Here is a 114960-nt window from a genome sequence, read left to right on the forward strand (position 1 = left end):
AAAGCGCAATGGCACACCCAGGCTTTATGCGCTGGTGCTATACGATGTATCAACCAAGCCGGCTATAAAGGTATGGTCTTTCATCATGCCGGTCGGAGCCAGTATTCCTGTTACAGCAGATCATTGCATTCTTTACGGCGTGGCACCGGCCGGGGCTGAGGCAATTCAGGCACCACAACTTATTTTCGGTCACATGTACGATGTATTTTTAAACGGCAGACCAGAAGACCGCACCGACCCTACGCGTGGTTATGTCGGGAAATTTTGCATGGTCCGGAAGCTATCTGGCACGACTGCGGTCGTACCCATCGGCAGCAACAGCAAAGCCTGGATCAATGAGCTTTGTCCGCAATCATAAACTGCACTCAAACAACTACTCTTTCTTCGCCGGCGCCCGGTACCACTGATCCGGTGACACTACCTGCGCCTTGTCCGGGTCGGCCATATAGTGCGGCGACAGCATCGGCACCTCGAATTCATTGAAGACGTCGATAATATTCTGGTGCAGCCGGCTCTGCACTTCGGCGCGCTGGCGCGGCACGTCGGCATTGGCGTGCGCCACCAGCCGGTATTGCACGTAATAGTCGTGCAGCGCCAGCTGCACCACATAGGGTTTGGGGCTGCTCGACAGTTCGCTGGTGCGGGCGGCGGCCAGCTCCAGCATCGCATGCACCTGGCGCCACGGAGTGGCGTAGCCGATGGTGACGCCGGCGTCGAGCATGAAGCCACCGCCGGGCTGGGCGCGCGAAAAGTTCCTGGTGGTCTGCGACATGATCCAGGCGTTGGGCAAGGCCACCTCCTCGCCCAGGCCGGTGCGCAGCCGCGTTTCAAACATGCCCACCTCGACCACCGTGCCTTCGCTGTCGCCGACGCGCACGTATTCGCCCTTGCGCAGCGCGCGCGTGTACATCAGGATCAGGCCGCTGGCCCCCTGGCCGACGATGCTCGAAGCGCCGATCGACACCATCAGGCCGACCAGCACCGACAGGCCCTGGAAGGCGGCCGTATGCGAACCGGGCAGATAGGGATAGGCCATCGCCAGTGCAAACAGCCAGATCACCACGCTGGCGATACGGCGTGTCGGCAGCGCCGTATCGCGGTCGAGCCAGCCGATCTGTAACTGGCCGCTTTCCACGCGCTTGAACAGCGAAGCGGCAGTCGCCGCCACCAGGCGCGCGATGGCAAAGATCACGCACACCAGCACCAGGCCCGGCAGGGCGCCGACGATGGACTGCAGTACATCGCCGGCCACCTCCAGCAGATAGCCGCTCAGGCGCTCGCCCCAGGCGCGCGTGTACGGCAGGCTGCCCAGAACAAAAGCCAGCCACAAATAGATGGCCATCAGGCGCAGCCCCCACAGCACGGCGCTCAGCAGCTGGTAGGCAAAGGCGATGTAATGCTCGGCGTCGAGCACGCGCACGTTTTTCAGGCGCACGTCGCGCAGGCGCGAAGCGAGCAGCACGCCGCTGCGCCGGCGCGCCCAGCGGTGCAAGCGCGTCAGGCCCAGCCACACCAGCCAGAACGCCAGCGTGGCGCCGGTGCAAATGCCGGCGGCCATCGCCAGATAGCGCCAGCTGCCCTGTTCGCGATGCTCGGCCACGGCCTTGGTCAGTTCGCCAGCGGCGGCGGCGGCCACCGTTTCGGTTGTGTCGCCGGCCAGCAGGTTGACGTCGCCCGGCACCACTACAAACAACTGCACGCCGTCGAGCAGCACCTGGGTGCCCTCCGGGATCAGGTGGATGCTGGCGCCGAGCGCGCCGCCCCTGGCCAGCACGCCGGCCAGGCGCCGCTGCGCGCCAGCCACCCGCTCATCGGGCGGGTAACCGGCCAGTGTGGCGCGAAAGACCATCACCTTGCGGTTGGCAAAACTGAAGGTGGCGCTCTTGAGCGGCGGTGCTTCGGCTGCCCTGACGCCCGGCGTCAGCGCGCTGGCCTCGCCGGCAAGCACAAAGCCAGGCATCAGGGAAAACATCAGCAGGAGCAGCAAACGGAAAAAGACAGGCATGGCGGCAACAGAATCAGCGGAACAAGGCGTCCATCATGCCACGGCTCGGCGATGGCGCCGCTGAAACTGCTTGCGGCGCTATTCACCCGCCTCGCGATCAAGCAAAGCCTGCTTGCGCTCGACGCCCCAGCGATAGCCGGACAGCGCGCCGTCGTTGCGCACCACGCGGTGGCAGGGGATGGCGACCGCCAGCGCATTGGCCGCGCAGGCGCCGGCAACGGCGCGTGCGCCCTGCGGTGCGCCAATCTTGCGCGCCAGTTCGGCATAGCTGACGGTACTGCCGGCGGGCACTTCGCGCAGCGCCTGCCACACGCGCTGCTGGAAAGCCGTACCGCGCACGTCGAGCGGCAAATCGAGGCCCAGCTGCGGTGCTTCGACCAGCGCGATCACGCGCGCCACCGTCGCTTCATAGCTGCTGTCGGCGCCTACCAGTTCGGCGCGCGGAAAGCGGTCCTCCAGGTCGCGCAGCAGCACGGCCGGATTGTCATCGAGCAGGATCGCGCAGATGCCCTGATCGGTGCTGGCCACCAGCACCACGCCCAGCGAACAGTCGGCCAGCGCAAAGCGGATCACCGCACCCTGGCCGCCACGGCGCCAGGCGCCCGGCGTCATGCCCAATAGGCCAGCGCTGGCTTCATACAGGCGGCTGCTCGAACCGAAGCCGGCCGCATGCAGCGTTTCGGTCACGCTGGCGTCGCCGGCAAGCCCGGCCTTGAGACGCCCGGCGCGGCGCGCTGCTGCATAGGCGCGCGGGGTAATGCCGGTATGGGCCTTGAACACCCGATGAAAATGAAAACGGCTCAGACCGGCGCTGGCGGCCAGCGCATCGAGCTGCAGCGCTTCTTCGCTGGCGTCGATCAGGCGGCAGGCCTGTGCCACCAGCGCCGCCTGGCGCTCGGCCAGCGGCGGCAGGTGCGGCTGGCAACGCAGGCAGGGGCGAAAGCCGGCCGCTTCAGCCTGCGCGCAACTGTCGTGGAAGGCCACGTTGCGGCGCAGCGCCGGGCGCGCCGCACAGGACGGGCGGCAATACACGCCGGTGCTGCGCACCGAGTAATAAAACACGCCGTCGGCATCCGGCGCGCGCCGCTGCACGGCGTCCCAGCGTTCATCGTCGGTGCGGTAAGGCTGCGCCATGGTGCGCTCCATTCAAAGTAGTCATGCATCCATCATAGTCAGGCTGGCCGCGCCTTGCACTCCGCTGCTTGCTTTTGAATTGCCTGGCCGCCCAGTGCGCAATGCTAGAATCGCCGCTTGCGCCACCAGCCGGCTGGCGCACCCAGAATCGCGCTTCGGAGACACCGCATTGGACCACCAGCCCACCCAGGACACACCGGAAAATACGCCCATGTTCCAGCGCATCAAGGACTTCCTGCTGGCCGGCATCGCCAGCGGCCGCTGGAAGGAAGGCGACGTGATTCCGTCCGAGCAGGCGCTGGTCAAGCAGTTCGGCGTGTCGCGCATGACGGTCAACCGCGCCGTGCGCGAACTGACCAGCGAACAGGTGCTGACGCGGCGCCAGGGCTCGGGCACCTATGTGGCGCAGCAGAAGTACCAGGCGACCTTGCTTGAAATTAAAAGCATTGCCGACGAAGTGCGCGCGCGCGGCCATATCCACCGCAGCGCCTTGCAGTTGCTCGAACGCACCAAGGCTTCGGACCTGATGGCCAGGCAATTTGGCCTGCAGTCCGATCCGCTGCTGTTCCACTCGCTGATCGTACACTATGAAAACGGCGTGCCGATCCAGGTCGAGGATCGCTGGGTCAATCCGGCCTGTGCGCCCGACTACATGAGCCAGGATTTCTCCAGCACCACGCCCAACGAATACCTGATGGCGGCCGCCCCGCTGCAGGGCGCCACCTACAGCATCGAGGCGCTGTCGGCGCCGCGCGACATTGCCGACATGCTGGCCATCGATACCCGCCAGGCGTGCCTGGTGCTGCGCCGCCAGACCCGTTCCGGCGGCCTGGTCGCCTCCATCGTCACCATGTGGCACCCGGGCCACCGCTACCAGTTTGCCGGCAGCTTTACGTAGCACGAAAGAACCAGCATCTTTCTCTCAGATAGTCACCAAAATGCAAGAAAACCACCGGCGATTGCACGAAAAAATCACTGTGTTACGCCACCGGCGAAGTTAGGTAGGCGGCATAAATTTTCAGTGCTATAGTTGCCGCCAACAAGCTCTGCAACCGTGCCAACCGGCTCTTTCTGCAGCACCAGCCTGCCGTCACTCGCCCCAGAAAGGATGCATTTGTCGCACCGCAGCTTCCTGCATGTCAGCGCACCACGCTTTTGGCGACCGGTGCTGCGTCCGCTTGCACGCAGGCTGCTGCAGGCAGGCCTGGCGCTGCCGGCGGCGGCGCAGGCAGCCACGCCTGACATGACTCTATTATCGCCATGGTCAAGCCCCTGGCCGTACCTGGCGGCCAGCGCCAGCGTGATCGCGCTACTGGCCTGCTGGCAGGCCTGGCGCCTGAAGCGGCAGTTGCGCCAGCAGCATCAGCCTGCTGCCAATGCCGGCACGCCAGCTGCGCAGCAGCCGTCGCAGGCGCTGCAGGGCGCGGCCTTGGCCGGCTGGACCTGGCAGCGCCAGGGTGATCGCCTGTTGCTGTCGAGCCAGTATCGGGAACTGCTGGGTGACAAGCATGCCCGGCTCGACTATGGCCTGGCCGACTGGCAAGCCGAAGTCCACCGCGACGACCGCGCACGCCTGGCCAGCACCTTGCGCCTGCACTTCGACGGCCAGGTGCCCGGCCCCGTCAACTGCGAATTGCGCCTGCGCCACGGCGATGGCCAGTGGCGCTGGCTGCTGCTGCGCGGCGCCGTGCTGCGCCGCGCCTCGGACGGTGCGGCGGCCCAGGCCAGCGGCATTCTCGGCGATATCGGCGAGCGCAAAAGCGATGAGGAAGCGCGCATGCGCAGCATGCTCGAAGCGGCGCCCGAGGTCATGCTGGTGGCCGATGTCGAGGGCAAGGTGCGCTACGCCAACCAGATCGGCGCACGCTGCTTCGGCTATCCGCTGAGCGAACTGGCCGGCATGTCGCTGGAGCAACTGGTTCCCGAAAGCAGCGACAGCCATGCCGCCAACGAGCCGCAGGCGCGCCACAGCCTGCCCGGACGGGTCATGATGGCGCGCCGCCGCGACGGCACCCATTTCCCCGCCAAGGTTAGCCTGTCGCCGCTGCGCATGGCCGGGCAGATGTATTCCATCGTTTCGCTGCGCGACATGACCCAGCGCCAGCGCGCCGAAGAAGCGCTGCAGGCCAGCTCCGAGCGCTACCGGCTGATCGTGCAGACCGCCGCCGAAGGCATCTGGATGCTTGATCCGGCCGGCCTGACCACCTTTGTCAATCCCAAGATGGCGCACATGCTGGCCTACTCAGTGCAGGAAATGCTGGGCCGCCCGATGCTCGACTTCATGGACCGCGACAGCCAGCATCTGATGCGCCAGCGCCTGGCCGGCGAAGGCTCGCAGGCCAGCAAACCCGAGCAGGTCGATTTCCGCCTTTTCCGCAAGGACCAGTCCAGCCTGTGGGGTTTGCTGTCGAGTACCAATATTATTGGCGAATCGGGCGAATCGGGCGGCACGCTGGCGATGATTACCGATATTACCGAACGGCGCCTGGCCTCGATCGCCCTGTCCAACTCCAACCAGCGCATGGCGTCCGTGTTTGGCGCCGTCACCAACGGCCTGGTGGTGCAAGACCACCACGGTCACACCCTGGAAAGCAATGCGGCCGCCGAACGCATGCTGGCGGCCAGCCGCGCCGGGGGCAGCCTGTGGCAGGCCATCCGCGAAGACGGCAGCCCGTTCGAGCAGCACAGCCATCCGGTGCACATCACCCTGTCGAGCGGCGAAGCGATGCGCGACGTGGTGATGGGCGTGCTGCAGCTCGACGGCAATCTGTGCTGGCTGTCGGTCAATACCGAAGCCATCCGCGATGAATATGGCAAGGTCGGCATGGTGGTGGCCAGCCTGACCGACATCACCTACCACAAGCGCAGCGAAGCGACGCTGCGCGAGCTCAATGAACACCTGGAAGAACGCGTGGCGCAGCGCACCAAGCAGCTCGGCCAGGCCAAGCAGATTGCCGAGGAAGCCAGCCAGGCCAAGGGCCAGTTCCTGGCCAATATGAGCCATGAAATCCGCACGCCGATGAATGGCGTGATCGGCATGGCCTACCTGGCTCTGAAGACGGATCTGGAGCCGCGCCAGCGCGATTACCTGGAGAAAATACGTTTTGCTGGCGAGCATTTGCTGGGCATTATTGACGACATCCTGGACATCTCCAAGATCGAGGCCGGCAAGCTCAAGATCGAACGCGTCAATTTCAGCTTCGATCATGTGATGCAAACGCTGACAACCGTGGTGGCGCCGCGCGCGGCGGGCAAAAGCCTGGAACTGGAGTTCGAGATCGACCCGCAACTGCCGGCCATGCTGGTCGGCGATCCATTGCGGCTGGGCCAGGTACTGATCAACTACGTCAATAACGCCATCAAATTCAGCGAAAAGGGCAGCATTGCGATCAAAGTCTTCAAGGTGGCGCAAGAGGTGCCGGTAGAGCAACACTGTCTGGTGCGCTTTGAAGTGTGCGACCACGGCATCGGCTTGTCGCAAGATGAAATGGGCAAGCTGTTCCAGTCGTTCCAGCAGGCTGACACCTCCACCACGCGCGAGTACGGCGGCACCGGCCTGGGCCTGGCCATCAGCAAGCAGCTGGCGCAGCTGATGGGTGGCGAGGTGGGCGTGGTCAGCAGCCCCGGCCAGGGCAGCACCTTCTGGTTTACCGCGCAGTTGGGGATCGCCGACGAGTCGGCGCCAACCTTGCTCGACAGCATGATCCAGCCGGCCGGGACGGCGCGCGCCCACGCTGACGCTGACGCCAGCCTGGCCATGCAAGCGCTCAGGCACGCCAGCATCCTGCTGGTGGAAGACAATCCGTTCAACCAGCAGGTGGCGCTGGAACTGCTGGAAGAAGCCGGCGCCTCGGTATGCCTGGCCAATAACGGCGTCGAAGCGCTCGACCTGCTGCGCCAGACGCCGTTCGACTGCGTGCTGATGGATGTGCAGATGCCGCTGATGGACGGCCTGCAGGCCACGCGCGCGATCCGCGCCGATCCGCAGCTGGCCCATCTGCGCGTGCTGGCCATGACGGCCACGGCCACCAGCGAGGACCGCGTGCGCTGCCTCGACGCCGGCATGGACGACTTCATTTCCAAGCCGATTCAGCCGGCCATGATGTACCAGACCATCGCCGGCTGGTTGCCCGAGCGCACGGCAGCGGCGCCGGTGCGCAGCCGCGCCGCGCCCGCTTTCAAGACCACGCTGGCCGGCGACCCGCAGGTGATCGACCTGTCGATCCTGGCCAAGCTGCTGGGCTACAACCCGCAAAAAGTACGCAAGTTTGCCTTTAAATTCCTGCAGACCACACAGGATGGCTTTACCGAGATCGATGCGGCGCTGGCGCGCGGCGACGTGCAGCAGGTGCGCGAACTGGGTCACCGCATCAAGTCGTCGGCGCGCACCGTGGGCGCACTGGGCCTGGCCGAACTGTGCCACAGCCTGGAAACGCTGGCGCCAGGCGACGCTTCCAGCGAAAGGAAGCAGGCAATGCGGCTGGTGTCGCAGCTATGGCCGCTGCTGGAAAAAATTACGGAAGAGATTATGAACAACACCAGTTTTGCCAATGATGATTAATAAGCGGCAAGACCGTCATGGCTATACAGGCATTGGCAACGATGCAGATAATTCGATGAAACAGAAGGACCGGAACCATGAATGATGTATTTCCCCCGGCGCACGTCAGCGCCAACGAAGCGGGCCTGTCACCCATGCGCGTGCTGCTGCTCGACGACGATGTGTTCATGCTCGATGTGCTGAGCGACATGTTCGACCAGCTGGGCCAGTTCGACTTGCGCTGCGAAGCAAGCAGTGCGCAGGCCTTGACCACCTTGCGCCAGCACCAGCCCGACCTGTTGATCTGCGACCTGTCGATGCCGGACATGGACGGCATCGAATTTCTGCGCCTGGCGGCCGACAGCGGTTTTCGCGGCGGCGTGGTACTGCTGTCGGGCCTGCATTCGGCCGTGCGCACCGCCGCCGAGCGGCTGGCGCAGGCCAACGGCCTGCATATCCTGGGCACCTTCCGCAAGCCGATGGAAAGCGCGGAACTGCAACTGATGATCAATTTGCAGCGCCAGTACACCACGCGCCTGAGCGCCGCACAGGGCTGAAACCAGCCCTTCGATAGGGCGGGCGGACAGGCGCCGCAAGTTTTTCCGCAATAATCGCCACGCTTTGAAAAAATGGGTTATTATTTCAGCCATCCCCGCCTGCATATCCCTGGTCGCACCTTCCAAGAATATTGAATTCGTGCCCATCGACCCCACCTGTCAGTTGTACTTCAGGAAGCATGGATGGCGAACCGGCATATGGTTATTTCCAGGCATTATTGATCCCACCCTCAATTGAGGAAAATATGAGCGAAAATATCAAACACATTAACGATGCATCTTTCGAGGCAGACGTCCTGAATTCCGAGTTGCCAGTGCTGGTCGACTTCTGGGCGGAGTGGTGCGGTCCATGCAAGGCCATCGCGCCGATCCTGGAAGAAGTGGCCAAGGAATACGCCGGCCGCATCCAGATCACCAAGCTCGACGTTGATTCGAACCAGGCCGTTCCAGGCAAATTCGGCATCCGCGGCATTCCGACCCTGATCCTGTTCAAGAACGGCCAGGCAGCGGCGCAAAAAGTCGGCGCCCTGAGCAAAGGTCAATTGACCGCTTTTATCGACAGCAATATTTAATGTATGATGGGCAGCGCTGCGCCCGCAGCGCCGCCCGATTGGATCGTCCGGGACGCGGCTATCGTTCCATGCGCACCCTTCCCGGATAATTAATCAACGCCACGCAGTTCCCTCCCCTACCTTTACAATCCCGTCTCGGGATACTCAACACATATGCATTTATCAGAACTAAAGGCCCTACACGTATCCGCCCTGCTTGAGATGGCGATCGGTCTTGACATTGACAACGCAGCCCGCTTGCGCAAACAGGAGCTGATGTTCGCGATCCTGAAAAAACGCGCCAAGTCCGGCGAACAGATTTTTGGCGACGGCGCCCTGGAAGTGCTGCCTGACGGCTTCGGCTTCCTGCGCTCGCCTGACGCCAGCTACATGGCGTCCACCGACGACATTTACATCTCCCCTTCGCAAATCCGCCGCTTCAACCTGCATACGGGCGATTCGATCGAAGGCGAGGTACGGACCCCGAAAGATGGCGAACGCTATTTCGCATTGGTCAAAGTAGACAAGGTCAACGGCGAATCGCCGGAAGCCTCGAAGCACCGCATCCTGTTTGAAAACCTGACGCCGCTGCACCCGAATGAGCCGCTGCGCCTGGAACGTGAAATGAATGGCCAGGAAAACATCACCGGCCGCATTATCGACCTGATCGCGCCGATCGGCAAAGGCCAGCGCGGCCTGCTGGTGGCGTCGCCAAAATCCGGTAAATCGGTGATCCTGCAACATATCGCCCATGCGATCACCGCCAACCATCCCGATATCACCCTGATCGTGCTGCTGATCGACGAGCGCCCGGAAGAAGTGACCGAGATGCAGCGTTCGGTACGCGGCGAAGTGGTTGCGTCGACCTTCGACGAGCCGGCTACGCGCCACGTGCAAGTGGCCGAGATGGTGCTGGAAAAAGCCAAGCGCCTGGTTGAAATGAAAAAAGACGTAGTGATCCTGCTCGACTCGATCACCCGCCTGGCGCGCGCCTACAACACCGTGATCCCCGCTTCGGGCAAGGTGCTGACCGGTGGTGTCGACGCCAACGCGCTGCAGCGTCCTAAGCGCTTCTTCGGCGCCGCCCGCAATATCGAAGAAGGCGGCTCGCTGACCATTATCGCCACCGCCCTGATCGAAACCGGTTCGCGCATGGATGACGTGATCTTTGAGGAATTCAAGGGTACCGGCAACATGGAAGTGCATCTGGAACGCCGCCTGGCCGAAAAACGCGTCTACCCGGCCATCAACCTGAACAAATCGGGTACCCGCCGCGAAGAACTGCTGATCAAGCCGAACGAACTGCAAAAAATCTGGATCCTGCGCAAGTTGCTGTACTCGATGGACGAGATCGAGGCGATGGAGTTCATTCTTGACAAGATGAAGGCCACAAAAAACAACGCCGAATTCTTCGACATGATGCGCCGCGGTGGTTAAGTCTGCCGTTGGTGGAGCGTAGGTCGGATTAGGCGGAGCCGTAATCCGACAACATTGTTGGCCAGGCCGGTGGTATTGTCGGATTACGCGCTGCGCGCCTGCGCGGCCCGGCTAATCCGACCTACTGACCGGCTTTTTTATTGCCGCAGGCGTGAAAGCGCTATATAATCTGCGGTTGCATTATTTTAACCATGGCAAGTGATCGGCAATCGGGTCAAGAAGCAAGACGACCGACGAAGTGCTGTTTGGCTACCAAACCAGAGAGAAGACCATGAAAGTCGATACCCATCCAGATTACCGCGAAGTTGTTTTCCACGACCTGTCGTGCGATTTCAAATTCATCACCCGTTCGACCATCCAGACCCGCGAAACGATCAATCACGAAGGTAAAGACTACCCTCTGATCAAGATCGAGGTGTCGGCTGAATCGCACCCGTTCTACACCGGCAAGCACAAAATCGTCGACACCGCTGGCCGCGTTGAGAAATTCCGCCAGAAATTCGGTTCCGTCGGTTCGAAAACCGCCGTCGCAGCAGGCTGATTTTTGCCGCTCTGCGGCAACCGCTTTGCTATGCAAAAAAAGGCAGCTACGGCTGCCTTTTTTGTTTTATCCGCTTTACCTTATACTGCCACTTTGCCGGCGCCAGCCGTCCGCTCCCTTAACTGATACCTGATACCGATCATCGATGAAGCCAGTCCGCCTTCCCGCCGCTGCCACCCTCGCGCTGCCACGCTGGGCCTTGTTTGCGCTTGGCCTGCTGTATATTCTGCCCGGCCTGATCGGCCGCGAGCCGTGGAAGAACGATGACGCCTCCAGTTTCGGCATCATGTGGACCATGGCTCACGGCGGCCTGGCCGACTGGCTGTGGCCGAACGTGGCCGGCATGTCGATGCCCGACGAAGGGCCGCTGGCGTTCTGGCTGGGCGCCATCGCTATCCGCCTGTTCGGCTGGATCGGCGGCGAGGTGTTCGGCGCGCGCATGTCGACCATCGGCATTTTCGTGATCAGCGCCCTGTCGGTCTGGTACACCACCTTCAACCTGGGCCGCCGCAGCGACGCCCAGCCGCTGCGCCTGGCGTTTGGCGGCCAGCCAGAGCCCGACGATTTCGGCCGCACCCTGGCCGACGCCGCCGTGCTGATCTACCTGGGCTGCCTGGGCCTGCTGCAGCACAGTCATGACATCACGGCCGAAGCGCTGTATGTCTCGCTGATGGCCTATCTGCTGTACCGCGCCGTGCGCTATGTGGAGCGCGCCTCGCTGCGCAACGCCACCCTGCTGGGCCTGGCCATCGGCGGCCTGACGCTGACGCGCGGCTGGATCACGCCGGCCGCGCTGATCATCGCGCTGCTGTTGTGCTCGCAGTTCCTGCGCCTGCCGCTGCTGCGCACGGCGGGCCACCTGGCGCTGGCGGCTGGCGTCGGGGTGCTGCTGACGCTGGTCTGGCTGGTGCCGGGCGAGCTGCTGCAACCGTATGGCCATTCGCCGCTGCAAGCCTGGATGAGCTGGAACTGCCGCCAACTGGCCGTGCCGGACCTGCAAAGCGTGCAATACTTTTTTCGGGTCGGCATCTGGTTCTTCTGGCCGGCCTGGCCGTTTGCCATCTGGGCCGTGTATGCCTGGCGGCGCCAGCACCATGTGCTCCATATCGTGGTGCCGGTGACCTTCGTGGCCATGCTGGCCGTGCTGGCGCTGTGCCACCCCGATCCCGACCAGGCGCAATTGTTGCCGCTGCTGCCGCCGCTGGCCGTGATGGCTGCCTTCGGCCTGTTGACCATGAAACGCGGCGCCATCAACGCCATCGACTGGTTTTCGGTGCTGGTGCTGACCATCTGCGCCGCCATCCTGTGGCTGTTCTGGTTTGCCACGCTGAGCGGCTGGCCGCCCAAGCTGGCGCACAACGCCCTGAAGCTGCTGCCCGGCTTTAAGCCCGAGCTGGGCCTGGTGGCGTTCTTTGTTGCCGCCATTGCCACTGCAGGCTGGATTACGCTGGTGCACTGGCGCATCTCGCGCCAGCCGGCCGTGCTGTGGCGCGCGGTGGTGCTGTCGTCCGGCGGCCTGATCCTGCTGTGGGTGCTGATCATGACCTTGTTCCTGCCCGAACTCAATTACAGCAAGAGCTACGCCAGCGTCGCGCAGCAGATTTCCATCAATTTACCCGCTGGCAATGGCTGCATCAACACCAATGTCGGCGCGGCCCAGCGCGCCTCATTTGCCTACTATGGCCATTTGCCGTTCGCCGGCGTGGAAAAGCAGGGCTGCGACTTGCTGCTGCTGCAAGATAACGTCAAGGTACGCGACAGCCGCGAGAGCCTGCCAGAACATACCGGTACGGACTGGGTCAAACTGTGGGAAGGACGGCGCATTACCGACGACGCCGAACGCTTCAGGCTGTACCAGCGCGTCAACTAGGCCGCCAGCAAAAAACCGGGTGCGTCCCGGTTTTTTTACGCCTGCGCAGCATGTCGGCATGACATTGGCAGTCCGGCAAGCTGTTGTTGCGGCTGCCTTTTTTTCGGGCAGCATCGTCACAAAGACCGTTGCCAGCGCTATAGTTTCTGTTCCCGAGTGTGTTGCCCTGCCGCATATTGTCATGCCGCCGCCGCACGCCCATGTCTGAACAATATCGCTGCCGCCCCGCTCCTGCGCGCTTGCTGACTTACAAAGCCCGTCATGCCCTTCCTGTATCAACTACGCATTGCGCTTCGCAATATCTATGTGCGCGTGGCGCTGGCCTGCGCCCTGGCTGCCAGCATCGGCGCCGCCCTGTATCTGGCCAACGACGTGGCGCAGGATGCGCGCCCCTTGCTGCGCTCGCAAAATATCGGTGAAATCACGGCCCTGCCGGGCCAGCGTGCGCGGCTGGAATTTCTGCTGCTGGCCAAACCGTTGTCGGACACGCCGCGCTATGTGTTCAAATTCAAGGATGCACCGTCGATCCATGTGGTCAAGGTGCCGGCTACTTCGCACCTGAGCCTGGAGCGCGAGGTACTGCTGCGCAACAGCCTGCCGTATGCGATTGCCAGCGATGCTTTTCTGGCCTCGCACAAGGCCGTGCTGCAGGATGGCGACGACGGTGCGCTGGCCCAGGCCGGCAGCTTCGCGCAGCGCCATGCGCTCGATATTATCCTGGTGATATTGCTGCTGTGCATGCTGAAGTTCGGCCTGCCCGGCATGGGCGTGAAAGCCAATGTGCTGTTGCCGGGCCAGCTCAAGGGCAGCCTCGACGACCTGATCGGCATGGACGACATCAAGCAGGAAGTGCTGCATCTGGAAGACATGATACGCAACCGGGCGCTGTACCGTTCGCACAATATCGACAAGCCCTTCAATGTGATGCTGACCGGCCCGGCCGGCACCGGCAAGACCAAGCTGGCCGGCTACCTGGCCAAGCGGCTCGACATTGCATTGATCCAGGCGTCGGGTTCGGCGCTCGAATCGGGCTATGTGGGCGGCGGCGCCAAGGCGCTCAACGCGCTGTACCGCAAGGCCTGCGCGCGCGGCAACTGCATTATTTTCCTTGATGAAGCGCAAACGCTGTTCATGCCGCGCGGGCGCGGCGAACGCAAGTGGGAAGACGATACCGCCAACACCCTGCTGGGCCTGCTCGATGGCGTGAAAAGCAAGGAAGGCGCCGGCGTGATCTGGATCGTCGCCTCCAACTTCGACGATGCCTCGACGCCGATGGACGAAGCGATGCTGCGCCGCTTCCCCGTCAAAATCAATTTCCGCCTGCCCAACAAGGCCGAGCGCGGTGCGCTGCTCCGGCATTTCCTGTCGCAAAAGGCCGACGGCTGCGTCAACTGGGACAAGCTGGACCTGGCGCAGGTGGCCGAAGTGACCGCCAACCTCAGCCCGGCATTGCTGGAAACCGTGGTCGAACGCTCGAGCATGCTGGCGATCCAGGAAAAGGTGCTGATCGATACCGATCTGCTGTTCCGCGCCTTCGAGCGCGCCACCATTGGCCTGGCCGACCGCGCCGCCACGGCCGAAAAGCAACTGCAGCGCGAGCGCATCGCGCTGCACGAGCTCGGTCACTTTTTCATGCAGATCGACCCATGGCTGCGCGCCGGCCTGCCGCTGGACGAGGTCAAGCAGAAGTCGCACTTGCTGAAAATTAGCACCGAGGCCGTCTCCAAGCTCGGTGCTTTGGGCTACGTGCTGTCGTCGGGCGATGACCTGTCGCTGCGCACGCTGGAAGAACTGGAACGCGACGTGATCGGCCTGTACGGCGGCGTGGCGGCCGAAGAACTGTTTTATGGCGCGCGCGGCATTTCCATCGGCAGCCAGAACGATATTGAAAAAGCCACGCAGCTGCTCGACACCATGGTCAACCAGCTGTCGATGTACTCGCGCTCCAAGCTCGACTACCGCAAGCTGCAGCACGCCCACGGCGACGAGCGCACGCTGGCGCTGGTGGAAGCCAAGGCTGACGAGCTCTACAGCTACACCCTGAACGCCATCGGCGACTACCGCCACGCCATCGAAGCGATCAAGGTGGTGCTGCTGGAGCGCTATGTGCTGTCGAAAGATGCGGTGTTCGAGTTGCTGGAGACGTATCTGGTGCCGGCGCATGGTCGACTCGATTAAACGGGCCGCCAAGGCCGTAGGTCGGATTAGGCCCGTCGGGCCGTAATCCGACGACATTGTTGGCGTCAGCGGTGTTGTCGGATTACGCGGGGCTTTGCCCCGCTAATCCGACCTACGTGCCGTGGTCAGCCGGGGTCAGCCAGCGTCGGCCAGCTCCGTTGCCACCTGCTGACGCAGCAGATACTTCTGGATCTTGCCCGTCACCGTCATCGGAAATGCCTCGACAAAGCGCACGTAGCGCGGCACTTTGTAGTGGGCGATCTGGCCACTGCAAAAGGCGCGGATATCGTCGCTGGTGGTCGCTTCGTGGCCCGGGCGCAGGATAATGCAGGCGCACAGTTCCTCGCCGTACCTAGCGTCGGGCACGCCGACGCACTGCACGTCGAGCACGCCGGGGTGGCGGTACAGAAATTCCTCGACCTCGCGCGGGTAGATATTTTCGCCGCCGCGTATCACCATGTCTTTCGAGCGGCCGACGATGCTGCAAAAGCCGTCGGCGTCGATCACCGCCAGGTCGCCCGTATGCATCCAGCGCGCCGCGTCGATGGCTTCAGCAGTTTTTTCAGGGTCGCCCCAGTAGCCCTGCATCACCGAATAGCCGCGCGTGAGCAACTCGCCTTTTTCACCGCGCGGTACGATGCGCCCTTCGGCATCGATGATTTTCACTTCCAGGTGCGGATGCACGCGGCCGATGGAGGCCACGCGCATGGCGCGCGGATCGTCGATCGAGGTCTGGAAGCTGACTGGCGACGTCTCCGTCATGCCGTAGGCGATCGTGATTTCCGCCATATGCATCAGGTCGATCACGCGGTTCATCACCTCCATCGGGCACGGTGAGCCGGCCATAATGCCGGTGCGCAAATGTGACAGGTCGTATTGGGCAAAGTCGGGATGGTCGAGCATGGCGATAAACATGGTCGGCACGCCGTGCAAACCGGTACAACGCTCGGCCTGCACAGTCTCGAGCACGGCTTTTGGATCGAAGCCTTCACCGGGAAACACCATCGCCGCGCCATGCGTGACGCAGGCCAGGTTGCCCAACACCATGCCGAAGCAGTGATACAGCGGCACCGGGATGCACAGGCGGTCGCGTTCGCTCAAACGCATGGCCTCGCCGATAAAGAAACCGTTGTTGAGGATATTGTGGTGCGTCAGCGTGGCGCCCTTGGGCGCGCCGGTGGTGCCGGACGTAAATTGGATATTGACGGCGTCGTCGAACTGCAGCGTGGCGCTCACTTCCTGCAGGTACGCCAGGTCGGCCTCGGTTATGCCCTCCATCAACGCGTCGAAGTTGTGCATGCCGGGCGTCGCCGCGCTGCCCAGGCGAATAATGTGGCGCAGCTGCGGCAGGCGGCTTGACTGCAGTTGGCCAGCGCGGCTGGCGGCGATCTCGGGCACCACATCTTGCACGATGGCCAGATAGTCGCTCGACTTGAAGCTGGGCGACAGGATCAGCGCGCTGCAACTGACCTTGTCGAGCACATATTCCAGCTCGGAACGGCGGTAGGCCGGATTGATATTGACCATGATCAGGCCGGCCTTGGCGGTGGCAAACTGGGTCAGCACCCATTCGGCGCAGTTTTGCGACCAGATGCCGACCCGGTCGCCCGGCTGCAGGCCCAGTTTCAGCAGGCCGGCGGCAAGCCGGTGCACGCGCTGCTGGAACTGGCTGTAGGTCCAGCGCACGTTCTGGTGCGCCACGATCAGGGCGTCGTGCTGGCCGTAACGCACAGCAATCAGATCGAGGTAGGCGCCGATGGTCTCGCCGATCAACGGCGTCGGATGGGCGCCGTGTACATAACTCATTGTTGTCATACTGTCTCCAGAGGGGTGGCGCGACGCGCTCTATGACAAAAATTATAGCCGCATCTGCGCCGCGTCCCTGGTTTCGTTTCTTTTTAAATAATGTTGTGCACACTTTAGCATTGGTTGTCCAAGACAATATCGCAAGCTCATGTACAATCTTTTTGCACCGGCTGGCCAGCCGACCGCGCTACCTTACCTCTGCTTCTTTTTATGACTCAAGAATCTGCGTGCGTTTCCATTCTGTTGATCGATGACGAAGCCATCGCGCTCGATCTGATCGCCCATGGTCTCGAACGCGAAGCCGATATCGTCCTGCGCTACGATGCGCGCTCTGAAATGGCAGTGGCGCTGGCGCGCGAGGTCGCTGCCACCACGGTGCTGGTCGATTTGCGCATGCCGGGCGCCGACGGCTTTGACGTGATCCGCATGCTGCGCGCCGATCCGGCCACCGAACATATCCCGGTGGTGCTACTGTCGTCGGAAGACGATCCGTCGATCAAGGTCAAGGCCTTTGCCATGGGCGCCAACGACTACCTGGTCAAGTGGCCCGATCCGCGCGAGCTGCTGGCGCGCGTGCGCTATCACAGCGCCGCCTATGTAGCGCGGCAGCAACGCGATGCGGCGTTCGTGTCATTGCGCCTGAGCCAGGAGGAACTGGCGGCCAGCCAGTCGGCACTGCACCAGGCGCAGAAGATGGAAGCCATCGGCCAGCTGACAGGCGGCGTGGCGCACGACTTCAATAATGTGCTGCAGATCATCAGCGGCAATTTGCAACTGATCAAGCTGCTGGGCGGCGTCAGCGAGAAAGCCCACAGCCGCATCGATATTGCCCTGGCAGGCGTGGAGCGCGGCGCCAAGCTGTCGGCCCACCTGCTGGCGTTTGCGCGGCGCCAGCCGCTGCAGGCGCAACTGATCAACCCCGGCCAGGTACTGTTCGACATGGGCGACATGATACGTCGCCTGCTCGATCCGCGCGCCACCATCGCCACCGATATCGCGCCCGACCTGTGGAGCACCATGGTCGACGCCAACCAGCTCAACAATGTGCTGCTGAACCTGGCCATCAATGCGCGCGACGCCATGACCGGCGGCGGCAAGCTGACCATCCGCGCGCAGAACGTGGCTGCCGGCTCGCCGTTGCTGGCCGAGGTCGGCAAGAGCCAGGGCGCGGACGATTATGTGCTGCTGGAAATTGCCGACACCGGCACCGGCATGGAGCCGGCCGTGCTGCAGCGCGCTTTCGAGCCGTTCTTTACCACCAAGCCGACCGGCCAGGGCACGGGCCTGGGCCTGAGCATGGCCTACGGTTTCGTCAAGCAGTCCGGCGGCGAGATCTTGCTCAAAAGCGAAGTCGGCGTGGGCACCAGCGTGAAAATCTTCCTGCTGCGCAGCCAGGCTGCGGCCCCGGAAATGGAAGCGGTCATCAGCGAGCCGCTCAGCGGCGGCCAGGAAACCATCCTGGTGGTGGAAGATGAAGAGGAGGTGCGGCGCACCACGGTCGAACTGCTGACCGCGCTGGGCTACCGCGTGCTGCAGGCGGCGCATGCGGGCAGTGCGATGAGCCTGATTCAGTCCGGCATCCCGATCGACCTGGTATTTACGGATGTGATCATGCCGGGCGAAATGAGCAGCCTGCAGTTGAGCGTGGCGGTGCGCGAGTACCTGCCCGACACCCAGGTGCTGTTTACCTCGGGCTATGCGGAAGGCGTGCTGGCGCACGAGGGCAAGCTCGATCCGGGTGTCAACCTGCTGCAGAAACCGTATACGCCAGACGTGCTGAGCACCCGCATCCGCCAGGTGCTGCGCCAGCGCAAGATCGCGCTCTAGAGCGCAGGCGGACGCACATAGCGGTAGGAACCGGGCGGCGGCTCGTTGAGCACGGCCCAGAAAATGCCCAGGTCGGCAATCGCGCGCACGAACTCTTCAAAGTCGACCGGCTTGACCACATAGGCGTTGACGCCCAGTTCATAGCTACGCAGCAGATCCTGCTCTTCCTTCGAGGAAGTGAGCATGACAACCGGAATGCTGCGCAGTTGCGGCGTATTGCGTATTTCCTTGAGCACTTCAAGGCCGTCGACCTTGGGCAGTTTCAAGTCCAGCAGAACGACCGCCGGATTGCCCGCTTCGCGCTGTGTGTACTGGCCGCGGCACAGCAGGTAGTCGAGCGCCTCGGCGCCGTCGCGGGCGATAATGACCTCATTGGCCAGTTGGCTTTTCTCCAGCGCGATCAGGGTCAGTTCCAGATCATGCGGATTGTCTTCGACCAGTAAAATGGGTTTGAGCATGGTTGCCTCTTATTCAATAGCAATATTTTTAGGCAGGCTGAAGGAAAACGTGGCGCCCTCGCCCAAGGTCGATTGTGCCCAGACCCGCCCACCATGGCGCTCGACAATGCGGCGCACATTGGCCAGGCCGATGCCGGTGCCGGGAAAGTCTTCCATGCGGTGCAGGCGCTGGAATACACCAAACAATTTATGCACGTAGTCCATATTGAAGCCGGCGCCATTGTCGGCGATATGGAACACGGTTTCGTTTTCATCTTCAGTAGCGCTCACGGCAATGGTCGCCACCTCGCGCCCACCGGTAAATTTGACCGCGTTGGCAAGCAGATTGTACAACGCCAGCTGCACGAAGGTCGGATCGGCGCGCACGATGGGCAACTTGCCGATGTCCCATTCGATCCGGCGATCGCGGATATCGAGCCCCAGCTTCTGGATGCAGCCGCGCACCAGCTCGGCCATGTCGACCCGGGTCGGATGCAGGGCGGCGCGGCCCATCTGCGAAAAACTGAGCAGATCGTCGACCAGCTTGCCGGCCAGGCGCGCCGAATCCTTGATGTTTTTCAGGAAGCGGCGGCGCTTTTCCTGGTCTTCGGTGCCGGCCGTCTCGAGCAGCAGGTCGGAAAAGCCGACGATATGGCGCAGCGGCGCGCGCAAATCGTGCGATACCGAATAGGAAAACGCTTCGAGTTCCTTGTTGGCGCGGCCCAGCTCTTCGGCCAGCTCGGCCATCTGTTCGGCGCGTTCGAGCACGATACCCAGGAGCGCGCTGCGAAATTCGGTCGCCAGTTCGATTTCACCGTCATGCCAGGGCGCGCTGGTGCCGTGGATGGTCTCGCGCCAGGTGTCAAAGCTCAGGCGCGGGGTCAGCTGGCCGGGGCCGTCCTTGGCCTGTGGCTGGCCGGCCCAGTCGATGGTATGCACCACTTCCGGCCGGAACCACAGCAGGTAATGCGGATGGATGCGCGAGATGGAAATGGCCAGCAGGCCGCTGGCGTTGCGCGTATAGCGTGCCGCCGGTGCATGCAGCGACTTGAGCTGATCGGTATGAAACACGTCCTGCTGGCCGCTCTCGGCCAGCCATTGCACCAGTTCGTGGATCTCGCCTTCGTCTGGCGTGTCGCCATGGCGCAACACGCGGTTATCGGCCACGATGGCCGCGCCGCTGGCGCGCGCAAAGCGCAGCAGTTGCGGGAACACGCCACGCAGGCTGTCGGCAAAATCGGCTTGCTGGCTGAGACCGGCAAGCAGACTCACCATGGTGCGCCGTACTTCCAGGCGGAACTGCAGCTCGGCCGCGTCGGTACGCGTCTCGATACACAGCCCCAGGATTTGCCCCAGCTGCTCGCAGACGGCGCGCTGCTCGAACGCCACCGGCAGCGGGGTTTCATTGTGGCAGGAAATCAGGCCCCACAACTGCCCCTTGACCATCAGCGAGACCGACATCGAGGCCAGCGTGCCCATATTGCGCATATATTGCAGATGGATCGGCGAGACGCTGCGCAGCGCCGCATACGTGAGGTCGTTCGGTGCCCCGGTGGCCGGATTGATCGGCGGCACCAGCCGCGCCGGCGCGTAGTGCGCGTCCTGGATCAGGCGGATGCGGTTGAGCCGGTACAGTTCGCGCGCCTGGCGCGGGATATCGGAAGCCGGAAAGCGCTGGCCCAGATACGAGGAATAGCCGGGCGCGCGGCTTTCGGCCAGCACCAGGCCATGGCCGTCACGATCGAACTGGTACACCATCACGCGGCCAAAGCCGGTCACGTCGCGTAGTTGCTGGGCAGCCAGATCGCTCATTTCGACGATATCCTGCAGATCGTTGATTTTCAGCAGAAAATTGCCGACCTTCGGATAAAGATGGCGAAAATCCGGTGGCGCAACGCGCGCCACGGCCTCGAATTCAAGCAGCAGCAGCTGGTCATGGGTGTGGGCCAGCACATCGAAATGGCGGCCATTGGGGGTTCTGAGCGTGCCCATGTAGCTCGGTTGCGCACCGATCACGTTGGCGGCCAGTTCGGCCTGCAACTGCGCCGCCGCCACGCCCAGCACCACCGGCAGGCCCTGTCCCAGCGCCTGCTCGAGCGCTACCCCGGTCAGCGCCGCCAGGTTGTCCGAGGCCTGCACGATCACGTCCGGAGCGTCCTGCCGCAGCGCCAGCAGAAAGCCATGCGGCTGGATGCTGCCGGGAATGCGGATCGGCTCTTGGTCGCAAGAGGTCAGGTTGAGGGGGGGCGGTGAGGAGATAGCTGGCATCATGTTATTCATGTCGGCAATTCGGCCGCTCAGGCAGAAGAGGGAAAGCGCATTTTACTAGAGGCAGCTGCCGAAAGTCGCACGGCATGGGCACGACGGGCGATTTACATTACCATGCGCACATCATATCAGCAGGGGCCAAGGTGGCATCACAACAACAGGGTTTTATCCTGACCCGCCACTGGCGCGACACCAGCGCCGGCACCGAGGTCGAATTCTGGCTGGCCACCGATGCCGGGCCGCGCCTGCTGCGCCTGCCGATGCAAACGTCAGTGGCGTTTATTCCTGCCGAGCAGCGCGAACAGGCCGAACTGCTGCTACGTGGCGAGCGCCATGCCGAACTGCGCCCGCTGGCGCTGGCCGACTTCCAGCATCGCCCCGTGCTGGGCCTGTACTGCCGGCATTACCGGCAGTTGCTGAAGCTGGAAAAACAGCTGCGCGCGCACGGCGTGGATGTGTATGAAGCCGATATCCGTCCGCACGAACGCTATCTGATGGAGCGCTTTATCACCGCGCCTGTCTGCTTCGACGGTGAACAGCTGGAAGAGGCGCAGTTGAAACCGCTGGACGGCTACCGGCCGGTGCTGCGGCTGGTGTCGCTCGATATCGAAACCACGGCCCATGGCGAACTGTATTCGATTGCGCTCGAAGGCTGCGGCCAGCGCCAGGTGTATATGCTGGGCCCCAAAAACGGCGGTGACGAAGCGCTCGACTTCGCGCTCGAATACTGCGACAGCCGGGCGCAACTGCTGGAACGGCTGAACCAGTGGATGGCCACGCATGATCCGGACGCCATTATCGGCTGGAACCTGGTCCAGTTCGACCTGCGCGTGCTGCGCCAGCATGCCGAGCGCTACAACATGCCACTGTTGCTCGGACGCGGCGGCGCAGCCATGGAATGGCGCGAGCACGGCGGCAAGCAGGAGCATTATTTTGCGGCAGCGGCCGGGCGCCTGATCATCGACGGCATCGAAGCGCTGAAGTCGGCCACCTGGAGCTTTTCCTCGTTCAGCCTGGAAAACGTGGCGCAGACGCTGCTGGGCGAGGGCAAGGCGATCGACACTCCCTACCAGCGCATGGCCGAAATCGACCGGCGTTTTCGCGAGGACAAGCCGGCGCTGGCGCGCTACAACCTCAAGGACTGCGAACTGGTCACGCGCATCTTTGCCAAGACCGAACTGCTGACGTTTTTGCTGGAACGCGCCAGCGTGACGGGCCTGCCGGCCGACCGCAGCGGCGGTTCGGTGGCCGCCTTCGAACACCTGTACCTGCCGCGCATGCACCGCCAGGGCTACGTGGCGCCCAACCTCGGCGATGTGCGCGGCGAGAACAGCCCGGGCGGCTTCGTGATGGACTCACGCTCGGGCCTGTACGACTCGGTGCTGGTGCTCGACTACAAGAGCCTGTATCCGTCGATTATCCGCACCTTCCTGATCGACCCGGTGGGGCTGGCAGTGGGTACGCGCGAGAACGACGACAACCGTGAAGGCGACACCGTGCCCGGCTATCGCGGCGCGCAGTTTTCACGCCATCAGCATTGCCTGCCGGCCATCGTGCAACAGGTCTGGCAGGGGCGCGAGACGGCCAAGCGCGAACACAATGCACCGCTGTCGCAGGCGCTCAAGATCATCATGAACGCGTTCTATGGCGTACTGGGATCAAACGGCTGCCGCTTCTTCGATCCGCGCCTGGCCTCGTCGATCACCTTGCGCGGCCAGGCCATCATGCACCGCACGCGCGAACTGATCACCGAGCAGGGCTACCAGGTCATCTATGGCGATACCGACTCCACCTTTGTCTGGCTGAAAACCGCGCATAGCGATGAAGAAGCCGGCCAGATCGGCCGCAAGCTGGTGACGCAGGTCAATGCCTGGTGGCACCAGCACCTGCGGCAGGAATACGACCTCGACAGTGCTCTGGAGCTGCAATACGAGACGCATTACCGGCGCTTCCTGATGCCCACCATCCGCGGCTCGGAAGAAGGCAGCAAGAAGCGCTATGCGGGCCTGGTCGGCCAGCGCGGCGGCGGCGAGCAGATGGTCTTCAAGGGACTGGAAACGGTGCGCAGCGACTGGACGCCGCTGGCGCAACAATTCCAGCAGGAACTGTACCGGCGCATCTTCCAGCGTGCGCCCTACCAGGACTATGTGCGCCAGTATGTCAGCGCTACCTTGCGCGGCACCCACGATGCGCTGCTGGTGTACCGCAAGCGGCTGCGCCGTCCGTTGGACGACTACCAGCGCAACGTGCCGCCGCATGTGCGCGCGGCGCGCACGGCCGACGCCTATAACCTGGCACAGGGGCGGCCGCTGCAATACCAGAACGGCGGATCGATCAGCTATGTGATCACGGTGGCCGGGCCGGAACCGCTGGAAACCCAGCGCTCGCCGATCGACTACCAGCATTACCTGACGCGCCAGCTGCAACCGGTGGCCGACGCCATCCTGCCCTTCCTGGGCGACGATTTTTCCCGGCTTATTTCTGGGCAGCAAAACCTGTTCTGATGCGATTCTGCTTACCTGGCAAGCCAAGCTGAGGTAATATCGGCGCCTGCCTCGCTCCAGCGCAGGCGCGCAAGTCGGCAAGCAGCGTAAAATACGCCATGGCGAAAGAACAAGAGCTGTACCAATAAGAAGATGCGCTTCAGAGGAGAATGGTTTTCAACTCCATGTTTCAAGCTGAAGTGGCGCATACTGCAACGATGTTGAACCAGCAAACCGCGCGGCCGCGCTGCCCGCCCTTTGCTACTTTTAGAATGAATACACCATGACCGAGATCACGTCCCTCCGCGACATTCCTCAAAAAAACATCTTCCGCAAGGGCGACACCTTTGTGCTGTTCGGCGAGCTGTTCGGCCGCGGCTACGTCAATGGCCTGCTCGACGAAGCGCGCAAGGCCGGCATGAATATCGTCGGCATGACGGTAGGCCGCCGCGATGAAAACATGGCGCTGCGCCCATTGAACGCGGAAGAGCTGGCCGAAGCCGAAGCCAATCTGGGCGGACGCATCATCAACGTGCCGCTGATGGCCGGTTTCGACCTGGACGCACCGGAAGGCGAACCGACTCCGACCGCCCTGCTGGCCGACCTGACCCTGAAAAGCTGGCAGGAAGACAAGCTGGACTGGACCAAGATCGAGCGTTCGCGCGAAGCCGGCGTGACCCGCTTCAAGAACTCGGTAGCCAAAGCCATGGCCGAGCTCGACACCCTGATTCGTGACGGCAGCAATGTGTATTTTGCCCACACCATGGCCGGAGGCATTCCGAAAGTCAAAGTCTTCCTGGCCATTGCCAACCGCATCTACAAGGGCCGCGGCGAGCGCTTCATGTCCTCGCGCGCACTGCTCGACAGCGATCTGGGCAAGCTGATCCTGATGAACTTCGACGAAGTTACCGCCAACACCCTGCAATACCTGATTGACGGCAGCGCCGCCATCCGCAACCGCATCGAGCAAAGCGGCGGCCAGGTGCGCTACAGCGCCTACGGCTACCATGGCACGGAAATTTTGATCGACGGCAAGTACCAGTGGCAAACCTACAGCAACTACACCCAGGGCCTGGCCAAGATGCGCCTGGAAAACGTTGCCAAGGCGGCGTGGGAAAAAGGCATCAAGGCTACCGTCTTCAACTGCCCGGAAATCCGCACCAATTCGTCCGATATCTTTGTCGGCGTGGAACTGTCGCTGTTCCCGCTGCTCGACGCACTGAAAAAAGAAGGTGGCGGCGCTTGGGCCGAACAGCAGTGGGAAGCCTGCCAGGCCCTGCTCGAAGACGGCACCTCGCTGCAGGACCTGCTCGACCGCATCGCCGCCTACAATGGCGACGCCACCAGCGTGCATTTCCGTAACTTTGCCGCCTGGCCGATGGACAACACGCCGGAACTGGCCGAAGTCATGATCGGCACCTCGGACGACATCACCAAGTTGCACAAGGACCGCAAGGAACTGATCACCGATCACCTGAGTTCGCTGGTACTGGAAGGCACCGGCCCGCTGATGTTCCACGCCATGTCCGCCCCGCAGGCGCCGGTCGTCTGGCTCAACCACGACATTATCGCGCGCCAGCTGGCCGCCGTGCACAATCCCTGAGCGATACACTGTTGCGTCGGCAAGCGAAAAACTTGCCGGATTGTGACAAATCAGTGATAATGCCTCTCGCGTTGCCCGAGTGATGGAATTGGTAGACGTAGCGGACTCAAAATCCGCCGCCGCAAGGCGTGCCGGTTCAAGTCCGGCCTCGGGCACCAAACAATACAGCAAGCCATTCAATGCAGATTGAATGGCTTTTTTGTTGCTGGAAGCATTGACATCGCCAGCTTGCGCTGCATCGCCCCCTGATGCACAGCACCAATTGCGCGCCATCTATTGCGTAATTGAAATAAGATCAACGTTAACAAATAGCTTTCCCGCCATCCTGGCAACCGGGCCGTGACGCCCAATGAACCTCTGCAGCACATCCCTGTCAAAGATAGAGAGGCTTATCATGGCGCAATCGCGACTGGCTGATTTTCTTCGCTCCAACCTGGAACCCATTCTGATGGCATGGGAAGATTTTGCCCGTACCATCGAGCCGCCGGCCTTGACCATGAGCGATGAGGAGCTGCGCGACCACGCGCGCCAGATGCTGCTGGTGTTTGCCGACGATCTGGAAGAGCCGCAGTCGGAACTGCAGCGTGAAAACAAATCGCTGGGGCTGGCCCCGCAGGTGCGCGGCGATACGGCAGCCGAGACGCATGCCGAAACACGTTTGCTGTCAGGCTACACGGTGGTGCAGCTGGTCTCGGAATACCGCGCCTTGCGCGCCAGTGTGCTGAACTTGTGGAGCCACGATACGTCGATGGATCATGCCAGCACCATCAATGACATCACGCGTTTCAATGAGGCAGTTGACCAGGCGGTTGCCGAGTCGGTGGCGCGCTACCAGTTGCTGGTCAACAAATCACAGAACATGTTCCTGGCCATACTCGGCCATGACCTGCGCAATCCGCTCGGCGCGCTGGTGATGGGCTCAAGCGCCATCATGCAGGCACTCGACATACCGCCCAAGTATGTGCAGATCGCCACGCGCATGTTCCGCAGCGCCGACCGCATGAACCGGCTGGTGCACGACCTGATCGACTTTACGCGTACCCATCTGGGCAGCAGCATTCCCATCAATACCCGACCAAACGATCTCGCTGCCGTGTGCGAACAGGTGGTCAACGAGCTGCGCACCGCGCACCCCGGGCGCCTGATCGCGCTTGAGGCGCCGCCCTCGCTGATGGGTAACTTTGACGTGGACCGCATTGCGCAAATGCTGTCGAACCTGCTTGCCAACGCGCTCAAGTATGGCAGCGCGGATCAGCCGGTCACGGTGCGCCTGAGCAGCAGCACCGAAGGCACGTTAATCGAAGTGAACAATCAGGGGCCGCTGATACCTGCCGATAAACTGGCCACCATTTTCGAGCCGCTGGTGCGCCTGGCAAGCGCGCAGGACCTTGTCAGCGAATGCACGAGCCTGGGTATCGGCCTGTTTGTCGCGCGTGAAATTGCCGAAGCACACAGTGGCGAAATCAGCGTGAGCTCGACCCCGGCGCAAGGCACAACCTTCGTTGTCACCTTGCCGCGCTAGTATCGGCAGCGCTGTCAGCAGCACGCTCCCGGCATCGGGACTGCGCACTGGCGGTTTGATCGCCTCAAATCCTTTAAAATAGCCGCCTAGAATGCTAAGCATGCGGCCTGTTTTTTCACATTGAGGATATAAAATGGCAATTTCCAGCACCGAAGAGATCATCGCCGAGATACGCGCAGGGCGCATGGTGATACTGGTCGACGAAGAAGACCGCGAGAACGAAGGCGATATCGTGATCGCCGCCGATTTCGTCACCCCCGAGGCGATCAACTTCATGGCCAGGCATGCACGCGGCCTGATCTGCCTGACGCTGAGCGAAGAAATCTGCGACCGCCTGAAGTTGCCGATGATGACCGCCAGCAATGGCACCGCTTTCGGCACCAATTTCACCGTCTCGATCGAAGCGGCCGAAGGCGTGACCACCGGCATTTCGGCGGCCGACCGTGCGCGTACCGTGCAGGTGGCGGTGGGCAAGAATACGGTAGCGACCGACCTGGTGCAGCCTGGCCATATCTTCCCTTTGCGCGCCGTCAATGGCGGCGTGCTGATGCGCGCCGGCCACACCGAAGCGGGCTGCGACCTGACCCAGATGGCAGGCCTGACGCCAGCCTCGGTGATCTGCGAAGTGCTCAAGGAAGACGGCGAAATGGCGCGCCTGCCGGATCTGCTGGTATTTGCCGAACAGCACAATCTGAAGATCGGCACGATTGCCGACCTGATCCACTATCGCAACCAGAACGAGTCGCTGGTCGAACGCATTGCCGAGCGCCAGTTGAACACCTCGCACGGCCCGTTCCGCATGGTAGCGTTCCGCGACAAGCCCAGCGGCTCGGCCCACCTGGCGCTGGTGCATGGCGACCTGGCGCCCAACCTGGAAGCGCTGGTACGCGTACACGAGCCGGTATCGGTGCTGGACTTGCTGGAAACCCAGGCCACCACCCACTCGTGGAATATCTCGGCCTCGATGGCCGCCATCCAGGCGGCTGAACGCGGCGTGATGGTGCTGCTCAACTGCGGCGAGACGGCCGATGAACTGTTTTCACAGCTGAGCGCGCTCGATACGCCGGAAGTCAAACCCAAGGGCCGTGCCGCCAGCATGGACCTGCGCAGCTACGGCATCGGCGCCCAGATCCTGCGCGAACTGGGCGTGGGCAAGATGAAGCTGCTGGCCAATCCGCGCAAGATGCCATCGATGACCGGCTTCGACCTGGAAGTGGTCGGCTTCGTGCCGTGCCCGGTGCCTGACTGCGAATAAGCCGCAGTGCATCAGGTAAAAGCGCCACAGGAGCCCTCCTGCGGCGCTTTTTATGGCTCTTCGCAATAGTAGTCGCAGCCCTCGAATGTGGCGCGCAGCGCCAGTTGCAAGCGCCCGAACTGGGCCGGCGAGAAGTTGAAGCGCACGTCGATCTGGCCGTCGTCATCCATCTGCATGGCGGCCTCGGCGTCCATCTGCACCGACAGGCGGTTCGGATGCAAAATCACCGCATGCATATGGCCATACCAGCCAAAGCCCTGGCCGCAGTATTCGATATACGGTTCGTCCATGCCCAGCGCCACGTCCTGCTCGTCGAATTCATCGGCGCGCTGGAGCATCAGGTACAAGGGGTCGCCTGCGCCCTGCGGCAGCGCCAGCGTGGTAATCAGGGCCTCATCCTGTTCCAGGATGGATAATTCGGTAGCGCTAAAGCCTGCAGCCATGGGATGCTCTCGTCAAGAAAATAGCGCTACCATAGCACCTCGCGCCGCGCCGCGTTCCCTATAATGGCGGCAACCGCCGATCAATTGCCTCACGGAGCCGCCTTGTCCTATACCACCCGCCTGGAAACACCAAATATCGCCACCTACCAGCACCTGCGCGTGGCAGCTGGCCTGAGCCCGAAAAACATGGAAGCGGCGGCGCGCGGCCTGCCCAATTCGCTGTTTGCCGTGCAGGTGCTGCATGGCGACGAGGTGGTCGGCATGGGCCGCGTGATCGGCGACGGCGGCTGCTTTTACCAGGTGGTCGATATTGCCGTGCTGCCGGCGCACCAGGGCCGCGGGCTGGGCAAGCTGGTGATGCGCGAGATCAGCCAGTGGCTGGACGCAAATATGCCGAAAAGCGCGTATGTCAGCCTGATCGCCGACGGCGAAGCGCATCGCCTGTATGCACAGTTCGGCTTCGCGCCGACAGCGCCGGCCTCGATCGGCATGGCGCGCAAGGCCTGAGCCGGCGATTCCATCAGTTGCGGCAGCATCGGCCTGCCGCTAACAGTAACCCAGAAAAACCAGAGAGTTGCCATGATTTACCTGTTTGCCATTGTGATCGTTATCGGCCTGCTGTATTACGTGTTCAGCGGGCGCACCAGGGTCGAGCCGCTGCAAAAAGCCCTGATCTCGGTACGCCAGTATGTGCCGGCCATCCCCGCCACAGCGCCCGCCCATCACTGGAGCGACAACGGCCGCTATGCATCAGAGGTGGAAAACGATTCGATCTACCAGCCGGCCATTGCCCGGCTGGCCGGCGAACACGGCCCCGGCAATGCCGATGAAAAATGCCTGGCGCTGCTGGTGTGCGACGACGCCAATCCGTTCCAGGACAAGGCCATTGCCGTGTTTATCGATAGCCAGTTGGTGGGCTACCTGGCGCACAGCGATGCGCTGCGCCTGCGCCGCACGCTGGGGCGCCAGGACCTGGTCGGCCAGCTGACTTCATGCGACGCGGTGATCCGTGGCGGCGGTCTGTGGAACGGCAAGCGTTTGGCGTATGCGGTATGGCTGGATCTGCAGCCGTTTGACTGATGCCGGGGACAGGTGGTAATGCCGCTAAGTTAAGGAAAAATCTTGGTAAACCAAGTAGGTCGGATTAGCCGCGTAGCGGCGTAATCCGACAATATCAGCTGCCAATTGTCGGATTACGCTACGCTAATCCGACCTACCATCCTCTTAACTTAGCGGCATTAGGGACAGGTGGAGGTGTGAAGTGAACTCCCGCCACGGCTGGCGTTGTTGCGTTACACAGGTTCAACAGGTGCCTGGAAGTCAATCCAGGCATTGCAGCCAATGCAAACCGCCAGCCGGACCGGGAGTTCTCTTGCATTATCGCCATTTACCAAGCACCTACGTTGACCTGCATCAAAAGTACTGAAATAAAGCGTGCACGTTGAACTTTGCAAAATGGATATACTTGCCTGATTAATCATATCAGGACGATATCCATGAAGGAAACACTGGCCAACTGGAGCAGCAATCTGCTGCCGCTGGGAAGCGAACTGCTGCTGGGCGCACTGCCTTGGATGCTGCTGTGCGGCGTGCTGGGTTTGCTGCTGGCGGCATTGATCTGCTACCAACTGGCCAGACAATGCCTGCTGGTGCGCCGACCAACTGCCTGGCATGTGGCCGCTAAACTCAGCTATGTGTTGATCCTGCTGGCGCTGCCGCTGCTGGGGATGGCGTTTGGCGCGGTGCACAGCGTGCACCGGGTGGTCAACCAGGCGCTGGTGCGCGACCTGCAGCCGGTGTTTGAAGCCCAGGCGCCGGCGCTGCGCATCTATCTGGAACAGCAGGTACGGCTGGTGGCGCCCGGCCAGCCGCTCAACATGCGCACGCTGATCGCGCCGCTGGTGCAGGACATGCTGTACCGGCCGGTGTCGGACAGCTGGTGGGAGCGCAGCAAGGCGTACTGGGTCAATGAATTCATGCTGCGCCGTGGCAGTGCGCTGCTGACGCAGGTATTGCAGGAACAGTTGATTACCCGCGTGGGCACGCTGGGTGCAGTGCTCAAGGAGTCGGACTTTCGTGGCCAGGCCACGGGCGAACTGGCCCGTCTCGGCACCGACGTGGCGGTACGCCTGACAACCGACGCGGCGCGCCGGATCGACTTCAGCGCGCTCGACACATCGCTGCCGATGCTGCTGGTCGACGCCATCAAGCGCCAGTCGGGCGCCTATTTCAACTCGCTCAAGCTCACGCTGGGATTTTTCGCCGTGCTGGCGCTGCTGATCGTGTGGGCCGAGATTATGGTGTACCGCTATTTCTACTTGCGCAGGTATCAAACCAGCACGCCCGCGGCCAACTGCGTCTGACAGAAGCGTAGCGAGCGGCGGCGAGTTGCGGCCGAGAAGCGCAGCCGTGCTTAAGCACGGTGAGCATCGCCGGCCGCAAATCGTGACGCGCAGTAGCTTATGTCAGGCGCTCTCAGACCTTGCGTTGCGCTACTGCATCAACGACGCAAAGGGCCGTCATATTGACGATACGGCGCACGGTGGCCGATGGCGTCAGGATATGCACGGGCTTGGCGCAGCCGAGCAGGATCGGGCCGACGGCGATGCCGTTGCCGGCCGCCGTTTTCACCAGGTTGTAGGCGATATTGGCCGACTCGATATTGGGCATCACCAGCAGGTTGGCGTCGCCTTTCAGGTCCGAGTTCGGCATCAGCTTGTTGCGCAGCTTGCTGTCGAGCGCGGTGTCGCCATGCATCTCGCCATCGACTTCCAGTTCCGGCGCGCGTTCCTTGATCAGCGCCAGTGCGGCGCGCATCTTCTGCGCCGAGGCGCTGTCGGACGAACCGAAGTTCGAATGCGACAGCAGTGCGGCGCGTGGCGACAGGCCGAAGCGGCTCATTTCTTCGGCCGCCATAATGGTGATCTCGGCCAGCTGGTCGGCGTCCGGATTTTCATTGACGTGGGTGTCAACCATCACCATCTGGCGCTCTGGCAGGATCAGCACGTTCATGGCGGCGTAGACATTGCTGCCGGCGCGCTTGCCCAGCACCTGATCGATATACTTCAGGTGCAGCTGGGTGGTGCCGAAGGTGCCGCAAATCATGCCGTCGGCATGGCCCTTGTGGATCATCATCGAGCCGATCAGGCTGTGGCGGCGGCGCATTTCCAGCTTGGCGTACTCTTCGGTGACGCCCTTGCGGCTGGTCATCTCGTAGTAGGTGCTCCAGTAATCGCGATAGCGCTCGTCGAAGTCCGGGTTGATGATGTCGAAATCGACGCCCTGTTTCAGGCGCAGGCCGAATTTCTGGATGCGCGTTTCCAGCACGGCCGGACGGCCCACCAGGATCGGACGCGCCAGTTTTTCATCGACCACCACCTGCACTGCGCGCAGCACGCGCTCTTCTTCGCCTTCGGCGTAGACGATGCGCTTGAGTTCAGCCGGGGTCGACTTGGCCATCAGGAACAGCGGCTTCATGAAGGTGCCGCTACGGTAGACGAATTGTTGCAGGCTGTCGGCGTACGCTTGCAGGTCCTTGATCGGACGCGTCGCCACGCCCGATTCTTCGGCGGCCTTGGCCACGGCCGGCGCAATCTTGATCAGCAGGCGCGGATCGAACGGCATCGGAATCAGGTATTCCGGGCCGAACGACAGGTTGCTGATGCCATAGGTGGTGGCCACGATATCGGACTGCTCGGCGTGCGCCAGGTCGGCAATCGCGTGCACCACGGCGATTTCCATTTCACGCGTGATGGTGGTGGCGCCGCAATCGAGTGCACCGCGGAAGATGTACGGGAAGCACAGCACGTTGTTGACCTGGTTCGGATAGTCCGAACGGCCGGTGGCGATAATGGCGTCGCTGCGCACGGCCTTGACTTCTTCGGGCAGGATTTCCGGATTCGGGTTGGCCAGCGCCAGGATCAGCGGGTTCGGCGCCATCTGGCGCACCATGTCCTGTTTCAGCACGCCGCCAGCGGACACGCCCAGGAAGATGTCGGCGTCAGGAATGATCTCGGCCAGGGTGCGCAGCGGCGTATCCTGGGCAAAGCGCTCCTTGTCCGGATCCATCAGTTCGGCGCGGCCCTTGTAGACCACGCCGGCGAGGTCGGTCACGTAGATGTTTTTCAGCGGGAAGCCCAGGTCGACGATCAGGTCCAGGCAGGCCAGCGCGGCCGCGCCGGCGCCGGACACCACCAGCTTGCAGTCTTCGATTTTCTTGCCGACCGCTTTCAGGCCGTTCAGGATCGCGGCGCCAACGATAATCGCAGTGCCGTGCTGGTCATCATGGAAGACCGGAATTTTCATGCGGTCGCGCAGCTGGCGCTCGATATAGAAGCACTCGGGCGCCTTGATGTCTTCCAGGTTGACGCCGCCGAAGGTCGGCTCGAGCGAGGCGATAATGTCGACCAGCTTGTCCGGATCCGATTCATTGATCTCGATATCGAACACGTCGATGCCGGCAAATTTCTTGAACAGTACGCCCTTGCCTTCCATTACCGGCTTGGCGGCCAGCGGGCCGATATTGCCCAGACCCAGCACGGCGGTACCGTTGGTAATCACCGCCACCAGATTGCCGCGCGCCGTGTATTTATAGGCGTTGGCCGGGTCGATCACGATTTCTTCGCAGGGAGCAGCCACACCTGGCGAATAAGCCAGCGCCAGATCGCGCTGGTTGGTCAGTTGTTTGGTTGGCGTAACACTGATCTTGCCTGGGCGCGGGCACTCGTGATACTCGAGTGCGGCCTGGCGCAATTGTTGACGCAATTCTTCTTTTTTATCAGATGACGAATCCATGCTGTGCTGCCTTCCTTTTGATCAATCGGGGGTGTCCGCGATTTTATCAGACCGATTCTTTCAACTAGCTAGGTATTTTCCGATACAACAGTCTGATATCACGCAGGCGCATAACCGGCCATTGTAAAGCGTAGCGTTGCCGATAACAGATTTGGTATCAAAAACTATCGGATTATGAATTTCAATTGGCTTGATGAATACAGTTCAATCGAAGTAGTCGTCGATCAGAAAACCGTAATCGCCATCGATCAGTGCTTGCAGATAGGCGTCGAAACTGTCGGCAATCACCTGGTAATTGTCGGGGTCGTGCAGGTAGCGCACGATCTGGCCGCAGCGTCCGCCTGGCGCGGGGGCAAAGTCCACATACAGGCGCGAGCTGCCGCCGTTGTTCATGCAGTGCGAGAAGCACAGCCGCTGGCCTTGGGGCAGGCTGGCATCGATGCGGGCGTCGACCAGGCCTGGCTCTTCCTGCAGATAATGGCCATAGATATCGGCAATGCTGCGCGTGTTGGCGCGATGGTCCTCCAGTATCTGCTCGACCGAACTGAGGTAATAGGGATACTCGAACACGTCCGAGCCGAGCAGATACACCGACACCGTGCCGCCCGCATAGGGCTGGTGCCAGGTGCCGTTGCACTGAGCCAGCAAAGCCAGCAGGCTCGACGGGCATTGCGGATACGCCCCGCGCAAGGCTTCGAGCTGGGCCGCGCTGGCGCCAGTGGCCAGCGCCAGCTCATCGCGCCAGGCTTGCGGCAGCACCTGGCGCAGGCCGGCCAGGTAGCGCTCGACCAGCGCCGAGTGCGCCATGGCGTCAGTCGTCTTCATCGACAAACTCGTAGCCGCGCGCCATCACCAGCTGCAGGTAGGCGTCAAAATCATCGGCAATGACGCAAAACTCGTCTGGGTCGTGCACGTAGCGTACGATCTGCCCCACCACGCCACCTTCACCGGGCACGAAATCGACATACAGCATCGAGGTGCCGCCATTATTCATGCAGTGGGCAAAACACAGGCGCGTGCTTTCGCTCACCTGGGCATCGATGCGCGGATCGAGCGTGAGCCAGTTCGGATCGATCCTGCCATTCTCGCTGTAGGTATCGGCAATGCTGTCGTTGCCCCGTTCGCGGTCTTCGAGTATCTGTTCAACCGAACGCAAATAATACGGATAGCCATTCATGCCGGCATCGGCGCCCAGCATCAGCACCGAGACGGTGCCAGCGTCATATTCCTGCCAATGGCTGCCGTTGATCTGGCCGAGCAAGGCCAGCAAACTGTCCGGGCATAAGGGGTAGGCCTGCTGCAATGCCTGCAGCTGTTCGGCGCTGGCGCCGCTGGCCAGCGCCAGCTCCTCGCGCGGCTCTTCAGGCAAGGCCTGGCGCAAGCCTTGCAAATACTGCTCGACGATCTCCATGGAATTCCTCTGCATAGGGCGGCAATGGCGCCGGGCTGGCGAATATAGCAGTTGCCGCACGGCGGCCAGCGCACGCTAGTGCGGCCGCGAGCGCAAACTGCTCCCCGGTGCAAAGCGCAGCGCCATCACCAGCAGCAGCACCACGCCGCCGGCCATCACCATCCATGCCTGCGCCAGGCTGGACGAATGCTGGCGTATCAGGCCTGCAATAAAGGGCATGGTACTGGCGATCATATAGCCGCCGCCCTGCACAAACCCGAGCAGCGCACCGGCGCTGGCCGGATCGGTCACATGGTCGAGGCTGACAATGAGCGACAGCGGAAACAGCGCACCGATGCCGATACCGAGCAGGATAACCGCTGGCAGCGCCAGTTGCGCAGGTGCCACGATCAGGCACGCCAGGCCAGCCAGGATGGCCAGCAGCACGCCGAGCAGCAACGGGCGGCGGTCAGGGAAACGATTGAGCATGCTCGATACCGCCAGCCCGGCCAGCACCTCCATCAGCGTCAGACCGCCGAGCAGCAGGCCGCTGTCCGATGCGCTCCAGCCGAGCTCGGTATAAAACGGCGGCAACCAGGCCAGCACCAGCGTGTAAGCACCGGTACCGATACCGAAAAACACCATCAGCAGCCAGGCGCGGCGGCTTGCCAGCGGCAGGCTGGCACCAGCGCCACCAGACACCTGCACATGGCTGGCGCTGGCGCGCCGCCACAGCAGCCAGGCGCCGGCGGCAGGCAGCGCCCACAAGGCCAATAGCGCTTGCCAGCCCACCTGCTGCGCCAGCGGCGAAGCGGAGGCAGCAGCAAGCGCTGCACCGCCCATGATGCCGGTAGTATAAAAGCCCATCAGCTGACCGGCGCGCTCGGGGAAATAGCGCTTGATAAACGCCGGCAGCAAGGCCTGCACCAGTGCAATACCGAGGCCACCCAGCGCGGCCGTGGCAATCAGTGCAGCACTGCCGTGCAGGGGCCAGCGCAGGGCGCAGGCCAGCGCGATAATGGCGCTGCCGAGGCTGATACCGCGCACCACGCCAAGGCGACGCTGCAGCTGCGCGCCGGCCAGCGCGCACAGCCCCATGGCAAACACGGGTACGGTGGTGAGCAGGCCGGCGTCGGCACTGCTGATGCCGGTGCCAGCCTGTATCGCATCGAGCAAGGGGCCGATGGCGGCCAGGATGGGCCGTAAATTGAGGCCCAGCAAAATAATGGCGGCCACCAGCAAGGCATTCGACGGCGCGCGGACGGGGATGGATGACATGGATACTCCTTGCCTCGCACGGAGGCACATGGTTTAATGCTTGACGCAAAAATAACTCGACGAAAAGTATCTTAACATGAAGACGAAAAACAATCTCGACATCAAGATAAATGCGGGGACCCTGCCTGCCTCGCCACCCGAGTATTTGCGCGCCCAGTTTGCGGCCAGCCAGTGGCGGCGCGAAATGCCGGAGATGGATACGGGCGCCATGCAGCTTGTCGGGCAGCTGGGTACGGTGGCGCAGCTGATGGCGCGCGACTGGCTTAATCCGCTGTTTGCCGAGCATGGCCTGCAGCCCGGTGAATTCGATGTGCTGGCCACGCTGCGCCGCTCAGGCGCCCCCTACGCGCTGACGCCGACAGCGCTCTACGAGGCAGCCATGCTGTCCTCGGGCGGCATGACCAACCGCATCGATCGGCTCGAAGCGGCCGCGCTGATCGAGCGCAAGAAGCATCCGAGCGACCGGCGCGGCGTGATGGTGGCGCTGACCCCCAAGGGGCACGACCTGATCGAGGAACTGGTGCTACTGCATGTGGCCAACGAAGCGGCGATGCTGGCCGCACTGACTGCGCAGGAACAGCGCCAGCTCGACCAGTTGCTGGCCAAGCTGCTGCAGGGCATGGTGCAGGCTAAGAACGGCTAGCCGGCACGCCGGCCAGCACGGCCGCCAGCTCGCGCAGCGCCGCACTGCCACGGCACGACTGGCGCTGCCACTGTGCCGAAGCCGGGTCGGCATACAACGCCTGCAGATCGGGGCCGGTATGGTCCACCCGCCCCTCGACGTGGGTCAGGAAAAAGTGGCGTGGCCGGCCCCACAGATTGGCGGCAAACTGCAGCACCAGGCCATGCTCGAACAGCAGCGCGCCGCTGCGGCCCTTGTGTCCCAGCAGCACGCGGCAAGGCGGCAGGCCACGCGACATGACACCACGCAAAAACGGCGCCAGGCGCAGCTGGTAGCCCAGCTCCAGACCATTGGCACGCAGCTGTCCATCCTGCTGGTAGACCTTGAACAAAACCTCAACGGGCCGGCCGGCGCGGCGCAGCAGGCGCTGCTCTTCATGCAGGCACAAGCCTGCACCATCGCACAGGCGATAAAAACCGCGCGCGTCCAGCTCGGCCGCATCAAAGCTGTCCAGTCCCACCAGACGCGGATCGCGCAGCCAGCCATCATCGAGAAAGGCCTGCAGTACGGTATGGATATCGGTCAGTGGCATGGTGGGGAGGCAAGTACAGGGACGCTTATTGTAGGCCGGCTTTATAATGGCAGCGCCATCGTTTATCCAGGAACCACTTATGTCCCAGCACGACGCGCTGTCCGAATTCGACCTGATCAAGCAGTATTTCGTACGCCAGCGCCCTGGGCGCGCCACGCTCGGCATCGGCGACGACTGCGCACTGCTCACGCCCGCGCCAGGCCGGCAGATCGCCATTTCGTCCGACATGCTGGTGGAAGACCGCCACTTCTTTGCCGGCGCCGACGCGCGCAAGCTCGGCCATAAAAGCCTGGCCGTCAATCTGTCGGACCTGGCCGCCATGGGTGCGCGCCCGGTAGCCTTTACGCTGGCGCTGGCCCTGCCGCAGGCCGAACGCGGCTGGCTGGCGGCATTTTCCGAAGGCCTGTTTGCGCTGGCCGATGCGCATGGCTGCGAACTGATCGGCGGCGACACCACCAAGGGTCCGCTCAATATCTGCATTACCGTGTTTGGCGAGCTGGCACCCGGCCAGGCACTGCGGCGCGACCGCGCCGTGGCAGGCGACGATATCTGGATCAGCGGCACGCTGGGCGACGCGCGCCTGGCGCTGGCCGGCTACCGCATGGAGCACACGCTGGCGCCGCACGAGATGAGCGAGGCGGCCAGCCGCATGCACACCCCCACGCCGCGCGTGGAACTGGGCTGCCTGCTGGCCGAAACCGGGCTCGCGCATGCCGCCATCGATATTTCCGACGGCCTGGTCGGCGACCTTGGCCATATCCTGAAAGCCTCCGGCGTCGGCGCCACGCTCGACGTGGACGCCCTGCCCGCCGGCCCCGTGCTGGCGCGCCAGAGTGCACAGCTGCGCCGCAGCTATACGCTGGCCGGAGGTGACGATTATGAACTGTGCTTTACGGCGCCGCCGTCATCGCGCGAGCAAATTGCCGCACTGGCCGCGCGCTGCGCCACGCCCGCCACGCGCGTGGGCAGCATCGACACCGCAGCAGGCCTGCGCCTGGTGGACGCGACCGGTGCACCGCTGGACCTGGCACTGCGTTCGTTCGATCACTTCACGCAATAGGTACGTCCTGCAGCAACTGCGCCAGCGCACTGTTTTGCTGCGCCATCGATGGCGGCAGTTCGGCTGCCAGGAATTCGATAAACGCACGCACGGCTGGCACCAGAGCGCGCCGCGATGGAAACACCGCATGCAGCTGGTGTGATGCGGCGCTGTGGCCGGGCAACAGCAGCACCAGGCGGCCGTCGTGCAGCGCTTCATGGCAGACGTTATAGGGCAGCAGGGCCACGCCGGCGCCGCCAATCGCGGCGGCCATCAACAGGTGGCCGCTGTCGGTGACCAGCGCCGATTCGTAGGCGATGTCTGCCGCTGCATTGCTGCCTGGTGCGTGGAGGCGCCAGCGCGCCGGCTCGCCCGGCATGCCGCCCGGTCCCACGCCACGCACGCCCTGCAGCGACTGCACGGTATCGAACGGGCCGTGCGCGGCGACAAACGCGGGGCTGGCCACCAGTATCTGCATGCTGGCGCCGAAAGTGCGCACCACCAGGTTGGAATCGTCCAAGGCGCTGCGGATGCGCAGGGCCACATCAAAGCCTTCGGCAATCACATCGACACGCCGGTTGACCAGCTCCAGTTCGAGGCGCACTTCCGGATGCAGGCATAGAAAACGCGCGAGCAGGGGCGCGAGAAAAATCTGCGCCACGCCGGTGGGACAACTGACGCGCAGGCGACCTGAAGGGCGCGCCCCGGCATGCTCGGCCACCTCCACCGCCGCCCGCGCGGCATGGGTCATCACTTCGCAATGGGCAAAGAATTCGGCGCCCACATCGGTCACGCGCACCACCCGCGTCGAACGCTGCAACAGGCGTACACCAAGGCGCTGTTCGAGTCCGGAAATGCGCCGGCTCACGCGACTTGGGCATGCCCAGCAAGCGTGCAGCGCCCGAAAACGAGCCTTGCGTCACTACAGCGGAAAAAATGCCGAGGTCGTTCAAGTCTTCCATTATTAACCAGACAGTAATAAATCGCGCAGCCAGACAATATTGTTCTATGTGGAGAACAATGTAATCCATTTACTGTGGCTAGTGGCAACTATTTGCCAGCGCTATGCTGAGTCTGTCATTTCACTCAGGAGCCATCATGCAAGTTCTTCATCTCGATTCGAGTATTTCTGGCGACGCGTCCGTTTCACGCGCGATGAGCGCAGCCATCGTCGCTGAAATCACACGCCAGCGCACCCTTGCCGGCGATATGGTGCACGTCACGCAGCGCGACCTGGTGGCGCAGCCGGTAGCACACCTGGACGGCCCGATCGCTGCCGGCTTTCGCCCTCTCGGCCACGCCAGCAGCGACGACACAGTCGCACGCGAGCACGCCATATCGGAGCAACTCGTCACGCAGCTGCTGGCCAGCGACGTGATCGTGATCGGCGCGCCGATGTACAACTTTTCCGTAGCCAGCCAGCTCAAGGCCTGGATGGACCGCGTCGCGCAGCCGGGCCGCACTTTTGAGTACACCGCTCAAGGTCCGGCAGGCCTGGCCGGCGAACGCAGCGTCATCATCGCTTCGGCGCGCGGCGGACTGTATTCGTCCGGTCCGGCGGCGGCCATGGACTTCCATGAAGCCTACCTGAAAGCGTTTTTCGGTTTTCTCGGCATTGGGCATGTCAGCGTGGTGCGCGCCGAACTGCTGAGCAAGGGCGAAACGCTGAAGAACGAATCGATCAGCCATGCCACCGCCAGCATTGCCGGCGCAGTACAAGACCACTTCCGCAACTAAGGAGCCATCAGCATGCTGTTTTCCATCACCTTGCAATACACCAGAGCGGCCGCCGATATTGCCCCGCATCTCGACGCCCATCGCCAGTGGCTGGTCGAATATATCAAGCGCGGGAGCATCATCTTGGCCGGCCCGCTCGAACCACGTACCGGCGGCCTGATCCTGGCCTCGTGCGCCGATATGGCCAGCATGCAGGCCATGATGGAACAGGATCCGTTCATCGTCGAGCAGGTGGCCAGCTACGCGGCGCAGGCCTGCCGCCCGGCGCTCGTTGCCAGCGGTTTTCCTGCAGGCTGGGCGCCTGATGCAAACGTTGTCTAGCCCTGCCATGAATCGACAACATGTTATTACGGCGCTGTTGCTAAGCGTACTATCCTTTACCAGCGCCTACGCGCAACCGGAACAAGCCATGCCCGTCACGTCTGCTGCCATATCGCCATCTTCTCCGACCGTCGCCGGGGTGCAGCCCATCGCTATCGTGCTGGTCCACGGCGCCTTTGCCGACGGCTCCAGCTGGCTGCCGGTAATCGCCATCCTGCAGCAGCGAGGCTACCATGTTACGGCCGTGCAAAATCCCCTCACTTCGCTGGACGACGATGTGCAGGCCACTCTGAAAGTGATCGCACGCCAGCACGGCGAGGTGCTGCTGGTGGGCCACTCGTGGGCTGGCGCGGTGATCAGCCAGGCCGGCAACGATGCCAGGGTGCACGGCCTGGTCTACCTGTCGGCGCTGGTGCCCAACAGCGGTGAATCGGTCAGTGCGCTGCTGGCGCGCCTGCATGCGCCGATGACAGGCCTGGCGCCCGATGCGCAGGGACTGATCTGGCTCGACCAACCCGACATGTACGCGAAAGTCATGGCGGCCGACCTGCCGCCGGCGACCGCGCGCCAGCTGGCGGCGGTGCAGCAGCCGATCGCCGCACGCGCCTTTGGCGACAAGGTGGCGCATGCAGCCTGGCACGACAAGCCAGGCTGGTATCTGGTAACGGACGGCGACCAGGCCCTGCCGACGTCGGTGCAACAGTGCCTGGCCAGCCAGATCAGGGCGACAACGACGGTCATCAGGTCCAGCCATCTGTCGATGCAGTCGCAGCCACAGGCAGTGGCGGCGCTGATCGAACAGGCGGCATCAAGCCTGCAGCAGCGCTGAAGCTAACGCGCGCTGCGCGCCAGGCGCGGCTGGTTGACCATCCAGTAGTGCTGGAACGCCAGGCGGATATTGTCGCGCAGCTCGGTGTCGTGCCAGGGCTTGGTATAGAAACGGTAGATGGCGCCGCGGTTGATCGAGTCGAGCACCGCTTCGAGTCCCGTATAGCCGGACAGGATAATGCGGATGGTGTCCGGATACAGTTCCTTGACCTTGCTGAGGAACTCGGTGCCGCTCATGCCGGGCATGCGCTGGTCGCACACGATCACGTGCACGCGGTGCAGCGCCAGCAGGTCGAAGCCTTCGGCCGGCGTGCTGGCCGTCAGGATCTGGTAGCCATCGGGACGGAACAGCCGGTGCAGGGAGGACAGCACGTTGACGTCCTCGTCGACGATCAGCAGCGTCTGCAGCGGCTGCGCGGTGGGATCGTGGCCGGGCGGCAGGCCGGCGCCGGCGGTGATGATCTGGCCCATCTCGAGCGCCGGCAGGGCGCGGCTGAAGTAAAAGCCCTGAATCTCGTCGCAGCGGTTGCGGCGCAAAAACTCCAGTTGCGGGCGCGATTCCACGCCTTCGGCCACCACGCTCAGTTTCAGGCTGTGCGCCATGCCGATAATGGCCAGCGCGATGGCCGCATCGTTGGGATTGCTGGTGATATTGCGCACGAAGGCGATATCGATTTTCAGCTTGTCGATCGGGAAGCGCTGCAAATAAGCCAGGCTTGAATAGCCGGTACCGAAATCGTCGATGGCCACCTTGACGCCGATCTTTTTCAGCTTGCCCAGCATGACGATGGTGCGCTCGGCGTTCGACATCAGCGCCGTCTCGGTCAGCTCCAGTTCCAGCAGCTCGGCCGGCACTTCGTACTGGTCGAGCGCGCGCATTACCTCGTGCTCCAGGTCGCCTTCGGCAAACTGGCGGCTCGAGACGTTAACGGCCACCCGCACCGGCCCTACTTCGCTGTCGCGCCACTGCGCGATCTGGCGGCAGGCGGCGTGGATGACCCAGGCGCCCACACGCACCACCAGGCCGGTGTCTTCCAGCACCGGCACGAATTCGGCCGGCGCCACCAGGCCGTAGCCGGGGCGACGCCAGCGCAGCAAGGCCTCGACGCCGCTGATGCGCCCGGTGCGCAGGTCCACCTTGGGCTGGTAGTACAGCACGAACTGCTCGTGTTCAAGCGCCTGGCGCAGCGCCAGCTCCAGGTCGAGCCGCGCCAGCACCTGCACGTTCATGCCGGCCGTGTAGAAGCGGTAGCCGTCACGCCCGGCCTGCTTGGCGCCGGCCATGGCCGTGTTGGCATGCCGGACCAGCGTTTCCGGATCGGTGGCGTCGTCGGGATACATGGCAATGCCGATACTGGCCGTCAGCGTGGCGGCGTGGCCATGCAGGTCGAACGGTGCGCGCAGCGCTTCGCGCACCTGGTTGGCAACCGCCACCGCTTCCTGCTGGTTGCGGCTCATGGAAAGAATCAGCGCAAATTCATCGTTGCCCAGCCGGCCGACGGTGTCGCGCAGGCGCACGCATTGCACCAGCCGGTTGCTGAACTGGCGCAGCAGCTCGTCGCCCAGCGCGGCGCCCAGGTTGTCGTTGATGCTCTTGAAGCGGTCGAGTGCAATGAACAGCACCACGATGCGCCAGGTCTTTTCCTGCGCCAGCTCGACCGCCTGCGCCAGCGTCTGGTAGAACAGGCTGCGGTTGGGCAGCCCGGTCAGGCTGTCGTAATGGGCCAGTTGCTTGAGCCGCTCCTGCGCGTGGCGCCGCTCGCTGATATCGCGCGCCACGGCGATCAGCAGCAGGCCGCTGGCGCCGCCCTGTGCATACCAGTGCCAGCCCAGCTCCACCGGCACCAGGCTCAGGTCGCGCCGCGCCAGCTCGCACTCGAGCACCTCGGTTGCCACGTGCGCCGAATCGTGCTGCAGCGCAGCCATCGGCACGGCCGGCTGTACCGGCGGCGCAGGCAGCAGCGCGCCCGGTGCCAGCGCCAGCAACTCGCGGCGCGTGTAGCCGAGCAGGCGGCAGGCGCCATCGTTGACGTCGACCAGCGTCATGCTCAGCACATCGACCAGGAAGATGGCGTCGCTGGTGGCGTCCATCGCGCCGCGAAAGCGCTGCAGTTCCAGCGCGCGCAGATTGACGGTGCGCTCGAGCGCAGCGTTGGCCTGGTGCGCGGCGCGGTGCAGCAGGCGCACCTCGAGCATGTTGCGGATGCGCGTGAGCACTTCAAGCGCATCGAAAGGCTTGCTGATAAAGTCGCGCGCACCCGCTTCCAGCGCTGCGAGCTTGGCCTCGGGATCGGCGGCAATCACCATCACCGGCAGGTAACCGTCGCGCTCGAGCGGACGCAATGCGTCCATCACCGCGTAGCCGCTCATGGCCGGCATGACCAGGTCGAGAATGATCAGGTCGTAATGGTGCTGCCGGTGCAGGCCGGCCACTTCGCGCGCGTCGAGGGTGCTGGTGACGGCCGTATAGCCGGCGCTGTCCAGCAGATGCTCGAGCAGGCGCAGGTTGACCTGCTGGTCGTCGACGATCAGTATTTTGGCGCGGCAGAGATCGGCCTGGCTGATCATGGCGCTTCTTTCGGCGCCGATTGCTGCGCCAGGTAGTCGAGGGTGCTGTTGATCGCCTCGCAAAAACTGTCCAGTTCGAGGGGCCGGCTCAGGTAGCGATAAAAGCCCAGCGCCATGCTGCGTTCGATATCGCGCGCCATGGCGTTGGCCGTCAGCGCGGTGCGCGCATCGGCGCGCAGCAGCGCGAGCACCGCGGCGCCATCCATGCCCGGCAGGTTGATGTCGAGCACGATGATGTCGGGCCGTTCGCTGCGCGCCAGCGCCACGCCGCTTTCGCCGTCGCGCGCCGTCAGCAGGCGCACTTGCGGGCAATGCGCGATAAGCTCCTTGACCAGCGCCAGATTGGCGGCATGGTCTTCCACATACAGCAAGGTGGCGCTGGCGCTGATGGCCGGCGTCGCCGCGACAGCAACCACAGGGCCGCTCTGCGCCAGCGGCAGGTCGACCCAGAAGGTGCTGCCCTGGCCGGCAATGCTGTGCACGCCGATCTGGCCATCCATCAGCTCGACCAGGCGCCGGGTCAGCACCAGGCCGATGCCACTGCCCTCTTCCTTGCCGCTTTCCTGGCCCAGGCGGTTGAATGGCTGGAACAGCAAGGCCTGCTGCGCGCTGTCGAGGCCCAGCCCCGTATCGCACACGCTGATACGCAGGCGGCCATCGTCCTGCCGGCTGCAATCGAGCGTGATCTGCCCCTGTTCGCGGTTGTACTTGAGCGCATTGGACAGCAGGTTAAGCAGGATCTGCCGCAAGCGCGTGCGGTCGGCCGTCACGCTCCACGGACAGGCCAGCGGAAAGGCCAGCCGGATGGCGCGCCCGGCGGCCAGCGGTGCGATCATGTCGCGACATTCGTCGATCACTTCCTGCAAGGGCACCGCTTCGAGCGACAGATTGACCGCGCCGGCTTCCACCTTGGCCAGGTCGAGAATTTCATTGATCAGTGTCAGCAGATGCCGGCCCGATTTGAGGATATGGCCGGCAAACTCCTTTTTTTGCTCAAGCGTCGACGGCAGGCGGTCCGAGCTCAGTATCTGCGCAAAGCCCAGGATGGCGTTCAAGGGCGTGCGCAACTCGTGGCTCATGGCCGACAGAAAGGCCGACTTGGCCGCATTGGCGCTGCACGCCTCCTGCATGGCCAGCGCCAGCTCGCCATTGGCCAGTTCCAGCTGCCTGGTGCGCTCCTGCACGCGCAGCTCCAGTTCCTGGTTCAGGCGCATGATTTCCTGCTGCGCCAGCACGCGCTGGGCCGCCGCCTCGGCCAGCTCGCGGTTGGTGTGCTGCAGCTGCTGCGCGCGCACATCGGCCTGCACCAGTATCTCGCTCACCGGACGGGTAATGACATGCTCGAAACGGCGCAATGTCCAGAACGCTGCCAGCAGGGCAGGCAGCGCGACAGCCAGCGCCACCAGCAGCTGCCCGGCAACGCCGGCCGACTGACCGCTGCGCCCTCTTGTCGACAGCACGTCATGCACCACCATGCTGCCCAGCAGCATGAGCAGCGCCACCAGCGTGGTTACCAGTACCACCGCCGTCAATTTGAAGCGTAGCGAACGTAGCTGCGGCATGATCAGGCTTTCCTGTCTGAACAATTAAACGTCTGTGCGCATTGTCGTGTAATCAACAAACAGTGTACGCATTTTCGCTACCGTGTGGGAATGTTTCTGCTGATCTCGCTATCACGCCAGCGCATGCTACAGTGGCGCTGATCAGACACTGCACAGGCCACCATGAAAACAACGTTTCCGCCCGATCAGCTGGCCGTCCGGGTCGGGCTGCACTTGCAACAGCGCCAGCTGCTGCTGGCCACGGCCGAATCGTGCACCGGCGGCGGCGTGGCGGCCGCCATCACCGATATCGCCGGCTCGAGCGCCTGGTTCGACTGCGGCTTTGTAACCTACTCGAATGGCGCCAAGACCCGCATGCTGGGCGTGCCGGAGGCCTTGATCGCCGCCCATGGCGCGGTCAGCGTCGAAGTGGCGGCAGCCATGGCGCAGGGCGCACTGGCCCATAGCGGCGCGCAGTTGGCGGTGTCGACCACCGGCATTGCCGGTCCGGGCGGCGGCGTGCCGGGCAAGCCGGTCGGCACAGTGTGCTTCGGCTGGGCCGACAACAATGGCGTGCGCACGCAGCGCCTGCAGTTCGAAGGCGACCGCCAGGCCGTGCGCGAACAGGCCGTGGCGCACGCCCTGCAGGGGCTGCTGCAGCACTGAGCTACAGCGGCGCGATCATGGCGCGGTCGCGCCCGGCCTGCTTGGCCAGATACAGCGCACTGTCGGCGCGCATCAGCAGCTCGTGCCGGCCGGCGCCATGGCGCGGGTATTCGGCAATGCCGGCCGAAAAAGTGCAGCCCGACAGGCTGTGCGGTGCCTGCTGTATCAGTAGTTGCCGGTAGCGCGCAGCGATATGTTCGAGCTTGTGCGCCGCCACCGCGCTGCTGGCGTCGCGCAGCAGCAGGCAGAATTCCTCGCCGCCATAACGGCACAGCATATCGCTGCCGCGCAGCAGGCTCTCGACCAGGCGGGCAAACTGGATCAGCACCTCGTCGCCGAAGTTATGGCCGTAGGTATCGTTGATGCGCTTGAAAAAATCCAGATCGATAATGGCGATTGCGATCGTGGTGTGGGTGCCAGTCTCCAGCAGGATGGCGTTCAGCGCGCTCTCAAAATGGCGGCGGTTGTACAGGCCCGTCAGATGGTCGCGCATGGCCTGTTCCTTCAGGCTGTCCTGCAGCGAACTGACATGCAGTATCTGGTGCGCCAGTTCGCGGTTCAGGTGCTCGAGCTTGAGGTTTTCCGATTCGCGCGCCGCCTGCAGTTCGAGCGCCTTGTCGCGCTCGTCCTTGAGGTCGCGCATTTCCTTTTCCAGGTTACGCAGCAGCAGCCGCGACGCGCGCGCCGACTTGCTGCTTTCCTCGAAGGCGGCCAGGTACTGCTGCAGGAAACTGTAAGCGTCCTGCCAGTGGCCGAGCTGGGCGTTGATATCGGCCAGGCCGCGCAGGATCTGCTGCTGGTGAAACGGATTGCGCGTCCAGCTGAGCAGGCTGTGGGCCTGCGTCAGCGAAGCGAGCGCGCGCAGCGGATCGCCGGTCTGCAGATCGAGCTTGCCGCGCACCAGCCAGGCATGCATCTGTTCTTCCAGGTCCTGCGCCTCGGTGGCATAGCGCTCGGCGCGTGCCAGCAACTGCTGCGCTGTCTCGTTTTGCTTCAGCTGGATGGCCGCATGGGCGGCAATGCAGAACAAAAAGGCGCGCACTGCCAGGTCTTCTTCGGGCCACTCGTAAAACGGTTCGAGCAGCGCCAGCGCCTCGGCCGGCTTGCCGGTCGTGAGCAGGCACATGGCCAGGTTGGCCGAGACAATGGTGTGCTGGTATTTAAGCTTTTGCGTGCCGATGATGTCGAGCGCTTCGTACAGCAGCGGAATGGCGTCCTCGTCGTTGCCCAGGTCGTGCTGCGACGAAGCCAGGTTCGACAGGCTGTTGACGCGGTGGGCCGGCGTGCCGAAGCGCTCGGCAATATCGAGCGCCAGCAGGAAATTGCGCGGCCCTTCCTGCGTGTCGCCACGGTTGAGCGCATCGACGCCCAGGCGCGCATAGAGCATGAATTTATGCAGGGAATCGGGAATCTGCACGGCCAGCATGCGCGCCTCCAGAAAAGCCTGCTCCGCTGCAGCGAAGTCGCCGCGCCGGCTGGCGTAAGCACCCTGCAGGGCGGCCACCTGCATGGCGCCTTCGAGGTCATAGCATTGCTGGAAATAATCGTGCAGGCTGGCGCAAGGCGGCTCGGGCTCGCCGCCGTAGTAGGCCAGCCAGCATTCGTTCAGTTCGGCGTACGCCGCCCCGCGCCGGTATTGCAGGCGCTGCGCGGCGCTCTGCGCCAGATGCACCAGACGGCGTGCCTGGCGGCGGTTGCCAACCAGGCAGGACAGGCCATGCAGGTTGAGACGGTCGATATCGGCTTGATCAAGACTGGAAGTGGGCACTGCATCCTCGTTCACACTCTGGGGTGGATTTTTCAGGCGGATATTGCTTTGCACAATGGTATGCTCACTCCTATCATAACCAGATTCGGCCCCGCACATGACGTCTTTGCAAATGTCTGTGGTAAAAAAGTCAGTGTTCGCCCCCCTACTGGCTGCCTGCGCACTGTGCGCCTGCAGCGGCACGCCGGCAACCGCACCGAGCCCGCTGACCGGCGCACCGTATACCGTCTACGCGGCCGGCGATATCGCCGATTGCCGCCAGCGCCCGTGGCAGATGACCGGCGCAGCGCAGACGGCCGAGCTGATTGCCGGCGAACTGGCCGGCCGGCGCGACGCCGCCGTGCTGAGCCTGGGCGACCATACCTATCCGGTCGGCCTGCCGGCGGAATTTGACACCTGCTACGCACCGACCTGGGGCCGCTTCAAGGAACGCACCTACCCGACCCCGGGCAACCATGAATATTATGGCTCCAAAGCGGCTAACGGTTATTTCGGCTACTTTGGCCGGCCCGACTATTACAGCGTCGGACTGGGCGCCTGGCATGTGATTTCGCTCAACAGCCATCTGCCGCCGGCACGCCTGGAAGAGCAGCTGGCCTGGCTGAAAGACGACCTGGCGCGCCACCCGCGCCCGTGCACGCTGGCGTTCTGGCATGCGCCCCTGTACAGTTCGGGCGGCCACCGCGCCCCGAAAACCATGCAGCCGGCCTGGCAGGCGCTGCACGAGGCGGGCGCCGAACTGGTGCTGTCGGGCCACGATCACGACTACGAACGCTTTGCGCCGCAAGACGCCAATGGACGCGTCGACGAGGCGCGCGGCGTGCGCCAGTTCGTGGTCGGCACCGGCGGCGCTTTCCTGACGCCGTTCTTCTACTTTATGGCGCACAGCGAAATGCGCGACAACAGCAGCCATGGCGTACTGCGCCTGCAACTGTACGACAACGGCTACCAATGGCAGTACCTGCCGGTGCCCGATGACGGGAGCGTACAGCGCCCGGCGCCGGACAGCGGCGGCGGACGCTGTCACTGAATTTTCAAGCACTTATCTGGAGCAAGGCGCAATGCAAAACACGGTACATTTTATCCTGCAGGGCAAGGGCGGCATCGGCAAGACGCTGGTCTCGACCTTGCTGGCGCAATGGATGGCAAGCAAGCACGACGCGCCCCTGCGCTGTTACGACACCGACCAGGAAAACGCCACCTTCTCGCGCTACAAGGCGATGCAGGTCAAGCATGTGCCGGTGATGACGGATGCGCGCAATATCGATCCGAAGCGCTTCGACGCACTGATGATCGATATCCTGGAACAGGACGGCAACTGCGTGATCGACAACGGCGCCAATACGTTCTCGCCGCTGATGGGCTATCTGCTGGAAAATGACTGCTTCTCGCTGCTGGAAGAATCGGGCCGCAAGGTCTATATCCACACCATCGTCGGCGGCGGCGACACCCTGCACGACACGGCCACCGGCTTTGTCGCCACCGCCCAGGCCACCCGCGTGCCGCTGGTGCTGTGGCAGAACGAGCACTTCGGCCTGCTGCAGTCGGCCTCGGGCAAGCAGTTCATGGAATCGCAGTCGTATGCCGACCACCGCACGCGCGTCAAAGGCAGCATCACGCTGGCCCAGCGCAATCCCGACACCTTTGGCGCCGACGTCAAGAAAATGAACACGGCGCGCCTGACCATGCAGGAAGTGCTGCAGAACGACAAATTCAACATCATGGAAAAACAGCGCATCAAGGTGGTCTACCGCGATATTTTCGAGCAGCTCGACAAGGTGGAGTGGTAGTGGACCGCCAACAACTGCGCAGCCACGTGTTCGACCAGACCGGCATCAAGGTCGATGTCAATGACCCGATCTTTGCACTGGTGGCGCTGAACGAAGCGGTGCTGGCCGACACCGTCGAGCGCCAGCTGGCCGTGCTCAACGCCGCCTCGCAGGCGCTGGCGGCGCAGGCCTGCATAGCCGGCGGCCTGCCGCCGCCCGCTGCAGCAACCACCGCCGCCACTGCCACCGCTGCGCCAGCGCGCTGGTTCTCGCCGCGCGAATGGCGCTTGCTGGGCGCCGCTGCCCTCGTTTCGCTGGCCACCTCCATGCTGGTGCTGGCCGGCGCCGCGCTGCTGTGGCGCCATACCTCCTGACTCTTACCAACCTTACCGGAAGCATGCATGAAACCGATCAAACTGCTGGCCATCCCTGCCCTGCTGCTGTCGCTGTATGGCGCTCCCCTGTCGCTGCTCCACGCTGCCGAAGCGGCCGCCAGTGCACCGGCCGGCGCTACTGCCGTACCGCAGATCGCGTATGAAAAATACACGCTGCCCAACGGGCTCGAAGTGATCCTGGTGGAAGACCACAAGCTGCCCGTCACCGCCGTCAATATCTGGTACCACGTGGGACCGGCCAACGAAGCGCCGGGCCTGACCGGCTTTGCCCACTTGTTCGAACACATGATGTTTGCCGCCACCAAGCATGTGCCGCGCGGCCTGGCCGACCAGCTGCTTGAAGGCGCCGGCGCCACCGACTCGAACGGCAGCACCGATTTCGACCGCACCAACTATTTCGACACGGTGCCGTCGAACCAGCTCGAGCTGGCGCTGTGGACCCATTCTGACCGCATGGGCTACCTGCTCGACGTGCTCGACCAGACGGCGCTGACCAACCAGCAGGACGTGGTGCGCAACGAGCGCCGCCAGAGCGTGGAAAACGCGCCGTACGGCATCGTGCAGGAAGCGCTGTTCCACCAGCTGTTCCCGAAAGAGCATCCGTACTACGCCAGCGTGATCGGCTCGCATGCCGACATCCAGAACGCCAAACTGGACGACATCAAGGATTTCTTTACCAAGTACTACGGCCCCAACAACGCCACGCTGGTGATTGCCGGCGATATCGACAAGGCCAGAACCAAGGCCCTGGTCACCAAATACTTCGGCAGCTTCAAGCGCGGCCCGGACGTGGCCAAACCCAGCGTGGTCACCCCGCCGATTACTGCCGAGCGCCGCATCGTGGTGCAGGACCGGGTCGAGCTGCCGCGCGTGTACATGGGCTGGCTCACGCCGCCCGCCTACAGCAAGGACGACGCCGAGCTGGCGATGGCCGCGCAGATCCTCGCCGGCGGCAAGTCGAGCCGCCTGTACAAGTCGCTGGTGTACGACAAGCAGATCGCCCAGGACGTGGGCGCCGACCAGGGTTCGAGCGCACTGACGTCGATGTTTACCATCGACGCCACCGCCCGCCCGGGCCACACGGCCGAAGAAATCGAGCAGGCCTTGAATGCGCAGCTTGATGCATTGCGCACCGATGGCCCGACCGAAAAAGAGGTCGAGCGCGCACGCAATACGATTGAAACGGCGATGCTGAGCCAGGTGGAAAAAGTCGGCGGCCACGGCCTGGCCAACCTGCTCAACAAATACAACCAGTACACGGGCGACCCCGGTTACCTGGCCAAGGATATCGAACGCTACCGCCAGGTCACGCCAGAAGGCGTCAAGCGCGCCGTCGACCAGTATCTGAAAAACCAGGCGCGCGTGGTGGTGTACGGCGTGCCCGGCACGCCCGACCTGGGGGCGGAAGTGCCGACGCCGGCGCCAGGCAAGATGGCCGCCGAACCCGGCACGGCCATCAACGCCGATGAAGCCTGGCGCAACGCCGTGCCCAAGGCCGGCCCCGAGCCGAAGTTCACCCTGCCGCAAGGCAAATCGTTCACGCTGAAAAACGGCCTGACCGTGATCCACAACTACAATCCGACCGTGCCGCTGGTGGCCAGCCAGCTGGTGATCAGGAGCGGTTCGGGCGCCAATCCGGTTGCGCAGCCAGGGCTGTCGAGCTTTACGGCGCAGCTGCTGCAGGAAGGCACGGCCACCCGCAGCGCACCGCAGATCGCCGACGACGTGGCGCAGCTGGGCGCGTTCATCGGCGCCGGTTCAGGCGTCGATTCGTCGTATGTGCAGCTGACGGCGCTGACAGCGACCTTCCCGCAGGCGCTCGACGTGCTGGCCGATGTGGTGCTGCATCCGCAGTTCCCGCAGGACGAAGTCGAGCGTCAGCGCGCCAGCCGCCTGGGCGCCCTGGCGCAGCAGCGCGAGAACGCCGGCGCGGTGGCCGCGCGCGTGGAAGCGGCCGCCCTGTACGGCCCGCAGCATCCGTACGGCAGCACCCAGCTGGGTAGCGAAGCGGCGCTGAAGGCAACCACCCGCGCCGACCTGCAACAGTTCTGGCAGCAGCACTACCTGCCCAACAATGCAGCGCTGATCGTCTCGGGCGATATCACCGAAAGCGCGCTGAAAAAGCTGGTGGAAGCGAAATTTGGTGACTGGAAAGCGGGCAAGGTTGCAGCTTCGGTCAAGGCGGTACCGCAAACGAGCAAGGCGCGTCTGATCCTGGTCGACAAGCCCGGCGCACCACAGACGGCGGTGCGGCTCGTGACCATTGCAGCGGACCGCAAGACGCCTGATTATGCACCGCTGCAGGTAATGAACGCAGCGCTGGGCGGCCTGTTTACCAGCCGTCTCAGCAACAACCTGCGCGAGGAAAAAGGCTATACCTACGGCGTGCGCTCGCAGTTCCAGTACCGCACGCAGCCAGGCCCGTTCTCGATCGCCGCCGGCGTGCGCACCGATGTCACCGGCCCGGCCGTATCGGAAACGCTCAAGGAAATCCGCGCCATGATCGCCCAGCCCTTGCCAGCGAAGGAACTGTCGAACGCGCGCAATTCACAGGTGCTGTCCCTGCCCGGCCAGTTCGACACCAACGCCAGCGTCAGCGCCAGCATGGCCAACACCTATGTGTATGGCCTGGGCCTCGATTACTACAGCAAGCTGCCGCAGCGCTTTGCCGGCGTGACGGCTGCGCAGGTGCAGCAGGTCACGAAAAAATACCTGCAGCCGGAAAAACTGATCGTGATCGGCGTGGGCGACCAGGCCAAAATCGCGCCACAGCTGGCGCCGCTCAATCTGGCACCGGTGGAGGTGCGGGATGTGGAGGGAAATGTGAAATAAAAACGGCGGTGGACGCGTATCACGTAGGTCGGATTAGCGGGGCAAAGCCCCGTGTAATCCGACAACACCGCTGACGCCAACAATGTTGTCGGATTACGGCCCCGCAGGGGCCTAATCCGACCTACGCACGGCGGCGGAACAGCGCCAGCTTGTCGATCATCGCCGCCACGGCCACGCCGGCCGTGTAGGCGACCAGGTCAAACCAGCCAAAGTGCGAACCAAGCACCAGATGACCCACCGTGTGGGCGCGGATTTCGATGATCCACGGCGCCTGGTAGAGCTGGCTGAACTCGACCGCAAAGCACACCAGCAAGGCCCACAGCGCCAGCTGCCAGGTGCGCATGCGGGTGGCCAGCAGGCCCAGTGCAAACACGATCATCATGGCCCACAGGGCGTCGCCCGGATACTTGCCCAGCGCGGCAGGCACGAACTGCGGAAAGGCGCGCGAGGCCAGGCCCAGCGCAATGACCACCACGGTGGCAACGAGCTGCCACAGGCGGCGGCGTTCAGGTTTTACCAGGAACATATTCTTGTTGGTTGTTACAATCCGGGCCGTACCAGTGCGGCCCGCCCCGTATTGTACTGCGCCATGGAAACTAAATTGCGATCAATCGCCCAGTCCCGCATACAGCGCCGTGCTCAGATAGCGCTCGCCGAACGACGGGATAATGGTCACGATGGTCTTGCCGGCGTTTTCCGGGCGCTGCGCCACTTGCAAGGCGGCCCACAGGGCGGCGCCGGACGAAATACCGACCAGCAGGCCTTCGCTGCTGGCGGCCAGGCGCGCGGTGGCAAACGCGTCGTCGTTCTTGACGCAGATGACTTCGTCGTAAATGGCAGTGTTCAGGTTCTGCGGCACGAAACCGGCGCCGATGCCCTGGATCGGGTGCGGACCCTTGGTGCCTTTCGACAGCATCGGCGACGCTTCCGGCTCCACCGCGATGATCTGCACGCCGCTCTTGCGTTCCTTGAGCACTTCGCCGATGCCGGTAATGGTGCCGCCGGTGCCCACGCCGGCGATCACGATGTCGACCTGGCCGTCGGTATCGCGCCAGATTTCCTCGGCCGTGGTCTGGCGGTGAATGGCCGGATTGGCCGGGTTATTAAACTGCTGCAGCATCAGGTAGCGCGGGTCCGAGGCCACCAGCTCTTCGGCGCGGCGGATGGCGCCCAGCATGCCTTCGCTGCCCGGCGTCAGGATCAGTTCGGCGCCATAGGCGCGCAGCAAAATGCGCCGCTCGCGGCTCATGGTGTCGGGCATGACCAGCGTGCAGCGGTAGCCGCGCGCAGCGCAGACCATCGCCAGCGCAATGCCGGTGTTGCCACTGGTCGGTTCGACGATAATGGTATCGGCGCTGATCTGGCCGGCCGCTTCGGCCGCCGCCACCATGGCCAGGCCGATGCGGTCCTTGACGCTGTGCGCGGGATTGTAGAATTCAAGCTTGGCCAGGATGGTGGCATGGCTGCCGGCGGCGATGCGATTGATGCGCACCAGCGGGGTATTGCCGATCAGTTCGGTGACGTCGTTGGCGATATTCATGGGGAAGTCTCCACGGTTGCAGAAGACCCGAGTGTAGCGCCTTTGACAGCAACGCGCGAGGCGTTGCTGTCAAATAATTAATTACTTAACGTCCAGCAATTCAACGTCGAAAATCAGTGCCGAGTTCGGCGGAATATCGCCATTGCCGGCGCCGCGCGGACCGTAAGCGAGCTCACCCGGGATAATCAGCGTGCGCTTGCCGCCCACTTTCATGCCGGCCACGCCCTGGTCCCAGCCCTTGATGACCATGCCTTTGCCCAGCGGGAAGTCAAACGGACCGCGGCCGACCGAGCTGTCGAACTGCTTGCCACGCGAATTTTTCGCCAGCGGGCGATACAGCCAGCCCGTGTAATGCACGGTGACGTTGCCGCCAACCTGGGCTTCCTTGCCGGTGCCAACCTTGTTATCGATGATGATCAGCTTGTCAGCCGCCGGGCCGGGGCTCAGCGATACCGCCGAGGCTGGTACAGGGGCTGGTGCCTGTGCTTGCGCGACGGTGGCTGCGAGCGAGCAGATCATTGCAAACAAAACGGAGCTACGCTTCATGTTCATGACTTTCATTGAGTTTCGGTAATGTGCCTGTCACTGCGCCGGACAGGATGCGCGACAATAATAGCAAACCACGGGAACGATATGCATAACTTGTCTGACACGCCACGCCTGTTTTATGCGCTGTGGCCCGACGCCGACACGGCCAGCGCCTTTGCCGCGCTGCAGCCGGCCATAGGCGGCACGCCCTCGCGCCTTGAGAAACTGCATCTGACGCTGGCCTTCCTGGGCCCGCGCCCGGCCAGCGAACTGCCGCAACTGATCGCTATCTTGCAGCAGTTACCGGATGCCCTGGCGCCGCTGGTCTTTGACCGCTATGGCTACTTTCCGAAGGTGCAATTGAGCTGGGCCGGCTTGCCGCAATCATCGCCGGCGCTGCTGGCGCTGCATGCCGACCTGATGGCGCGCCTGCATGCCGCGCAGTTGGCGCCGGCACCCGAAACGCATGGCTACACGCCGCATGTGACGCTGGCGCGCAGGTCGCCACCGCCGCCGGCGGAACATTTTTCACCGGTGATCTGGCACGCTGGCGAGCTGGTGCTGGCCGAGTCGGACCCGGCCAGCGGCAACTACCGGCTGCTGGCCAGGCGCAAGCTCTTGAGCACATGCGCGGCCGCCACCATGCCGAAGGTGGCGGTCACCACCACGCCGGAGCCGTAGCCAGCGCAATTGAGCCCGGTCACGCCGCCGGGAGCGGCGTCATCAATCTCGCAAGCTTGCTCCACTTCCGGCGCGCTGATGCGCTCCATCGAAAACACCGCGTCGACATGGAATTTGTGCTTCTCGCCGCGCGGAAAACCATGCGTGTTGCGCAAGTGCTTGCGCACGCGCTTGAGCAGCGGCTCCTGCTCGGTTTTCGCCAGGTCGCGCACGGCGATCATGGTCGGGTCGGTCTGGCCGCCGGCGCTGCCGATAGTCAGCATCGGCACGTTGCGCGCGCGGCACCAGGCAATCACGGCCGCCTTGGCGCGCGCATTGTCGATTGCGTCGACCAGGTAATCGAACTGCTGAGCCCCGAGCAGTTCGTCGAGGTTGTCGGGCGTAATGAAGTCTTCCACCTGCGTCACCTGGCAAGTCGGGTTGATCAGGCTGATGCGCTCGGCCAGCGCGGTAATCTTGGCCTTGCCGATGGTGTCGCTCATGGCCTGGATCTGGCGGTTGATGTTCGATTCGGCCACGTTGTCGAGGTCGACCAGTGTCAGGTGGCCGATCGCGCTGCGCGCCAGCGCTTCGACGATCCAGGAACCGACGCCGCCCACGCCGATCACGCACACGCGGGCGCCGCGAAAGCGCTCCAGCGCTGCAGCGCCGTACAGGCGGGCGATGCCGCCAAAGCGGCGCTCAAAATCAATCTCGGTCAATTCAGTGGAAATTAGTTCGGGGGAAGAGGTATGCATGGCGCCATTTTAACGGACACGGCGGTTCGGGATATTCTAAAATGGCCGCATTGCCAGCGCGCCAGCGGCAACTGTCGCTGCGTCCCAACACCGTTATCGAGAGAGCACACCATGACCTCCCCGCTGTTTGCCCCCGTGCCCGGCTTTGACCAGCCGATCGCCGTTCTCAAGCACTGCCATGACAAAATCCGCAAGCAGCTCGCCACGCTGCAAAAGCTGCCCGGCTATCTGAACCAGGAAGGCAATACGGAACAGGCGCAGCAGGCCGCCAGGGCAGTATTGCAGTATTTCAACAAGGCTGCCCATCTGCACCATGCCGATGAAGAACAGGACCTGATGCCGATGCTGCAGGCCACCGCCAGCGGCGACGACGCGGCCCTGCTGGCCACGCTGGTACCGGAAATCCTGGCCGACCATCAACGCATGGACGCAGCCTGGGCCGTATTGCGCCCTGAACTGGAGGCGATTGCCGACGGCAGCGGTACGCAATTGTCCACCGACGGCGTGCGCGACTTTGCCAGCGCCTACCAGGCGCATATGGAAAAAGAAGAAGGCCAGCTGGCGCCGATGGCCAAGCGCCTGTTCAGCGCCCAGCAGATGGCGCAACTGGGCACGGCCATGCAGCGCCGGCGCGGCATTGCGCCCGACGAAGCGCCGGCCGACAAGCACGACGCCGCAGCCACGCTGGCGGCCATGCGCACCGATTACCTGCATTCGAGCCTGAGCGAAAGCGATGTGCTGGCCGATCCGGTGGCGCAATTCCAGAAGTGGTTCGAGGAGGCCGTGCAGGCGCAGGTGGGCGAACCAAACGCCATGACGCTGTCGACCGTCGGCGCCGACGGCAAGCCCGCCTCGCGCATTGTGTTGATCAAGCAATACGACCAGCGCGGCTTTACCTGGTACACCAATTATCACAGCGACAAGGGCCAGCAGCTCGAGCACAATCCCAACGCGGCGCTGCTGTTCTTCTGGCGCGAACTCGAGCGCCAGGTGCGCATCGAAGGCACGGTGGTGAAAACCACGGCGGCGGAAAGCGACGACTACTTCAATGTGCGTCCTTTGCAAAGCCGCTTGTCAGCCATTGCCTCGCATCAAAGCGCGCCGATTGCCGACCGCGCCGCGCTCGAAGCGAACTACGAAACCGTGGCAGCCAGCGCGGGCGAGACGCCGGCGCGTCCCGCTCACTGGGGCGGCTACCGCCTGCAGCCCGAGCGCATTGAATTCTGGCAAGGCCGCCGCTCGCGCTTTCACGACCGCATCGTCTTTACGCGCGAAGCGGACGGCCAGTGGAGCGTGCAGCGCCTGCAGCCTTGAGTGGTGAAATGCTGCGCTGAGCAGCTCGGCAGCAAGGTCGGCAATATAGGAGTAGTCTGGGCGGGTAGAGCGTAAATGACATCGTTGCTCAATTGACGGCCACTGTCTGGTGGCCATTTTGGGAGGCCATCTTGTTTGTTCAAAACCAACTCAAGTCCTGGATTGCCGGCATGCGCAGCAAAGCTGCGCTGCCGCTGCGCATCGAACTGTGGAACGGTCAGCATGTCGACCTGTCGAGCGAAACCCCGCGCGTGACCATCCGCCTGCCGACCGCTGCCTCGGCGCGCTATCTGCTCAACCCGTCGCTGGCCAACCTGGGCTCGGCCTATGTGGAAGGCAATATCGAGGTCCAGGGCCGCGCGCAGGACATGATAGCCATCTGCAATGCGCTGGCGCGCAACACCCTCAAGCCCGAGGGAAAGCTGGCGCGCATCGTGCGCAGCTTTACGCACGACAAGCACAAGGATGCCGAAGCCATCCGCTATCACTACGATGTCTCGAACGACTTCTACCAGCAGTTTCTCGATCCGGCGCTGGTCTATTCGTGCGCCTATTTTGAAAACGGCGATGAAACGCTGGCGCAGGCGCAGGTCAAGAAAATCGACCATATCCTGAAAAAAATCCAGCTGCAGCCAGGCCAGAGCCTGCTCGATATCGGCTGCGGCTGGGGCGCACTGGTGATCCGCGCCGCGCAGCAGTATGGTGCGCGCTGCGTGGGCGTCACGCTGTCGGAAAACCAGTATGCGCTGGCGCGCGCACGCGTGGAAGCAGCCGGGCTTGGGCACCTGGTTGAAATCCGCCTGCAGGACTACCGCGACGTCAGCGGCCAGTTCGACCGTATTACCAGCGTGGGCATGTTCGAGCATGTGGGCCTGAAGCATCTGCCCGATTACTTTGCCATTATCAACAAACTGCTGGCACCCGACGGCATGGCCATGAATCACGGCATTACCAGCAGCGACCCGGACAATGGCGAAACGCCGTATGGCGGCGGCGAATTCATCGAAAAATACGTGTTTCCGCACGGCGAACTGGCCCATATCGGCAATGTGCTCAAAACCATGCAGCAGGGTGGACTGGAAGTGCTGGACGTGGAAAACCTGCGCCGCCACTATGCGCGCACCTGCGCGCTGTGGACGGAAAACTTCGAAGCCCATGCCGAGCAGATCCGGCCGCTGGCCGGCGAGCGGCGTTTTCGCATCTGGCATGTGTACCTGGCCGGCTGCAGCTATGCGTTCGAGCAGGATCTGATCAGCCTGTACCAGATCGTGTGCGTCAAGGCCGGCCGGCGCGCCGCCACGCTGCCATGGTCGCGCAACTATATGTACCAGCAGCCGTCTACACTACCCCATTGAGGACGGGAATACACTGCGCGGGGCAATCTTTGGCATAATGGCAGCACTATTACAGGTTGCCCATGAATACAAGCTCACCCCGCGCCCCGGCGCAAGCATTCGATACCACGCATTTCCGCCAGGCCCTGTCGCAATTTGCCACCGGCGTGACGGTCATTACCACGCGCCTGGCCGACGGCAGCTTTCGCGGCCTGACGGCCAGCTCCTTCAATTCGGTCTCGCTGTCGCCGCCGCTGGTGCTGTGGAGCCTCGGGGAAGCGGCCAACAGCATGCCCATCTTCAGCGGCAATTCGCATTATGTGATCAATGTGCTGGGCGCAGAGCAGGCCGAGCTGGCCATGCGTTTTTCACGCCGCACGGAAAACCCGTTTGACGATATCGAATACGAACTGTCACGCACCGGCCAGCCCATCCTGAAAGGCGCTTCGGCCTGGTTTGAATGCCATAACCGCAGCCGCTATCCGGAAGGCGACCATGTGATTTTTGTCGGCGAAGTCGAACAATGCGCGTTTGCCGCGCAGCCGCCGCTGGTATTTCATCATGGAAAGTTCAGTACCCTGCCCGATTAATGCCACACGCAATGGCAGGCAAAAAAAAATCCGCCATCAGGCGGATTTTTTTCGAACGGTCCAGGCTTAGAACTTGTAGCCGACAGCCACGCTGAAAGCGGTAGGATCAAGCTTGATATCCTGCGTCTGGCCGGTGGAAAACTTGGCGCGCGTTTTCAGGTAAGTCTTGATAATGGCCATGTCGAAGAACCAGCGCTCATTGAACGCCAGCGTGCCACCGACCTGGATGCTGCCGGCCAGCTTGTTGTCGAGCCGGTAGGTCGAGGCATCGCCGCCCGGCGCCAGCAGGGCCGTCATCTGCGCCGAGCCGCGCTCTTTCTGGAAATAGGCATAGGTCAGGCCTGCGCCGACATAAGGACGCACCACGCTGTCCGGCTGGAAGAAGCGGTACTGCATCAGAAAGGTCGGCGGCAGCACTTCCGAGGTACCGAGCTTGCCCGTGCCCTTGATCGCGCCGTCGCCAATCAGTTCATGTTTGTATGGCGTGCCCAGGTGCAGCTCGGCCGAAATATTATCGGTCAGCATATAGGCCAGAGTCAAAATCGGCTTGGTGTCAGGCTTGACGTCGGCCTTGGTGCCCGGCAAAGCCGGCGCAGTCAAGTCGCCGCTGGTGACATGCGGGGTAATCTTGTTGATGCCGACCTTGGCAATAATGGTGCCGGCGCTTTGCGCCGAAGCGGCCGAAGCCAGCGTCATGGCGGCAATTGCTGCCAGCAGTTGCGCTGCGCTGTTAAAACGTTTGTTCATCTTGTCTCCTGATTCTTGATATGCAGTGTGTGGGCTAGCCGATGGTTGACTGCGCGCGCCCCGGCCTGAACCGGGGCGGTGTCATTTACAGCCAGCCGCGCGTGACCATGTCCTTGGCAACATAACGCGCCAGCAACAGGTTGTTGAACGGCGTCGGATGCACATCGTCGGCATACGAATAGTGGCTGACATCACCAGCGACCAGGTTGCTGCCGTTGCACACCAGCGAGCTGCCCAGCGGGTTTTTGCTGGCATCGGTCAGGTTGCACGCTGGCTCCTTGACGTTGGTCAGGCCATACGGGCCCGGATTGGTCGACTGGTCATGGCTGACGGCAAACACGTCCACCACCAGCACTTTGGCATCGCCGGCCAGGCCGGTGCTCAGCTGTGTGTTGAAGGCATTGACCATGGCGTTGATCAGTGCCTTGGTGCTGGCATCCTTGGACAGGCCGGACGGCGTATTGGCGATATCAGGCAGGTTATTGACCACCACATAGTTGGCACCCTTGGCCACAATCTGCGTTTTCACCAGCGCCACCAGTTCGGCGCCGGCCGTGCCCATGGCCGTGACCAGTGCCGGACCGTTGGCGGCAGCGTAGTCGGCACCGGCCTTGGCGCCGGCAGCGGTCGCGGCTGCTTGCGCCGTGGCGATAATCGGACCGTTGACAGCGCTGGTGGCGGCCGTGGTGTAGCCGGCGGCCACGGCAGCGCCAATGGCGGCCTGGGCAATCGTGGTCGGCGTCGCGCCCGCTGCTGCGCTGGCGGTACGCACGGCACCGGTGATGCTCACGGCAGCGGTGGCAGGATTGGTTGCACCGGCAGCCAGTTGCGTGACCAGGCTGGTGGCAAAAGCGGTGCCGCCGGCGCTGGTGCCAGCCGCCGTAGCATTAGCTTGCAGGGAACCGAGCTGGAACAAGGCATCGTTACCGCCGGCCATTACGAACACCACTTCGGTACCCGAGAATTTGCCGCCAGAAATGGCCAGGTGATTGGCGATCTGCGTGGCCACCGGTACGGTCAGCGCACCGAGCGCACTGCCGGTCAGGCGGTTGTTCGGGCCGACCGGATTGGTCACGCGCGAGCCGCCCATGGCGTAGCCGAAGCAGCCGGCGTGCTTGACGCGCGCGACCGAAAAGCCTTGCGCTGCATTGCCTTCCAGGCCGGTTTCTGCCGCGCATGGTACCGGCAGGCTGAACTGCGCAGCCAGGTGCTCGGTCCAGTTCTTGCCGGTCAGCTCAGGATTGATCGAGGTGTTGTTGCCGTTGATGGTGAATTTGCCACCTTTCAAAGCGGCAACGGTGCCTACTGCATAGGAGCCGACGTCCGACAGGCTGTCGCCAAACGATACTTGCGCCGTGTATTTGACCTTGACGGTCTGGTCGCCGCCGCTGGAACCGCCGCAACCGGCCAGGACAGCCGCTGTCAACGCGGCAAGCGCGAATTTGGTGTAGTGCATTTTGTCTCCTAATGGTTTTTTTTGGCTTACAAACGAACGGGCGTGCTATTCGCTACCCACCTAATATGCCATCGTTCCGTTGGCTTGTATAGAAAATACAGTTGGAAAAACAGCCAAATTACAACAACGACTGGCGTACCTGCTTCAATCGGAATTGCTGCAGATTATGGCGGATTAGTCATGTTTCAGGGCAAGCTTCGTTATTGCGCTGCATCAAGAAAAAGCCCCGTCGCAGAAGCTGACGGGGCTTGATGGCAAGTTTCTACTGAGCGAGAAACTGCTGCAGGATGCCGGCGGAGCCAAAAGCGGCGCGCCGTAGCCTGTCATTGACGCCGAGCCAGGCGGCGGTGGTCGGTGGCGCTTCCACCAGAATCAGCGCGGCATCTGCCTGATCCATCGCGCGCAGCGAGGCATACAGCGCATGCGCATAGTGCTCCGGCTCGGCCCGCAGGCGCACGCTGGCCGAAGCTGGCGGCAAATCCGAGTAATGAATCAGGGCCACCCGGTGGCCGGCTTTGCGCAGCAGTTCGAGCGTCTGGGCCAGCTGATCGGTGTGCTGCATCGCAACAGGGGTGTGTGGCGCATAGTGCGATTCAAGCGTACCGGAAGCGCGCGGTGCGGCCGCATCGGGCAATCCCGGCAGAACACCGATCACGGCGGCAATCTGCTCGCTGCTGATATGGCCAGGACGCAACAATACGGAGCCATGCGTGGCCAGGCGCGACAAATCGACGATGGTCGATTCGATTCCAACGTCACTCTGGCCGCCGTCGAGCACATCGACCAGCAGGCCCGATGCCAGTTCGGCCTCGAATTCGTCGCGCACATGCTGCGCGGTGGTCGGGCTGACATTGCCGAACTTGTTGGCCGATGGCGCCGCCAGGCCGCCCTGCCCGCCCTTGAAGGCGCGCAACAAGGCGATGGCCACCGGATGCGACGGGCAGCGCAGGCCCACCGTATCCTGGCCGCCCGAGACGGCGTCAGGAATATGCGCGGCGCGCTTGACGATCAAGGTGAGCGGGCCGGGCCAGAAGGCGTCAACCAGCTGCTGCGCCGCCGGCGGCAGCGCATCGGACCAATGCGACAGGTCGGCGCCCGGCGCCACATGCACAATCACCGGATGATCGGATGGACGGCCCTTGGCTTCATAGATGCGCGCCACGGCCGCCGGGTTTTCCGCATCCGCACCGAGGCCATACACGGTCTCGGTGGGAAACGCCACCAGGCCACCGGCTGCCAGGGCGTCCGCGGCCCGCGCAATGGCTGGCAGATCGAGTGACTCGGCTACACTCACGGCGCAATTCCCAGTATCGAACAGGCCTGCTGCAGTTGCTGCTGTGCTTCTTCCAGCGTGGCGGCGACCAGCGTCAGGTGGCCCATCTTGCGGCCACGGCGCGGATCGTCCTTGCCATACAGATGCAGATTGGCGCCCGGCAAGGCCAGGATGCGGTCCCACGCTGGTTCACGCAAGGTTTCGCCATCGAACCAGACGTCGCCGAGAATATTGAGCATCACGGCCGGCGAATGCTGGCGCACGTCGCCCAGCGGCAGGCGCGCCATGGCGCGTACCTGCTGCGCAAACTGGCTGGTCACGCAGGCGTCCATGGTGTAGTGGCCGCTGTTATGCGGACGCGGCGCCATTTCATTGACTACCAGCGTGCCGTCGTCGAGCACAAAAAACTCGATGCACAGCACGCCCACGTAACCGAGTTCGGCTACCAGCGCCTGCGCTGCCTGCTGGGCCAGCTCGGCCGAGGCGTTGGAGACATTCGGTCCCGGCACGGTGGTAGTAAACAAAATACCGTCGCGGTGCACGTTCTCGGCTATCGGATACACCACCGAATGGCCATCGGCGCCGCGCGCCGTCAGCACCGACACTTCATAGGCCAGCGGCAGCATTTTTTCCAGCAGGCAGGTGACCTGCCCCATGCCTTCAAACGCGGCGCGCACATCGTCGCGCGTGCGCACGCGTACCTGACCCTTGCCGTCATAACCCATGCGCACGGTTTTCAGGATACCGGGCAGCAAGTCGTCATCGATGGCGTCGATATCGGCATCGCTGGCAATCACCTTGTGCGGCGCCGGCAGCACGCCGGACTTCGGCGCGCAGTCGACAAAGAAACGCTTCTCGGCAATCCGGTCCTGCGCCACCGACACGCCGCGCGCATCGGGCGCGACAAACACGCTTTGCGCCAGGCGCGACAGGCTGTCGGCCGGCACGTTTTCAAATTCGGTGGTCACTGCCAGGCATTGCGCTGCCAGCGCATCGAGTCCGGCGGCGTCACTGTAGCCGGCGTTGACCAGGCGCTGCGCCACCTGGCCAGCCGGGCATTCGTCGGCAGGCTCGAGTACGGCGACCTGGTAGCCCATGCTCTGGGCGGCCTGGGCAAACATGCGGCCCAGCTGGCCGCCGCCCATCACGCCCAGCCAGGCTGGTGGATTGGCGGCAGGCAAAATCGCAGCACCCTGCGTTGTGTTCAAATCACTCATGGTTCCAGCGGCAGCGTCATGGCCTTGGCGGCGTTGGTTTGCGTGACGCGGAACGCTTCGAGCTGTTCGGCCAGGGCGTCATCGGTAGCGGCCAGCATGGCCACCGCCGTCAGGGCGGCGTTGGCAGCACCGGCTTCGCCGATGGCAAAGGTCGACACCGGCACGCCCTTGGGCATCTGCAGGATCGACAGCATCGAGTCTTCGCCGCGCAGGTATTTCGATGGTACGGGCACGCCCAGCACCGGCACGATGGTCATCGCCGCCACCATGCCAGGCAGGTGGGCAGCGCCGCCGGCGCCGGCGATAATGGCGCGCAGGCCGCGCGCACGCGCGCTCTTGGCGTAGGTAAACATTTCATCGGGCATGCGGTGCGCAGAGATAACCTGCGCTTCGAACGGCACGCCGAACTGTTTCAGGATCGTCACCGCGTTTTGCATCACGTCCCAGTCCGAAGACGAGCCCATGATCACGCCCACCAGGGGTTTTGCTTGCTCAGTCATGTCAGGCCTTCAGCTTTTCGCCGGTCAGGCGTTCGATGGCTTCAAAATACTTGGCCTGGGTTTTTTCAATCACTTCGGCTGGCAGCGCAGGTGCCGGTGCGGTCTTGCCCCAGGTCAGCGTTTCCAGGTAGTCGCGCACGAACTGCTTGTCGAACGACGGTGGCGACATGCCAGGCTGGTAGGAATCGGCTGGCCAGAATCGCGAGGAGTCGGCCGTCAGAACTTCGTCCATCAGGTGCATCACGCCGTTGTCGTCCAGGCCGAATTCAAATTTGGTGTCGGCAATAATAATGCCGCGCGTGGCGGCGTACTCTGCCGCCGCCGTGTACAGCGCAATACTCACTTCGCGCATTTTGGCAGCCAGCTCGGCGCCGATGCGCTGTTCCATTTCAGCAAAGCTGATGTTTTCGTCGTGTTCACCGAGCTCGGCCTTGGCCGCTGGCGTAAACAACGGCTCAGGCAGCTTTTGCGCCTGTTGCAGGCCTGCCGGCAGCGCGATGCCGCAGATGCTGCCCGTATCCTGGTAATCTTTCCAGCCCGAACCGATGATATAGCCGCGCACCACGGCCTCGACCATGATCGGTTTGAGGCGCTTGGCCACCACGGCGCGGCCCTGGACCTGCTCCACTTCTTCCGGCGCTACCACTGACTCCGGCGCTACGCCGGTCAGGTGGTTCGGCACGATATGGCCGAGCTTTTCAAACCAGAAGTCGCTCATTTGATTGAGAACTTTGCCCTTGCCTGGAATCGGCTCGTTCATCACGACGTCAAATGCCGACAGGCGGTCGGTGGTCACGATCAGGATCTTGTCGTCGCCGACGGCGTAGTTGTCGCGGACCTTGCCGTGACCGAGCAATGGCAGGGAGTGGATGGAGGTCTGATAGAGGCTGTTCATAGCGGGGGAATGGTTGGAATGAAACGATGAAGCGAACCGGCAGCCATGGAGTGGCGCCGGTCGGAAACAACGGGCCGGTGTGCACCGGCCCGCGCCAGACAAGATTTTACTTCACAATCTGCGCCAGCTCGCCGGCCTTGTAGCGCTCGGCCATTTTTTCCAGCGAAATCTGTTTGATTTTCGACGCCTGGCCTTCGCAGCCGAATGCCTGGAAGCGTGCGCGCACGATCTGCTCGGCAGCCAGACGGGCCGGCTTCAGGTAGTCGCGCGGGTCGAATTTCGATGGATTCTGGAACATGAACTGACGGATTGCGGCCGTCATGGCCAGGCGGATATCGGTATCGATATTGATCTTGCGCACGCCATGACGGATGCCTTCCTGGATCTCTTCGACCGGCACGCCGTAGGTTTCCTTCATGTCGCCGCCAAATTCACGGATCACGGCCAGCAGTTCCTGCGGTACCGACGACGAACCATGCATCACCAGATGGGTGTTGGGGATGCGCGCATGGATTTCCTTGATGCGGTCGATCGCCAGGATGTCACCGGTCGGCTTGCGGGTGAATTTGTAGGCGCCGTGCGAGGTGCCAATGGCAATGGCCAGCGCATCGCACTGGGTGCGGGCCACGAAGTCGGCAGCCTGGGCGACGTCGGTCAGCAGTTGCTCGCGCGTCATGGTGCCGTCGGCGCCGTGGCCGTCTTCCTTGTCGCCCTTCATGGTTTCCAGCGAACCGAGCACGCCCAGTTCGGCTTCCACCGTCACGCCGATGGCGTGCGAGAATTTCACCACTTCGCGCGACACGTCGACGTTGTATTCGTACGATGCCACCGACTTGCCGTCGGCTTCAAGCGAGCCGTCCATCATCACCGACGAGAAGCCGGAACGGATGGCGGCCATGCAGACCGCTGGCGACTGGCCGTGGTCCTGGTGCATCACTACCGGGATATGCGGGTAGGCTTCGATGGCGGCATCGATCAGGTGGCGCAGGAACGCTTCACCAGCGTACTTGCGCGCGCCGGCCGACGCCTGCATGATCACCGGGGCGTTCAGCGCATCGGCAGCAGCCATAATGGCCTGCACCTGCTCGAGGTTGTTGACGTTGAATGCCGGGATGCCATAGCCGTTTTCAGCAGCATGGTCCAGCAGTTGACGCATGGATACGAGAGACATGGTAATACTCCAAGAACAATAGAAACTGGTTGATGCTTCGCGGCGGTCGCCGCGCCGGCATCGGGCGCTGTTATGCTTGCAACGCGCCTGGTATTTTAATTAATCAAATTCGCCCACGCGCACGATCTTCAAAGCGTTGGTACCGCCAGCCTGTCCCATCGGCGAACCCCAGGTCACGACGATCATGTCGCCTTTTTTGACGATGCCATTGGCGGCCAGCAAATCTTCTGCCTGCTTCAATACCTGCGCGCTGGTGCCATTTTGCAGCAGATGATAGGCGCGCACGTTACGATACAGGGCGGCGCGGCGCTGCGTGGTCACGCTCGGCGTCAGCGCAAAGATCGGCGTGTCGATGCTGTGGCGGCTCATCCACAATGGGGTCGAGCCCGATTCAGTCAGCGCCACGATGGCTTTCACGCGCAAGTGATGCGCGGTAAACAGCGCGCCGTAGGCGATCGACTGGTCGATGCGGGTAAAGGTAACGTTCAAAAAGTCGGCGTCAAGCTTGTTGTATTCGGACTGCTCGGCTTCGACGCAGATGGCGGCCATCATTTCCACGGTTTCAACCGGGTATTTGCCGGACGCCGTTTCAGCCGACGTCATCACCGCATCGGTGCCGTCGAGCACGGCGTTGGCCACGTCCGACACTTCGGCGCGCGTTGGCACGGCGTTGACGATCATCGACTCCATCATTTGCGTGGCGGTAATGGCCAGCTTGTTCGATTCGCGCGCCATCTTGATCATGCGCTTTTGCAAGGCCGGCACGGCGGCATTGCCCACCTCCACCGCCAGATCGCCGCGTGCCACCATAATGCCGTCGGACGCATCGAGAATTTCCTGCAGCGCAGGAATGGCTTCGGCGCGCTCGATCTTGGCGATCATCATCGGCTTGTGATGGAACGGCTCGCCGGCAATATTGGCCAGCTGGCGCGCCATTTCCATATCGGTGGCGTTTTTCGGGAAGGAAATAGCCAGGTAGTCGGCCTGAAAACTCATGGCCGTCTTGATGTCTTCCATGTCCTTGGCCGTCAGCGCCGGCGCCGTCAGGCCGCCGCCCTGGCGGTTGATGCCCTTGTTGTTCGACAGCTCGCCGCCGATCTTGACGACGGTATGGATTTCGCTGCCGTTGATGCGCTCGACGATCAGCACGATCAGGCCGTCGTTGAGCAGCAGCACGTCATCCTTGTTCAGGTCGCGCGGCAATGCCTTGTAGTCGAGGCCGACGCGTTCCTGGTTGCCCAGCTCACCGTTTTCGCCCCACTTGGCGTCGAGGATGAAACGGTCGCCCGCTTCAAGCTGGATGCGGCTGTTTTCAAACTTTCCAACACGAATCTTCGGGCCTTGCATGTCGGCCATGATGGCCACTTCGCGGCCGCATTCAGCCGCTGCCTGGCGCACCAGCGCCGCGCGGTCGATATGGTCTTGCGCCTTGCCATGGGAAAAATTCAGACGGACGACATCGACACCGGCCCGTATCATCTTGACCAGGATATCGAGATTGGTCGAGGCCGGGCCGATGGTTGCGACGATTTTTGTACCGCGTGGCATAGATTTCCTTGGCTAAAAAGTAAGCAAGACGTTAAAGACGTATAGACCGGGCAATGATATGGCCCGGCAAGGTCAAAGCGCAGCGATCACGCTGCGCTTTCCAGTACATGGCTGGCTGATGCGGCCTTACTGGCCGGCGCGCTGCACCAGTACTTCCACCGCTGGCAGGGTCTTGCCTTCCAGGAACTCCAGGAAAGCGCCGCCGCCGGTCGAGATATAACTGATTTTATCGCTGATGGCGTATTTTGCAATCGCCGCCAGCGTGTCGCCGCCACCGGCAATCGAAAACGCGTTCGACTCGGCAATGGCCAGCGCCAGCGTTTTGGTGCCGTTGCCGAACTGGTCGAATTCAAACACGCCCACCGGGCCGTTCCACACGATGGTGCCGGCAGCCTTGATCTGTTCGGCCAGCAGCGCAGCCGTTTTCGGGCCGATATCGAGGATCATGTCGTCATCGGCCACATCAGCCACGTCCTTGACAGTGGCCGCTGCCGTTGGCGAGAATTCCTTGGCACACACCACATCGACCGGAATCGGCACCTGTGCGCCGCGCTTGGCCATGATCTCGATAATCGCCTTGGCTTCCTCGACCAGGTCCGCTTCCACCAGCGACTTGCCGACGTTCAGGCCGACCGCCTTCATGAAGGTATTGGCAATGCCGCCACCCACGATCAGGTTGTCGACCTTGTCGGACAGCGCTTTCAGGATGGTCAGCTTGCTCGATACTTTCGAGCCGGCCACGATGGCCAGCAGCGGCCTGGCCGGCGCATGCAGCGCCTTGCCCAGTGCATCGAGTTCGGCCGCCAGCAGCGGACCGGCGGCAGCCACCGGTGCAAACTTGGCGATGCCGTGGGTCGATGCTTCGGCGCGGTGGGCGGTGCCGAATGCATCGTTGACATAGATATCGCACAGCTTGGCCATTTTTTGCGCCAGCTCGTCGCTGTTTTTCTTTTCGCCCTTGTTGACACGGACGTTTTCCAGCAACACCACCTGGCCTGCAGCCAGGTTGTCCAGGCCGGCGCCGTCGACCCAGTCTTGCTTCAAGGCTACTTCCTTGCCCAGCAGCTCGGACAGGCGTGCGGCAACTGGCGCCAGGCTGTCTTCAGGCTTGAATTCGCCTTCGGTCGGGCGGCCCAGGTGCGAGGTCACCATCACGATGGCGCCGGCGTCGGCGGCAGCGCGGATGGCCGGTACCGAAGCGCGGATGCGCGTATCTTCGGTAATGTTGCCACTGTCATCTTGCGGAACGTTCAGGTCGGCGCGGATAAATACGCGCTTGCCTTGCAGTGCATTTTGGGCGATCAGATCTTGCAGACGGATGAAGTTCAGGGCAACAGACATGGCAATCCAGGTGAGAGTGGAAGGAAGTGCGCTATTTTACCGCAAGCACCAGCGCAATTCGCCGATTTGTCCCGCTTTACTGAAAAACATGCAACAAGCGCAAGCCGGTAAAAAACAGCATGCCAAAGACGATGGTCTGCAGCATATTGCGCCGGATCAAATAAAAAATCGTCGCGGCAATGGCCGACAACAGTTTCAGATTCGACAAATCAAAGTGGATCCGGCTGCCCTCCATCAGCAGGTCCGGCGCTATCACGGCCGCCAGCGCGCAGGCCGGCGCAAAGCGCAGCACCTCGTTGACACGGCGCGGTATCGTCACATGGTGGCCGACCAGCCAGAAAGTGCTGCGCGTGAGCGCCGTGGCCAGCACCAGCACGACAATCGCCGCCCATACATCGGGGTTGCCCCATAGCTCTGCATCAAACATGTTTTTTCTTCCACTTGTCAGTCAGTTCTTCCACCGCCATCGCCGACAGCATGCCGGCCAGCACAGCTGCCAGCAGGCCCAGCTTGTAGGGCAAATCAAACGCCAGCACGGCCACGGCACCGGACACCAGCACGCCGCACAGCGCGGCGCGGCCCAGCACCAGCGGTACAGTCACGCAGATAATGGCCAGCGTGCCGGCAAAGCCCAGCCCCCATTCGGCCGGAATAGCCGCACCGAGGAAGATCCCAGCCAGCGAGCCCACCTGCCAGGACAGCCAGTTCGGATAGATCAGCCCCTTGAGGAACGGCACCTTGGCCGGGTCAGGCGTCTCGAGCGGATAGCGCTGCGCAAACAGGCCGACGGCAATATCGCCCGAAACATAGCCCAGGCCCAGCCGCTGGCGCCACGGCAGATGCGAAAAATGCGGTGCCAGCAGCACCGAGAAAATCACAAAGCGCAGGTTGACCACTACGGCGGTGGCAAAAATGACCCAGATCGGCGCGTGCGCAGCCAGCAATGGCAGCGACGCCAGCTGGGCCGAGCCGGCAAACACCAGCAGCGTCATGACGCTGGCCTGGAACACCGTCAGGCCGCTCTTGACCATGGCGATGCCCACCACCATGCCCCAGGCGGCAATCCCCAGCAGCGTAGGGGCACCGAGCAGCAAGCCTTCGCGCCAGGCGCGGCGCTGCTCCTGCAAGAGCGCGCTCATGCTGTGCTCCCACAGTTAAATTGTGGCAAATGTGCAACACTGGCATAAACAAACAGCCACGCCGGCGGCGTAGTCAGCAGAGAAAACTGGGGCATGAGGGCAGGCAAAGGTGGGAGTCGAACCGGCGTATTCCGGTGCAGCGGCGTGTCAGGCCAGGCCGCCATTCTAGCGATGAATTTTAATGCCTGCGCGAATCCGTTAAAATCGTGGTTTTGCAGCAGCGTATTTCATTCACTCGACCTATTTAGCCTCACGGAGCATGACAAGATGACAAACACCACCCAGCCAGCGGTCGAACTCGACGGTAAGGACCTGCCAGCCCACTGCCCTAACCCGGCCATGCCGCTGTGGTCGTCGCATCCGCGGGTGTTCCTGGAATTTAACCACGACGGCGTGGCCAAGTGCCCGTACTGCGGCACCGCCTACAAGCTCAAGCCAGGCGCCAGCGCCGGCCATCACTAAGCATCATGCATCGCCCGACGGCGCGCCAGGGCGCGCCGTTGCTGTCTCGGGCCGGCATCAAGCAATCTTTTAGCCAGTATCACGCGACACCGGAGTACCCATGAAACGTGTGAAGGAACTGAACGGCAGCGCGGCGGAAACCGAAGCGGCCTTTTACGATGCACTCAACCGCGCCGATCTCGACGCGCTGATGGCGCTGTGGGCCGACGATGAAGAAATCGTCTGCATCCATCCGGGCGGCGCGCGCCTGATCGGCCATGCCGCCATTCGCGCCTCCTGGGCCACCATCTTTGCCAACGGCGGCCTGCCCATCGTGCCGTCGCAACTGCATGAAACCCATAATCTGATGAGCTCGGTTCATACCGTGATCGAAGGCGTTACCGCCAGCGAAGGCACGCCCGCGCATTTGCTGGCCACCAATGTCTACGTGAAAACGCCACGCGGCTGGCGCATCGTGCTGCACCATGTCTCGGTGGCGCCAGGCGCCGCGCCCAGCGATACGGTGGTCGCGCAGATCCTGCATTAAATCGCCGGCCATGAGTTACCGCGCCCCGCTGTGGTTGCCCGGCGGGCATCTGCAGACGATCTATCCGGCCCTGTGCATCAGCCGCCCCCAGGTAGCATACCGGCGCGAGCGCTGGAACGCGCCCGACGGCGACTTTGTCGATGTCGACCTGGTCGACGGCCAGCCCGGCCAGCCGCTGGTGGTGCTGTTCCACGGCCTGGAAGGTTCGTCCGACAGCCATTATGCGCGTGCGCTGATGCATGCGGTGGCGGCGCGCGGCTGGTCGGGCGCGGTGCCGCATTTTCGCGGCTGCTCGGGCGAAGCGAACCGGGGGCCGCGTTTTTATCACTCCGGCGACGCCGAGGAAATCGACTGGCTGCTGCGCCGCCTGCATGCACGCGCCACCGGCAAGCTGTACGCGGCCGGCGTCTCGCTGGGCGGCAACGCGCTGCTGTGCTGGCTGGGCCAGTCGCAGCAGCAGGCCGGCTTTGTCGATGCGGCCGCCGCTGTCTCGGCCCCGCTCGACCTGGCGCAGGGCGGGCGCGCGCTGTCGTCGGGCGCCAACCGGCTCTATACGCGCATGTTCCTGCGCACCCTGAAACCGAAATGCCTGGCCAAGCTCGACCAGTTTCCCGGCCTGTTTGCACGCGACGCCATGCTGGCCGCGCGCGACCTGCATGCGTTCGACAATGTGGTGACGGCTCCCTTGCACGGCTACCGCGACGCCGATGACTACTGGCACCGCGCCAGCGCACGCCATGTGCTGCCCGATATCACCGTGCCGACGCTGGTAATGAACGCCCGCAACGATCCTTTCCTGCCGGGCCAGTACCTGCCGCGCCTGGCGTCGTCAATGGTTGAACTCGATTATCCGCGCGAAGGCGGCCATGTGGGCTTTGCCACCGGCCGCGCGCCGGGCCGGCTCGACTGGCTGCCGCAGCGCCTGCTGGGATTTTTTGAACGCGGCAATGTCGCGCCAGCCAACGCGCAAAGCTGTCATGCTGGCCCCATCATGCACGGAGAAACTGCTTAATGGATGAGATCGTCAAACAGGCGCTGGCCAAATGGCCCAATGTGCCGCATTGCTACGGCTGGCTGGCATTGGACGCGCGCGGTGTCTGGCGCATGCGCGACGCGCACGCGCAGCAGGCCAATCTGCCGGGTGACAAGATCGCCCATGCCGCCCTGCTCGGCTTTATCAACCGCAATTACGACCATGACGAGCGCGGCTGCTGGTTTTTCCAGAACGGCCCGCAGCGCGTCTATCTGAACCTGGAAGCGACGCCCTTTATTGCGCGCAGCGATCCGCAGCATGGCTACGTGGTGCAGACCGGTGCGCCGCTCGACGCCGTCGATGGCGCTTATCTGTGCGATAACGGCGCGCTGATCCTCACGCAAGGCGAGATCGTGGCGCAGCTGGACGACCGTGACCTGGCTGGCGCGCTCGAATCGCTGCGCCTCGATGGCCAGGCCGTCAGCGACGAAACCTTGCTGGCCTGGCTGGCGCAGCCGGCAAACAAGCTGACGCTGCAAGTGGATGAAAAAACGCTGGCGCTGCAGCCGCTTGCTTATGGCGCAGTAGCAGCGCACTTCGGCTTCCAGCGCCTGCCGCAGGCTTCCTAGGATTTTTCGTCCTTCAGCTGCTGGCGCCGCTTTTCCTGCAATTCACGTTCGCGCGCATCGATCACGGCTTGCTCGTAAAAGGTCGCATCGGTCGCCTTGCGCGCAATGTTCAACTGGTCCAGCGCCGCCATGGTGCCGCCCTGCAGCACATACGATTCGGCCAGCGCCATATGCTGCAAGCTCATCTTGCCCTGGTCGGCGTAGGCCTTGGCCAGCAGGTCGTACAGTTCCGGCTCTTCCCGGTACAGCTGCACCTGGTCGCGCAGGTACAGCGTCGCCTGCTCCAGCTTACCAGTGGCAATCAGCGCTTCGGCATACTGGCGCGCGATGCCGCGCGAGAGCGGATAGCGCTGGCGCGTGGCCTCAGCCGCCTTCAGCGCCTGCTGGGCTGCCGCCGGCTTCTGTTCGGGCATCAGCAGCACTTCCAGCTCCATCGCCGCCAGCAAAGCGTTCGGCCCTTGCGTGCCGCCCGAAGTAAATACGTTGGCGCCGGCCGGCTTGTGCAGCGCGGCGTTGGCGGCATCAAGTTCGGCCTGCGCTTCGTCAGGCTTGCCCTGCTTGACGGCCACGAACGACAGGCCGTAGTGGGCAGCGGTGACCTGGAAACGGCTTTGCTGTTCCAGCTGGGTCTTGAAAGTGGCCTTGGCGTTCAACAAGCCCTGCACGCTTTCGTCCTGCAGCACACGTGCCCGTGCCCGCGCCAGGTGAAAATTGAGGCTGTCGGGACGCTGCTTGTAGGGCTGCTCGCGGATGCGCGCCTGGATATCGGCAATGCGTTCGGTGGTCAAGGGGTGGGTTTGCAGATAGGCCGGCACCAGGTCGCTGTAGGACCGGCTGGCCGCCTGCATGCGGCCGAAGAACGCCACCATGCCCGAGGTATCGAAACCGGCCTCGCCCATGATCTGGAAACCGATGCGGTCCGCTTCGCGCTCGGCGTCGCGGCCGAAATTGAGCTGGCGCTGGATCGCCAGCCCCTGGCCGGCGGCAAACACGCCCATCGCCACATCGCCGCCGGCACGCGAGGCCAACGCCGCCAGCAGGATCGCCGCCAGCGGCATCAGGGCATCCTGGCGCTGCTGGCCCAGCATGCGCGCAATATGGCGCTGCGCCACATGGCCGATCTCGTGCGACAGCACGGAAGCAAGCTCGGCCTCGGTCTGCGCCGCCAGCAGCAAGGCCGAATGCACGCCGATAAAACCGCCAGGCAAGGCAAAGGCATTGAGCTGCGGATCGCGCACGGCAAAGAAGAAATAATCGTAACTCGTTTCGCCGCGCACGCTGGGGCGCGCCGCCACCAGCGCATTGCCAAAGCTGTTCAGGTATTCGAGCAGCGGCGCATCGTCGAGGTAGTCGCGGTCGCCGCGCAGCCCGCGCATGATCTCCTCGCCGACCTTGCGCTCCATCAGCGGCGACAGATCGACGCGCGAGGTGTCGCCCAGATTGGGCAGATTGGGCGCCGGCGGCACCGGCAGCGAGGTGACGACAGCGGAAGAAGGCGCCGGCGGCGGCGCCTGGGCCAGCGGCGCCGCCATCGGAGCCGCTAGCAACAACGCCAGCCAACGCCAGTGCAAACGCAGGACTTTGGGCATGGTGGTCAAGTGGGTAAGTGGAAATCGCACGGGTGATATCATACCTTGTAAGATCACAGGCATTCGCACATCGCTCGCAACGGCGTCTATGCCGGGGTTGGAAAAACGCCCCCTGCCTGACCGCTATTCAAACCCGCGGCAATTACACCAACCTTTTTCCAGAACAGACAATATGACCCCAGCAGATCCACACGCCGCCAGCGGCGAACTGACCCACTTCGACGCCGCCGGCCAGGCCCATATGGTCGATGTGGGCGGCAAGGACGACACGCGCCGCAGCGCCGTGGCCGCCGGCACCATCCGCATGCAGCCGGCTACGCTGGCGCTGATTATTTCCGGCAACGCCAAGAAAGGCGACGTACTGGGCATCGCCCGCATTGCCGCCATCATGGCCGCCAAGCGCACCAGCGACCTGATTCCCCTGTGCCATCCGCTGGCACTGACGCGCGTGACGGTCGATTTCGAGATCGACGAAGCAGCCAACAGCGTGCACTGCCGCGTCCAGGTCGATACCACCGGCAAGACCGGCGTGGAAATGGAGGCGCTCACGTCGGTGCAGGTGGGCCTGTTGACCATCTACGACATGTGCAAGGCGGTCGACCGTGGCATGGTGATGACCAATGTGCGGGTGCTGGAAAAGCATGGCGGGAAGTCGGGTGACTGGACGGCCGCTTTGTAACTCCTCCAAGCGCTTACTTTGCCGCAACCGGGCGGCGCCGCATGGCGCGCAGCAGCAGGATAGCGCAGCACAGGCACAGGGCGATAATCGCTTTTGACAGCGGCAGATGGAACTGCGCCGAGCCGGCTGCAGCAAAGCCGGCGTGTATCACGAAAGTCACGATGCCAAGTCCAGCGCAGATGACGGCAAACAGGCGCGCGCCCGGGGTGTTGGTCAGCACATGGCGATAGCCGACCAGCACGACGGCAATCGCGGCAAAATTGAACGCCAGATAGCCCTGCACGCCGCCGGGCAGATGGAACATCTCCCATTCGTGCCAGTAGGCGGCGTCGATCTGGTGCAAAATCAAAAACAACATTGTCCAAAAATAGCTGCGGGCCATGGCGTGTCCTGAATGAAATAGGCCGCCATTGTAAGTCAGTCATTGGACGCCGGAAAAACTGCGCCCGCAAAAAACAGTTGCAGATAGAATCTTGCATAAAGCCACAGCATGCACTTTTGCTAAACTACCGCAGAGCCATCTGCGAATCTGCAAACGAGCCTCCATGACCAGTCAAGCCACCAATCAAGCCGCCAGCAAGGACACCGCCCCGCAAGCGCTGCCGTTCGAAGCCATGCATCTGCAGGTCGGTGGCCGCATCCAGTTTATTACGCACCGTACCATCAAGCCGCTACGCTATTTTTCCAGCGTGATCGGCTACCTCAAGGACGACTACCTGATACTCAAGACGCCAATCGAGAACGGCGTGCCGATCGGCCTCGATGAGGGCGACAAGCTGACCATCCGCGTGTTTTCCGGCGTTTCGGTCTGCTCGTTTTCCTGCAGCGTGCTGCGCGTGTTCGGGCGTCCATTGCACTATGTGCATGTGAGCTTTCCCGACGTGATCGAAGGCACCAGCTTGCGCACGGCCATGCGCGTGAAGGTGTCGCTGCCGGCGCAGCTGACCTGCCGCGATCAGCCGCAGGTACCGATTCAGATCGTCAACCTCAGCGTGTCGGGCGCGCTGATCGAGTCGCCTGGCATGCTTACACCCGACGACGACGGCGTGGCGCTGACCTTTACCCTGCTGGCGCCGCCGGACCGGCGGCCGATGCGCATCGAGGCGCGCGCCCGCGTGCAAAATGTCAGCATGGGCAAGCCCGGCTCGGACATCAGCGCCGATGAGGTCTATACCTACGGCCTGCAGTTTGTCGACCTGGAGGCCATCCATTATGCGCTGCTGCAGAACCTGATCTACGAGGCGCTGATTTCCGACCGCCAGAAAATCGTCTAGCGCCTGCCCAGCTACTTACAAGGAAGCCACTACCGTTGGCGGATTGTTGCGCAAGATCGCCTCTTTGGCGACCGTGTTGGTGACAGTAGTGCTATTGCGCCAAGCCAGGCTGCTGGAGCCCGGCTCCAGGCTCATGGTAATAGTCTGGCCGCCGATATCGGCGCCCAGGTCAGGCGCCAGCAACAACGCGATATTGCCCTGGCTGACGCTGGCGCTGGCCACTTCGCGCGTGCGAGTAAAAACCGGAATGCCGGTGGGCACGGCCTCGGTGGTGGTGGCGCAGGCAGCAGCTTCGCCGCCATGCTCCTGCACGCATAGCGCCACGGCCGTTTTCAACGGCGCGGCGGCAGCGAGCGCGTTGCTGACTTTGGCGCGCATGGTGTAGTCGCTGTACTGCGGTATCGCCACGGCCGCCAGGATGCCGGCGATGGCCACTACGATCATCAGTTCTATCAGGGTAAATCCGGCTTGCGTATGCATGGTCTCCTCCCGGTGTGCAGATGTGCTGGCAGGTAGATGTGCAAGCGCCGTGCCAACAGCGTCCAGGGGCAAAGCAAGCCGGGCGGCAACGAAAGTGACGTTTTTTGTCGCGCCGCGACCATCATCGTCCGCACGCGACCAGAATCGCCGTAGCCGTTCGGGCAATAAAAAAAGGAGCCGAAGCTCCTTTTTTGTACTACGTCAGACAGGCTGCAATTACAGCATGGCTTTCAGCAGACGCGCCATTTCCGACGGGTTTTTGGTGACGGTGATGCCGCACGCTTCCATGATTTCCAGCTTGGCTTGCGCGGTGTCGGCGCCGCCCGAGATCAGCGCGCCGGCGTGGCCCATGCGCTTGCCTGGAGGCGCGGTCACGCCAGCGATAAAGCCAACCACCGGCTTTTTCATGTTGTCCTTGATCCAATAGGCTGCATTGGCTTCGTCAGGGCCACCGATTTCGCCGATCATGATGACCGCGTCGGTATCAGGATCGTCGTTGAACATCTTCATCACGTCGATGTGCTTCAGGCCGTTGATCGGGTCGCCGCCGATACCGACTGCCGACGATTGGCCCAGGCCCAGTGCGGTCAGTTGGCCGACTGCTTCATAGGTCAGTGTACCCGAACGCGACACCACGCCGATACGGCCTTTTTTATGGATGTGACCTGGCATGATGCCGATCTTGATTTCGTCAGGGGTGATCAAGCCTGGGCAGTTAGGGCCCAGCAGCAGCGTTTTGCTGCCGGCTTTGGCCATGCGGTCTTTCAGCACCATCATGTCGCGTACTGGAATGCCTTCGGTAATGCAAATGGCCAGATCCATTTCAGCTTCGACAGCTTCCCAGATCGCAGCGGCTGCGCCTGCTGGCGGCACGTAGATGACCGACACGTTGGCGCCGGTTTCTTTTTTCGCTTCGGTAACGTTAGCGAAAATAGGAATGCCTTCGAAGTCTTCGCCAGCTTTCTTCGGGTTCACGCCTGCCACGAAGGCAGCTTTGCCGTTCGCGTAGTCGCGGCAACCGCGGGTGTGGAACTGGCCGGTCTTGCCGGTAATCCCTTGGGTGACAACTTTGGTATCTTTATTGATCAGAATGGACATGTTGATTCCTTAATTAAGCTTGACCGGCAGCAGCGGCAACAACGCTCTTGGCTGCATCTTCCATGGTGTCGGCTGCGATGATAGGCAGACCGGAATCGGCCAGCATCTTTTTGCCCAGGTCTTCGTTGGTGCCTTTCATGCGCACCACCAGCGGGACGTTCAGCGACACGGCTTTCACCGCAGCGATCACGCCTTCGGCGATCACGTCGCAACGCATGATGCCGCCGAAAATGTTGACCAGGATGGCTTTCAGGCCTGGGTTTTTCAACATGATCTTGAACGCTTCGGTCACTTTTTCTGCCGTCGCACCGCCGCCTACGTCCAGGAAGTTGGCTGGCTCGCCGCCGAACAGTTTGATGGTGTCCATGGTAGCCATGGCCAGGCCGGCGCCGTTGACCAGGCAGCCGATGTTGCCGTCGAGCGAAATGTAGGCCAGGTCGAATTTCGACGCTTCGATTTCAGCTGGATCTTCTTCGTCCAGATCGCGCAGGGCGACGATTTCAGGGTGACGGAACAGCGCGTTCGGATCGAAGTTGAACTTGGCGTCCAGGGCGATGACCTTGCCGCTGCCGGTCACGATCAGCGGGTTGATTTCGGCCAGCGAGCAGTCGGTTTCCCAGTAGGCTTTGTACAGGCCTTGCAGGTTGACGCGCGCGTCGGCGATCGAGCCGGCAGGCACGCCGATTTTGGTGGCGATGTCGTCTGCCTGGGCATCGGTCAGGCCGGTGCCCGGATCGATGGTGACGTGGTGGATTTTCTCAGGGTGGCTCTCGGCCACTTCTTCGATGTCCATGCCGCCTTCGGACGAGGCCATCAGGACGATTTTCTGGGTAACGCGGTCGGTGACCAGCGAAACGTACAGTTCCTGCTTGATGTCGGCGCCTTCTTCCACCAGCAGGCGGTTGACTTTCTGGCCTTCGGCGCTGGTCTGATGCGTGATCAGCTGCATGCCCATGATCTGGTCAGCGTACTCTTTGACCTGTTCGATCGATTTCGCCACTTTCACGCCGCCGCCCTTGCCGCGGCCACCTGCGTGGATCTGTGCCTTGACAACCCACACCGGGCCGCCCAGGGTTTCCGCAGCCTTGACTGCCTCTTCAACGGACATGCACGCAATACCGCGCGGTACCGTCACTCCGTGCTGCCGGAGGATCTCTTTGGCTTGATACTCATGGATTTTCATGCTGGCTTCCCTTCTGATACTGATTTGTAAAAATACGGTTAGTGGTGCAAAAAAAACAGCGGTACGCCGGGATCACGCTTTGGCTACCCAGCGCGGGTAATACTGTGCAACCGCCCCGCCATCGGTGCGCAGGGCATGACATTTGTCGAGTTGAAACGGCTTTTCATGCGGCAAATCAGCATTGGCACCGTCACGGGTCGACCAGACATCGCCGGCAAATGCCTGAACCGTCGCAGTCGGCAAGACTTGCGCCAGTTCGGTCAAATGCGTACAGCCAGCGATTCCCGCCAGGCGCTGTTTCAAGTCGCGGCGGAAATTCTTCAATAAATTCAGACCAATCAGCGCCGTGTAAGCGGGGCCGATGGTATCGCAAAAACCGGGATACGGCACGGAATCGGAGGCAGCTTCAGCCTCGACGATGGTCAGTTCGTGATCAACGGTAATGCGTAGATGGAGGTCATGCAGGGGAGCGCCAGCGGGACGCGGGCCGGAGGCCAGGGTCGCGTCGAACGATTTGATGTCGGTAATGCGCGCGTCAATATCCCACAGGCCGTCATCGCGCACATACGCTTGGACGTCGATAACGCGGGAGTGCCGTAAGGCGCGCCGGGAGACGGGAGTTGACAGGGGCATAGACCGATGCCGCTTGCGCGGACTAATTTAGTAAGCAGCTATGTGCATAAAGCACGCCGTTCGCAGCTTCTACGAACAGCAACCGCACCTGCGGCGCCGCAAAAACCCTAAAAGTGTAGCACATTGCGCCCCGGTTGCGCCGCAACATGCTTTCAATGCCGGGTGAAAAATATTTAAAATTATAAATATAAAACAGAGACTTTCTTGAGGTCATTCAATTTGTGAATGATTGCTATCATAAAAATCACTGTCCCTGCTGCGGCACAATGGCTTTGCCAACGGCCTCAGTCAACGATGCCCAGGGCCTGCATGATCGGCAGCCCGTGCAGGCGGAAGCTTTCCGCGTGCACGGCCAGTTCGGCCAGGTTATCTTCTGCCGTCGTCAGTACGGTACCGTTGCGCACTACGGTTTGTTGCAGTGCACGGAAAACCTGCCAGGCAAAGGCCGCCCAGGCCTCGCTGCCCTGATGGCCTTCCAGTCTGGCCAGCAGGAACAACTGTTGCAAATGCATCACACCGACCCCACCGCCGGTTACCGGACTGGCCAGCGCAGCCAGATCGGTACGGCCCCGGGCCTTTTCCAGCAGATGCCGGTTCAGCCTGGTCGTGACCGGGCGCGCCAGCGCTATCGCAGCCTCATCCTGCACCGCCGCGATACAGGTTTTGTGCGCCAGCACCAGCAGCATCTGTAGAAAGTTGCCCAGGTCTGCGGTATCGGCAGGCAAACGCTGCAGCAGTTCGCCGATGGTATGGGGCTGGTAATCAGCCAGCAGTGCCAGCAGCGGTTCATAGACTGCCGGGTCCATCTCGGCCTCGCCCAGGGCACCGGTAGCCCTCATGGTGATCTGGTCGACTGGCGCCACCAGCAGGACCCGTACAGCGCGCAGTGCGGTGGCCTGCTCATGGGCGGTCAGCCTGCGGCTGCCCTTGACCCAGTAATCCTGACGGAACTGGCGGTTGACCAGGAAGTCGGCGGTGTTCTCGCGGAAAGTGGCGTCCGGAATCTGCGCCAGGAAGTCCAGGTGTTCTGGCGACAGATTGAGCGGCGCGACATGGTCGGCATAGGCGGCCGAACCGGCAAACTCGAGCTTGACGGCCGCCAGCACCGGCTTGAGGGCCGAAAACGACACTGGCTGCCAGTAATGATTGAAGTACTCGTGCGACAGGTAATTCGGATCCTGCTCGCCGATCTGCTGCAAGCGCATGGCGATAGTGGGATTGGCCTGCAGGTAGCGCGGCTTGGTCTCCATCATGCGATTGACGAAGGACAAGGCGCTGGCCACGCGTGTCAGCGGATCGTGTCCGGGAGCGCTCATGACGCGGCTGTGCTGCTCCATCAGGTCGCGGATCGGCGCCATCGCCGCCCAGCCTGCCTGCGTGTTGTAGCTGATATACAGCACGCCGCCCGGTTTGAGCTTACGCGCCAGGAAGTCGCTGATATGCGCCTGGTTTTCCGGCGAGATCCAGCTCCAGATACCGTGCAGGGCGATGAAATCAAAATCAGGCAGGTCGCTGCGGGCGCAAAAATCCTGGAACGATTGCTCCGACAGCACGGCGCCATTGCCCGAGGCTTCGGCCAGTTCCTGCGCAAAAGCAGTCTGGGCCGGATTGAAATCGGTGCCGTACCAGCGCACACCCGACGCTGCGGCATGGATATTGACGGTCATGCCCTGGCCAAACCCGAGCTCACATGCAGTGCTGACCCTGGGTGGCTGTATGCCCCAGCTGAGCAGCAGCAACTGCGTGCGCAAGGGATTCAATTCCGTGTAATAGCCGTAGGTATATGCGGTTTCGGCCGTGTAACCGGCATGCCAGTTGCTCATCAGGTGTCCAGTATCCCATGGTAAAAAGTGCCGGTACGCACCGTGCGCCACCGCCTCTGGGCAGAATAACTGATTCTTGCCTGCAAGTTAACGATTATCGCTCGTCGTCTGGATCCAGTCCTTTCAACGCCACTTGCACGGCACGCTGTGAAAAACCGCGCTGCAGCAAAAAGCGCATCTGCTTGTTGCGCTGTTCGGCGTCCTGCGCCACGCTGCCGAACTTGCGACGCCACACTTCGCAGGCGCGCTCGGTTTCCCCTTCGGCCAGGCCGGCTTTCAGCTCCTGCAGCGCCTCACCCTGTATGCCGTGGCTTTGCAGCTCGGCCATGATGCGGCTGTTGCCGAAACGCGCAGAGCGGCGGTGGATCAACGACTCCGAAAAGCGCTCCTGCGACAGCCAGTTGGCCTGTTCCAGGCTGTCGAGCAGGGCTTCCACGTCGTCGCCTTCTTCTGCATGGCGCTGCAGCTTGCGCCGCAGTTCCATGCGGCTGTGCTCGCGCATGGACAGAAAGCGCAAGGCCCGGCCCTTCAGGCTCAATTGCACTCTGGCCATATATCCACCTTCTTTCTCATGAACGGTTACTGCGACCCAAACACAATCGCCGCCAGACGCGGGGCGCTGGCGGCGATGAACAACAACATCCGCGATGGCGGTGTTTGCTACGTAGGTCGGATTAGGCCGCAGGCCGTAATCCGACAACAACACAACTACATAAGGCCCTTCTATAAGCGCCAACAATGTTGTCGGATTACGGCCCGAGGGGCCTAATCCGACCTACGCGACCTACACGACCTACTCGGGCTTGCTTGCCTTTTCGACTTTTTCAGCTTTGTCAGCCTTTTCAGGCTTCTCGGCAGCCAGTGGCGGCAGTTCGCGCACGCCCAGCGAGGCGCGCACCTTGTTTTCAATCTCGCGCGCCAGTGCCGGACGCTCTTGCAGGAAGGCGCGGGCGTTGTCCTTGCCCTGGCCGATGCGTTCGCCGTTGTAGCTGTACCACGAACCGGCTTTTTCGACGATCTTGGCATCCGATCCCAGGTCGAGGATTTCGCCTTCGCGCGAGGTGCCGGCGCCGTACAGGATATCGAAATGGGCTTCCTTGAACGGTGGCGCGATCTTGTTCTTGACGACCTTGACCTTGGTTTCGTTGCCGATCACTTCGTCGCCGGACTTGATCGAGCCGGTGCGGCGGATATCGAGGCGTACCGAAGCGTAGAATTTCAGCGCATTGCCGCCGGTGGTCGTTTCCGGGCTGCCGAACATCACGCCGATCTTCATGCGAATCTGGTTAATGAAAATAACCAGCGTGTTGGTGCGGTTGATCGAGCCGGTCAGCTTGCGCAGCGCCTGCGACATCAAACGTGCCTGCAGGCCTGGCAGCGAATCGCCCATGTCGCCTTCGATCTCGGCGCGTGGCGTCAGTGCCGCCACCGAGTCGATCACGACCAGGTCGACACTGCCCGAGCGCACCAGCGCATCGCAGATTTCCAGCGCCTGCTCGCCCGTGTCGGGCTGCGAGATCAGCAGTTCATGCAGGTTGACGCCCAGCTTTTGCGCATAGCCAACGTCAAGCGCATGCTCGGCGTCGATAAAGGCGCAGGTGCCGCCCAGTTTTTGCATCTCAGCAATGGTTTGCAGCGTCAGCGTGGTTTTACCCGAGGACTCCGGGCCGTAGATTTCCACCACGCGACCGCGCGGCAAGCCACCTACGCCCAGCGCGATATCGAGGCCGAGCGAACCGGTTGATACGACTTGCACTTCTTCGATCGGTGCGCTTGAATCCATGCGCATGACCGAACCTTTGCCAAACTGCTTCTCGATCTGTGCCAGTGCGGCAGCCAGTGCTTTGGCTTTTTCCGATGCGGGTACTACAGCTTTTTTATCGTCCATTGTGTTCTTTCGGCCTGACGGCGCGTGAGTTAAATTCGTTACAGACACTACTGTATAAAAAAACAGTGCTTAAGGCAAGCGAAACCTGCCATTGATTTGAAACAGATCATTACAAGGCGCGATTTTCAGAAAGACTCGCCACCTTGCGAAAAATAAAACACAATACAGCCTTCCAGATGCACGCCGAGAAAGTGACACATGCGTATATTACTTGCCGAAGATGACAGCGTCCTGGCCGATGGACTGACGCGCTCGCTGCGCCAGTCCGGCTACGCCATCGATTATGTCAAGAATGGCCAGGAGGCCGACACGGCCTTGTCCACCCAGGAATTCGACCTGCTGATCCTCGACCTCGGCCTGCCCAAGCTGTCTGGCCTCGAAGTGCTGCGCCGCCTGCGCGCGCGCGCTTCACTGCTGCCGGTGCTGATCCTGACGGCCGCCGACTCGATCGAGCAGCGCGTCAAAGGACTGGACCTCGGTGCCGATGATTATATGGCCAAGCCGTTTGCCTTGTCCGAACTGGAGGCAAGAGTGCGCGCCCTGACCCGCCGCGGCGCCGGCGGCGGCGCCACCATCATCAAGCACGGCCCGCTCAGCTACGACCAGGTGGGGCGCAGCGCCTATATCAACGACCAGATGCTGGACTTGTCGGCGCGCGAACTGGGGCTGCTGGAAATTTTGCTGGGCCGCACCGGGCGCCTGGTATCGAAGGAGCAACTGGTCGACCATCTGTGCGAGTGGGGCGAAGAGGTATCGAACAACGCCATCGAAGTGTATGTGCACCGGCTGCGCAAGAAAATCGAAGTGGGCGGCATCCGCATCGCCACCGTGCGCGGCCTGGGCTACTGTCTGGAAAAATTCTCGGAAGCGCGCGCCCAGGCGCTGGCGACCGATGCGGCCGGTAGCGCCAGCAAGTGAAACCGCCGGCAGCGCCAGCCGGCCAGGCCAGCGACAGCCTGGCCGACGAGGAGTGGTTCGAGCCGCCCCTCAACGAGCCCGACGATATCATCCAGCACTCGCTGTTCGGTGAAATTCTCGACTGGATGCTGGCGCCGCTGCTGCTGCTGTGGCCGATGAGCATCGCCATTACCTACCTGGTCGCCAAAAGCATCGCCAACCAGCCGTTCGACCATGCGCTGGAAGATAACGTCACCATGCTGACGCAACAGGTCAAGCAGGCAGACGGGAAACTGAGCAGCCAGCTGCCCGGGCGCTCGGGTGCCAACGCACGCGATTTTTTGCGCAGCGACGATGTCGACGCCGTGTATTACCTGATCCAGAACGAGCGCGGCGGCTATGTGGCCGGCGACCGCGATTTGCCGCCGCCGCAAGACCCCGACCGCTACCGCAGCAGCACGGTACTGTTTCGCAACGATAATATCCACGGCACCCCGGTGCGGGTGGCGTTTTCCTATCTGGACATGCCGGCGCCGCCCGGCGAAGAGCCGCGCCGCGCGCTGGTACAGGTGGCCGAAACGCTGGAAAAGCGCGCCCAGCTGGCCAATGAAATCATCAAGGGCGTGATCTTGCCGCAGTTTATTATCCTGCCGATTATTCTGGCGCTGGTGTGGTTTGCGCTGGCGCGCGGCCTGTCGCCGCTGGCGCAGCTGCAGGAACGCATCCGCGCGCGTCCGCCCGATGACTTGAGTCCGATCGAATCGGGCCAGGTGCCCGAGGAAATCACGCCGCTGGTCGGCTCGCTCAACGAGATGCTGGCGCGCCTGTCGCTGTCGATCGATATGCAAAAGCGCTTTATTGCCGACGCCGCGCACCAGATGAAAACCCCGCTGGCCGGCATGCGCATGCAGTCCGAGCTGGCACTGCGCCAGACCGACCAAGGCGAAATTCATCGCTCGCTCGAGCAACTGGCCAGGAGTTCGGAAGCGGCCACGCGCCTGGTCAACCAGCTGCTGGCGCTGGCGCGCGCGGAAAACCAGCCCCAGGCCGGCGCCGCCTTCGCGCCGCTGGCGCTGAACGAACTGGCGCTGGCCGTGGTGCAGGACTGGGTGCCGGCCTCGTTTGCCCAACAGATTGACCTGGGCTTCGAGCAGCCCGAACAACCGGTGATCATCATGGGCAACGCCATCATGCTGCGTGAACTGCTGAGCAACCTGATCGACAATGCGCTGCGCTACACGCCGTCCGGCGGCAGCGTGACAGTGCGCGTGCGCGCCACCCTGGAGCAGGCCATCCTGGAAGTGGAAGACACCGGCCCCGGCATTCCCCAGGCCGAGCGCGCGCAGGTGTTTGAACGCTTTTATCGCATTCTCGGCAGCAATGTCGACGGCAGCGGCCTGGGCCTGGCCATCGTGCGTGAAATTGCTCAGCAACACGGCGCCGAAATCGATATTTTCAACAATCCGCGCGCCCAGTCGCCCAAGCTGCCGGGCACGCTGCTGCGCCTGGCACTGCCCCTGCTGCCACCCGCCGCCCCCACCGAAGACGATGTGACCTATGGATAAATCGCTTGAGCGCAGCGCCCTGCTGGCACGCCGCGCCGCGCACTGGCGCGCCACGCGCCGCCTGACCGCCATCTTGCTGCTGGTATGGTTGCTGACCGGTTTCCTGACCGTGTTCTACGCGCGCGAACTGCTGCATCTGAACCTGTTTGGCTGGCCGCTGCCGTTTTATATGGCGGCGCAGGGCGCCTCGCTGATCTACCTGTCCATTATCGGCGTGTATGCCTGGCGCATGCGCCGCCTGGACCAGGCGTTCCGCGACGCGATACAGGAGCAACAGGCATGACCACCCAGCGTGCTTTTTTCATGCGCCTGCGCAAGTATTACCTGCTGTTTACGGCCGGCTTTGCCGCCTTCCTGGTGGCGCTGGCCATGCTGGAACAGGAAGGCATGCCGCGCGTGTGGATCGGCTATCTGTTCATGTTTGCCACCATTATTTTGTACGCCACCATCGGCGTGATCAGCCGCACCTCCAACGTTACCGAATACTATGTGGCGGGACGGCGCGTGCCAGCCGTGTTCAACGGCATGGCCACCGCTGCCGACTGGATTTCCGCGGCCAGCTTTATCAGCCTGGCAGGCGGGCTGTACCTGAACGGCTTCGACGGCCTGGCCTTCATCATGGGCTGGACCGGCGGTTACTGCCTGGTGGCGCTGCTCATTGCGCCTTATTTGCGCAAGTTCGGCCAGTACACGATCCCCGACTTTCTGGCCGCGCGCTACGCCAGCGGCGGCGACGGGCGCGGTGCACTGGTGCGCGTGCTGGCCGTGATTGCCACCATCATAGTGTCGTTTACGTATGTGGTGGCGCAGATCTATGCGGTCGGCCTGATCGCCTCGCGCTTTACTGGCGTCGATTTTTCGGTCGGCATTTTCCTCGGCCTGGCCAGCATCCTGGTCTGCTCGTTCCTGGGCGGCATGCGCGCCATTACCTGGACCCAGGTGGCGCAGTACATCATTATCCTGGTGGCCTTTCTGATCCCGGCCATGTGGCTGTCGGTCAAGCATGCCGACAATCCGGTGCCGCAGATCGCCTACGGCAAGGTGCTGCCGCAGTTGAGCGCGCGCGAACATTTGCTGGAGCAAGACCCGAAGGAGCAGCAGGTGCGCGCCATCTACGCCCAGCGCGCGCGCAACTATCAAGCCGGTATCGATGGCCTGCCGGCGTCGTGGGAGCAGGGTCGCCAGGCGGCGCAGAAGCAGCTCGACAAGCTGCGCCAGCGCAACGCGTCGCTGTTCGATATCCGCAATGCCGAACGCTACCTGCTCGCTTATCCGAAAAGCCCGGATGAGGCGCGCACGCTGTGGGAGAACGCGCTGGCCGTCAATCTGAAGCGCGCCGAGCCGATTACGCCGCATGCGCAGCCGTTCCCGGCGCCCGACCGCGCCCAGTCCGATATCAAGCGCAACAATTTCCTGGCGCTGGTGTTTTGCATGATGCTGGGCACGGCCGCGCTGCCGCATATATTGATGCGCTCCTATACCACGCCCTCGGTGCATGAAACGCGGGTGTCGGTGTTCTGGACGCTGTTCTTTATCCTGCTGATCTACCTCACCATTCCCGCGCTGGCGGTGCTGGTCAAGTACGATATCTATTCGGCGCTGGTCGGCACCCAGTATGCGCAGCTGCCGACCTGGGTCTCGTACTGGGCCAATGTCGACAAGTTCAGCCCTTTGATCAGCATCGTCGACGTCAATCGCGACGGCATCGTGCAACTGGCCGAGATCGTGATCGATCCCGATGTGCTGGTGCTGGCCACGCCCGAGATCGCCGGCCTGCCCTATGTGATTTCCGGCCTGGTGGCAGCTGGCGGCCTGGCTGCCGCGCTGTCGACCGCTGACGGCCTGCTGCTGGCCATCTCCAACGCCCTGTCGCACGATATCTATTACAAGGTGGTCGACCCGACCGCCTCGACACAGAAGCGCGTCACCATCTCCAAGCTGCTGCTGCTGGCGGTGGCCTTTATTGCCGCCTATGCGGCTTCGCAAAAGCCGGCCGATATCTTGTCGCTGGTCGGCATTGCCTTTTCACTGGCGGCCTCGACCCTGTTCCCGGCGCTGGTGCTGGGCGTATTCTGGCGCCGCGCCAACCATTACGGCGCGGTGGCCGGCATGCTGGCCGGCTTCGGCGTCTGCCTGTACTACATGCTGCACGCCAGCCCGCTGCTGGGCGGCGGACCAGCCGGCCAGTGGTTCCATATCGCGCCGATTGCCGCCGGCATCTTTGGCGTGCCGGCCGGCCTGCTGGCCAACTTCGTCGTCAGCTCGGTCACGCCGCCGCCGGCAGCACGCTGCGTCGGGCTGGTGGACTATATCCATACGCCGGAATGACAAAATGAATATGGTGCTTGCACTGGATAAATCCACAATGAAATGATAGCCTAGGGGAAACAGTATAAAAATAAATATTATTTTTACTATCCCAAAAAGGAGTGTCCATGCAGTTCAGTCTGGTTCGTTTTACGCTGACCATCAGCGCCTTGTTACTCAGTACATCGATTGCACTGCCGGTTCTGGCTGATAACCAGCAAACTGCACCGTCCACCACGATCCCGATCGCCGATTTTTTCAACAACTCGGCATTCAGTGGTGCAGTCATCTCGCCGGATGGTCGTCATCTTGCCGTACTGGTCAGCGCCAAAGGTGGTCGCGTACAACTCTACACGGTGCAGCTGCCCAGCATGAAAGTGAGCGGCCTGACTTCTTTCGAAGACGCTGATATTGCCAGCATAGCCTGGGTTAACAACCAGCGGCTTGTCTACAGCGTGGCTGACCGCCAGATTGCCCAGGGCGACGTACAATATGGACCAGGCCTCTATGCCATCAATATCGACGGTAGCAACTACCGCCAGTTGGTCAGCAATACTTTTTCAACCAAGAGCCTGAGCAGTTCGCGCGCATTGATGAGTGCCAATACCCGGCTGCTAAGTACCGTCACGACTCCCGATAGCGACGATATCTTTGTGACCGAAACGCGTTTCAGTGCAACCGGCAAACCTGGCAGCGTCGTGCAACGCCTGAATACGGCAACCGGCATCAGCAAACCGGTCGCTTCGATCAACGGCGCGCAGGGCTGGTTAATGGACCAGAACAATGAAGTACGCCTCGCCTACACCTCCGATGACAAGACCAGCACCATCCACTATCGCGATAATGCCGACAGCGCATGGCGTGTCTTGCACGAGAGCGATATCTTTCATCCCAAGAAAGGCGATTTTGAACCGGCATTTTTCGACGCGGCGGGTAATCTTTACGTGCGTGCCAACTACCAGGGAACAACGGCTCTGTACTTGTATGACCTCAAGACAGGCACCATGAAAGATACGCCACTGGCCGATACGCCAGGCTACGACTTCACCGGTCAGCCAGTACGCAATGCTCAGAAATTGCTGGGGCTGCGCTACGAAACCGATGCCTTGGGCACCATCTGGTACGACAAATCCATGCAGGCGCTGCAGGAAAAAATCGATGCCCTGCTGCCAACCACGGCCAATATTTTGTCCGTGGCAAGCCGCTCGGAAACCCCCTTCGTCCTTGTCACTGCGCAATCCGATGTCGAACCAGGAGCTGCCCTGATCTACAACACGGAAACCGGCGTACTGATGCCACTGGGCGGTACCCACCCAGCCATTGATCCCTTGCGCATGTCGCACAAGACCATAGTGCGCTACAAGGCGCGTGACGGCCTGGAAATTCCTGCCTACCTCACCCTGCCCAAGGGCAGGAGCGCCAAGAATCTGCCCATGATTGTGATGGTGCATGGCGGACCATGGGTACGCGGCGGCCATTGGAACTGGAATCCGGAAACGCAGTTTCTTGCCTCCCGCGGCTATGCCGTACTGGAACCGGATTATCGCGGCAGCACCGGCTACGGCGCAGCACACTACAAGGCAGGCTGGAAGCAATGGGGCCTGAAGATGCAGGATGACATCGCCGACGGCGCACGCTGGGCCATTGCCAAAGGCTACGCCGATCCGCAACGTATTTGCATCGCTGGCGCAAGCTATGGCGGCTATTCAACGTTGATGGGATTGCTCAATGACCCTGACCTGTTCAAGTGCGGTATCAACTGGGTTGGTGTTACCGATATCAATATGATGCGTGACGGTCACTGGACCGGTGATTCCGACCTCAGTGAATCTTATAAAAAATACGGTATGAAAGACATGGTCGGCGACCCAGTCGCCGATGCGGCTCAGTTGAGCGCGACGTCGCCGCTGAACCAGGCCGCGCGCATCAAGCAGCCGTTACTGCTGGGCTACGGCGGTTCCGACCGGCGCGTACCGATCAGCCATGGCCGCACTTTTTATGAGGCCGTGAAGAAAAACAACCCCTACGTCGAATGGGTTGTCTACCAGGAGGAAGGTCATGGCTGGGCCCTGCCGAAAAACAATATCGACTTCTGGACACGCGCCGAAAAATTCCTGGAGCACAGTATCGGGCCGGCTGCAGTGACTGGTTCCTCGACGGCTGCTGCACAGTAGCAATCACGGGGCGCCTTGATGGCGCCCTGTCCCCTGGCTCCAGCCTGTCAGGAATGCTGTATGACACTATTGCATTTTCAGCGAAAATGGCTGATAGGTGGTGTACACAAGGAAGGCCACGGCTGGTCACAGCCCACCACGCAGATTGATTTCTGGAGCCGGGTGGAACAATTCCTGGGCCGCCATATCGGCAACAACAGCGCGGCGGCAAAAAGAGAGTAGTCTCGGGGTTTCCCCACCTGCCAGGAGTTCCTATGCCGTCCGGAAAAATTCTTGTTGCGCAAGGAGGCGGCCCCACCGCCGTTATCAACCAGTCGCTGGTCGGCGTGGTGCTGGAGTCGCGCCGCTTCCAGCATGTGACGCGCGTCTATGGCGCGCTGCACGGCGTGCGCGGCATTATCAATGAAGAGTTTGTCGACCTGACGCAGGAAACCAGCCACAACCTCGAACTGGTGGCGGCCACGCCATCTTCAGCCTTGGGTTCGACCCGCGACAAGCCCGATATCGCCTACTGCCAGCAGATTTTCGAGGTGCTGCGCGCGCATGAGATCGAGCATTTCTTCTATATCGGCGGCAATGATTCGTCCGATACGGTGCGCATTGTCAGCGAAGAAGCGCACAAGGCCGGCTACCCGCTGCGCTGCATCCATATTCCCAAGACCATCGACAACGACCTGGTCGGCAGCGACCATACGCCGGGCTTTCCATCGGCGGCGCGTTTTGTCGCGCAGGCGTTTGCCGGCGCCAACCTCGACAACGCCGCCCTGCCCGGCGTGTATGTGGGCGTGGTGATGGGCCGCCATGCCGGTTTCCTGACGGCGGCCTCGGCGCTGGGCAAGAAGTTCCCCGACGATGGCCCGCACCTGATCTACCTGCCCGAACGCGTGTTTGTGCTGGAAAACTTCCTGGCCGATGTCAAAGCTGTTTATCAAAAATATGGGCGCTGCGTGATCGCCGTGTCCGAAGGCATCCACGACGGCTCGGGCGAACCGATCGCCAGCCTGCTGGCCAGCCAGACCGGCGGCGAAGTCGAGCGCGATGCGCATGGCAATGTACAGCTGTCGGGCACCGGCGCGCTGGCCGACCTGCTGTGCGACGCCATCAAGGCCAGGCTGGGCATCAAGCGCGTGCGCGGCGATACGTTTGGCTACCTGCAGCGCTCGTTTATCGGCTGCGTCTCGGATGTGGACCAGCGCGAAGCGCGCGAGGTCGGCGAAAAAGCCGTGCAGTACGCCATGTGGGGCGACCGCGACGGCTCGGTGGCCATCAAGCGCACCGGCTTTTACTCGGTCGACTATGAACTGCTGCCGCTGTCGGACGTCGCCGGCAAGACGCGCACCATGGACGACGCCTTTATCAGCGACAGCGGCACCGACGTGACCGACGCCTTCCGGCTCTACCTGCGCCCGCTGCTGGGCTCGAAAATGCCGGATGCGTTTCGCCTGCGTGCGCAGCCGGTGAAAAAAGTGTTGCGGCCGGGTTGAACCATGCGCGCAGGTCGGATCAGGCCTCTCGGCCGTAATCCGACAACAGCGCTGACGCTAACAATGTTGTCGGATTACGGCCCCTGCGGGGCCTAATCCGACCTACGATTTCACGATGGTCTGGTGCTCGTCACCGACGCGCGCGCGGATGGTGCCGATGGTATAGACGGTTTCGCCAGCCGCTTCGAGCTGGGCAATCGCCGCAGCCGCGTTTTCTTTCGACACGATGACCGTCATGCCAATGCCGCAGTTAAATACGCGGTGCATTTCTGCGTCAGCCACGCCGCCGTGCTGTTGCAGCCACGTAAACAGCGGTGGCAGCGTCCAGCCTGTCGAGTCCAGCTCGGCCACCAGGCCAGGCTGCAGCACGCGTGGAATGTTTTCCACCAGGCCGCCACCGGTGATGTGCACCATGCCCTTGACTTCCATCGAGGCCATCAGCGCCAGCAGCGGCTTGACGTAGATGCGAGTTGGCTGCATCAGTACGTCGGCCAGTTTACGGCCGTGGAAGTCGCCTTCCAGATCAGGCTTGGCCACTTCGATGATCTTGCGCACCAGCGAGTAACCGTTCGAGTGCACGCCCGACGAGGCCAGACCCAGCACCACGTCGCCGGCGGCGATCTTGGTGCCGTCGATAATCTGCGATTTTTCCACGGCGCCAACGGCAAAACCGGCCAGGTCGTATTCGCCGGCTGGGTACATGCTCGGCATTTCCGCCGTTTCGCCACCGATCAGCGCGCAACCCGCTTGTTCGCAACCTTGGGCGATGCCCTTGATGACGTCGGTGGCAATGGCCACGTCAAGCTTGCCGCAGGCGAAGTAGTCGAGGAAGAACAGCGGCTCGGCGCCCTGCACCAGGATGTCGTTGACGCTCATGGCCACCAGGTCGATGCCGACCGTGTCATGGCGGTTCAGCTCGAACGCCAGGCGCAGCTTGGTGCCCACGCCGTCGGTACCCGAAACCAGTACTGGCTCCTTGTATTTCTTGCTGATCTCGAACATGGCGCCAAAACCGCCAAGGCCGCCCATCACGCCTTCGCGCAGGGTACGCTTGGCAAACGGCTTGATGGCTTCGACTAGAGCGTCGCCTGCATCGATATCGACGCCAGCGTCACGGTAGGAGAGAGAAACATTGGAGGTCTGGTTCATGGTGTGGTGGCAGCGGAGGCGGTAAAATAGAAGGCGGATAACATCTGGCGCCCCTGCCCACGCATGTTCTTTGACATCCATGTGGCAGGTGACAGCAGGTCAATTCGGTCAATCAAGCCGCTATTTTATCAAACTGCCCCGATCAGTTTGCAAATAACTGCCTTTTTAAACGCAAAACCACAAACTTCCAGCCACTTCTTTACGCATCTAAGACGCCACTATCTGCCCGGCAGCTTCTATAATGCTTAACTATACGCGGACACAATATCAATCGAACAACAGCGACTATGCATACGCAGTAATGAAAAACAGCACAAGGCGTACGCCATGAAACAACTGGTGCTCGATTTGGGCACGGACCCGGCGCACAGTCTCGATACCTTTGAAGTGGGACAGAATGCCGAAGTGGCGCAATTGATGCGCCAGTTCGCCGCGCGCACTTCGCGCGAACATTTTGCCTACCTGTGGGGCGAGCTGGCCGCCGGCAAGAGCCATTTGCTCAAGGCCCTGGCCAGCACCGAGCGCGCACGCTATATTTCGCCGTTTTCCATCGAATCCGAATTTGTCTATTCGCCCGAGGTCGACCTGTACCTGCTCGACGACTGCGAAAAGCTGTCGCCGCTGGCACAGATCGACGCCTTTGCCCTGTTCAATGAAATCCGCGCCAACCAGGCGTATATGGTGTGCAGCGGCGCCGTGCCGCCCGCCGTGCTGCCGGTGCGCGAAGACTTGCGCACGCGCATGGGCTGGGGCCTGATCTACCAGATCCACGGCCTGACGGACGAAGAAAAAATTGCCGCACTGACACAAGCGGCCGCCACCCGCGGCTTGACCTTGTCGCCCGGCGTGTTACCCTATCTGCTGTCCCATTTCCGGCGCGACATGCGTTCGCTGTCGACGATGCTGGACTCCCTCGATCTCTACTCCCTTGAAACCCAGCGCCCGATCACCGTGCCCTTGTTGCGCGAGTTGTTGCAGGCGGAAGCGAAAGAATAATGAATCTGGCCCTGTTTGACCTCGACCACACTTTGCTGCCCATCGACTCGGATCACGAGTGGGGCGAATTTCTGGTACGCGCCGGCGTTGTCGATGCTGCCCAATTCACGCTGCGCAACAACGCTTTTTTCGCCCAATACCAGGCCGGCACGCTCGACCCGGTCGAGTATCTGGAATTTTCGCTCGGTAACCTGGCGCGCTTCCCGCGCAGCCGCCTCGACGAACTGCATGCGCAGTTCATGCTTGAAGTGGTGCTGCCGGCGATCCGCCCGGAAGTGCTGGCGCTGCTCAAGCAGCACCAGGATGCGGGCGACCTGATCGCCATCGTCACGGCCACCAACCAGTTCGTGACCAAACCGATTGCCGCCGCACTGGGCGTCGAGCACCTGATCGCCGCCATGCCGGAATACGACGCCGACGGCAATGTCACGGGCAAGCTGGTCGGCACGCCAACGCTGGGCGCCGGCAAGCTCACCCATACCCATGCCTGGCTGGAAAAACTGGGCAAGACGCTGGGCGACTTCGAGCGTACGTATTTCTACAGCGATTCGCACAACGACATTCCGCTGCTGTCGGTGGTCACCCATCCGGTTGCCACCAATCCCAACGCCGCGCTGAGCGCCCATGCATCCCTCCACGGCTGGCCATCACTTCACTTATTCAATGATTAAAAAATTCATCCGCAAGATCCTCGGCGTTAAAAAAGAGGCAGCGCGCGATACCAGCACCCCGGTGGTGCTGGGTCCCGAGCAACACGGAATCGATCCGAAACTGGTGTCGTCGAACGCCATCCGGGTCACCAGCAGCCTGCAGGAAGCTGGCTTTGAAGCGTTCGTGGTGGGCGGCGCCGTGCGCGACCTGCTGCTCGGCGTCAAGCCGAAAGACTTCGATATCGCCACCAACGCCACGCCGGAACAGGTCAAGCGCCTGTTCCGCCGCGCCTTTATTATCGGCAAGCGCTTCCAGATCGTGCATGTGATGTTTGGCCAGGACTTGCTGGAAGTGACCACCTTCCGCGGCGCCGCTGCGGAAGCGGCGCCGAAAGACGAGCATGGCCGCGTGCTGCGCGACAATACTTTCGGCCTGCAACACGAAGATGCGCTGCGGCGCGACTTCACCATCAACGCCATGTATTACAACCCGGCCACGCAACAGGTGCTCGATTACCATGGCGGCGTGGAAGATATCCGCGCACAAACCTTGCGCATGATCGGCAAACCCGAAGAGCGCTACCGCGAAGACCCGGTGCGCATGTTGCGCGTGGTGCGCTTTGCGGCGCGCCTGAAATTTACCATCGAGCCGGCCACGGCCGCGCCGATCCCCGTGATGGCGCCGCTGATCAACAACGTGCCTGCGCCGCGCGTGTTTGATGAAATGCTCAAATTGCTGATGAGCGGCCATGCGCTGGCCTGCCTGCAGCAGCTGCGCAAGGAAGGCTTGCATCACGGCCTGCTGCCGCTGCTCGACGTGGTGCTCGAGCAACCACTGGGCGCCAAGTTCGTCACGCTGGCGCTCGACGCCACCGACACCCGCATCGCCGCCGGCAAGACCGTCTCGCCGGGCTTCCTGTTTGCGTCCCTGCTGTGGCACCAGGTGCTGGAAAAATGGACCGCCTACAAGGCCGCCGGCGAATCGACCATCCCCGCGCTGCACTTGGCGGCCGACGATGTGCTTGAGTCGCAGACCGAAAAACTGGCGCTGCAGCGCAAGATCGGCTCGGACATGCGCGATATCTGGTCGATGCAGCCGCGCTTCGAGCGCCGTACCGGCAAGGCGCCGCACAAGCTGCTCGAGCATCTGCGCTTTCGCGCCGGCTACGACTTCCTGCTGCTGCGCTGCGCTTCGGGCGAGATCGACGCCGAACTGGGCGAGTGGTGGACCGCCTTCTACGAAGGCGACGAAGCGAGCCGCGAAGAACTGCTGGCCAGCGCCAGCGCGGCGCCGGGCGGCGTCAAGAAAAAACGTCCGCCACGGCGCAGCAGCCGCAGCAAGTCGGGTGGCGGCAGCGGTGGCGGCAGCGTGACCGGCAGCACCAGCGGCGAATGAACGCAGTAACCGCTTACATCGGCATCGGCGCCAACCTGGGCGACGCGCGCGGCAATGTCGACGACGCCATCGCGCGCCTGGCACGCCTGCCGGGCGCCACGCTGATTGCAGCCTCGTCCAGCTACCGCACCGCCCCCATCGATTCAAGCGGCGACGACTATATCAATGCGGTAGCGCAGATCAGCACCACGCTCGGCGCCGAAGCACTGCTGCAGGCGCTGCACGCAATCGAAGCGGCGCACGGGCGCGAGCGCCCGTACCGCAACGCGCCGCGCACGCTCGACCTCGACCTGCTGCTGTACGGCGACCAACAGATCACCAGCGCCACCCTGACGGTGCCCCATCCACGCCTGCTTGAACGCGCCTTCGTGCTGGTGCCGCTGCTCGAACTGGCGCCAGCCATCGAGGTGCCCGGCCTGGGCCCGGCGCGCAACTATTTGCCGGCAGTAGCCGGCCAGGCCATCAGCCGCCTCTGACCCATACCGCGTAACTCGGGGTCAGTTCCGCCAAACGGACACGACCTCGTCCTTAACTGAGGTTGAGATTTTTATTCTCCGGTTGGCCAAGCCGAAGTTCTGAACAATAAGATGAGGTCGTGTCGAATTGGCGGAACTGACCCCGAGTTGGTGACCTGGGTGACGCAGATGGACTAAAATGCCGGCCTGCGCGACGCTCCATAAAGGTCTACACTGGCGCGTTCGCATCCCTTTTTTACTGTTGAGAATATTATGTCCGCTTATTTGCAAGGAACAGATCTGGCCGCGAAAGACAAGGCCGCCACACCGGCGCCGGCGCCAACGAAGTCTGTCGCCAACAAGGCTGTGACCATCCACACGCTGGCCGCTCTGCGCGCCGCCGGCGAAAAAATCACCATGCTGACCTGCTATGACGCCAGCTTTGCCTCGCTGATGGAGCGCTGCGGCGTGGAAATCCTGCTGGTTGGCGATTCGCTCGGCATGGTCTGCGCCGGCCACAATTCCACCCTGCCCGTTACCGTGGCCGACATGGCCTACCATACCGCCTCGGTGGCGCGCGGCGCCAAGTCCGCCATGATCGTGGCCGACCTGCCGTTCGGCGCCTACGGCACCATCGAGACAGCCTATGCCAACGCGGTACTGCTGATGCAGGCCGGCGCGCACATGATCAAGATCGAAGGCGGCGCCTGGCTGGCGCCGACCGTACGTTTTCTCACCGAGCGCGGCATCCCCATCTGCGCGCATATCGGCCTGACGCCGCAATCGGTACACCAGTTGGGCGGCTACAAGGTCCAAGGCAAGAGTACCGAAAGCGCAGAAGAGCTGAAAAACGACGCGCTGGCGCTGCAGGAAGCCGGCGCCTCGATCGTGGTGATGGAAGCGATTCCGACCCAGCTTGGCCGTGAAGTAACCCAAGCGCTGGCGATCCCGACCATCGGCATCGGCGCCGGCCCCTACTGCTCAGGCCAGGTGTTGGTCATGCACGACATGCTGGGCGTATTCCCAGGCCGCAAAGCGCGCTTCGTGCGCAACTTCATGGAAGGCGCTACCAGCATCGACCAGGCCGTTATCGGTTATGTGAGAGCAGTGAAAGACGGCAGTTTTCCGGCGCTGGAACACTGCTTCTGACGTAGACTGGATTTGGCGTGACACGCGGCCAGCCGCGTAGGCCGGGCAACGCAGGCCTTCATCCGACAAGTCCCTCAAGCGGCAACGATGTTGTCGGATTACGCCGCTGCGCGGCTAATCCGACCTACCGATCTTGTCGGCTGGGGCTGGACTAGGGCGACTCAGCCCCATGCTCTGCCGGCAATTTGACAGCATCTTTCTCTTCGCGCAGCGTTGCGGTGCGCACAAACGCCACCTGCAGACCAAAAAACTCGCCGATGCGGTTCAAGGTCTGCACGGTTGGGTTGCCTTTGCCGCCCTCGATTTCCTTGATCACCTTGGTGCTTACGCCACGATGGGCAGCAAACTCCTCCTGCGTCATGCGCGCCAGCGCACGCATTTCCCTGACGGCTTGCTGCAGTGTGACTTCACCTGCCGTAATACCCTCATAAAGCTCGTTGCGGCGCTGGCGCAACTGTTCTTTGTCTACGCTCTTTTTGGTGCGTGCCATATCAATATGCCTCAAACGCCAACAACTGCGCGATCTGTGCGGCGATATGCGGCTGCAGAAAGGCAATAATATCGTCGTCCACTCTGGCCGCTTGCATATGCTGTTCGAGCGCATGCAATTGCTGGCCAAACTGGCCCAGCGCAATGGCAATGTGCTGGCGCTCTGCGTCTGGCATGGGGATGGTCGCCAGGATCGTCTGCCAGTCATGCAGTTCTTTTTTTGTTTCGGGGTGATACCAGCGCGCCGCGCGGGGGATGCCCTCCGGATCCAGGTACATGGGGGCAAAGTCAAATAGCGGCGTCAGGCGCACTTCGCCATCTCGCACCTGCACTGCCGTGTTGCGTGCATGATTATCGGTATTGCGCATGGCCAGATTGAGAATATCGCGCTTGAGAAATTCGATTGTTTCGACGGTTTTGTCGGTGACCACCTCACGTAGCGCCTGCAACAGATCAAACTGGCTGGGCATCGCGTCAAAGCCGACTATGCCTGCCAGCGAGGCAGCGCTTTCCTGATGCAATCGCAGCACTTTTCCCTGTTTGATCTGCCGGTCAAAGCGGGGAATGAACAGTGTGTCGTCTTGGTAGCGCAACTGACCAGCCGTACGCAGTCCCATGGCCTGCGCCACGGTCATATACGCAGCTTCATTTCTCAATACCTTGGCGTCGCTGGGCGAATTGCCACGCGGACGCTTGACGATGAAATGCGCAGTCGCACGCTCATCGGACACAGCGCTATCGGCATGCCAGAGTCCATCATGATCGGTGGTCAGCAAATATTTGGGCGCCGCGCCCTGCACGCCCAGCGTGCCGGCAGCGAGCATGCTGTGAATCAGCATGCGCTCACTGAACGCATCGCCACGACCGATAATTTCCTCCAATATAAAGCCGCCATCCAGCTGGCCGGTGTCGTGCCGCGCCAGATGCTGTGTGTAGTAGCGAACAGCTTCGGCGACGCGCACGCGTCCGATCGGATTGAATGCGCCAGCACACATCAAGGCAAAATCGGCGGCCGGTCCATCAGCCAGTTGCAGCTGTCCCAGCAAGTATTTGCGTCCGCTGCCCTGGGGAATCAGGTCAAAAATAAAGGCTGGCCACTGCGCCAGTTTTTGCATCTCCGCCCTGACCGGATAGCGCAGTGAGACTGGAGCAACATCATCGTCAAATGCATAGTCCAGCTCATACTCGAACAAAGCAGGCGTACGCGGATTGCCGCCTGCCGGTTCAAGCAAAGTCAGCGCCGCACAATCGTGCCAGGCATCATGATGAAAAATCTGGAAATGGCATGGCATATGAAAATCAGAGTTGGCGATAAGACTAATCCCAGTCTACTCTTAAAATAGCTCTTATACGATCTATTATTAAAGATTTTTCTTATAATTTAGCTCTTAAAAGAGCTAAATTTTAAATTCTTGATGCTTAAGTTAACGCATCCAAATATCTGCCTGACTAGCCCACCTGTATCCACGTCGTCTTGAGTTCCGTGTATTTATCAAGCGCATGCAGGGACTTGTCGCGGCCGTTGCCTGACTGCTTGTAGCCGCCAAACGGCACGGTGATATCGTCGCCGTCGTACTGATTGACGTGCACGGTGCCGGCGCGCAGGGCGCGCGAGGTTTGTATCGCCTTGGACAAGTCTGCAGTCCAGACGGCGGCCTGCAGGCCGTAGGGTGTGGCGTTGGCCTGCTTGATGGCATTCTCGATATCGGTAAAAGCCAGCACCGACAGCACCGGCCCGAAAATCTCTTCGCGCGCGATCGTCATGGCGGGATCGACGCCGTCAAAGATGGTCGGCTGTACATAGTAGCCGCCCGACTCCAGGCGCGCCGCTTCGCCGCCACCAAGCACGCGCGCGCCTTCGCGCTTGCCCGCTGCAATATAGCCCATCACGGTCTGCATCTGGGTGGCGTCGACGATTGCGCCCATCACGGTGGCTTCATCGAGCGGATCACCGGGTTCGAAGCGCGGCAGCATGGCCACCGCGCGCGCCAGGAATTCGTCCTTGATCGACGCTTCGACGAACAGGCGCGATGGCGCATTGCAGCTTTCACCCTGGTTGAAGAAGATCGAACCGACGGCGGCAGCCACCGCCTTGTCGAGGTCCGGGCAATCGGCGCAGACGATATTGGCCGACTTGCCGCCCAGTTCAGTCCAGGCGCGTTTCAGGTTGGACTGGCCGGCCATCTGCACGATCAGTTTTCCCGTGCGGGTCGAGCCGGTAAAGCCGATGCAGTCGATATCCATATGCAGCGCCAGCGCAGCGCCGGCTTCATGGCCAAAGCCAGGCAGCACATTGAACACGCCCGGCGGCAGGCCTGCTTCGAGGCCCAGTTCGGCCAGGCGCAGCGCCGTCAATGGCGATTTCTCCGAAGGCTTGAGGATCACGCTGTTGCCGGCGGCCAGCGCCGGCGCGATCTTCCAGGCGGCCATGATCATCGGATAGTTCCACGGCACGATAGCGGCCACCACGCCGACCGGCTCGCGCGTGATCAGGGCCAGACTGGACGCTGGCGTGGGAGCAATTTCATCGTAGATTTTATCGATGGCCTCGCCATACCAGCGCAGGCAATTGGCGGTGGCGCCCACATCCACGCTCTGGCTGTATTTGATGGGTTTGCCCATGTCCAGCGTTTCCAGCAGCGCCAGCTCGGGGCCGTTCTTTTGCACCAGATCGGCAAACTTGAGCAGTACGCGCTTGCGCTGCGCCGGCGACTTGCCGGCCCAGCGGCGGTCCTCGAACGCGGCGCGCGCGGCCTGCACGGCGGTGTCCACATCGACGCTGTCGCAGCGCGCTACCTGCCCAAGCAGACGGCCATCGATGGGCGACAGGTTGTCGAACACCTGGCCGGAGGCGGCGGCCACGCGCTCACCGTTAATAAAAGCGCGCCCGTCGATCTTCAGTTCGAGGGCGCGTGCGTGCCAGCTCGCGGTATCGGTCATGGTCGTCTCCTGGTAAGGGAAAACGCCAGCTTACTCCTGATTACTCCTGAGTGGCAGCAGCGAGCTGTTTGCGGCGCAGCCGGTCGCTGCGCGCCAGCATGACGGCGTACACGATCACCGCGATGGTCACCACCAGGATGGTCAGCGCTGCGACCGCATTGACGCGCGGATCGAGTCCCAGGCGCGCGCGCGAGAAGATCACCAGCGGCATGGTGGTCGAGCCGGGACCGGACAGGAACGCCGACAGCACCACATCGTCAAGCGACAGGGTAAACGTCAGCAGCCAGGCGGATGCCAGTGCCTGCGTGATATTGGGCAGCGTCACCAAAAAAAACACCTGGTGCGCACGGCAGCCCAGGTCCATCGCCGCCTCGCTCAGCGACTTGCTCATCTCCTGCAGGCGCGACTGCACCACCACCGTGGCGTAGGCCATGCCCAGCAGCGTGTGACCGAGCCAGATGGTGGCCACGCCGCGCTCGGGAAAGCCGAACACCTTCTGCATCGACACCAGCATCAACAGCAGCGACAGCCCGATAATCACCTCGGGCATCACCAAAGGTGCGCTGGTCATGGCCGAGAACATGGTGCGGCCGCGAAAGCGCTGGTAATTGGTCAGCGCAAAGGCGGCAAAAGTGCCCAGCACCACCGACGAGGTGGCCGACATGAAGGCAATTTTGAGCGACAGGCCCAGGCCGGAAATGATCTCGCTATCGTTCATCAGCTCTTGGTACCAGCGCAGCGAAAAGCCGCTCCACACCATGTCCTGGCGCGAGCTGTTGAACGAGAAAACGATCAGCACGATAATCGGCAGGTACAGGAACAGATAGCCGAGCGACAGCCAGCCGCGGCCGAACCAGCGCTGCAAGAATGTCGATGCCTTCATGTCTGCTCTCCTGCTTCCTGGTCCGTCTTGTATTTGTTGAAGATCGCCATCGGCACCAGGATCAGCAAAATCACCAGCACCGTCACCGACGAGGCCATGGCCCAGTCGTTATTGGTGAAATACTCGTCCCACAGCACGCGTCCGATCATCAGCGTTTCCGGGCCGCCCAGCAGTTCCGGGATCACGTATTCGCCCACCGAAGGAATAAACACCAGCATGGCGCCGGCGATAATACCCGACTTTGACAGCGGCACCGTGATGCGCCAGAACGCCTGCAAGGGCGTGGCGCCCAGGTCGGCCGCCGCTTCCAGGAAGCGTATGTCCATCTTCACCAGGTTGGCGTACAGCGGCAGGATCATGAATGGCAGGTAGGCGTAGACCATGCCCACCACCAGCGAGAACGAGGTATTCATCATCTGCAGCGGTTCGCTGACGACGCCCAGCGCCAGCAGCAGGTCGTTGAGCAGGCCATGGTTGGCCAGGATGCCCTTCCACGCATAGACGCGCAGCAGGAACGAGGTCCAGAACGGCAGCATCACCAGCATCATCAGCACCGGGCGGATTGAGGGCCTGGCGCGCGCCATGAAGTAGGCAAACGGGTAGCCGACAACCAGGCAGATAACGGTGGTAATCGCCGCGTATTTCAGCGAACTGAGATAGGTCAGCAGATACAGTTCATCATCGGCGATCACCAGATAATTGGCGATTTTCACCTTCAGCATGACGATGCCGTCGGCGTACGACAGCAGACCGCCGAACGGGCTGCCGGCCGTATCCATGTCGGACAGGCTGATACGCAGCACGATCAAAAACGGCACCAGGAAGGCAGCGGTCAAAAACAGCGCCGGCACGGCGATCACGGCGCGGCGGCCGGTCAGCCAGCGCAGCGTCACCAGGCTGCGCAGCGATTGCAAAAGCGATGTCATGATGGCCTCAGCTGGTCAGCACGACAATGTCGGCACCGTCCCACCAGACCCAGACGCGCTGCTCGCGCTCCAGGTGCACGGCATCATGGCGCGCCGCATTGGTGCGCGAGACCTTGACCACGGTGCCCGAGTCCAGGCGTACATGGTAGCTGGTCTCGTTGCCAAAATACGCCATCGCGACGATTACGCCCTGCGCGCAGTTGTAGCCATGTTCGCTAGGCGAAGCGCGTTCGGCCAACGCCGGCGGCTCAACCTGAATGCCGATCTTTTCCGGCCGCACGGCCACCGACACGTCCATGCCCAGGTTGCCGGTAATGCCATGCGCCACATAGTGGCGCCCTTCGGGCGTATCGACGATCACATGATCGGGTTCGTCTTCGGTAATGCGTCCGTCGAACAGATTGACGCTGCCGATAAAGTCGGCCACGAAGCGGCAATTCGGGGTCTCGTAGATTTCACCGGGTGCGCCTACCTGCAGGATGCGCCCTTCGCTCATCACCGCAATGCGGGTGGCCATGCTCATCGCCTCGTCCTGGTCGTGCGTAACCATCACGCAGGTCACGCCCACCTGTTCGATGATATTGACCAGCTCCATCTGCGTGCGCTCGCGCAGTTTTTTGTCGAGCGCGCCCAGCGGCTCGTCGAGCAGCAGCAATTGCGGCCGCTTGGCCAGGCTGCGCGCCAGCGCCACGCGCTGCTGCTGGCCGCCCGACAGCTGGTGCGGCTTGCGTCTGGCGTATTGGCTCAGCTGCACCAGCGCCAGCATCTGCTCGACGCGCGCGGCAATCTCTGCTTTCGGCAGGCCGTCGCGGCGCAGGCCAAAGGCAATGTTGTCCCACACGCTCAGATGCGGGAACAGCGCATACGACTGGAACATCATGTTGATCGGACGCTGGTGCGGCGGCACCTCGACGATACTGCTGCCGGCCAGCTCGATGCGCCCCGAGGTGGGTGTCTCGAAGCCGGCCAGCATGCGCAGCAAGGTCGACTTGCCGCAGCCCGAACTGCCCAACAAGGCAAAGATCTCGCCCTTGTTGATCGTCACGGAGACGTCATTAACGGCGCGCACGCCATCGAATTGCTTGACCAGTTGATCAATCAGCAAAAAAGGCGCTGGGGCGTCGCTGGCCGACGCGGCAGGTGTTGCTATCGTCATGTGTGCTAGGGGCTCAAGGGTGATGGGGAAAACAGACTGGCCGCTTGTCGAGCGGCCAGGGTGGGAGTTTAGCGGAAGTACCGGCTTTGCGGTGAGATTGGGCAAAAAACTACAGCCATCGTCTGAATACTGCCAAGTCAGCGTCCCGGCGCCACAAGCACACCAGTAAAGGCGACAGCACCCCAGACGGCGGCACAGGAGCCCCGGGCCAAGCGAGGCTGAAAAATGTCGAGGGCAAGGCGCAGCGACGAAGACAGTACGCCAGTACGGCGAGGAGCTGCAACGCCGCCATCGGCATTTTCTCAGCCCCGCGTCTCCGGCCCGCCATTACGTTTTTCAACTGCACGCCATTACAGCCATTGCCTGGTTTTGATCTCCTCATACGTCTTGTCCAGGCAAAGCCGTATCAAATCCGTCATCTCATCAATCTGCGCGCGCGTCATCACCAAAGGCGGCGCCACAATCATGCGCTCACCCACCGCGCGCATGATCACGCCGTTATCGAACATATGACCGCGGCAGATCATGCCCACGCCCAGGCTCTCGTCAAACAGTTCGTTCTCGTGGACGGTGGCGCCCTTCTTGCGCACCAGGTTCAGGCCAGCGACAAAGCCGCAGCTGTCGGCATGGCCGACCAGCGGATGCTCGCCCAGCGCGGCAAAGCGTTCTGCAAGGTAAGGCCCGGTGTCGTCGGCCACCTGTCGCACCAGCTGTTCGTCTTCGATAATGCGGATATTTTCCAGCGCCGCCGCACAGGCCACCGGATGGCCCGAATAAGTAAAGCCGTGCGTGAATTCGCCGCCCTGCTCAACGAGCACCCTGGCCACGCGCTCGCCCACCAGCACTCCGCCCAGCGGCACATAGCCGGAAGTAACGCCCTTGGCAAACGTGATCAGGTCGGGCTTGATGCCAAACAGCTCGGAGCCAAACCAGCGTCCGAGCCGGCCAAAGCCGCAGATCACTTCATCGGCGATCAGCAGGATGCCGTACTTGTCGCAGATGCGCTGGATTTCAGGCCAGTAGGTGGCCGGTGGAATGATCACGCCGCCAGCGCCCTGCACCGGTTCGCCGATAAAGGCCGCCACCTTGTCGGCGCCTACTTCGAGAATTTTTTCTTCCAGCCAGCCGGCCGCTTTCAGGCCAAATTCGTCCGGCGTCAGCTCCTGGCCTGCTTCCAGATAATTGGGCTGGCCGATATGCACGATGCCCGGTATCGGCAGGCCACCCTGCGCATGCATGCCATCCATGCCGCCCAGCGAGGCGCCGGCCACGGTGCTGCCATGATAGGCATTGTGGCGGCTGATAATGGTGTGGCGCTCCTTGTAACCCTGCAGATCCCAGTAGCGGCGCACCATGCGCACATTGGTGTCGTTCGCTTCCGAGCCGGAACTGGTAAAGAACACATGCCTGAATGCGGGCGGCGCAATCTGCGCCAGCTTGGTCGCCAGCTCCACGGCCGGTACATTGGTGGTGCCAAAGAAGCTGTTATAGAACGGCAGCGTTTCCATCTGCTGGTAGACGGCTTGCGAGATCGACGTGCGGCCGTAGCCGACATTCACGCACCACAGGCCCGACATGCCGTCGACGATTTTTTTCCCTTCGCTGTCCCACAGATAGACGCCCTCGCCGCGCACCATCACGCGCGCGCCTTTGGCAGCGAGGTCCTTGAAGTCGGTAAACGGATGCAGATAATGTGCGGCGTCCATCTGCTGGACGGCGGCCGTGTCGATTTGTGTATTGGTGGTATTCATGCGGGTCCTTTCAAACATGCAGTAACAGGTGTTCGCGCTCCCAGGGGCTGATCACGGTCATGAACTCCTGGTGTTCCAGGTCCTTGATGGCGGCGTAGACATCGATAAAGCGCTCGCCCAGCACGGCGCGCAGCTTGTCTTCGCCGCGCAGCAGGCGCAGCGCTTCAGGCAGGCCCTGCGGCAGCTCGACCTGCATGTCGTAGGCGCTGCCGGCCATCTGCGGCGTCGGTTCCAGCTGCTCGGTCATGCCCAGATAGCCGCAGGCCAGCGTGACGGCCAGCGCCAGATAGGGGTTGGCGTCGGCGCCGATAATGCGATTCTCGATGCGCCTGTCCTGCACGCCCGACTCGGGCACGCGAAAGCCCACGGTGCGGTTGTCCAGCCCCCACTGGATATTGATCGGTGCGGCGGTATGGCGCACGATGCGCCGGTAGGAATTGACATATGGCGCGACGATCGCCATGGCCGACGGCATATAGCGCTGCAGGCCGCCGATATAGTGCTTGAAGATGGGCGCGGCCGAACCGTCTTCGTTGCTGAAGATATTCAGGCCGGTTTTGGCATCGACCACGCTCTGGTGCACATGCATGGCCGAACCGGGTTCGCCGGCCATCGGCTTGGCCATGAAGGTGGCGTACATATCGTGCTTCAGCGCCGCTTCGCGCAATGTGCGCTTGAAGAAAAACACCTTGTCGGCCAGTTCCAGCGGGTCGCCATGCAGGAAGTTGATTTCCATCTGGCCGGCGCCGATTTCATGGATCAGGGTATCGACATCGAGATTCATCAGTTCGCAGTAATCGTAGATGTCCTCGAACAGCGGATCGAACTCGTTGACGGCGTCGATGCTGTAGACCTGGCGGCTGGTTTCGGCGCGTCCGCTGCGGCCAATCGGCGGCTTCAGCGGCAAGTCCGGGTCGCTGTTCTTTGCCGTCAGGTAGAACTCGAGTTCGGGCGCCACCACCGGCTTCCAGCCCTTGTCGGCATACAGCTTGAGCACGCGGCGCAGCACCGAGCGCGGCGCAAAGTCGACCAGCGCGCCGTCCGAAAAATAGCAGTCGTGGATCACCTGCGCGGTCGGGTCGGTGGCCCACGGCACCATGGTGATGGTGGTCGGGTCGGCTTTCAAAATCATGTCGCGGTCGGTGCTGGAAATGGCGCGATCATAGCCGCCATCGTCGACCGGGTAGTTGCCCGTCACCGTCATGCCCAGCACCGCCTCGGGTATGCGCATGCCGCGCTCCTGGGTGAATTTGGCGCGCGGCAGGATTTTGCCGCGTGCCACGCCGGTCAGGTCAGGCACCAGGCATTCGATTTCCGTGACTCGCTTTTCATTGAGCCACAGGTCCATGTCGGTATAGGTAAAGTTATCGCGTATTGCCATTGCTCTCTCCTTTGCTCGTTATTGTTCAATCTGCTGGGCGATGCTGCTGCCGGTAGGCGCGGCAGGCATCGCCGAAGGCGCCGAACAGGCGCATCGAATGCGGGTTCTGTTCAATCTGCCACTCCGGATGCCACTGCACGCCCATGACAAAACCGGCCGCCTGCGCCACGCTGAATGCTTCGACCAGGCCATCGTCTGCCAGCGCTTCGACATGCAGGCCGTCGGCCAGCCTGGCCACGCCCTGGCCGTGCAGGGAATTGACCATGATTTCGCTCTCGCCACCGAGCAGTCGCGCCAGCACGCCGCCCGGCGTGAGCCGTACCCGGTGCGCCGGGCCATACTGGCGCGCCAGGGTATCGTTCACGTTCTCGCGATGGTCCAGCATGCCGGGCACCGCATGCACGGCCTGGTGCAGGCTGCCACCCAGGGCCACGTTGACTTCCTGGAAGCCGCGGCAAATGGCCAGCAGCGGCAACTGCATGGTCAGCGCCGCGTGGATCAGCGGCAGCGTGGTGGCGTCGCGCGCAGGGTCCTGCGGCAGTTCAGGGTAGGCAATCTCCTGGCCATACAGGCGTGCATCGAGATTGGAGGCCGAACCGGTCAGCAGCACGCCATCGGCAATCGGCAGCACCGACTCGAAATCGGACTGCGCGCCGAAAGCGGGCAGCAGCAGCGGCGTGCAGCCCGCCCCATGCAGCAGCGCCTGCAGGTATTTATCCTGGACCGTATGCCAGGCGTGGCTGCCCAGCTGGCGCTGGCAGGCGGGAACGAGAACGAGAGGACGGCGCATGGACATGGCTTTCGATAGCTTGGACGATCCTACTGTACAGGATGGCGTTGCCAAACTGCCACACAACTGGCCCTGGACGTGGGGATGCTCAAAGGCGCTGCAGCAGCTACACTACGGCTCTCACTGTTGCCACAAGTAAAATTATCATATGCCTGTCTTGCGAAAAACGCCATGAAAAGCATGCCATGGCGCGACTTCTTTGCGCTGGTAGTCAGCATCGGCGTGGTGGGCCTGGGACTGGGCGCCACCATGCCGTTGACCGCCCTCACGCTCGACCAGCGCGGCGTGGGCACGCACATCATCGGCATGATCACGGCCGTCAGCGCGCTGGGCATCCTGGCCGTCTCGCCGTTTGTCTCGCGCATGGTCGGACGCTTCGGTGCGCGCGCCACCATGATCGGCGCCGTGTGGGCTGCCGCGCTGGCCACCATCGCCATGCAGGCTACCGACAGCCTGCTGGCCTGGAGCGCCCTGCGCTGTGTGTTTGGCGGCGCCATGGGCGTGCTCTTTACCATCGGAGAAGCCTGGGTCAACCGGCTCGCGCCAGACAACTCGCGCGGACGCGTGATCGCCATCTACACCACCAGCTTCACGTTTTTCCAGCTGCTCGGCCCTGGCCTGGTGGCGCTGTTCAATGCGCGCATCAGCTGGAGCTTTGCCGCCTGCGGCCTGCTGTTCCTGCTGGCCCTGCCCGGCCTGATGCTGATCTCGAACAGCGGCCCGCAGCGTGAAGCCGAGGAGCATGGCGTGCGCTGGTGCCTGATCCTGCCGCGCATGCCGATGATCGTGCTCGGTGCAGGCTTCTTTGCGCTGTTCGATACGCTGGCACTGAGCCTGCTGCCGCTGTACGCCATGCGCCACGGCGTGAGCACCGAACTGGCGCTGCTGTCGGCTACCGTGGTGCTGATCGGCGACACCGGCCTGCAGTTCGTGCTGGGATGGATGGCAGACCGCTACGGCCGCGCGCGCGTGCATGCCGGCTGCGGCGTGGCCGTGTGCCTGCTGCTGCCGCTGATGCCGCTGGCCGTCGGCACGCCCTGGCTGTGGTGGACCTTGCTGCTGCTACTGGGGGCAGCGGCCGGCGGCACCTATATGCTGGCGCTGGTGGCCTGCGGCGAGCGCTTTACCGGCCTGTCGCTGACCAGCGCCAGCGCGATCGTCAACGCCACCTGGGGCGTGACCAGCGGCGGCGGGCCGCTGCTCACTGGCGTATTGATGCAGTCGGTGGGCATCAACGCCCTGCCGGCGGTGATGTGGGTGTGCGCGGCGCTGTTTGTCGGCAGCGCCGTGTGGGAGCGCGCCAGAAAAATCGTCTAGCGCGCAGGCGCTTCGAGCCGTTCGCGCAATTGCTGCTCGACCGGATAATCGGGATAGCTCTGCCTGAAGGCGCGCCATTCGTCCTGCGCCACCTGCGCTTGACCGGCCTTGAGCAGCGCGTCGATCTTGAGCAGCCAGACCGAGGCGTCGAGCCTGGCCGGGGCTGGTGCTGGTGCTGGTGCTGGAGCAGGAGGCGGAGCAGGAGCAATGGCGGGCGCCGGCGTAACGCGGCTCATTACCGGCGCGGGCATGCTTGGCAGTGGCGGCGCCAGCTGCTCGTTCTGCACGCTTGATATGCTCGGTACGCTCTGTTCGGCCATCGGCACGCTCTTTTGCATCGGCGACGGCTTGCGCATGGGTGCAGGTGCTGGCGGCGGCGCCGGTGCTGGCGACACTGGTGCAGCATCCATGGCAGGAGCCGGTGCGGTCATGGCCTCTGTCTGAGGCGGCACTGTTGGCGTGACCGGTTCGCCCACCACCGGGAACTGCGCGGGTTTCGAGCCAAACCAGTCGATGCCGATCATATTGACAGTCAGCAGGACGGCCGCGGCCAGGCCCAGCGGAAGGCGCCAGCGCTGCAGGTAATCAGGCTTGGCTGGCAGGCTGCGCACGCCGTCGGCGCTGTCGTTCGCTGCCACCGGTTTTGCCGCATCGTCTGCCAGAGCCTGTTGCGCGCTGGCCAGGATGGCCGCGTCCAGGGCAGCCGATGGCGCTGGCTGCGGCAAGTCGGCCAGCAGCGCGTTGAGTTCATCGTCCTCGTTGAAGTCTTCAGGATAAGTCATGTTGGTTCTCCCGCACCGGCCGGCTGGGTCAGCTGCGCGCGCAGTTTCTGCATGGCGTAGCGCAGCCGGCTTTTGACCGTCTCCGGCTCGGCCTGTGTGACCACCGCAATATCGGCAATGCTCATGGCGCTGAACTGCTGCAGCACCAGCGCTTCCTTCTGTTCATACGGCAGCGCCGCAATCGCCGCATGCAACAGCGCCTGCTGCTGGCGCCGTTCGAGCGATTGCTGCGGCGTAGCGCTATCGTCGGCCAGCGTCTCGGGTGCATCGATGGCCTCGGGCTGCTCGCCGCGCTGGCGCAGCAGATCGAGCAGGCGGTTGCGTGCGATCTGGTACAGATAGGTGCGAAAGCTCGCCTGCGGCTGCGGCAGGTAACTGGCGCGCGCCGCATGCAGGCTGGCCCAGGCGTCCTGCACGATTTCATCGGCCCACGAACGCCGCGGCGAACGCCAGGCCACGAAACGATACAGGCCCTGGCTATGGCGACGGTACAGCTCCTGGAATGCAGGCAGCTCGCCGTCGCCATAGCGCAGCATCAGCTCTTCATCGGTCACGTCGGCAAGGTTGTCGGGCATGCGGATCAGTGTAGCCCAACTTGCCGGCAGCGACAATTGCTGCACGCTCGTGCTCATTGGTTCACTGGCTTACTGGCGCACACCAGGCGCAGGGGCATAGCTGATGCGGCGCAGTTCGCGGATGCCGTTCTGCGTCAGCTGTCCTTCGACCAGCTCATAGCCGAGCAAGGCAAACACGCGGCCCTGCAGGAACAGCGGACGCGCATTGCCATACCAGTCGACACACGATACACGGCAGCCGTCGTTGTCTATCCTGGCTGGCTGCGCTGCCAGCGCGCCCAGCTCTTTCAACTGCAGGTCGGTGTTACGCAAATACAGCACCGAGGCGGCAGGCTGGCGCAGGTTCGGCTGTTCGTGCGCACCCAGTATCGGCAGGCCGATCACACCGGCGCCGGCGCTTTGCGGCTTGTAGAAAAAGCCGTGGCTGCGCGACTCCCCCTGCGCGGCATTGGCGCGCACATAGGTGCCGGCGATGCTGGCCTGGCTGCCCAGTTTGATGCTGCTGAAATGCAGGTCGCTGCCGGCCGCGCCGACCACCACCGCGTCATTGCCCAGCGCTTCGATGCGCTCGACCCCATGCGGCAGGGCCAGCGACTGCACGGCGCTGTTGTCGTTCCAGCGCAGCGCGTACAGACCCTGGCGCGGCCAGGCCTGGTCAGCCTTGCGCTGGCCGAACTGCCCCGACGTGCCATACAGCAGATACTGGCCGACATAGCGGTTCTGCAGCCCGTAGCCGGCGCCGCCGGGCAGTGCACGGTAGCTGCTGGCCGGTGCGCTGTCGCGGCCATCGGAAAAGCTCGACAGCGCCACGCGCAGCAGCGCCAGTTCGCCCACGCCACGGCTTGAGTCCCACATCGCATCGCCCTTGCCCTGCTCGCGCAGCAGTACGTTCAGGTAACCGTCGCCGCTTTCCAGGAACGAGAACTGGTCGACCGGCGCGCCGGCCACTTTCAGCGCGCTGGGTGCCGCACCGCTCAAGGGAATGCGAAACAGGCCAGCCTGGGTGCCGCCATCCTTGCGGCCACGGCGCGTGGTCCATACATACACCGATTCGCCCGAGACATAAAACACGCGTCCCTGCGGCCCCATCACGGCCGTGGCTTCGCAGCGCATCTCGCGTTGCGCCAGGTCGCACACGGTAACGGTATGGAGCGTGGCGCCATCGTCCGGATCGATCTCGTCGTCGGTACGGTAAACGCGCGTGGCCGGTGCAATACGCTGGAAGTCGCCGGGCACCGCATCCGGACGCCAGCGGCGCAGTGCCGGGAACCCGGCAAACAAGTCCTTGCCGCGCACATTCAAGCTCAATGGCGAGTAGAACACCAGCTTGCTGCCCACCAGGCGGCTGGCGTAATTGCGCGCCGAATAATAGTCGTTCGAGCGCAGATGATAGGTGGCGCGGTAGGCCAGCTTGCCGGCAGCGTCGATATCGAACAGGCCCACCTCGGTGCCGCCGCGGCTGTAGCTGTAGCCGATCACCGCTACCGTGTCGCCGGAAATGAGCATTTCGTCATACCAGCTGCCAGACGGGTCACTGCCGGGCGCAAAGGCGTCCACCGCGGCGACCGGCTGCAGCGCGTTGCCGCCCACCGCCACGGTAAATAATTTGCCGCGCCTGAGCATCACCAGATGCTTGCCATGCAGCTTGACGATGCCGCCTTCGTCGACGCCGGCCGTCTGAGTGTTGGTAACCGATTCGGCAGCGCTGTCGGCGCTGGCCACCGAGGCTTCGGCCATCGGCGCTGGCGCTGGAGCAACGGAAGGCGCCATCTTCATCATGCCACCCGAGCGGCGCAGCATCTTTTCACGCGCGCGCTGCTGCTCAAGCTGGCGCTGCGCCAGCGTTTGCAGGTAGACAGTCAGTTCCTGTTCGCTGGCAAACGCCGGCAAAGTTTTTTGCGGCGCCGTGGCGGCAGCTTGTGCGGCGCAAGCCAAAGACAGCGACATCGACAGTGCGGCAAGTTTGAAAACGGTGGGCATGGGCATGGGTTTCTCCGGTTGGCGTGACATGCATCCTGAAACGGTGCGCCAGCAAGAACGGGGTTAAAGCCATGGAATATTTTTTCAGCGTGCGCCCACATACACTGCAGCACGCATCAGGCAAGCGTGCCGGCGTCAAAAGGTCTACCATCAAAGACCGTGCAACTGCCCTGAAAAACGCCATGCTCAATCTTAACGACCCGGCGCTGCTGCGCCAGCAATGCTATATCAACGGACAATGGCTCGACGCCGGCAACGGCAAGACCATCGCCGTGACCAATCCGGCTACCGGCGAGACGCTGGGCCAGGTGCCCGCCATGGGCACGCAGGAAACCGCCGACGCCATCGCGCGCGCCAATGACGCCTGGCCGGCCTGGCGCAAGAAAAGCGCCAGGGAGCGCGCCGGCTATCTGCGCCGCTGGAATGACCTGATGCTCGAACACGCCGACGACCTGGCCGCCATCATGACGGCCGAACAGGGCAAGCCACTGGCCGAGTCAAAAGGCGAAGTGCAGTACGCCGCCTCGTTTATCGAATGGTTTGCCGAAGAAGGCAAGCGCGTGGCGGGCGACACGCTCGCTTCGCCGTGGGCTGACCGGCGCATCGTGGTGACCAAGGAGCCGATCGGCGTGTGCGCCGCCATCACGCCGTGGAACTTCCCTGCCGCCATGATTACCCGCAAGGTCGGCCCGGCCCTGGCAGCGGGCTGCCCGATCGTCGTCAAGCCGGCTGGCCTGACGCCGTTTTCCGCGCTGGCGCTGGCGGTGCTGGCCGAGCGCGCCGGCATTCCACCGGGCGTATTCAATGTCATTACCGGCTCATCGAAGGAGATTGGCGACGAAATGACGGCCAATCCGCTGGTGCGCAAGCTGACCTTTACCGGCTCGACCGAAGTGGGCCGCAAGCTGATGGCGCAGTGCGCGCCGACGATCAAGAAACTGTCGCTGGAACTGGGCGGCAATGCACCGTTCATCGTGTTTGACGACGCCGACCTCGATGCGGCCGTGGAAGGCGCAATCGCTTCGAAATACCGCAATGCCGGCCAGACCTGCGTGTGCGCCAACCGCCTGTACGTGCAGGACGGCGTGTATGACGCCTTTGCCGAAAAACTGGTGGCGGCGGTGGAAAAGCTCAAGGTCGGCAACGGCATGGACGACGGCGTCACGCAAGGTCCGCTGATCGAAGAAAAAGCCGTGGAAAAAGTCGAGCAACACGTGGCCGACGCCTTGTCCAAGGGCGGTCGCCTGCTGACCGGCGGCCAGCGTCACGCACTGGGCCACAGCTTCTTCCAGCCCACCGTAATTGCCGACGTGACTGCCGACATGCTGGTGGCCGGCGAAGAAACCTTCGGCCCGCTGGCGCCGCTGTTCCGTTTCAAGACCGACGAAGAAGCCATTGCCATGGCCAACAATACCGAGTTCGGCCTGGCCGCCTATTTCTATTCGCGCGACATCGGCCGTATCTGGCGCATGGCAGAAGGCCTGGAGTCGGGCATGGTCGGCGTCAATACTGGCCTGATCTCGACCGAGATGGCGCCGTTTGGCGGCGTCAAGCAGTCGGGGCTGGGGCGCGAAGGATCGTCGTACGGGATCGATGATTACCTGGTCATCAAATATATCTGCATGGGCGGGATTTGATATCGGATGCCGCCAAACCAACGCAAATCGCGTGGGTCGGATTAGCGCGCAAGCGCGTAATCCGACCTACTCGAAGCCGCGTATGCGGTCGCCGTTGAAATTGGGCAGGCGCCACGAGAAACGCAGGGCCAGCAGCCGGAACGCAAAGCCGGCGGCAATCGAAACGAGCTGGGCCACGGAACTGTCAACCTGGAAATACAGCAGCGCTACATACAGGCTGCCGGTAAACAGCGCTACCGTGGCATACACTTCGCGCTGCAGCACCAAGGGCATCTGGTTGCACAGG

Annotated in this window: 103 protein-coding genes, 1 tRNA gene and 1 pseudogene (2 of these 105 only partly in view); 52 read left to right on the plus strand and 53 right to left on the minus strand. The window is 62.5% G+C overall.

Annotation, left to right across the window (positions count from 1 at the left end; all coding sequences use genetic code 11):
* Positions 1–358, plus strand: partial view of a hypothetical protein gene (locus tag GCM43_RS06275; protein ID WP_152242669.1) — the 3' portion only. 167 nt of this gene lie to the left of the window's left edge; only the last 358 of its 525 coding nucleotides appear in the window; its start codon lies beyond the left edge, outside the window; the stop codon is at positions 356–358.
* Positions 359–373: 15 nt separating this feature from the next.
* Here the strand turns inward: GCM43_RS06275 and GCM43_RS06280 are convergent, their stop codons facing one another.
* Together GCM43_RS06280 and ada are read right to left on the minus strand one after the other, a co-directional pair.
* On the minus strand, positions 374–2005 hold the full coding sequence (locus GCM43_RS06280; protein ID WP_152242670.1) for a mechanosensitive ion channel family protein: 1632 nt from the start codon (positions 2003–2005) through the stop codon (positions 374–376).
* Between the two features lie 78 nt (positions 2006–2083).
* Positions 2084–3139, minus strand: coding sequence for a bifunctional DNA-binding transcriptional regulator/O6-methylguanine-DNA methyltransferase Ada (gene ada / locus GCM43_RS06285; protein ID WP_226929348.1), 1056 nt, complete (start codon positions 3137–3139; stop codon positions 2084–2086).
* 169 nt (positions 3140–3308) lie between these two features.
* Between ada and hutC the strand changes: the two genes are divergently transcribed.
* The 8 genes from hutC to GCM43_RS06325 all read left to right on the plus strand — a co-directional run bounded on the left by hutC (position 3309) and on the right by GCM43_RS06325 (position 14813).
* Entirely contained in the window at positions 3309–4037 is a 729-nt protein-coding gene (hutC, locus tag GCM43_RS06290; protein ID WP_413770930.1) for a histidine utilization repressor, read from the plus strand.
* A 216-nt stretch (positions 4038–4253) separates the two neighbouring features.
* On the plus strand, positions 4254–7700 hold the full coding sequence (locus GCM43_RS06295) for a PAS domain S-box protein (RefSeq protein WP_226929349.1): 3447 nt from the start codon (positions 4254–4256) through the stop codon (positions 7698–7700).
* A 77-nt stretch (positions 7701–7777) separates the two neighbouring features.
* On the plus strand, positions 7778–8236 hold the full coding sequence (locus GCM43_RS06300; RefSeq protein WP_226929350.1) for a response regulator: 459 nt from the start codon (positions 7778–7780) through the stop codon (positions 8234–8236).
* 245 nt (positions 8237–8481) lie between these two features.
* Entirely contained in the window at positions 8482–8808 is a 327-nt protein-coding gene (gene trxA, locus GCM43_RS06305) for a thioredoxin TrxA (protein ID WP_152242672.1), read from the plus strand.
* Positions 8809–8961: 153 nt separating this feature from the next.
* On the plus strand, positions 8962–10224 hold the full coding sequence (rho, locus tag GCM43_RS06310; RefSeq protein ID WP_010401543.1) for a transcription termination factor Rho: 1263 nt from the start codon (positions 8962–8964) through the stop codon (positions 10222–10224).
* Positions 10225–10495: 271 nt separating this feature from the next.
* Entirely contained in the window at positions 10496–10765 is a 270-nt protein-coding gene (locus GCM43_RS06315) for a type B 50S ribosomal protein L31 (protein ID WP_152242673.1), read from the plus strand.
* Between the two features lie 145 nt (positions 10766–10910).
* Positions 10911–12635, plus strand: a complete 1725-nt coding sequence (locus GCM43_RS06320) for an ArnT family glycosyltransferase (RefSeq protein WP_152242674.1) — start codon at positions 10911–10913, stop codon at positions 12633–12635.
* A gap of 261 nt (positions 12636–12896) precedes the next feature.
* The gene (locus GCM43_RS06325) at positions 12897–14813 is read left to right on the plus strand and encodes an AAA family ATPase (protein ID WP_152242675.1); all 1917 of its coding nucleotides are present in this window, start codon (positions 12897–12899) and stop codon (positions 14811–14813) included.
* 135 nt (positions 14814–14948) lie between these two features.
* Here GCM43_RS06325 and GCM43_RS06330 read toward each other — a convergent pair whose 3' ends face one another.
* On the minus strand, positions 14949–16628 hold the full coding sequence (locus GCM43_RS06330) for an AMP-binding protein (protein WP_152242676.1): 1680 nt from the start codon (positions 16626–16628) through the stop codon (positions 14949–14951).
* A 201-nt stretch (positions 16629–16829) separates the two neighbouring features.
* On the opposite strand from GCM43_RS06330, the gene GCM43_RS06335 reads away from it, so the two are divergent.
* The gene (locus GCM43_RS06335; RefSeq protein WP_152242677.1) at positions 16830–18446 is read left to right on the plus strand and encodes a response regulator; all 1617 of its coding nucleotides are present in this window, start codon (positions 16830–16832) and stop codon (positions 18444–18446) included.
* On the opposite strand, the gene GCM43_RS06340 is transcribed toward GCM43_RS06335, so the two are convergent.
* Both GCM43_RS06340 and GCM43_RS06345 read right to left on the minus strand, forming a co-directional pair.
* Complete coding sequence (locus GCM43_RS06340) at positions 18443–18904, minus strand: response regulator (protein WP_152242678.1); 462 nt, start codon at positions 18902–18904, stop codon at positions 18443–18445. The genes GCM43_RS06335 and GCM43_RS06340 overlap by 4 nt on opposite strands.
* 9 nt (positions 18905–18913) lie before the next feature.
* Positions 18914–21154 (minus strand): ATP-binding protein, encoded by a 2241-nt coding sequence (locus tag GCM43_RS06345; RefSeq protein WP_226929351.1) that lies wholly within the window; start codon positions 21152–21154, stop codon positions 18914–18916.
* A gap of 140 nt (positions 21155–21294) precedes the next feature.
* Here GCM43_RS06345 and GCM43_RS06350 point away from each other — a divergent pair, with 140 nt between their 5' ends.
* The 5 genes from GCM43_RS06350 (at position 21295) to ribBA (ending at position 28014) form a co-directional block, all read left to right on the plus strand.
* Positions 21295–23655, plus strand: coding sequence for a DNA polymerase II (locus GCM43_RS06350; protein ID WP_226929352.1), 2361 nt, complete (start codon positions 21295–21297; stop codon positions 23653–23655).
* Between the two features lie 262 nt (positions 23656–23917).
* Complete coding sequence (locus GCM43_RS06355; RefSeq protein ID WP_152242680.1) at positions 23918–25237, plus strand: enoyl ACP reductase FabMG family protein; 1320 nt, start codon at positions 23918–23920, stop codon at positions 25235–25237.
* 73 nt (positions 25238–25310) lie between these two features.
* Positions 25311–25395 (plus strand) — tRNA-Leu (locus GCM43_RS06360).
* A 290-nt stretch (positions 25396–25685) separates the two neighbouring features.
* Positions 25686–26759: a sensor histidine kinase gene (locus tag GCM43_RS06365; RefSeq protein WP_193315557.1), complete on the plus strand. Its 1074-nt coding sequence runs from the start codon at positions 25686–25688 to the stop codon at positions 26757–26759.
* 133 nt (positions 26760–26892) lie between these two features.
* Positions 26893–28014: a bifunctional 3,4-dihydroxy-2-butanone-4-phosphate synthase/GTP cyclohydrolase II gene (gene ribBA / locus GCM43_RS06370; protein ID WP_152242682.1), complete on the plus strand. Its 1122-nt coding sequence runs from the start codon at positions 26893–26895 to the stop codon at positions 28012–28014.
* A 50-nt stretch (positions 28015–28064) separates the two neighbouring features.
* Here the strand turns inward: ribBA and GCM43_RS06375 are convergent, their stop codons facing one another.
* Positions 28065–28457, minus strand: coding sequence for an Imm10 family immunity protein (locus GCM43_RS06375; protein WP_152242683.1), 393 nt, complete (start codon positions 28455–28457; stop codon positions 28065–28067).
* A 102-nt stretch (positions 28458–28559) separates the two neighbouring features.
* Here GCM43_RS06375 and GCM43_RS06380 point away from each other — a divergent pair, with 102 nt between their 5' ends.
* From GCM43_RS06380 to GCM43_RS06390, 3 genes are all read left to right on the plus strand, one after another.
* Entirely contained in the window at positions 28560–28964 is a 405-nt protein-coding gene (locus GCM43_RS06380) for a GNAT family N-acetyltransferase (protein ID WP_226929353.1), read from the plus strand.
* 72 nt (positions 28965–29036) lie between these two features.
* Positions 29037–29537 (plus strand): hypothetical protein, encoded by a 501-nt coding sequence (locus tag GCM43_RS06385; RefSeq protein WP_152242685.1) that lies wholly within the window; start codon positions 29037–29039, stop codon positions 29535–29537.
* Positions 29538–29953: 416 nt separating this feature from the next.
* Positions 29954–30820: a hypothetical protein gene (locus GCM43_RS06390; RefSeq protein ID WP_152242686.1), complete on the plus strand. Its 867-nt coding sequence runs from the start codon at positions 29954–29956 to the stop codon at positions 30818–30820.
* Between the two features lie 112 nt (positions 30821–30932).
* Here GCM43_RS06390 and GCM43_RS06395 read toward each other — a convergent pair whose 3' ends face one another.
* The 4 genes from GCM43_RS06395 to GCM43_RS06410 all read right to left on the minus strand — a co-directional run bounded on the left by GCM43_RS06395 (position 30933) and on the right by GCM43_RS06410 (position 35919).
* A complete protein-coding gene (locus GCM43_RS06395; RefSeq protein ID WP_152242687.1) occupies positions 30933–33251 on the minus strand; it encodes an NADP-dependent malic enzyme in 2319 nt (772 codons plus the stop codon).
* Between the two features lie 204 nt (positions 33252–33455).
* Positions 33456–34076: an SMI1/KNR4 family protein gene (locus tag GCM43_RS06400; RefSeq protein WP_226929354.1), complete on the minus strand. Its 621-nt coding sequence runs from the start codon at positions 34074–34076 to the stop codon at positions 33456–33458.
* Complete coding sequence (locus tag GCM43_RS06405; protein WP_152242688.1) at positions 34063–34662, minus strand: SMI1/KNR4 family protein; 600 nt, start codon at positions 34660–34662, stop codon at positions 34063–34065. The genes GCM43_RS06400 and GCM43_RS06405 overlap by 14 nt, the downstream gene beginning before the upstream one ends.
* A gap of 75 nt (positions 34663–34737) precedes the next feature.
* The gene (locus GCM43_RS06410; RefSeq protein WP_152242689.1) at positions 34738–35919 is read right to left on the minus strand and encodes an MFS transporter; all 1182 of its coding nucleotides are present in this window, start codon (positions 35917–35919) and stop codon (positions 34738–34740) included.
* Positions 35920–36103: 184 nt separating this feature from the next.
* Here GCM43_RS06410 and GCM43_RS06415 point away from each other — a divergent pair, with 184 nt between their 5' ends.
* On the plus strand, positions 36104–36562 hold the full coding sequence (locus GCM43_RS06415) for a MarR family winged helix-turn-helix transcriptional regulator (RefSeq protein WP_226929381.1): 459 nt from the start codon (positions 36104–36106) through the stop codon (positions 36560–36562).
* Here the strand turns inward: GCM43_RS06415 and GCM43_RS06420 are convergent.
* Complete coding sequence (locus GCM43_RS06420; protein WP_152242691.1) at positions 36549–37133, minus strand: hypothetical protein; 585 nt, start codon at positions 37131–37133, stop codon at positions 36549–36551. The genes GCM43_RS06415 and GCM43_RS06420 overlap by 14 nt on opposite strands.
* Before the next feature lie 79 nt (positions 37134–37212).
* Here GCM43_RS06420 and thiL point away from each other — a divergent pair, with 79 nt between their 5' ends.
* Positions 37213–38193 carry a thiamine-phosphate kinase gene (thiL, locus tag GCM43_RS06425; protein WP_152242692.1) on the plus strand — a complete coding sequence of 327 codons (981 nt, stop codon included), beginning with the start codon at positions 37213–37215 and terminating at the stop codon, positions 38191–38193.
* Here thiL and GCM43_RS06430 read toward each other — a convergent pair.
* A pseudogene (locus GCM43_RS06430) lies at positions 38183–39134 on the minus strand (LysR substrate-binding domain-containing protein). The gene thiL and the pseudogene GCM43_RS06430 sit on opposite strands and share 11 nt — an antisense overlap.
* Before the next feature lie 136 nt (positions 39135–39270).
* On the opposite strand from GCM43_RS06430, the gene GCM43_RS06435 reads away from it, so the two are divergent.
* The 3 genes from GCM43_RS06435 to GCM43_RS06445 all read left to right on the plus strand — a co-directional run bounded on the left by GCM43_RS06435 (position 39271) and on the right by GCM43_RS06445 (position 41059).
* Positions 39271–39909 carry an FMN-dependent NADH-azoreductase gene (locus GCM43_RS06435; protein ID WP_152242693.1) on the plus strand — a complete coding sequence of 213 codons (639 nt, stop codon included), beginning with the start codon at positions 39271–39273 and terminating at the stop codon, positions 39907–39909.
* 12 nt (positions 39910–39921) lie between these two features.
* A complete protein-coding gene (locus GCM43_RS06440; RefSeq protein ID WP_152242694.1) occupies positions 39922–40230 on the plus strand; it encodes a YciI family protein in 309 nt (102 codons plus the stop codon).
* Between the two features lie 88 nt (positions 40231–40318).
* Entirely contained in the window at positions 40319–41059 is a 741-nt protein-coding gene (locus tag GCM43_RS06445; protein ID WP_226929356.1) for an alpha/beta fold hydrolase, read from the plus strand.
* Positions 41060–41061: 2 nt separating this feature from the next.
* Here GCM43_RS06445 and GCM43_RS06450 read toward each other — a convergent pair whose 3' ends face one another.
* A complete protein-coding gene (locus GCM43_RS06450) occupies positions 41062–43626 on the minus strand; it encodes an EAL domain-containing protein (protein ID WP_152242696.1) in 2565 nt (854 codons plus the stop codon).
* Entirely contained in the window at positions 43623–45188 is a 1566-nt protein-coding gene (locus tag GCM43_RS06455) for an ATP-binding protein (protein ID WP_152242697.1), read from the minus strand. Before GCM43_RS06455 ends, GCM43_RS06450 begins: the two co-directional genes overlap by 4 nt.
* 162 nt (positions 45189–45350) lie before the next feature.
* Between GCM43_RS06455 and GCM43_RS06460 the strand changes: the two genes are divergently transcribed.
* Complete coding sequence (locus tag GCM43_RS06460; RefSeq protein WP_152242698.1) at positions 45351–45833, plus strand: CinA family protein; 483 nt, start codon at positions 45351–45353, stop codon at positions 45831–45833.
* Between the two features lies 1 nt (position 45834).
* Here the strand turns inward: GCM43_RS06460 and GCM43_RS06465 are convergent, their stop codons facing one another.
* On the minus strand, positions 45835–47601 hold the full coding sequence (locus tag GCM43_RS06465) for a GGDEF domain-containing protein (protein WP_226929357.1): 1767 nt from the start codon (positions 47599–47601) through the stop codon (positions 45835–45837).
* A 133-nt stretch (positions 47602–47734) separates the two neighbouring features.
* Here GCM43_RS06465 and GCM43_RS06470 point away from each other — a divergent pair, with 133 nt between their 5' ends.
* From GCM43_RS06470 to GCM43_RS06485, 4 genes are read left to right on the plus strand one after another with little or no spacing between them, the layout of a single operon-like run.
* Positions 47735–48631: a metallophosphoesterase family protein gene (locus GCM43_RS06470; RefSeq protein WP_226929358.1), complete on the plus strand. Its 897-nt coding sequence runs from the start codon at positions 47735–47737 to the stop codon at positions 48629–48631.
* Positions 48632–48662: 31 nt separating this feature from the next.
* A complete protein-coding gene (locus tag GCM43_RS06475; RefSeq protein ID WP_152242701.1) occupies positions 48663–49391 on the plus strand; it encodes a P-loop NTPase family protein in 729 nt (242 codons plus the stop codon).
* On the plus strand, positions 49391–49744 hold the full coding sequence (locus GCM43_RS06480) for a hypothetical protein (protein ID WP_152242702.1): 354 nt from the start codon (positions 49391–49393) through the stop codon (positions 49742–49744). Before GCM43_RS06475 ends, GCM43_RS06480 begins: the two co-directional genes overlap by 1 nt.
* A 27-nt stretch (positions 49745–49771) precedes the next feature.
* A complete protein-coding gene (locus tag GCM43_RS06485) occupies positions 49772–52597 on the plus strand; it encodes a M16 family metallopeptidase (protein WP_152242703.1) in 2826 nt (941 codons plus the stop codon).
* Between the two features lie 121 nt (positions 52598–52718).
* Here the strand turns inward: GCM43_RS06485 and GCM43_RS06490 are convergent, their stop codons facing one another.
* The 3 genes from GCM43_RS06490 to GCM43_RS06500 all read right to left on the minus strand — a co-directional run bounded on the left by GCM43_RS06490 (position 52719) and on the right by GCM43_RS06500 (position 54683).
* A complete protein-coding gene (locus tag GCM43_RS06490) occupies positions 52719–53123 on the minus strand; it encodes a ribosomal maturation YjgA family protein (RefSeq protein ID WP_152242704.1) in 405 nt (134 codons plus the stop codon).
* An 81-nt stretch (positions 53124–53204) separates the two neighbouring features.
* On the minus strand, positions 53205–54137 hold the full coding sequence (gene cysK / locus GCM43_RS06495) for a cysteine synthase A (RefSeq protein ID WP_152242705.1): 933 nt from the start codon (positions 54135–54137) through the stop codon (positions 53205–53207).
* Positions 54138–54218: 81 nt separating this feature from the next.
* A complete protein-coding gene (locus GCM43_RS06500) occupies positions 54219–54683 on the minus strand; it encodes an FKBP-type peptidyl-prolyl cis-trans isomerase (RefSeq protein WP_152242959.1) in 465 nt (154 codons plus the stop codon).
* Between the two features lie 87 nt (positions 54684–54770).
* Here GCM43_RS06500 and thpR point away from each other — a divergent pair, with 87 nt between their 5' ends.
* Positions 54771–55346: an RNA 2',3'-cyclic phosphodiesterase gene (thpR, locus tag GCM43_RS06505; RefSeq protein ID WP_193315558.1), complete on the plus strand. Its 576-nt coding sequence runs from the start codon at positions 54771–54773 to the stop codon at positions 55344–55346.
* Here thpR and GCM43_RS06510 read toward each other — a convergent pair.
* The gene (locus GCM43_RS06510) at positions 55256–56083 is read right to left on the minus strand and encodes a tRNA threonylcarbamoyladenosine dehydratase (RefSeq protein ID WP_152242707.1); all 828 of its coding nucleotides are present in this window, start codon (positions 56081–56083) and stop codon (positions 55256–55258) included. The genes thpR and GCM43_RS06510 overlap by 91 nt on opposite strands.
* Positions 56084–56194: 111 nt before the next feature.
* Here GCM43_RS06510 and pdxH point away from each other — a divergent pair, with 111 nt between their 5' ends.
* The 3 genes from pdxH (at position 56195) to GCM43_RS06525 (ending at position 59321) form a co-directional block, all read left to right on the plus strand.
* Positions 56195–57397, plus strand: a complete 1203-nt coding sequence (gene pdxH, locus GCM43_RS06515; RefSeq protein WP_152242708.1) for a pyridoxamine 5'-phosphate oxidase — start codon at positions 56195–56197, stop codon at positions 57395–57397.
* A gap of 131 nt (positions 57398–57528) precedes the next feature.
* On the plus strand, positions 57529–58752 hold the full coding sequence (locus GCM43_RS06520) for an SAM-dependent methyltransferase (RefSeq protein ID WP_152242709.1): 1224 nt from the start codon (positions 57529–57531) through the stop codon (positions 58750–58752).
* Between the two features lie 62 nt (positions 58753–58814).
* A complete protein-coding gene (locus GCM43_RS06525) occupies positions 58815–59321 on the plus strand; it encodes a flavin reductase family protein (RefSeq protein WP_152242710.1) in 507 nt (168 codons plus the stop codon).
* A gap of 66 nt (positions 59322–59387) precedes the next feature.
* On the opposite strand, the gene GCM43_RS06530 is transcribed toward GCM43_RS06525, so the two are convergent.
* From GCM43_RS06530 to GCM43_RS06580, 11 genes are all read right to left on the minus strand, one after another.
* Entirely contained in the window at positions 59388–60068 is a 681-nt protein-coding gene (locus GCM43_RS06530; RefSeq protein WP_152242711.1) for an OmpW/AlkL family protein, read from the minus strand.
* A gap of 85 nt (positions 60069–60153) precedes the next feature.
* The gene (locus GCM43_RS06535) at positions 60154–61524 is read right to left on the minus strand and encodes an SGNH/GDSL hydrolase family protein (RefSeq protein WP_152242712.1); all 1371 of its coding nucleotides are present in this window, start codon (positions 61522–61524) and stop codon (positions 60154–60156) included.
* A 262-nt stretch (positions 61525–61786) separates the two neighbouring features.
* Complete coding sequence (locus GCM43_RS06540; RefSeq protein ID WP_152242713.1) at positions 61787–62818, minus strand: L-threonylcarbamoyladenylate synthase; 1032 nt, start codon at positions 62816–62818, stop codon at positions 61787–61789.
* Entirely contained in the window at positions 62815–64014 is a 1200-nt protein-coding gene (locus GCM43_RS06545; RefSeq protein WP_152242714.1) for a 5-(carboxyamino)imidazole ribonucleotide synthase, read from the minus strand. Before GCM43_RS06545 ends, GCM43_RS06540 begins: the two co-directional genes overlap by 4 nt.
* Positions 64011–64514: a 5-(carboxyamino)imidazole ribonucleotide mutase gene (gene purE, locus GCM43_RS06550; protein WP_152242715.1), complete on the minus strand. Its 504-nt coding sequence runs from the start codon at positions 64512–64514 to the stop codon at positions 64011–64013. Before purE ends, GCM43_RS06545 begins: the two co-directional genes overlap by 4 nt.
* Before the next feature lies 1 nt (position 64515).
* Positions 64516–65409 (minus strand): phosphoribosylaminoimidazolesuccinocarboxamide synthase, encoded by an 894-nt coding sequence (locus GCM43_RS06555; protein WP_152242716.1) that lies wholly within the window; start codon positions 65407–65409, stop codon positions 64516–64518.
* A gap of 106 nt (positions 65410–65515) precedes the next feature.
* A complete protein-coding gene (gene fba / locus GCM43_RS06560; RefSeq protein ID WP_152242717.1) occupies positions 65516–66580 on the minus strand; it encodes a class II fructose-bisphosphate aldolase in 1065 nt (354 codons plus the stop codon).
* 99 nt (positions 66581–66679) lie between these two features.
* Complete coding sequence (gene pyk / locus GCM43_RS06565; RefSeq protein WP_152242718.1) at positions 66680–68128, minus strand: pyruvate kinase; 1449 nt, start codon at positions 68126–68128, stop codon at positions 66680–66682.
* A gap of 126 nt (positions 68129–68254) precedes the next feature.
* Positions 68255–69469, minus strand: coding sequence for a phosphoglycerate kinase (locus GCM43_RS06570; RefSeq protein WP_319636939.1), 1215 nt, complete (start codon positions 69467–69469; stop codon positions 68255–68257).
* A gap of 76 nt (positions 69470–69545) precedes the next feature.
* Positions 69546–69896: an AzlD domain-containing protein gene (locus tag GCM43_RS06575; protein ID WP_152242719.1), complete on the minus strand. Its 351-nt coding sequence runs from the start codon at positions 69894–69896 to the stop codon at positions 69546–69548.
* Complete coding sequence (locus GCM43_RS06580; protein ID WP_152242720.1) at positions 69889–70608, minus strand: AzlC family ABC transporter permease; 720 nt, start codon at positions 70606–70608, stop codon at positions 69889–69891. Before GCM43_RS06580 ends, GCM43_RS06575 begins: the two co-directional genes overlap by 8 nt.
* A 267-nt stretch (positions 70609–70875) precedes the next feature.
* Between GCM43_RS06580 and GCM43_RS06585 the strand changes: the two genes are divergently transcribed.
* The 4 genes from GCM43_RS06585 (at position 70876) to GCM43_RS06600 (ending at position 73198) form a co-directional block, all read left to right on the plus strand.
* Entirely contained in the window at positions 70876–71070 is a 195-nt protein-coding gene (locus GCM43_RS06585) for a zinc-finger domain-containing protein (protein ID WP_152242721.1), read from the plus strand.
* 100 nt (positions 71071–71170) lie between these two features.
* Complete coding sequence (locus GCM43_RS06590; protein WP_152242722.1) at positions 71171–71596, plus strand: YybH family protein; 426 nt, start codon at positions 71171–71173, stop codon at positions 71594–71596.
* Between the two features lie 10 nt (positions 71597–71606).
* A complete protein-coding gene (locus tag GCM43_RS06595) occupies positions 71607–72608 on the plus strand; it encodes a YheT family hydrolase (RefSeq protein WP_152242723.1) in 1002 nt (333 codons plus the stop codon).
* A complete protein-coding gene (locus tag GCM43_RS06600) occupies positions 72608–73198 on the plus strand; it encodes a DUF2946 family protein (protein WP_152242724.1) in 591 nt (196 codons plus the stop codon). The genes GCM43_RS06595 and GCM43_RS06600 overlap by 1 nt, the downstream gene beginning before the upstream one ends.
* Here the strand turns inward: GCM43_RS06600 and GCM43_RS06605 are convergent.
* On the minus strand, positions 73195–74787 hold the full coding sequence (locus GCM43_RS06605; protein ID WP_152242725.1) for a M48 family metallopeptidase: 1593 nt from the start codon (positions 74785–74787) through the stop codon (positions 73195–73197). The genes GCM43_RS06600 and GCM43_RS06605 overlap by 4 nt on opposite strands.
* Before the next feature lie 172 nt (positions 74788–74959).
* Between GCM43_RS06605 and moaC the strand changes: the two genes are divergently transcribed.
* Positions 74960–75466 carry a cyclic pyranopterin monophosphate synthase MoaC gene (gene moaC, locus GCM43_RS06610; RefSeq protein ID WP_152242726.1) on the plus strand — a complete coding sequence of 169 codons (507 nt, stop codon included), beginning with the start codon at positions 74960–74962 and terminating at the stop codon, positions 75464–75466.
* A 13-nt stretch (positions 75467–75479) separates the two neighbouring features.
* Here moaC and GCM43_RS06615 read toward each other — a convergent pair whose 3' ends face one another.
* Complete coding sequence (locus tag GCM43_RS06615; RefSeq protein ID WP_152242727.1) at positions 75480–75848, minus strand: DUF6713 family protein; 369 nt, start codon at positions 75846–75848, stop codon at positions 75480–75482.
* Between the two features lie 163 nt (positions 75849–76011).
* On the opposite strand from GCM43_RS06615, the gene GCM43_RS06620 reads away from it, so the two are divergent.
* On the plus strand, positions 76012–76740 hold the full coding sequence (locus GCM43_RS06620; protein ID WP_152242728.1) for a flagellar brake protein: 729 nt from the start codon (positions 76012–76014) through the stop codon (positions 76738–76740).
* A 15-nt stretch (positions 76741–76755) separates the two neighbouring features.
* Here the strand turns inward: GCM43_RS06620 and GCM43_RS06625 are convergent, their stop codons facing one another.
* The 7 genes from GCM43_RS06625 to recA form a co-directional block, all read right to left on the minus strand.
* The gene (locus GCM43_RS06625) at positions 76756–77220 is read right to left on the minus strand and encodes a pilin (protein WP_152242729.1); all 465 of its coding nucleotides are present in this window, start codon (positions 77218–77220) and stop codon (positions 76756–76758) included.
* A 216-nt stretch (positions 77221–77436) separates the two neighbouring features.
* A complete protein-coding gene (gene sucD, locus GCM43_RS06630; protein WP_152242730.1) occupies positions 77437–78318 on the minus strand; it encodes a succinate--CoA ligase subunit alpha in 882 nt (293 codons plus the stop codon).
* Positions 78319–78331: 13 nt separating this feature from the next.
* Entirely contained in the window at positions 78332–79501 is a 1170-nt protein-coding gene (gene sucC / locus GCM43_RS06635) for an ADP-forming succinate--CoA ligase subunit beta (RefSeq protein WP_152242731.1), read from the minus strand.
* Between the two features lie 72 nt (positions 79502–79573).
* Positions 79574–80134 carry a DUF2889 domain-containing protein gene (locus GCM43_RS06640; protein ID WP_152242732.1) on the minus strand — a complete coding sequence of 187 codons (561 nt, stop codon included), beginning with the start codon at positions 80132–80134 and terminating at the stop codon, positions 79574–79576.
* Positions 80135–80418: 284 nt separating this feature from the next.
* Positions 80419–81957, minus strand: a complete 1539-nt coding sequence (locus GCM43_RS06645) for a class I SAM-dependent methyltransferase (protein ID WP_152242733.1) — start codon at positions 81955–81957, stop codon at positions 80419–80421.
* A gap of 94 nt (positions 81958–82051) precedes the next feature.
* Entirely contained in the window at positions 82052–82510 is a 459-nt protein-coding gene (gene recX, locus GCM43_RS06650; protein WP_152242734.1) for a recombination regulator RecX, read from the minus strand.
* A 240-nt stretch (positions 82511–82750) separates the two neighbouring features.
* Entirely contained in the window at positions 82751–83845 is a 1095-nt protein-coding gene (recA, locus tag GCM43_RS06655) for a recombinase RecA (RefSeq protein WP_152242735.1), read from the minus strand.
* Between the two features lie 198 nt (positions 83846–84043).
* Between recA and GCM43_RS06660 the strand changes: the two genes are divergently transcribed.
* The 7 genes from GCM43_RS06660 to GCM43_RS06685 all read left to right on the plus strand — a co-directional run bounded on the left by GCM43_RS06660 (position 84044) and on the right by GCM43_RS06685 (position 92272).
* A complete protein-coding gene (locus GCM43_RS06660) occupies positions 84044–84763 on the plus strand; it encodes a response regulator (protein WP_152242736.1) in 720 nt (239 codons plus the stop codon).
* Positions 84760–86307 (plus strand): sensor histidine kinase, encoded by a 1548-nt coding sequence (locus GCM43_RS06665; protein ID WP_413770931.1) that lies wholly within the window; start codon positions 84760–84762, stop codon positions 86305–86307. Before GCM43_RS06660 ends, GCM43_RS06665 begins: the two co-directional genes overlap by 4 nt.
* Positions 86300–86590, plus strand: a complete 291-nt coding sequence (locus GCM43_RS06670) for a DUF4212 domain-containing protein (protein ID WP_152242737.1) — start codon at positions 86300–86302, stop codon at positions 86588–86590. Before GCM43_RS06665 ends, GCM43_RS06670 begins: the two co-directional genes overlap by 8 nt.
* Positions 86587–88635 (plus strand): sodium:solute symporter family protein, encoded by a 2049-nt coding sequence (locus tag GCM43_RS06675; protein ID WP_152242738.1) that lies wholly within the window; start codon positions 86587–86589, stop codon positions 88633–88635. The genes GCM43_RS06670 and GCM43_RS06675 overlap by 4 nt, the downstream gene beginning before the upstream one ends.
* A gap of 107 nt (positions 88636–88742) precedes the next feature.
* Positions 88743–90788, plus strand: coding sequence for a S9 family peptidase (locus tag GCM43_RS06680; RefSeq protein ID WP_152242739.1), 2046 nt, complete (start codon positions 88743–88745; stop codon positions 90786–90788).
* A gap of 60 nt (positions 90789–90848) precedes the next feature.
* On the plus strand, positions 90849–91010 hold the full coding sequence (locus GCM43_RS25790) for a hypothetical protein (protein WP_193315559.1): 162 nt from the start codon (positions 90849–90851) through the stop codon (positions 91008–91010).
* Positions 91011–91042: 32 nt separating this feature from the next.
* A complete protein-coding gene (locus tag GCM43_RS06685) occupies positions 91043–92272 on the plus strand; it encodes a 6-phosphofructokinase (RefSeq protein WP_152242740.1) in 1230 nt (409 codons plus the stop codon).
* Positions 92273–92374: 102 nt separating this feature from the next.
* On the opposite strand, the gene purM is transcribed toward GCM43_RS06685, so the two are convergent.
* The gene (gene purM / locus GCM43_RS06690; protein ID WP_152242741.1) at positions 92375–93421 is read right to left on the minus strand and encodes a phosphoribosylformylglycinamidine cyclo-ligase; all 1047 of its coding nucleotides are present in this window, start codon (positions 93419–93421) and stop codon (positions 92375–92377) included.
* A 327-nt stretch (positions 93422–93748) separates the two neighbouring features.
* On the opposite strand from purM, the gene hda reads away from it, so the two are divergent.
* From hda to panB, 5 genes are all read left to right on the plus strand, one after another.
* On the plus strand, positions 93749–94417 hold the full coding sequence (hda, locus tag GCM43_RS06695; RefSeq protein ID WP_152242742.1) for a DnaA regulatory inactivator Hda: 669 nt from the start codon (positions 93749–93751) through the stop codon (positions 94415–94417).
* Positions 94417–95088 carry a histidinol-phosphatase gene (locus tag GCM43_RS06700; RefSeq protein ID WP_152242743.1) on the plus strand — a complete coding sequence of 224 codons (672 nt, stop codon included), beginning with the start codon at positions 94417–94419 and terminating at the stop codon, positions 95086–95088. Before hda ends, GCM43_RS06700 begins: the two co-directional genes overlap by 1 nt.
* On the plus strand, positions 95081–96463 hold the full coding sequence (gene pcnB, locus GCM43_RS06705) for a polynucleotide adenylyltransferase PcnB (RefSeq protein WP_152242744.1): 1383 nt from the start codon (positions 95081–95083) through the stop codon (positions 96461–96463). The genes GCM43_RS06700 and pcnB overlap by 8 nt, the downstream gene beginning before the upstream one ends.
* On the plus strand, positions 96460–96939 hold the full coding sequence (gene folK / locus GCM43_RS06710; protein ID WP_152242745.1) for a 2-amino-4-hydroxy-6-hydroxymethyldihydropteridine diphosphokinase: 480 nt from the start codon (positions 96460–96462) through the stop codon (positions 96937–96939). Before pcnB ends, folK begins: the two co-directional genes overlap by 4 nt.
* A 252-nt stretch (positions 96940–97191) precedes the next feature.
* Complete coding sequence (gene panB, locus GCM43_RS06715; protein WP_193315560.1) at positions 97192–98067, plus strand: 3-methyl-2-oxobutanoate hydroxymethyltransferase; 876 nt, start codon at positions 97192–97194, stop codon at positions 98065–98067.
* Positions 98068–98218: 151 nt separating this feature from the next.
* Here panB and GCM43_RS06720 read toward each other — a convergent pair whose 3' ends face one another.
* The 9 genes from GCM43_RS06720 to GCM43_RS06760 all read right to left on the minus strand — a co-directional run bounded on the left by GCM43_RS06720 (position 98219) and on the right by GCM43_RS06760 (position 108383).
* On the minus strand, positions 98219–98557 hold the full coding sequence (locus tag GCM43_RS06720; RefSeq protein WP_152242746.1) for a helix-turn-helix domain-containing protein: 339 nt from the start codon (positions 98555–98557) through the stop codon (positions 98219–98221).
* 1 nt (position 98558) lies between these two features.
* On the minus strand, positions 98559–99788 hold the full coding sequence (locus GCM43_RS06725; RefSeq protein ID WP_226929360.1) for a type II toxin-antitoxin system HipA family toxin: 1230 nt from the start codon (positions 99786–99788) through the stop codon (positions 98559–98561).
* A gap of 217 nt (positions 99789–100005) precedes the next feature.
* Complete coding sequence (locus tag GCM43_RS06730; protein ID WP_152242748.1) at positions 100006–101496, minus strand: aldehyde dehydrogenase; 1491 nt, start codon at positions 101494–101496, stop codon at positions 100006–100008.
* 40 nt (positions 101497–101536) lie between these two features.
* Positions 101537–102379 carry an ABC transporter permease gene (locus GCM43_RS06735; RefSeq protein WP_152242749.1) on the minus strand — a complete coding sequence of 281 codons (843 nt, stop codon included), beginning with the start codon at positions 102377–102379 and terminating at the stop codon, positions 101537–101539.
* On the minus strand, positions 102376–103305 hold the full coding sequence (locus tag GCM43_RS06740; RefSeq protein WP_152242750.1) for an ABC transporter permease subunit: 930 nt from the start codon (positions 103303–103305) through the stop codon (positions 102376–102378). The genes GCM43_RS06735 and GCM43_RS06740 overlap by 4 nt, the downstream gene beginning before the upstream one ends.
* 7 nt (positions 103306–103312) lie before the next feature.
* Positions 103313–104461 carry an ABC transporter ATP-binding protein gene (locus GCM43_RS06745; RefSeq protein WP_152242751.1) on the minus strand — a complete coding sequence of 383 codons (1149 nt, stop codon included), beginning with the start codon at positions 104459–104461 and terminating at the stop codon, positions 103313–103315.
* Between the two features lie 350 nt (positions 104462–104811).
* Positions 104812–106212, minus strand: coding sequence for an aspartate aminotransferase family protein (locus tag GCM43_RS06750; RefSeq protein WP_226929361.1), 1401 nt, complete (start codon positions 106210–106212; stop codon positions 104812–104814).
* Between the two features lie 10 nt (positions 106213–106222).
* Positions 106223–107593, minus strand: a complete 1371-nt coding sequence (locus GCM43_RS06755; protein ID WP_152242753.1) for a glutamine synthetase family protein — start codon at positions 107591–107593, stop codon at positions 106223–106225.
* A gap of 25 nt (positions 107594–107618) precedes the next feature.
* Positions 107619–108383 (minus strand): gamma-glutamyl-gamma-aminobutyrate hydrolase family protein, encoded by a 765-nt coding sequence (locus GCM43_RS06760; protein WP_152242754.1) that lies wholly within the window; start codon positions 108381–108383, stop codon positions 107619–107621.
* A gap of 171 nt (positions 108384–108554) precedes the next feature.
* On the opposite strand from GCM43_RS06760, the gene GCM43_RS06765 reads away from it, so the two are divergent.
* Positions 108555–109700: an MFS transporter gene (locus GCM43_RS06765; RefSeq protein ID WP_152242755.1), complete on the plus strand. Its 1146-nt coding sequence runs from the start codon at positions 108555–108557 to the stop codon at positions 109698–109700.
* On the opposite strand, the gene GCM43_RS06770 is transcribed toward GCM43_RS06765, so the two are convergent.
* The 3 genes from GCM43_RS06770 to GCM43_RS06780 are packed head-to-tail and all read right to left on the minus strand — an operon-like array spanning position 109697 to position 113043.
* Positions 109697–110482: a hypothetical protein gene (locus GCM43_RS06770; protein ID WP_152242756.1), complete on the minus strand. Its 786-nt coding sequence runs from the start codon at positions 110480–110482 to the stop codon at positions 109697–109699. The two genes, GCM43_RS06765 and GCM43_RS06770, sit on opposite strands and share 4 nt — an antisense overlap.
* Complete coding sequence (locus GCM43_RS06775; protein WP_226929362.1) at positions 110479–111114, minus strand: sigma-70 family RNA polymerase sigma factor; 636 nt, start codon at positions 111112–111114, stop codon at positions 110479–110481. Before GCM43_RS06775 ends, GCM43_RS06770 begins: the two co-directional genes overlap by 4 nt.
* Positions 111115–111126: 12 nt before the next feature.
* Positions 111127–113043, minus strand: a complete 1917-nt coding sequence (locus GCM43_RS06780) for a beta-propeller domain-containing protein (RefSeq protein WP_226929363.1) — start codon at positions 113041–113043, stop codon at positions 111127–111129.
* 176 nt (positions 113044–113219) lie between these two features.
* Between GCM43_RS06780 and gabD the strand changes: the two genes are divergently transcribed.
* Positions 113220–114674, plus strand: a complete 1455-nt coding sequence (gene gabD, locus GCM43_RS06785) for an NADP-dependent succinate-semialdehyde dehydrogenase (RefSeq protein WP_152242757.1) — start codon at positions 113220–113222, stop codon at positions 114672–114674.
* 66 nt (positions 114675–114740) lie between these two features.
* Here the strand turns inward: gabD and GCM43_RS06790 are convergent, their stop codons facing one another.
* A protein-coding gene (locus GCM43_RS06790) for a trimeric intracellular cation channel family protein (protein ID WP_152242758.1) crosses the window boundary here: on the minus strand, positions 114741–114960 show its end. It continues 404 nt past the right edge of the window; the window shows 220 of its 624 coding nt (coding positions 405–624); the start codon falls outside the window, past its right edge; the stop codon is at positions 114741–114743.

The sequence above is a fragment of the Janthinobacterium aquaticum genome (assembly GCF_009208565.1).
Lineage (GTDB): Bacteria > Pseudomonadota > Gammaproteobacteria > Burkholderiales > Burkholderiaceae_D > Janthinobacterium.

Bases quoted from the DNA above. Each gene is read 5' to 3' on its own strand.
- GCM43_RS06280 (WP_152242670.1), bottom strand. From the start codon at position 2,005: ATGCCTGTCTTTTTCCGTTTGCTGCTCCTGCTGATGTTTTCCCTGATG.
- ada (WP_226929348.1), bottom strand. From the start codon at position 3,139: ATGGCGCAGCCTTACCGCACCGACGATGAACGCTGGGACGCCGTGCAG.
- GCM43_RS06300 (WP_226929350.1), top strand. From the start codon at position 7,778: ATGAATGATGTATTTCCCCCGGCGCACGTCAGCGCCAACGAAGCGGGC.
- trxA (WP_152242672.1), top strand. From the start codon at position 8,482: ATGAGCGAAAATATCAAACACATTAACGATGCATCTTTCGAGGCAGAC.
- rho (WP_010401543.1), top strand. From the start codon at position 8,962: ATGCATTTATCAGAACTAAAGGCCCTACACGTATCCGCCCTGCTTGAG.
- GCM43_RS06315 (WP_152242673.1), top strand. From the start codon at position 10,496: ATGAAAGTCGATACCCATCCAGATTACCGCGAAGTTGTTTTCCACGAC.
- GCM43_RS06320 (WP_152242674.1), top strand. From the start codon at position 10,911: ATGAAGCCAGTCCGCCTTCCCGCCGCTGCCACCCTCGCGCTGCCACGC.
- GCM43_RS06325 (WP_152242675.1), top strand. From the start codon at position 12,897: ATGCCCTTCCTGTATCAACTACGCATTGCGCTTCGCAATATCTATGTG.
- GCM43_RS06330 (WP_152242676.1), bottom strand. From the start codon at position 16,628: ATGACAACAATGAGTTATGTACACGGCGCCCATCCGACGCCGTTGATC.
- GCM43_RS06335 (WP_152242677.1), top strand. From the start codon at position 16,830: ATGACTCAAGAATCTGCGTGCGTTTCCATTCTGTTGATCGATGACGAA.
- GCM43_RS06340 (WP_152242678.1), bottom strand. From the start codon at position 18,904: ATGCTCAAACCCATTTTACTGGTCGAAGACAATCCGCATGATCTGGAA.
- GCM43_RS06345 (WP_226929351.1), bottom strand. From the start codon at position 21,154: ATGATGCCAGCTATCTCCTCACCGCCCCCCCTCAACCTGACCTCTTGC.
- GCM43_RS06355 (WP_152242680.1), top strand. From the start codon at position 23,918: ATGACCGAGATCACGTCCCTCCGCGACATTCCTCAAAAAAACATCTTC.
- GCM43_RS06365 (WP_193315557.1), top strand. From the start codon at position 25,686: ATGGCATGGGAAGATTTTGCCCGTACCATCGAGCCGCCGGCCTTGACC.
- ribBA (WP_152242682.1), top strand. From the start codon at position 26,893: ATGGCAATTTCCAGCACCGAAGAGATCATCGCCGAGATACGCGCAGGG.
- GCM43_RS06375 (WP_152242683.1), bottom strand. From the start codon at position 28,457: ATGGCTGCAGGCTTTAGCGCTACCGAATTATCCATCCTGGAACAGGAT.
- GCM43_RS06385 (WP_152242685.1), top strand. From the start codon at position 29,037: ATGATTTACCTGTTTGCCATTGTGATCGTTATCGGCCTGCTGTATTAC.
- GCM43_RS06390 (WP_152242686.1), top strand. From the start codon at position 29,954: ATGAAGGAAACACTGGCCAACTGGAGCAGCAATCTGCTGCCGCTGGGA.
- GCM43_RS06395 (WP_152242687.1), bottom strand. From the start codon at position 33,251: ATGGATTCGTCATCTGATAAAAAAGAAGAATTGCGTCAACAATTGCGC.
- GCM43_RS06400 (WP_226929354.1), bottom strand. From the start codon at position 34,076: ATGAAGACGACTGACGCCATGGCGCACTCGGCGCTGGTCGAGCGCTAC.
- GCM43_RS06405 (WP_152242688.1), bottom strand. From the start codon at position 34,662: ATGGAGATCGTCGAGCAGTATTTGCAAGGCTTGCGCCAGGCCTTGCCT.
- GCM43_RS06410 (WP_152242689.1), bottom strand. From the start codon at position 35,919: ATGTCATCCATCCCCGTCCGCGCGCCGTCGAATGCCTTGCTGGTGGCC.
- GCM43_RS06415 (WP_226929381.1), top strand. From the start codon at position 36,104: ATGCCGGAGATGGATACGGGCGCCATGCAGCTTGTCGGGCAGCTGGGT.
- GCM43_RS06420 (WP_152242691.1), bottom strand. From the start codon at position 37,133: ATGCCACTGACCGATATCCATACCGTACTGCAGGCCTTTCTCGATGAT.
- thiL (WP_152242692.1), top strand. From the start codon at position 37,213: ATGTCCCAGCACGACGCGCTGTCCGAATTCGACCTGATCAAGCAGTAT.
- GCM43_RS06435 (WP_152242693.1), top strand. From the start codon at position 39,271: ATGCAAGTTCTTCATCTCGATTCGAGTATTTCTGGCGACGCGTCCGTT.
- GCM43_RS06440 (WP_152242694.1), top strand. From the start codon at position 39,922: ATGCTGTTTTCCATCACCTTGCAATACACCAGAGCGGCCGCCGATATT.
- GCM43_RS06445 (WP_226929356.1), top strand. From the start codon at position 40,319: ATGCCCGTCACGTCTGCTGCCATATCGCCATCTTCTCCGACCGTCGCC.
- GCM43_RS06450 (WP_152242696.1), bottom strand. From the start codon at position 43,626: ATGATCAGCCAGGCCGATCTCTGCCGCGCCAAAATACTGATCGTCGAC.
- GCM43_RS06455 (WP_152242697.1), bottom strand. From the start codon at position 45,188: ATGCCGCAGCTACGTTCGCTACGCTTCAAATTGACGGCGGTGGTACTG.
- GCM43_RS06460 (WP_152242698.1), top strand. From the start codon at position 45,351: ATGAAAACAACGTTTCCGCCCGATCAGCTGGCCGTCCGGGTCGGGCTG.
- GCM43_RS06475 (WP_152242701.1), top strand. From the start codon at position 48,663: ATGCAAAACACGGTACATTTTATCCTGCAGGGCAAGGGCGGCATCGGC.
- GCM43_RS06485 (WP_152242703.1), top strand. From the start codon at position 49,772: ATGAAACCGATCAAACTGCTGGCCATCCCTGCCCTGCTGCTGTCGCTG.
- GCM43_RS06490 (WP_152242704.1), bottom strand. From the start codon at position 53,123: ATGTTCCTGGTAAAACCTGAACGCCGCCGCCTGTGGCAGCTCGTTGCC.
- cysK (WP_152242705.1), bottom strand. From the start codon at position 54,137: ATGAATATCGCCAACGACGTCACCGAACTGATCGGCAATACCCCGCTG.
- GCM43_RS06500 (WP_152242959.1), bottom strand. From the start codon at position 54,683: ATGAAGCGTAGCTCCGTTTTGTTTGCAATGATCTGCTCGCTCGCAGCC.
- thpR (WP_193315558.1), top strand. From the start codon at position 54,771: ATGCATAACTTGTCTGACACGCCACGCCTGTTTTATGCGCTGTGGCCC.
- GCM43_RS06510 (WP_152242707.1), bottom strand. From the start codon at position 56,083: ATGCATACCTCTTCCCCCGAACTAATTTCCACTGAATTGACCGAGATT.
- pdxH (WP_152242708.1), top strand. From the start codon at position 56,195: ATGACCTCCCCGCTGTTTGCCCCCGTGCCCGGCTTTGACCAGCCGATC.
- GCM43_RS06525 (WP_152242710.1), top strand. From the start codon at position 58,815: ATGAATACAAGCTCACCCCGCGCCCCGGCGCAAGCATTCGATACCACG.
- GCM43_RS06530 (WP_152242711.1), bottom strand. From the start codon at position 60,068: ATGAACAAACGTTTTAACAGCGCAGCGCAACTGCTGGCAGCAATTGCC.
- GCM43_RS06535 (WP_152242712.1), bottom strand. From the start codon at position 61,524: ATGCACTACACCAAATTCGCGCTTGCCGCGTTGACAGCGGCTGTCCTG.
- GCM43_RS06545 (WP_152242714.1), bottom strand. From the start codon at position 64,014: ATGAGTGATTTGAACACAACGCAGGGTGCTGCGATTTTGCCTGCCGCC.
- purE (WP_152242715.1), bottom strand. From the start codon at position 64,514: ATGACTGAGCAAGCAAAACCCCTGGTGGGCGTGATCATGGGCTCGTCT.
- GCM43_RS06555 (WP_152242716.1), bottom strand. From the start codon at position 65,409: ATGAACAGCCTCTATCAGACCTCCATCCACTCCCTGCCATTGCTCGGT.
- fba (WP_152242717.1), bottom strand. From the start codon at position 66,580: ATGTCTCTCGTATCCATGCGTCAACTGCTGGACCATGCTGCTGAAAAC.
- pyk (WP_152242718.1), bottom strand. From the start codon at position 68,128: ATGCCACGCGGTACAAAAATCGTCGCAACCATCGGCCCGGCCTCGACC.
- GCM43_RS06570 (WP_319636939.1), bottom strand. From the start codon at position 69,469: ATGTCTGTTGCCCTGAACTTCATCCGTCTGCAAGATCTGATCGCCCAA.
- GCM43_RS06575 (WP_152242719.1), bottom strand. From the start codon at position 69,896: ATGTTTGATGCAGAGCTATGGGGCAACCCCGATGTATGGGCGGCGATT.
- GCM43_RS06580 (WP_152242720.1), bottom strand. From the start codon at position 70,608: ATGAGCGCGCTCTTGCAGGAGCAGCGCCGCGCCTGGCGCGAAGGCTTG.
- GCM43_RS06585 (WP_152242721.1), top strand. From the start codon at position 70,876: ATGACAAACACCACCCAGCCAGCGGTCGAACTCGACGGTAAGGACCTG.
- GCM43_RS06590 (WP_152242722.1), top strand. From the start codon at position 71,171: ATGAAACGTGTGAAGGAACTGAACGGCAGCGCGGCGGAAACCGAAGCG.
- GCM43_RS06595 (WP_152242723.1), top strand. From the start codon at position 71,607: ATGAGTTACCGCGCCCCGCTGTGGTTGCCCGGCGGGCATCTGCAGACG.
- GCM43_RS06600 (WP_152242724.1), top strand. From the start codon at position 72,608: ATGGATGAGATCGTCAAACAGGCGCTGGCCAAATGGCCCAATGTGCCG.
- GCM43_RS06605 (WP_152242725.1), bottom strand. From the start codon at position 74,787: ATGCCCAAAGTCCTGCGTTTGCACTGGCGTTGGCTGGCGTTGTTGCTA.
- moaC (WP_152242726.1), top strand. From the start codon at position 74,960: ATGACCCCAGCAGATCCACACGCCGCCAGCGGCGAACTGACCCACTTC.
- GCM43_RS06615 (WP_152242727.1), bottom strand. From the start codon at position 75,848: ATGGCCCGCAGCTATTTTTGGACAATGTTGTTTTTGATTTTGCACCAG.
- GCM43_RS06620 (WP_152242728.1), top strand. From the start codon at position 76,012: ATGACCAGTCAAGCCACCAATCAAGCCGCCAGCAAGGACACCGCCCCG.
- GCM43_RS06625 (WP_152242729.1), bottom strand. From the start codon at position 77,220: ATGCATACGCAAGCCGGATTTACCCTGATAGAACTGATGATCGTAGTG.
- sucD (WP_152242730.1), bottom strand. From the start codon at position 78,318: ATGTCCATTCTGATCAATAAAGATACCAAAGTTGTCACCCAAGGGATT.
- sucC (WP_152242731.1), bottom strand. From the start codon at position 79,501: ATGAAAATCCATGAGTATCAAGCCAAAGAGATCCTCCGGCAGCACGGA.
- GCM43_RS06640 (WP_152242732.1), bottom strand. From the start codon at position 80,134: ATGCCCCTGTCAACTCCCGTCTCCCGGCGCGCCTTACGGCACTCCCGC.
- GCM43_RS06645 (WP_152242733.1), bottom strand. From the start codon at position 81,957: ATGAGCAACTGGCATGCCGGTTACACGGCCGAAACCGCATATACCTAC.
- recX (WP_152242734.1), bottom strand. From the start codon at position 82,510: ATGGCCAGAGTGCAATTGAGCCTGAAGGGCCGGGCCTTGCGCTTTCTG.
- recA (WP_152242735.1), bottom strand. From the start codon at position 83,845: ATGGACGATAAAAAAGCTGTAGTACCCGCATCGGAAAAAGCCAAAGCA.
- GCM43_RS06660 (WP_152242736.1), top strand. From the start codon at position 84,044: ATGCGTATATTACTTGCCGAAGATGACAGCGTCCTGGCCGATGGACTG.
- GCM43_RS06670 (WP_152242737.1), top strand. From the start codon at position 86,300: ATGGATAAATCGCTTGAGCGCAGCGCCCTGCTGGCACGCCGCGCCGCG.
- GCM43_RS06675 (WP_152242738.1), top strand. From the start codon at position 86,587: ATGACCACCCAGCGTGCTTTTTTCATGCGCCTGCGCAAGTATTACCTG.
- GCM43_RS06680 (WP_152242739.1), top strand. From the start codon at position 88,743: ATGCAGTTCAGTCTGGTTCGTTTTACGCTGACCATCAGCGCCTTGTTA.
- GCM43_RS25790 (WP_193315559.1), top strand. From the start codon at position 90,849: ATGACACTATTGCATTTTCAGCGAAAATGGCTGATAGGTGGTGTACAC.
- GCM43_RS06685 (WP_152242740.1), top strand. From the start codon at position 91,043: ATGCCGTCCGGAAAAATTCTTGTTGCGCAAGGAGGCGGCCCCACCGCC.
- purM (WP_152242741.1), bottom strand. From the start codon at position 93,421: ATGAACCAGACCTCCAATGTTTCTCTCTCCTACCGTGACGCTGGCGTC.
- hda (WP_152242742.1), top strand. From the start codon at position 93,749: ATGAAACAACTGGTGCTCGATTTGGGCACGGACCCGGCGCACAGTCTC.
- GCM43_RS06700 (WP_152242743.1), top strand. From the start codon at position 94,417: ATGAATCTGGCCCTGTTTGACCTCGACCACACTTTGCTGCCCATCGAC.
- pcnB (WP_152242744.1), top strand. From the start codon at position 95,081: ATGATTAAAAAATTCATCCGCAAGATCCTCGGCGTTAAAAAAGAGGCA.
- folK (WP_152242745.1), top strand. From the start codon at position 96,460: ATGAACGCAGTAACCGCTTACATCGGCATCGGCGCCAACCTGGGCGAC.
- panB (WP_193315560.1), top strand. From the start codon at position 97,192: ATGTCCGCTTATTTGCAAGGAACAGATCTGGCCGCGAAAGACAAGGCC.
- GCM43_RS06720 (WP_152242746.1), bottom strand. From the start codon at position 98,557: ATGGCACGCACCAAAAAGAGCGTAGACAAAGAACAGTTGCGCCAGCGC.
- GCM43_RS06730 (WP_152242748.1), bottom strand. From the start codon at position 101,496: ATGACCGATACCGCGAGCTGGCACGCACGCGCCCTCGAACTGAAGATC.
- GCM43_RS06735 (WP_152242749.1), bottom strand. From the start codon at position 102,379: ATGAAGGCATCGACATTCTTGCAGCGCTGGTTCGGCCGCGGCTGGCTG.
- GCM43_RS06740 (WP_152242750.1), bottom strand. From the start codon at position 103,305: ATGACATCGCTTTTGCAATCGCTGCGCAGCCTGGTGACGCTGCGCTGG.
- GCM43_RS06745 (WP_152242751.1), bottom strand. From the start codon at position 104,461: ATGACGATAGCAACACCTGCCGCGTCGGCCAGCGACGCCCCAGCGCCT.
- GCM43_RS06750 (WP_226929361.1), bottom strand. From the start codon at position 106,212: ATGAATACCACCAATACACAAATCGACACGGCCGCCGTCCAGCAGATG.
- GCM43_RS06755 (WP_152242753.1), bottom strand. From the start codon at position 107,593: ATGGCAATACGCGATAACTTTACCTATACCGACATGGACCTGTGGCTC.
- GCM43_RS06760 (WP_152242754.1), bottom strand. From the start codon at position 108,383: ATGCGCCGTCCTCTCGTTCTCGTTCCCGCCTGCCAGCGCCAGCTGGGC.
- GCM43_RS06765 (WP_152242755.1), top strand. From the start codon at position 108,555: ATGAAAAGCATGCCATGGCGCGACTTCTTTGCGCTGGTAGTCAGCATC.
- GCM43_RS06770 (WP_152242756.1), bottom strand. From the start codon at position 110,482: ATGACTTATCCTGAAGACTTCAACGAGGACGATGAACTCAACGCGCTG.
- GCM43_RS06775 (WP_226929362.1), bottom strand. From the start codon at position 111,114: ATGAGCACGAGCGTGCAGCAATTGTCGCTGCCGGCAAGTTGGGCTACA.
- GCM43_RS06780 (WP_226929363.1), bottom strand. From the start codon at position 113,043: ATGCCCATGCCCACCGTTTTCAAACTTGCCGCACTGTCGATGTCGCTG.
- gabD (WP_152242757.1), top strand. From the start codon at position 113,220: ATGCTCAATCTTAACGACCCGGCGCTGCTGCGCCAGCAATGCTATATC.